Source organism: Streptomyces sp. AC512_CC834, assembly GCF_019049325.1.
Classification (GTDB): domain Bacteria; phylum Actinomycetota; class Actinomycetes; order Streptomycetales; family Streptomycetaceae; genus Streptomyces.
The window spans coordinates 1-112,064 of record NZ_JAGMUO010000007.1 but is presented as its reverse complement, the minus strand read 5'-3'; the positions used below and the strand labels follow the sequence as shown (position 1 = coordinate 112,064).

At 71.0% G+C, this 112,064-nt stretch carries 110 protein-coding genes and 1 pseudogene (1 of these 111 running past the window's edge); 54 read left to right on the top strand and 57 right to left on the bottom strand.

The window, feature by feature from the left end; all coding sequences use genetic code 11:
• The 4 genes from KUM40_RS01025 to afsQ1 form a co-directional block, all read right to left on the bottom strand.
• Positions 1-155, bottom strand: the 5' portion of a protein-coding gene (locus KUM40_RS01025) for a VanZ family protein (protein WP_217161774.1). It extends 397 nt beyond the left edge of the window; only the first 155 of its 552 coding nucleotides appear in the window; the start codon lies at positions 153-155; the stop codon falls past the left edge of the window.
• 158 nt (positions 156-313) lie between these two features.
• The gene (locus tag KUM40_RS01020) at positions 314-925 is read right to left on the bottom strand and encodes a hypothetical protein (protein ID WP_217161772.1); all 612 of its coding nucleotides are present in this window, start codon (positions 923-925) and stop codon (positions 314-316) included.
• A complete protein-coding gene (locus KUM40_RS01015) occupies positions 925-2,520 on the bottom strand; it encodes a HAMP domain-containing sensor histidine kinase (protein WP_217161770.1) in 1,596 nt (531 codons plus the stop codon). The genes KUM40_RS01020 and KUM40_RS01015 overlap by 1 nt, the downstream gene beginning before the upstream one ends.
• Complete coding sequence (afsQ1, locus tag KUM40_RS01010) at positions 2,517-3,194, bottom strand: two-component system response regulator AfsQ1 (protein WP_003974066.1); 678 nt, start codon at positions 3,192-3,194, stop codon at positions 2,517-2,519. Before afsQ1 ends, KUM40_RS01015 begins: the two co-directional genes overlap by 4 nt.
• A 270-nt stretch (positions 3,195-3,464) precedes the next feature.
• Here afsQ1 and KUM40_RS01005 point away from each other — a divergent pair, with 270 nt between their 5' ends.
• Positions 3,465-4,214, top strand: a complete 750-nt coding sequence (locus KUM40_RS01005; RefSeq protein ID WP_217161768.1) for a SigE family RNA polymerase sigma factor — start codon at positions 3,465-3,467, stop codon at positions 4,212-4,214.
• A 281-nt stretch (positions 4,215-4,495) separates the two neighbouring features.
• Here the strand turns inward: KUM40_RS01005 and KUM40_RS01000 are convergent, their stop codons facing one another.
• A complete protein-coding gene (locus KUM40_RS01000) occupies positions 4,496-4,876 on the bottom strand; it encodes a MerR family transcriptional regulator (protein WP_217161766.1) in 381 nt (126 codons plus the stop codon).
• A 116-nt stretch (positions 4,877-4,992) separates the two neighbouring features.
• Here KUM40_RS01000 and KUM40_RS00995 point away from each other — a divergent pair, with 116 nt between their 5' ends.
• Complete coding sequence (locus KUM40_RS00995; RefSeq protein WP_217161764.1) at positions 4,993-5,898, top strand: NADP-dependent oxidoreductase; 906 nt, start codon at positions 4,993-4,995, stop codon at positions 5,896-5,898.
• 111 nt (positions 5,899-6,009) lie between these two features.
• Here KUM40_RS00995 and KUM40_RS00990 read toward each other — a convergent pair whose 3' ends face one another.
• Positions 6,010-6,645 (bottom strand): uridine kinase, encoded by a 636-nt coding sequence (locus tag KUM40_RS00990; RefSeq protein ID WP_308401027.1) that lies wholly within the window; start codon positions 6,643-6,645, stop codon positions 6,010-6,012.
• A 159-nt stretch (positions 6,646-6,804) separates the two neighbouring features.
• Here KUM40_RS00990 and KUM40_RS00985 point away from each other — a divergent pair, with 159 nt between their 5' ends.
• Positions 6,805-7,218: a hypothetical protein gene (locus KUM40_RS00985; protein ID WP_217161762.1), complete on the top strand. Its 414-nt coding sequence runs from the start codon at positions 6,805-6,807 to the stop codon at positions 7,216-7,218.
• 69 nt (positions 7,219-7,287) lie between these two features.
• Here the strand turns inward: KUM40_RS00985 and KUM40_RS00980 are convergent, their stop codons facing one another.
• From KUM40_RS00980 to KUM40_RS00965, 4 genes are all read right to left on the bottom strand, one after another.
• Positions 7,288-7,539 (bottom strand): type II toxin-antitoxin system RelE/ParE family toxin, encoded by a 252-nt coding sequence (locus KUM40_RS00980; protein ID WP_217161761.1) that lies wholly within the window; start codon positions 7,537-7,539, stop codon positions 7,288-7,290.
• Positions 7,536-7,790, bottom strand: a complete 255-nt coding sequence (locus tag KUM40_RS00975) for a type II toxin-antitoxin system Phd/YefM family antitoxin (RefSeq protein ID WP_217161759.1) — start codon at positions 7,788-7,790, stop codon at positions 7,536-7,538. The genes KUM40_RS00980 and KUM40_RS00975 overlap by 4 nt, the downstream gene beginning before the upstream one ends.
• Before the next feature lie 165 nt (positions 7,791-7,955).
• Positions 7,956-8,165, bottom strand: a complete 210-nt coding sequence (locus KUM40_RS00970) for a DUF397 domain-containing protein (RefSeq protein ID WP_217161757.1) — start codon at positions 8,163-8,165, stop codon at positions 7,956-7,958.
• Positions 8,144-8,995 (bottom strand): helix-turn-helix transcriptional regulator, encoded by an 852-nt coding sequence (locus tag KUM40_RS00965; protein WP_217161755.1) that lies wholly within the window; start codon positions 8,993-8,995, stop codon positions 8,144-8,146. The genes KUM40_RS00970 and KUM40_RS00965 overlap by 22 nt, the downstream gene beginning before the upstream one ends.
• Before the next feature lie 204 nt (positions 8,996-9,199).
• Here KUM40_RS00965 and KUM40_RS00960 point away from each other — a divergent pair, with 204 nt between their 5' ends.
• Together KUM40_RS00960 and KUM40_RS40930 are read left to right on the top strand one after the other, a co-directional pair.
• Complete coding sequence (locus KUM40_RS00960; RefSeq protein ID WP_217161859.1) at positions 9,200-9,484, top strand: hypothetical protein; 285 nt, start codon at positions 9,200-9,202, stop codon at positions 9,482-9,484.
• A 371-nt stretch (positions 9,485-9,855) separates the two neighbouring features.
• Positions 9,856-10,260: a DUF6087 family protein gene (locus tag KUM40_RS40930; protein ID WP_308401025.1), complete on the top strand. Its 405-nt coding sequence runs from the start codon at positions 9,856-9,858 to the stop codon at positions 10,258-10,260.
• A gap of 84 nt (positions 10,261-10,344) precedes the next feature.
• Here the strand turns inward: KUM40_RS40930 and KUM40_RS00955 are convergent, their stop codons facing one another.
• Genes KUM40_RS00955 through deoC form a run of 3 tightly spaced genes read right to left on the bottom strand, consistent with a single transcriptional unit; the run spans position 10,345 to position 13,719 of the window.
• Positions 10,345-11,244 (bottom strand): aldehyde dehydrogenase family protein, encoded by a 900-nt coding sequence (locus tag KUM40_RS00955; protein WP_217161753.1) that lies wholly within the window; start codon positions 11,242-11,244, stop codon positions 10,345-10,347.
• Positions 11,237-12,703 (bottom strand): aldehyde dehydrogenase family protein, encoded by a 1,467-nt coding sequence (locus KUM40_RS00950; RefSeq protein ID WP_217161751.1) that lies wholly within the window; start codon positions 12,701-12,703, stop codon positions 11,237-11,239. Before KUM40_RS00950 ends, KUM40_RS00955 begins: the two co-directional genes overlap by 8 nt.
• Before the next feature lie 5 nt (positions 12,704-12,708).
• Positions 12,709-13,719 (bottom strand): deoxyribose-phosphate aldolase, encoded by a 1,011-nt coding sequence (gene deoC, locus KUM40_RS00945; RefSeq protein WP_217161853.1) that lies wholly within the window; start codon positions 13,717-13,719, stop codon positions 12,709-12,711.
• Between the two features lie 112 nt (positions 13,720-13,831).
• Here deoC and KUM40_RS00940 point away from each other — a divergent pair, with 112 nt between their 5' ends.
• Positions 13,832-14,500 (top strand): PH domain-containing protein, encoded by a 669-nt coding sequence (locus KUM40_RS00940; RefSeq protein ID WP_217161749.1) that lies wholly within the window; start codon positions 13,832-13,834, stop codon positions 14,498-14,500.
• Between the two features lie 127 nt (positions 14,501-14,627).
• Here the strand turns inward: KUM40_RS00940 and KUM40_RS00935 are convergent, their stop codons facing one another.
• The 3 genes from KUM40_RS00935 to KUM40_RS00925 all read right to left on the bottom strand — a co-directional run bounded on the left by KUM40_RS00935 (position 14,628) and on the right by KUM40_RS00925 (position 17,880).
• A complete protein-coding gene (locus KUM40_RS00935) occupies positions 14,628-16,292 on the bottom strand; it encodes a phospho-sugar mutase (RefSeq protein WP_217161748.1) in 1,665 nt (554 codons plus the stop codon).
• A gap of 210 nt (positions 16,293-16,502) precedes the next feature.
• Positions 16,503-17,339: a purine-nucleoside phosphorylase gene (locus tag KUM40_RS00930; protein WP_217161746.1), complete on the bottom strand. Its 837-nt coding sequence runs from the start codon at positions 17,337-17,339 to the stop codon at positions 16,503-16,505.
• A 103-nt stretch (positions 17,340-17,442) separates the two neighbouring features.
• Positions 17,443-17,880 carry a gamma-glutamylcyclotransferase gene (locus KUM40_RS00925; protein ID WP_217161743.1) on the bottom strand — a complete coding sequence of 146 codons (438 nt, stop codon included), beginning with the start codon at positions 17,878-17,880 and terminating at the stop codon, positions 17,443-17,445.
• Between the two features lie 85 nt (positions 17,881-17,965).
• On the opposite strand from KUM40_RS00925, the gene KUM40_RS00920 reads away from it, so the two are divergent.
• Positions 17,966-19,414 (top strand): NAD(P)H-quinone dehydrogenase, encoded by a 1,449-nt coding sequence (locus tag KUM40_RS00920; protein ID WP_217161741.1) that lies wholly within the window; start codon positions 17,966-17,968, stop codon positions 19,412-19,414.
• 177 nt (positions 19,415-19,591) lie between these two features.
• On the top strand, positions 19,592-20,641 hold the full coding sequence (locus KUM40_RS00915; RefSeq protein ID WP_217161739.1) for a DeoR/GlpR family DNA-binding transcription regulator: 1,050 nt from the start codon (positions 19,592-19,594) through the stop codon (positions 20,639-20,641).
• A 164-nt stretch (positions 20,642-20,805) separates the two neighbouring features.
• Here KUM40_RS00915 and KUM40_RS00910 read toward each other — a convergent pair whose 3' ends face one another.
• Positions 20,806-22,578 (bottom strand): biotin carboxylase N-terminal domain-containing protein, encoded by a 1,773-nt coding sequence (locus KUM40_RS00910; protein ID WP_217161737.1) that lies wholly within the window; start codon positions 22,576-22,578, stop codon positions 20,806-20,808.
• Between the two features lie 373 nt (positions 22,579-22,951).
• Here KUM40_RS00910 and KUM40_RS00905 point away from each other — a divergent pair, with 373 nt between their 5' ends.
• A complete protein-coding gene (locus KUM40_RS00905; RefSeq protein ID WP_217161735.1) occupies positions 22,952-23,452 on the top strand; it encodes a hypothetical protein in 501 nt (166 codons plus the stop codon).
• Here KUM40_RS00905 and KUM40_RS00900 read toward each other — a convergent pair.
• The 4 genes from KUM40_RS00900 to KUM40_RS00890 all read right to left on the bottom strand — a co-directional run bounded on the left by KUM40_RS00900 (position 23,421) and on the right by KUM40_RS00890 (position 26,153).
• Entirely contained in the window at positions 23,421-24,044 is a 624-nt protein-coding gene (locus tag KUM40_RS00900; RefSeq protein ID WP_217161733.1) for a nucleoside triphosphate pyrophosphatase, read from the bottom strand. The two genes, KUM40_RS00905 and KUM40_RS00900, sit on opposite strands and share 32 nt — an antisense overlap.
• 32 nt (positions 24,045-24,076) lie before the next feature.
• Complete coding sequence (mmpB, locus tag KUM40_RS42020) at positions 24,077-24,205, bottom strand: morphogenic membrane protein MmpB (protein ID WP_042825042.1); 129 nt, start codon at positions 24,203-24,205, stop codon at positions 24,077-24,079.
• A 135-nt stretch (positions 24,206-24,340) separates the two neighbouring features.
• A complete protein-coding gene (locus tag KUM40_RS00895) occupies positions 24,341-24,550 on the bottom strand; it encodes an acyl-CoA carboxylase subunit epsilon (protein ID WP_217161731.1) in 210 nt (69 codons plus the stop codon).
• A gap of 10 nt (positions 24,551-24,560) precedes the next feature.
• A complete protein-coding gene (locus KUM40_RS00890) occupies positions 24,561-26,153 on the bottom strand; it encodes an acyl-CoA carboxylase subunit beta (RefSeq protein WP_217161729.1) in 1,593 nt (530 codons plus the stop codon).
• 112 nt (positions 26,154-26,265) lie between these two features.
• Between KUM40_RS00890 and KUM40_RS00885 the strand changes: the two genes are divergently transcribed.
• Complete coding sequence (locus KUM40_RS00885) at positions 26,266-27,180, top strand: biotin--[acetyl-CoA-carboxylase] ligase (RefSeq protein WP_254394329.1); 915 nt, start codon at positions 26,266-26,268, stop codon at positions 27,178-27,180.
• A gap of 339 nt (positions 27,181-27,519) precedes the next feature.
• Positions 27,520-28,677, top strand: coding sequence for an adenylate/guanylate cyclase domain-containing protein (locus KUM40_RS00880; protein WP_217161727.1), 1,158 nt, complete (start codon positions 27,520-27,522; stop codon positions 28,675-28,677).
• A 70-nt stretch (positions 28,678-28,747) separates the two neighbouring features.
• Here the strand turns inward: KUM40_RS00880 and KUM40_RS00875 are convergent, their stop codons facing one another.
• A complete protein-coding gene (locus tag KUM40_RS00875) occupies positions 28,748-29,401 on the bottom strand; it encodes a hypothetical protein (protein WP_254394328.1) in 654 nt (217 codons plus the stop codon).
• Between the two features lie 230 nt (positions 29,402-29,631).
• Here KUM40_RS00875 and KUM40_RS00870 point away from each other — a divergent pair, with 230 nt between their 5' ends.
• From KUM40_RS00870 to hutH, 3 genes are all read left to right on the top strand, one after another.
• A complete protein-coding gene (locus KUM40_RS00870) occupies positions 29,632-30,432 on the top strand; it encodes an enoyl-CoA hydratase/isomerase family protein (protein ID WP_217161725.1) in 801 nt (266 codons plus the stop codon).
• A gap of 321 nt (positions 30,433-30,753) precedes the next feature.
• Positions 30,754-31,902: a diguanylate cyclase domain-containing protein gene (locus KUM40_RS00865; RefSeq protein WP_217161723.1), complete on the top strand. Its 1,149-nt coding sequence runs from the start codon at positions 30,754-30,756 to the stop codon at positions 31,900-31,902.
• Positions 31,903-32,004: 102 nt separating this feature from the next.
• Entirely contained in the window at positions 32,005-33,543 is a 1,539-nt protein-coding gene (hutH, locus tag KUM40_RS00860; protein WP_217161847.1) for a histidine ammonia-lyase, read from the top strand.
• Positions 33,544-33,651: 108 nt separating this feature from the next.
• Here the strand turns inward: hutH and KUM40_RS00855 are convergent, their stop codons facing one another.
• Positions 33,652-33,969, bottom strand: a complete 318-nt coding sequence (locus KUM40_RS00855) for a hypothetical protein (RefSeq protein WP_217161717.1) — start codon at positions 33,967-33,969, stop codon at positions 33,652-33,654.
• 109 nt (positions 33,970-34,078) lie between these two features.
• On the opposite strand from KUM40_RS00855, the gene KUM40_RS00850 reads away from it, so the two are divergent.
• Both KUM40_RS00850 and KUM40_RS00845 read left to right on the top strand, forming a co-directional pair.
• Positions 34,079-34,432, top strand: coding sequence for a hypothetical protein (locus KUM40_RS00850; protein WP_217161715.1), 354 nt, complete (start codon positions 34,079-34,081; stop codon positions 34,430-34,432).
• Positions 34,433-34,662: 230 nt separating this feature from the next.
• The gene (locus KUM40_RS00845; RefSeq protein ID WP_217161714.1) at positions 34,663-35,910 is read left to right on the top strand and encodes an Ig-like domain-containing protein; all 1,248 of its coding nucleotides are present in this window, start codon (positions 34,663-34,665) and stop codon (positions 35,908-35,910) included.
• A 179-nt stretch (positions 35,911-36,089) separates the two neighbouring features.
• Here KUM40_RS00845 and KUM40_RS00840 read toward each other — a convergent pair whose 3' ends face one another.
• Positions 36,090-36,902, bottom strand: coding sequence for an MBL fold metallo-hydrolase (locus KUM40_RS00840; protein ID WP_217161712.1), 813 nt, complete (start codon positions 36,900-36,902; stop codon positions 36,090-36,092).
• A gap of 91 nt (positions 36,903-36,993) precedes the next feature.
• Between KUM40_RS00840 and KUM40_RS00835 the strand changes: the two genes are divergently transcribed.
• Positions 36,994-37,596 (top strand): TetR/AcrR family transcriptional regulator, encoded by a 603-nt coding sequence (locus KUM40_RS00835; RefSeq protein ID WP_217161711.1) that lies wholly within the window; start codon positions 36,994-36,996, stop codon positions 37,594-37,596.
• 104 nt (positions 37,597-37,700) lie between these two features.
• Here KUM40_RS00835 and KUM40_RS00830 read toward each other — a convergent pair whose 3' ends face one another.
• Together KUM40_RS00830 and KUM40_RS00825 are read right to left on the bottom strand one after the other, a co-directional pair.
• A complete protein-coding gene (locus KUM40_RS00830) occupies positions 37,701-38,114 on the bottom strand; it encodes an ATP-binding protein (RefSeq protein ID WP_217161708.1) in 414 nt (137 codons plus the stop codon).
• Positions 38,111-38,329, bottom strand: a complete 219-nt coding sequence (locus KUM40_RS00825) for a hypothetical protein (protein ID WP_217161707.1) — start codon at positions 38,327-38,329, stop codon at positions 38,111-38,113. Before KUM40_RS00825 ends, KUM40_RS00830 begins: the two co-directional genes overlap by 4 nt.
• A gap of 115 nt (positions 38,330-38,444) precedes the next feature.
• Here KUM40_RS00825 and KUM40_RS00820 point away from each other — a divergent pair, with 115 nt between their 5' ends.
• Together KUM40_RS00820 and KUM40_RS42320 are read left to right on the top strand one after the other, a co-directional pair.
• Positions 38,445-39,305 carry a helix-turn-helix transcriptional regulator gene (locus KUM40_RS00820; RefSeq protein ID WP_217161705.1) on the top strand — a complete coding sequence of 287 codons (861 nt, stop codon included), beginning with the start codon at positions 38,445-38,447 and terminating at the stop codon, positions 39,303-39,305.
• The gene (locus KUM40_RS42320) at positions 39,197-39,472 is read left to right on the top strand and encodes a DUF397 domain-containing protein (protein ID WP_217161845.1); all 276 of its coding nucleotides are present in this window, start codon (positions 39,197-39,199) and stop codon (positions 39,470-39,472) included. The genes KUM40_RS00820 and KUM40_RS42320 overlap by 109 nt, the downstream gene beginning before the upstream one ends.
• Here the strand turns inward: KUM40_RS42320 and KUM40_RS00810 are convergent.
• Positions 39,462-39,896, bottom strand: a complete 435-nt coding sequence (locus KUM40_RS00810; RefSeq protein WP_217161704.1) for a hypothetical protein — start codon at positions 39,894-39,896, stop codon at positions 39,462-39,464. The genes KUM40_RS42320 and KUM40_RS00810 overlap by 11 nt on opposite strands.
• A gap of 357 nt (positions 39,897-40,253) precedes the next feature.
• On the opposite strand from KUM40_RS00810, the gene KUM40_RS00805 reads away from it, so the two are divergent.
• A complete protein-coding gene (locus tag KUM40_RS00805; RefSeq protein ID WP_217161702.1) occupies positions 40,254-42,212 on the top strand; it encodes a multicopper oxidase domain-containing protein in 1,959 nt (652 codons plus the stop codon).
• 19 nt (positions 42,213-42,231) lie between these two features.
• Here the strand turns inward: KUM40_RS00805 and KUM40_RS00800 are convergent, their stop codons facing one another.
• Positions 42,232-43,107 (bottom strand): helix-turn-helix domain-containing protein, encoded by an 876-nt coding sequence (locus KUM40_RS00800; RefSeq protein ID WP_217161700.1) that lies wholly within the window; start codon positions 43,105-43,107, stop codon positions 42,232-42,234.
• 167 nt (positions 43,108-43,274) lie between these two features.
• On the opposite strand from KUM40_RS00800, the gene KUM40_RS00795 reads away from it, so the two are divergent.
• The 6 genes from KUM40_RS00795 to narI all read left to right on the top strand — a co-directional run bounded on the left by KUM40_RS00795 (position 43,275) and on the right by narI (position 52,262).
• The gene (locus KUM40_RS00795; protein ID WP_217161699.1) at positions 43,275-44,315 is read left to right on the top strand and encodes an NAD(P)-dependent alcohol dehydrogenase; all 1,041 of its coding nucleotides are present in this window, start codon (positions 43,275-43,277) and stop codon (positions 44,313-44,315) included.
• Between the two features lie 174 nt (positions 44,316-44,489).
• Positions 44,490-45,281 (top strand): SDR family oxidoreductase, encoded by a 792-nt coding sequence (locus tag KUM40_RS00790; protein ID WP_217161697.1) that lies wholly within the window; start codon positions 44,490-44,492, stop codon positions 45,279-45,281.
• A gap of 216 nt (positions 45,282-45,497) precedes the next feature.
• Positions 45,498-49,208 carry a nitrate reductase subunit alpha gene (locus KUM40_RS00785; RefSeq protein WP_217161695.1) on the top strand — a complete coding sequence of 1,237 codons (3,711 nt, stop codon included), beginning with the start codon at positions 45,498-45,500 and terminating at the stop codon, positions 49,206-49,208.
• Entirely contained in the window at positions 49,208-50,875 is a 1,668-nt protein-coding gene (gene narH / locus KUM40_RS00780; protein WP_217161693.1) for a nitrate reductase subunit beta, read from the top strand. Before KUM40_RS00785 ends, narH begins: the two co-directional genes overlap by 1 nt.
• Positions 50,872-51,546, top strand: a complete 675-nt coding sequence (gene narJ, locus KUM40_RS00775) for a nitrate reductase molybdenum cofactor assembly chaperone (RefSeq protein ID WP_217161691.1) — start codon at positions 50,872-50,874, stop codon at positions 51,544-51,546. Before narH ends, narJ begins: the two co-directional genes overlap by 4 nt.
• Positions 51,543-52,262 carry a respiratory nitrate reductase subunit gamma gene (gene narI, locus KUM40_RS00770; RefSeq protein ID WP_217161689.1) on the top strand — a complete coding sequence of 240 codons (720 nt, stop codon included), beginning with the start codon at positions 51,543-51,545 and terminating at the stop codon, positions 52,260-52,262. The genes narJ and narI overlap by 4 nt, the downstream gene beginning before the upstream one ends.
• A 4-nt stretch (positions 52,263-52,266) precedes the next feature.
• Here the strand turns inward: narI and KUM40_RS00765 are convergent, their stop codons facing one another.
• Positions 52,267-53,286 carry an aldo/keto reductase gene (locus KUM40_RS00765; protein WP_217161688.1) on the bottom strand — a complete coding sequence of 340 codons (1,020 nt, stop codon included), beginning with the start codon at positions 53,284-53,286 and terminating at the stop codon, positions 52,267-52,269.
• A 180-nt stretch (positions 53,287-53,466) separates the two neighbouring features.
• Between KUM40_RS00765 and KUM40_RS00760 the strand changes: the two genes are divergently transcribed.
• Positions 53,467-54,111 carry a TetR/AcrR family transcriptional regulator gene (locus tag KUM40_RS00760; protein WP_254394327.1) on the top strand — a complete coding sequence of 215 codons (645 nt, stop codon included), beginning with the start codon at positions 53,467-53,469 and terminating at the stop codon, positions 54,109-54,111.
• Positions 54,112-54,162: 51 nt separating this feature from the next.
• On the opposite strand, the gene KUM40_RS00755 is transcribed toward KUM40_RS00760, so the two are convergent.
• On the bottom strand, positions 54,163-54,552 hold the full coding sequence (locus tag KUM40_RS00755; RefSeq protein WP_217161686.1) for a helix-turn-helix domain-containing protein: 390 nt from the start codon (positions 54,550-54,552) through the stop codon (positions 54,163-54,165).
• Positions 54,553-54,657: 105 nt separating this feature from the next.
• On the opposite strand from KUM40_RS00755, the gene KUM40_RS00750 reads away from it, so the two are divergent.
• Positions 54,658-55,311, top strand: a complete 654-nt coding sequence (locus tag KUM40_RS00750) for an NADPH-dependent F420 reductase (RefSeq protein ID WP_217161684.1) — start codon at positions 54,658-54,660, stop codon at positions 55,309-55,311.
• A 28-nt stretch (positions 55,312-55,339) separates the two neighbouring features.
• Here the strand turns inward: KUM40_RS00750 and KUM40_RS00745 are convergent, their stop codons facing one another.
• The 4 genes from KUM40_RS00745 to KUM40_RS00730 form a co-directional block, all read right to left on the bottom strand.
• Positions 55,340-55,921 carry a hypothetical protein gene (locus tag KUM40_RS00745; RefSeq protein WP_374227329.1) on the bottom strand — a complete coding sequence of 194 codons (582 nt, stop codon included), beginning with the start codon at positions 55,919-55,921 and terminating at the stop codon, positions 55,340-55,342.
• Positions 55,922-55,991: 70 nt separating this feature from the next.
• Positions 55,992-56,588 (bottom strand): hypothetical protein, encoded by a 597-nt coding sequence (locus KUM40_RS00740; protein WP_254394345.1) that lies wholly within the window; start codon positions 56,586-56,588, stop codon positions 55,992-55,994.
• Entirely contained in the window at positions 56,588-57,190 is a 603-nt protein-coding gene (locus KUM40_RS00735; protein ID WP_217161680.1) for a DUF4291 domain-containing protein, read from the bottom strand. Before KUM40_RS00735 ends, KUM40_RS00740 begins: the two co-directional genes overlap by 1 nt.
• A gap of 191 nt (positions 57,191-57,381) precedes the next feature.
• Positions 57,382-57,735: a DUF6247 family protein gene (locus KUM40_RS00730; RefSeq protein ID WP_217161679.1), complete on the bottom strand. Its 354-nt coding sequence runs from the start codon at positions 57,733-57,735 to the stop codon at positions 57,382-57,384.
• Between the two features lie 171 nt (positions 57,736-57,906).
• Between KUM40_RS00730 and msrA the strand changes: the two genes are divergently transcribed.
• On the top strand, positions 57,907-58,419 hold the full coding sequence (gene msrA, locus KUM40_RS00725) for a peptide-methionine (S)-S-oxide reductase MsrA (protein ID WP_217161677.1): 513 nt from the start codon (positions 57,907-57,909) through the stop codon (positions 58,417-58,419).
• Between the two features lie 103 nt (positions 58,420-58,522).
• Here the strand turns inward: msrA and KUM40_RS00720 are convergent, their stop codons facing one another.
• Positions 58,523-59,641: a hypothetical protein gene (locus KUM40_RS00720; RefSeq protein ID WP_217161675.1), complete on the bottom strand. Its 1,119-nt coding sequence runs from the start codon at positions 59,639-59,641 to the stop codon at positions 58,523-58,525.
• 96 nt (positions 59,642-59,737) lie between these two features.
• Here KUM40_RS00720 and KUM40_RS00715 point away from each other — a divergent pair, with 96 nt between their 5' ends.
• Entirely contained in the window at positions 59,738-60,907 is a 1,170-nt protein-coding gene (locus tag KUM40_RS00715; RefSeq protein ID WP_217161673.1) for a cystathionine gamma-synthase, read from the top strand.
• Positions 60,908-60,949: 42 nt separating this feature from the next.
• On the opposite strand, the gene KUM40_RS00710 is transcribed toward KUM40_RS00715, so the two are convergent.
• From KUM40_RS00710 to KUM40_RS00700, 3 genes are all read right to left on the bottom strand, one after another.
• The gene (locus tag KUM40_RS00710) at positions 60,950-61,207 is read right to left on the bottom strand and encodes a hypothetical protein (RefSeq protein WP_217161671.1); all 258 of its coding nucleotides are present in this window, start codon (positions 61,205-61,207) and stop codon (positions 60,950-60,952) included.
• 202 nt (positions 61,208-61,409) lie between these two features.
• Positions 61,410-61,940 carry a sigma factor-like helix-turn-helix DNA-binding protein gene (locus KUM40_RS00705; protein ID WP_217161669.1) on the bottom strand — a complete coding sequence of 177 codons (531 nt, stop codon included), beginning with the start codon at positions 61,938-61,940 and terminating at the stop codon, positions 61,410-61,412.
• A 112-nt stretch (positions 61,941-62,052) separates the two neighbouring features.
• Complete coding sequence (locus KUM40_RS00700; protein WP_217161668.1) at positions 62,053-62,559, bottom strand: MarR family winged helix-turn-helix transcriptional regulator; 507 nt, start codon at positions 62,557-62,559, stop codon at positions 62,053-62,055.
• 162 nt (positions 62,560-62,721) lie between these two features.
• On the opposite strand from KUM40_RS00700, the gene ilvA reads away from it, so the two are divergent.
• The 3 genes from ilvA (at position 62,722) to KUM40_RS00685 (ending at position 66,025) form a co-directional block, all read left to right on the top strand.
• The gene (gene ilvA, locus KUM40_RS00695) at positions 62,722-63,951 is read left to right on the top strand and encodes a threonine ammonia-lyase (protein WP_217161666.1); all 1,230 of its coding nucleotides are present in this window, start codon (positions 62,722-62,724) and stop codon (positions 63,949-63,951) included.
• Between the two features lie 212 nt (positions 63,952-64,163).
• The gene (locus tag KUM40_RS00690; protein WP_217161664.1) at positions 64,164-65,171 is read left to right on the top strand and encodes an ATP-binding cassette domain-containing protein; all 1,008 of its coding nucleotides are present in this window, start codon (positions 64,164-64,166) and stop codon (positions 65,169-65,171) included.
• The gene (locus tag KUM40_RS00685; protein ID WP_217161662.1) at positions 65,168-66,025 is read left to right on the top strand and encodes an ABC transporter permease; all 858 of its coding nucleotides are present in this window, start codon (positions 65,168-65,170) and stop codon (positions 66,023-66,025) included. The genes KUM40_RS00690 and KUM40_RS00685 overlap by 4 nt, the downstream gene beginning before the upstream one ends.
• Positions 66,026-66,152: 127 nt before the next feature.
• Here KUM40_RS00685 and greA read toward each other — a convergent pair whose 3' ends face one another.
• The gene (greA, locus tag KUM40_RS00680) at positions 66,153-66,650 is read right to left on the bottom strand and encodes a transcription elongation factor GreA (protein ID WP_217161660.1); all 498 of its coding nucleotides are present in this window, start codon (positions 66,648-66,650) and stop codon (positions 66,153-66,155) included.
• 180 nt (positions 66,651-66,830) lie between these two features.
• The gene (locus KUM40_RS00675) at positions 66,831-67,229 is read right to left on the bottom strand and encodes a DUF4307 domain-containing protein (protein ID WP_217161658.1); all 399 of its coding nucleotides are present in this window, start codon (positions 67,227-67,229) and stop codon (positions 66,831-66,833) included.
• 124 nt (positions 67,230-67,353) lie between these two features.
• Here KUM40_RS00675 and mca point away from each other — a divergent pair, with 124 nt between their 5' ends.
• Both mca and KUM40_RS00665 read left to right on the top strand, forming a co-directional pair.
• Positions 67,354-68,235, top strand: a complete 882-nt coding sequence (gene mca, locus KUM40_RS00670) for a mycothiol conjugate amidase Mca (protein WP_217161656.1) — start codon at positions 67,354-67,356, stop codon at positions 68,233-68,235.
• Positions 68,228-68,500 carry a hypothetical protein gene (locus tag KUM40_RS00665; protein WP_217161654.1) on the top strand — a complete coding sequence of 91 codons (273 nt, stop codon included), beginning with the start codon at positions 68,228-68,230 and terminating at the stop codon, positions 68,498-68,500. Before mca ends, KUM40_RS00665 begins: the two co-directional genes overlap by 8 nt.
• A 17-nt stretch (positions 68,501-68,517) precedes the next feature.
• Here the strand turns inward: KUM40_RS00665 and KUM40_RS00660 are convergent, their stop codons facing one another.
• Positions 68,518-71,811 (bottom strand): tetratricopeptide repeat protein, encoded by a 3,294-nt coding sequence (locus KUM40_RS00660; RefSeq protein ID WP_217161652.1) that lies wholly within the window; start codon positions 71,809-71,811, stop codon positions 68,518-68,520.
• Between the two features lie 391 nt (positions 71,812-72,202).
• Between KUM40_RS00660 and KUM40_RS00655 the strand changes: the two genes are divergently transcribed.
• The 4 genes from KUM40_RS00655 (at position 72,203) to KUM40_RS42015 (ending at position 76,726) form a co-directional block, all read left to right on the top strand.
• Entirely contained in the window at positions 72,203-73,231 is a 1,029-nt protein-coding gene (locus KUM40_RS00655) for a serine/threonine-protein kinase (protein WP_308401023.1), read from the top strand.
• A 73-nt stretch (positions 73,232-73,304) separates the two neighbouring features.
• On the top strand, positions 73,305-75,122 hold the full coding sequence (locus tag KUM40_RS00650) for a protein kinase (RefSeq protein WP_308401022.1): 1,818 nt from the start codon (positions 73,305-73,307) through the stop codon (positions 75,120-75,122).
• Positions 75,119-76,294 carry an FHA domain-containing protein gene (locus KUM40_RS00645; protein WP_217161648.1) on the top strand — a complete coding sequence of 392 codons (1,176 nt, stop codon included), beginning with the start codon at positions 75,119-75,121 and terminating at the stop codon, positions 76,292-76,294. Before KUM40_RS00650 ends, KUM40_RS00645 begins: the two co-directional genes overlap by 4 nt.
• A 309-nt stretch (positions 76,295-76,603) precedes the next feature.
• Entirely contained in the window at positions 76,604-76,726 is a 123-nt protein-coding gene (locus KUM40_RS42015; RefSeq protein WP_302180773.1) for a hypothetical protein, read from the top strand.
• A gap of 104 nt (positions 76,727-76,830) precedes the next feature.
• Here the strand turns inward: KUM40_RS42015 and KUM40_RS00640 are convergent, their stop codons facing one another.
• The gene (locus KUM40_RS00640) at positions 76,831-77,397 is read right to left on the bottom strand and encodes a Uma2 family endonuclease (protein WP_217161646.1); all 567 of its coding nucleotides are present in this window, start codon (positions 77,395-77,397) and stop codon (positions 76,831-76,833) included.
• Positions 77,398-77,514: 117 nt separating this feature from the next.
• Here KUM40_RS00640 and KUM40_RS00635 point away from each other — a divergent pair, with 117 nt between their 5' ends.
• Positions 77,515-79,605 carry a thioredoxin domain-containing protein gene (locus KUM40_RS00635; RefSeq protein ID WP_217161644.1) on the top strand — a complete coding sequence of 697 codons (2,091 nt, stop codon included), beginning with the start codon at positions 77,515-77,517 and terminating at the stop codon, positions 79,603-79,605.
• 42 nt (positions 79,606-79,647) lie between these two features.
• On the opposite strand, the gene KUM40_RS00630 is transcribed toward KUM40_RS00635, so the two are convergent.
• Genes KUM40_RS00630 through KUM40_RS00620 form a run of 3 tightly spaced genes read right to left on the bottom strand, consistent with a single transcriptional unit; the run spans position 79,648 to position 81,551 of the window.
• Positions 79,648-80,013, bottom strand: a complete 366-nt coding sequence (locus KUM40_RS00630) for a hypothetical protein (RefSeq protein WP_217161643.1) — start codon at positions 80,011-80,013, stop codon at positions 79,648-79,650.
• 49 nt (positions 80,014-80,062) lie between these two features.
• Positions 80,063-80,794 (bottom strand): Mut7-C ubiquitin/RNAse domain-containing protein, encoded by a 732-nt coding sequence (locus KUM40_RS00625; RefSeq protein ID WP_217161642.1) that lies wholly within the window; start codon positions 80,792-80,794, stop codon positions 80,063-80,065.
• 49 nt (positions 80,795-80,843) lie between these two features.
• The gene (locus tag KUM40_RS00620) at positions 80,844-81,551 is read right to left on the bottom strand and encodes a hemolysin III family protein (RefSeq protein ID WP_217161641.1); all 708 of its coding nucleotides are present in this window, start codon (positions 81,549-81,551) and stop codon (positions 80,844-80,846) included.
• Between the two features lie 341 nt (positions 81,552-81,892).
• On the opposite strand from KUM40_RS00620, the gene KUM40_RS00615 reads away from it, so the two are divergent.
• Positions 81,893-83,734 (top strand): phosphoenolpyruvate carboxykinase (GTP), encoded by a 1,842-nt coding sequence (locus tag KUM40_RS00615; RefSeq protein ID WP_217161640.1) that lies wholly within the window; start codon positions 81,893-81,895, stop codon positions 83,732-83,734.
• A gap of 414 nt (positions 83,735-84,148) precedes the next feature.
• Here KUM40_RS00615 and KUM40_RS00610 read toward each other — a convergent pair whose 3' ends face one another.
• The 4 genes from KUM40_RS00610 to KUM40_RS00595 all read right to left on the bottom strand — a co-directional run bounded on the left by KUM40_RS00610 (position 84,149) and on the right by KUM40_RS00595 (position 88,909).
• A complete protein-coding gene (locus KUM40_RS00610; protein WP_217161639.1) occupies positions 84,149-84,583 on the bottom strand; it encodes a hypothetical protein in 435 nt (144 codons plus the stop codon).
• A gap of 87 nt (positions 84,584-84,670) precedes the next feature.
• Positions 84,671-85,882, bottom strand: a complete 1,212-nt coding sequence (locus KUM40_RS00605) for a pyridoxal phosphate-dependent aminotransferase (protein ID WP_217161638.1) — start codon at positions 85,880-85,882, stop codon at positions 84,671-84,673.
• A gap of 86 nt (positions 85,883-85,968) precedes the next feature.
• Positions 85,969-87,579 (bottom strand): amidohydrolase family protein, encoded by a 1,611-nt coding sequence (locus tag KUM40_RS00600; RefSeq protein ID WP_217161636.1) that lies wholly within the window; start codon positions 87,577-87,579, stop codon positions 85,969-85,971.
• Positions 87,580-87,589: 10 nt separating this feature from the next.
• The gene (locus KUM40_RS00595; protein ID WP_217161634.1) at positions 87,590-88,909 is read right to left on the bottom strand and encodes an amino acid deaminase; all 1,320 of its coding nucleotides are present in this window, start codon (positions 88,907-88,909) and stop codon (positions 87,590-87,592) included.
• A 131-nt stretch (positions 88,910-89,040) separates the two neighbouring features.
• Between KUM40_RS00595 and KUM40_RS00590 the strand changes: the two genes are divergently transcribed.
• The 6 genes from KUM40_RS00590 (at position 89,041) to KUM40_RS00565 (ending at position 94,943) form a co-directional block, all read left to right on the top strand.
• Entirely contained in the window at positions 89,041-90,129 is a 1,089-nt protein-coding gene (locus tag KUM40_RS00590; RefSeq protein ID WP_217161632.1) for a sugar kinase, read from the top strand.
• Complete coding sequence (locus tag KUM40_RS00585; RefSeq protein ID WP_217161630.1) at positions 90,126-90,890, top strand: IclR family transcriptional regulator; 765 nt, start codon at positions 90,126-90,128, stop codon at positions 90,888-90,890. The genes KUM40_RS00590 and KUM40_RS00585 overlap by 4 nt, the downstream gene beginning before the upstream one ends.
• On the top strand, positions 90,887-91,297 hold the full coding sequence (locus KUM40_RS00580) for a RidA family protein (protein WP_217161628.1): 411 nt from the start codon (positions 90,887-90,889) through the stop codon (positions 91,295-91,297). Before KUM40_RS00585 ends, KUM40_RS00580 begins: the two co-directional genes overlap by 4 nt.
• 111 nt (positions 91,298-91,408) lie before the next feature.
• Positions 91,409-92,890: a GntP family permease gene (locus tag KUM40_RS00575; protein WP_217161626.1), complete on the top strand. Its 1,482-nt coding sequence runs from the start codon at positions 91,409-91,411 to the stop codon at positions 92,888-92,890.
• Between the two features lie 90 nt (positions 92,891-92,980).
• Positions 92,981-93,553 carry a hypothetical protein gene (locus KUM40_RS00570; protein ID WP_217161624.1) on the top strand — a complete coding sequence of 191 codons (573 nt, stop codon included), beginning with the start codon at positions 92,981-92,983 and terminating at the stop codon, positions 93,551-93,553.
• Positions 93,554-93,620: 67 nt separating this feature from the next.
• Positions 93,621-94,943 (top strand): Nramp family divalent metal transporter, encoded by a 1,323-nt coding sequence (locus KUM40_RS00565; RefSeq protein WP_217161622.1) that lies wholly within the window; start codon positions 93,621-93,623, stop codon positions 94,941-94,943.
• Between the two features lie 9 nt (positions 94,944-94,952).
• On the opposite strand, the gene KUM40_RS00560 is transcribed toward KUM40_RS00565, so the two are convergent.
• From KUM40_RS00560 to KUM40_RS00545, 4 genes are all read right to left on the bottom strand, one after another.
• On the bottom strand, positions 94,953-96,221 hold the full coding sequence (locus KUM40_RS00560) for a hypothetical protein (RefSeq protein ID WP_217161620.1): 1,269 nt from the start codon (positions 96,219-96,221) through the stop codon (positions 94,953-94,955).
• A 68-nt stretch (positions 96,222-96,289) separates the two neighbouring features.
• Positions 96,290-96,799, bottom strand: coding sequence for a SigE family RNA polymerase sigma factor (locus KUM40_RS00555; RefSeq protein WP_217161618.1), 510 nt, complete (start codon positions 96,797-96,799; stop codon positions 96,290-96,292).
• A gap of 86 nt (positions 96,800-96,885) precedes the next feature.
• On the bottom strand, positions 96,886-97,077 hold the full coding sequence (locus KUM40_RS00550) for a hypothetical protein (protein WP_217161616.1): 192 nt from the start codon (positions 97,075-97,077) through the stop codon (positions 96,886-96,888).
• Positions 97,078-97,088: 11 nt separating this feature from the next.
• On the bottom strand, positions 97,089-97,940 hold the full coding sequence (locus KUM40_RS00545; RefSeq protein ID WP_217161614.1) for a helix-turn-helix transcriptional regulator: 852 nt from the start codon (positions 97,938-97,940) through the stop codon (positions 97,089-97,091).
• A gap of 232 nt (positions 97,941-98,172) precedes the next feature.
• On the opposite strand from KUM40_RS00545, the gene KUM40_RS00540 reads away from it, so the two are divergent.
• Both KUM40_RS00540 and KUM40_RS00535 read left to right on the top strand, forming a co-directional pair.
• The gene (locus KUM40_RS00540; RefSeq protein ID WP_217161612.1) at positions 98,173-98,661 is read left to right on the top strand and encodes an ATP-binding protein; all 489 of its coding nucleotides are present in this window, start codon (positions 98,173-98,175) and stop codon (positions 98,659-98,661) included.
• A 412-nt stretch (positions 98,662-99,073) separates the two neighbouring features.
• The gene (locus KUM40_RS00535; RefSeq protein WP_308401021.1) at positions 99,074-99,865 is read left to right on the top strand and encodes a hypothetical protein; all 792 of its coding nucleotides are present in this window, start codon (positions 99,074-99,076) and stop codon (positions 99,863-99,865) included.
• Positions 99,866-99,985: 120 nt separating this feature from the next.
• Here KUM40_RS00535 and KUM40_RS00530 read toward each other — a convergent pair whose 3' ends face one another.
• The 3 genes and pseudogenes from KUM40_RS00530 to KUM40_RS00520 all read right to left on the bottom strand — a co-directional run.
• Positions 99,986-102,241, bottom strand: coding sequence for a serine/threonine-protein kinase (locus tag KUM40_RS00530; protein ID WP_217161608.1), 2,256 nt, complete (start codon positions 102,239-102,241; stop codon positions 99,986-99,988).
• A gap of 119 nt (positions 102,242-102,360) precedes the next feature.
• Positions 102,361-102,552 carry a hypothetical protein gene (locus tag KUM40_RS00525; protein ID WP_217161603.1) on the bottom strand — a complete coding sequence of 64 codons (192 nt, stop codon included), beginning with the start codon at positions 102,550-102,552 and terminating at the stop codon, positions 102,361-102,363.
• 11 nt (positions 102,553-102,563) lie between these two features.
• Positions 102,564-102,779 (bottom strand): annotated as a pseudogene (locus KUM40_RS00520) (Scr1 family TA system antitoxin-like transcriptional regulator); the annotation flags it as partial.
• Between the two features lie 232 nt (positions 102,780-103,011).
• Here KUM40_RS00520 and KUM40_RS00515 point away from each other — a divergent pair.
• From KUM40_RS00515 to KUM40_RS00505, 3 genes are read left to right on the top strand one after another with little or no spacing between them, the layout of a single operon-like run.
• Positions 103,012-103,323 carry a hypothetical protein gene (locus KUM40_RS00515; RefSeq protein WP_254394324.1) on the top strand — a complete coding sequence of 104 codons (312 nt, stop codon included), beginning with the start codon at positions 103,012-103,014 and terminating at the stop codon, positions 103,321-103,323.
• A gap of 7 nt (positions 103,324-103,330) precedes the next feature.
• Complete coding sequence (locus tag KUM40_RS00510; RefSeq protein ID WP_217161601.1) at positions 103,331-107,719, top strand: DUF6531 domain-containing protein; 4,389 nt, start codon at positions 103,331-103,333, stop codon at positions 107,717-107,719.
• 5 nt (positions 107,720-107,724) lie between these two features.
• Entirely contained in the window at positions 107,725-108,087 is a 363-nt protein-coding gene (locus KUM40_RS00505; protein WP_217161599.1) for a hypothetical protein, read from the top strand.
• 66 nt (positions 108,088-108,153) lie between these two features.
• Here the strand turns inward: KUM40_RS00505 and KUM40_RS00500 are convergent, their stop codons facing one another.
• Positions 108,154-109,863 (bottom strand): chitinase, encoded by a 1,710-nt coding sequence (locus tag KUM40_RS00500; protein WP_217161597.1) that lies wholly within the window; start codon positions 109,861-109,863, stop codon positions 108,154-108,156.
• A 237-nt stretch (positions 109,864-110,100) separates the two neighbouring features.
• On the opposite strand from KUM40_RS00500, the gene KUM40_RS00495 reads away from it, so the two are divergent.
• Positions 110,101-111,174 (top strand): hypothetical protein, encoded by a 1,074-nt coding sequence (locus tag KUM40_RS00495; protein WP_217161595.1) that lies wholly within the window; start codon positions 110,101-110,103, stop codon positions 111,172-111,174.
• Between the two features lie 189 nt (positions 111,175-111,363).
• Positions 111,364-112,064, top strand: a 701-nt coding sequence (locus KUM40_RS00490) for a hypothetical protein (RefSeq protein ID WP_217161593.1), incomplete at its 3' end; no start/stop codon positions are given.

The following is a 112,064-nucleotide window of genomic DNA, read 5'->3' as shown; positions in this document are numbered from 1 at the left end:
GCGAACGGCTGCAGGTTGGGAGGCAGCACCCAGGGAACGTCCAGTGGCCGCAGCGTGTACCAGGCGACGAACGCGAGATGTGCGACCAGGAGAACACTTCCTGTCACACGGATGCGGAGCGCGGCGCTGCCGCCGAGGAACCCATGACGCTGCACGTCCCCCTAGACGCGCCCTTCGCCGCGCGCGGTTCCGGCCTCTCACACGCAAGGGTGAGGCTTGCGCCACATGGCCCCCACGTGGCCGCCACACGACCCCCGCGCCGCACCCGGGACACGCCTGCGAACCCTGCCGCCGGCCGTCGGGTCAGCCTCCTTCAGTCGCCGCCGACCTCGGAGGCCGGCGGTTCGTTGCTGCCGGGCCGGGCCCGGACCTCGTCCGTACAGGCGTAACGGCGGGCGGACCGGTCGGTGGGACCGGCCAGGACGACGGACCCGTCGCCCTCGGCCGCGGCCGAGTCGGAGAAGGTGCACACGACCTGGGCGAGGGCGTACGACGTGAGGTCGTCGGGATCGGTACTCAGCCGCAGCGTGTCCTCGGGGTCGCCGGAGCGCGGGCCGGTCACGGTGATCCCGCGGCGCACGTCCGACGTGTACCCGGCCTCCTTCTCCGCGGCCGACGGCTGCTCGGCCAGCTCGTTCAGCAGCCCCTGGGCCACCTGGACCCGCCGCCCGGAGTCCGACGCGCCGTCCGGCACCCGCACCGTGCGGTCCACGGCCACCAGCGACGAGCCGCACAGCAGGAACACCTGCGCCGGCAGACCGGGCGTGGCCCGCGTCGACACGTCCGGCTCGGCGAGCGAGCAGCGCACCCGCGAGGGCGCGGGACCGTAGTCCGTGGGCACCTCCGTGGCGCGGATGCCGCACCCGGCCAGCAGTGCGGCCAGTGCCACGAGCCCGGAGAGGGCCGGCAGCCGGCGTACGGTCATCAGACCTGTCCCTTCGCGTCCTTGCCCTGGTGCTCGGTGTCTTCGGTGTCCTCGCCGTCCTCGTCGGCGGCCGGGGACGGGTCCTGCGGCAGCCGCAGCGTGAACACCGCACCACCCTCCGGGGAGTTCGCGGCGGTGATCCCACCGCCGTGGATGTGCGCGTTCTCCAGGGCGATGGACAGGCCGAGCCCGCTGCCCTCGGAGCGCGGCCGGGAGGCGCTCGCCTTGTAGAAACGGTCGAAGACGTGCGGCAGGACGTCCTCGGGGATGCCGGGCCCGTTGTCCCGCACCTGGATGACGACCTCGTCGTCGGCCCGCGACACCGACACCCTGACCGGCGACCCGCCGTGCTTGAGCGCGTTGCCGATCAGGTTGGCGAGGATCACGTCCAGGCGCCGCGGGTCAAGCCGGGCGTGGATGCCCCGCTCGGCGTCCAGGTCGACGGCGTCCAGCCAGGCGCGGGCGTCGATGCAGGCGGTGATCTGGTCGGCGACGTCGACGTCGTCCAGGACCAGCCGGGCGGTGCCCGCGTCGAAGCGGGTGACCTCCATCAGGTTCTCCACGAGGTCGTTCAGCCGCCGCGTCTCGCTGACCACCAGCCGTACGGCGGGCTCGACCATCGGGTCGAAACTCCCGCCCTCGCCCTCGAACTGCAGCTCGTCCTCCAGCACCTCCGTCACGGCGGTGATCGCCGTCAGCGGTGTCCGCAGCTCATGGCTCATGTCCGCGACGAAGCGCCGGGACGCCTGCTCCCGTCCCGCCATGTCAGCGACCCGCTTCTCCAGCGCCTCGGCGGCGCTGTTGAACGTCCGGGACAGATCGGCCAGTTCGTCGGTGCCGGACACCCGCAGCCGGGTGTCCAGTTTCCCCTCGCCCAGGCGCCGTGCCGCGACCCCGAGCCGGTGCACGGGCTTCAGCACGGTCGTCGCCAGGGCCTGTGCGAGCAGTGCGGAACCGAGCAGGGCGAGTGCGGTGGCGATCCCCAGCGACCAGGCGAGCGAGTTCAGGTCCTTGGCCTCCGGTTCCAGTGACTTGAGCATGTAGCCCGTCGGCCCGCCGCCGATCACCTTCGTGCCGGCCACCAGGTACGGGGTGTCGTCGTCGGTGATCCGCTGCCAGTACAGGTGGTACGGGTGCTTGTTGGCCGAGGTGGCCTTCTGCTCCTTGTTCACCGCCGTGCGCAGCGACTCGGGCACGTCGGACAGCGCGAAGCCGCCCAGGCCGCCGGAGCTGCCGTACACGGAGCCGCCGTCGGCGTCCTCGGCGACCAGCAGCACGCTGAACCGCTGGCTGCTGTTGGCCATCTGCCCCGCCGTGTGCTGCAACTCGTCCTGCGTGGGGTGCTCGGGCAGCGCGCCCGCCCGGTTCTGCATCTCCTGCTCGAAGTCGCGCAGCACCGCGTCCTGGGTGCGGGTGAGCACCGCCTCCCGGTTCAGCCAGTACGCGATGCCGGACGCGGACACGGCGGCGGTGAGCGCGACCAGACCGAAGACGAGGACCAGCCTGAGGCGCAGGCTGGTGAAGCGCAGCCAGGACCAGACTCCCTTGCGAGCCGCGGCCCAGCCGCGGGTACTCCCCTGGTGTTCCTTCGTCACTGAGGCGGATCCAGCCGGTAGCCGACACCCCGCACGGTACGGATCAGGGTCGGGGACGACGGCACGTCCTCGACCTTGGCGCGCAGCCGCTGCACGCAGGCGTCCACCAGCCGGGAGTCACCGAGGTAGTCGTGCTCCCACACCAGCCGCAGCAACTGCTGCCGGGACAGCGCCTGCCCCGGCCGCCGGCTCAGCTCCAGCAGCAGCCGCAGCTCGGTCGGCGTGAGCTGGAGGTCCTCGCCGTTCTTCGTCACGGTCATCGCCGAACGGTCGATGACCAGGCTGCCGAAGCTCGCCGAGTCGGTGGACTCCCGTTCCCCGCGCCGCAGCACGGCCCGGATCCGGGCGTCAAGCACCCGGCCCTGGACGGGTTTGACGACGTAGTCGTCGGCGCCCGACTCGAGACCGACGACCACGTCGATGTCGTCGTTGCGCGCGGTCAGCAGGATGATCGGCAACTGGTCGGTGCGCCGGATACGACGGCACACCTCGAAACCGTCGATGCCGGGCAGCATCACGTCCAGCACGATCAGGTCCGGCCGCTGCTCGCGCAGAAGCTTCAGACCGTCCTCACCACTGGCAGCGGTGGCCACCCGGTGGCCCTGGCGGGTCAGAGAGAGCTCCAGGGCCGTACGGATGGCGTCGTCGTCCTCGATCAGCAACAGGGAAGGCACGCGCTCATTCTGGCCCATGGAGGGGGTGGTGTTCGACCTGTGGGTGCGGATGGGGCCGGACGATGCCGCCGGACCCTGTGAAGGAACGGTGGTCCAGCGGTGACGGGACCCCTGTGACAGCCCTGTGACAGTCGGCGGACACGGCCATGAAGTCGCCGGGGCAAGCTTTTCGTCACAAGCAACACAGCAAGTCGCACCACAGCAGGTCGCACCACGGCAAGTCGCAGTACGGCAGACCGAACACCGGAAGTCCACGACGGGAGGCGCGAGATGAACACGCTGCAGGGCATCAACACCAGCGCAGTGGTCACGCGTCTGCACGACGTGCACGCACACCGGGGTTCCGAGAAGTCCGGTGCCGTGAGCGGGCGGGGGTGCGCTCGCGGCACCGGGCGTCAGCACACCGCGTACATGACGGTGGTTGACGCGCAGACGGGGGAAACGGGGAACACGGGGGTCACGGGGGACACGGAGGTTCAGGGGGAGCGCCCTTCCCTGTCGGAGGCGGAGTTCACCGCCTACGTCCAGGAGCGGCGCTCCTCCCTGTACGCCACCGCCTACCACCTCACCGGCGACCGCTTCGAGGCCGAGGACCTGCTGCAGAGCGCGCTGTTCTCGACCTACCGGGCGTGGGACCGGATCAGTGACAAGGCGGCGGTCGGCGGCTACCTCCGCCGCACCATGACCAACCTGCACATCAGCGCCTGGCGGCGCCGCAAGCTCAACGAGTACCCGACCGAGGAACTGCCGGAGACGCCCGGCAACATGGACGCGATGCGCGGCACCGAACTGCGTACGGTCCTGTGGCAGGCGCTGGCCCGGCTGCCCGAGCTCCAGCGCACCATGCTGGTCCTGCGCTACTACGAGGGCCGCACGGACCCGGAGATCGCGGACATCCTCGACATCAGTGTCGGCACGGTGAAGTCCAGCATCTGGCGGTCGCTCCGCCGGCTGCGCGAGGACGAGGTCCTCAGCTTCGGCCGTGACCGGGAGGACGCCTTCGGCGAACTGGTCGCCTGAAGGTACGGGCCGAGAAGGCGGGCCCGAGGGGTGGGGGCCCCGCGAAAAAAGTTCGAGCCCGGGTGTATCACGGGGGCCGGGCCGGACTCTTACTCACGGGGAAGCACCACGGGGGAAACACGGGGGACACGGGGATCACGGGGGATCCACGGGGGAGTGGAAAGGGAGCGGGACTGGAGGGCCGGGGGGTCCATCCAGTCCCGCTCTTTCGTGTCGACCGCCGAAGGCGATGCCCATGGGGCACGGAAGGCGGGATCGCGGGCAGAGTGCACGAGCGGCTCTCATCCATCCGTCGCTCTGAGTGCGTGGGCGCACTCGGGTGGAGGATTGCGGGTGGTGGTGATCACGCCGTCGAGCCGGTCACGCGCGGCGAGGAGTTCGGTGATCCGTCCGCTGATCCGCGCGCGCTCGCCCTCCAACTGATCGAGCAGGCCCGGCGCCACCGTGCCGGAGTACACGCTTCGCAGCACCTCCCGCACAGACCTGCTCGGCAGCCCGGCGGCGAACAACTGCTGGATCAGCCGCACCCGGTCGACAGCAGAGCCCGGATACTGACGCTGCCCGCCGGAGCTTCGCTCGGCCTGCAACAGGTCCCGCTCCTCGTAGTAGCGCAGAGCCCTCACGCTCACCCCGGCCTGGTGGGCCACCTCACCGATCCGCACGCGTCCTCCTCCCTCTCCCGGCTGACGCCTCGACTTGCACCTCACGTCAACGTCAGGTTTTAGCGTAGTCGACGTCAAGGCATACCAAGCCGTCCAGACGAACAAGGCAGGTCATCATGCGCGCAGCCCGCTACCACGAGTACGGCGGCACGGACACCCTCGTCGTCGAGCAGGCCCCGGACCCGCTGCCCGGCCCCGGAGAGATCCGCGTCCGTGTCGCGGCGGCGAGCGTCAACCCCGTCGACTGGAAGGTGCGCAACGGATCGGTGCGCGACTTCCTCACCGTCGATCTGCCGGCGATCCCGGGACGCGACGTCGTGGGTCTGGTGGACCGGATCGGCGATGGGGTCAGCTCGGCCGCCATCGGGGACCGCGTCTTCGGCCTGGGCGGAGTGACGGGCGCGACGGCCGAGCTGGCGGTCCTCTCGGCCTGGGCTCCCGCCCCCGCCAACTGGAGCGACGAGGAGGCTGCCGCGGCCGGCCTGGCGTCCGTGACGGCGCTGGGCGGACTCAAGGCGCTCGGCCGGCTGGAGGGCCGCACCCTGCTGATCGAGGGGGCTGCCGGAGGAGTCGGCGGCGCGGCGGTCGAGATCGCCCGCGCTCTGGGGGCCACCGTGATCGGGACGGCCAGTGAGCGCAACCACGCGTATCTCACCTCCCTGGGCGCCCTTCCCGTCACCTACGGTGCGGGCCTCGCGGAACGTCTCGCCGGCCTGGCCCCGAACGGGGTCGACCTCGTCCTCGATGCCGCCGCTTCCGGCTCCCTGGCCGATCTCGTCGAGATCGCCGGCGACCCGGACCGCGTGGTGACGGTCGCCGACTTTGTGAACGCGCAGGGTCTGGGCGTCCGGTTGGCCAACGCGGTCAACGACTCCACGCTCCTGGCCGAAGCGGGCGCCCTCGGCGAGCAGGGCCGCTACGTGCCCCGCATCGAACAGACCTACCCCCTGGAGGAGATCGCGCAGGCCCACGCGCACTCCGAGCGCGGACACGTCCGGGGAAAGATCGTGGTCACCATCTGATCCCAACTGCTGCCGTACACCGCGGCGGCGGAGTCAGCCCCGGCCGGGCGGCGAGTGGTGGCGCCTCGCACAGAGGGCTCCGGAACGCCGCAAGGTCGCCGGCATGCGCCTCTAGGCCGCTGTACGGGCCGTGGCGCACCGGCCCGCCGCCGCGGCGGCCAGGCGGCCCATGGCCTCGTCCCGGTCGCAGGCGTGCGCGCCCAGGGCCGTCTGCCGGGCGATGAGTGACCGCTCCTGCCGCATCAGCCGCCAGCCCCTGCGCAGCAGGAACGGCACCGACTTGCGGCTCTCGCGCACATCCCGCAGGAACCGGCGGCGGAAGGTCGTCAGCGGGCCCCGGCTCAGGCACAGCGCGTCGGCCAGTACGCCCAGTTCCCGGCAGCGGTCCACCAGTTCGGCGGCGAAGATCCCCTCCGCGAGGAACAGCGGCGTCCGCCCGATGTCGACGGTCTCCTCGCCGGTGCGGGCACTCAGCGAGATGTCGTAGACGGGCACGTCGGTACGCCCCGTGCGGCACAGCTCCTGGATGGCGGCGACCGCCGCGTCCGCGTCCCACGACGCCGGGTGGTCCCAGTCGATGTCGGAACTCGCGGGCACCGTCGGCAGCGTCGGGTCGGTGCCCTCCTTGTAGAAGTCGTCGAGGCGCAGCACCGGGAGGCCGGAGCGCGCGGCGAGGAGGGACTTGCCGGAGCCGGAGGGGCCGCAGAGCAGCACGACTCGCGTCGGTATGGGCGGATGGGAGCTCACGGGACACCAGTCTGCGGCATCGAACGGCCGCTGCGACCCCCCCAGGGTCGACTTTGCAGTGTGCGTCTCATCTGGATCGCGCTGCGCGGTGACCTGATCACGGTGCGCACTGTTATCAGGGCAGTCCGTAGCAATCCACACCAAGAGGTGGCAGTAGCGATGGCCCGACACGCGTCCCCCCGCACACCGCACGCACAGCGCGCCCAGCGAGCCCTGGTCGTCCTCGCGACCGCCGGTGCCGCCCTGGCCGCAGGAGCGGCGACGGCTTCGGCGGACAGCGGCGAAACGATCGCCGGCCTGGCCCACACCCGTCCCACCTCGCTGGGCAACATCGACCCGCAGGCCGGCCTGGCGGCCCTGACCGGCACCGTCGGCTACGTCACCGGCCCGGTCGCCGACCTCAAGCCCAACCCGCTGGCCGGCACCGGCGTCGACCCGCTGGACAACGGCGTCGGCACCAAGGTCGCCGACTTCCAGCCGCTGACCTCGACGGCCCTGACGGGGCCGGTCGCGCAGGCGCAGTCGCTGGGCGCGGTGCCGGTGGTGGGGCAGGTTACGGAACTACTGCGCTGACGCACTCGGCGCACCTCGGGCCGCGATCTCCGAGCGGGAGGTCGCGGCCCTTTGGTCGGTGCGCGTGGTTCAGGCTGTCCGGCCGAGGTGGGTCACCAGGATGCGAATGACGTCATGGTCGATGGCGTACAGAACCCGGTATTCACCGATGTGCAGTCGACGGAGGTCGGCTGATCCGTACGGAACCGAACCCGCGGGGCGGGGGTCGTCCGCCAGCTTGTCGACGGTGTCCAGCACCAGGGCAAGGCCGTTTGCGTCGTCCTTCAGAAACCGGGCAGCGGCGTTCAGGGCCTGCGGTTCGAAGATGATCTCGTAGGTCACTTCTGCTCAAGCCCCAGCCGCCTCCGCACCTCGGCCATGGGGATGCCTTCTCCGAGGGTCCCCTCCGCCTTGCGCCGCTGGTAGTCGGCCACTGCCAGTGCGTCCTCCAGATCCTCTATCACCTGAGGCGACACAAGAAGGGCGGCGACGTGCCCGTGGTCGGTGAGGGCGATGGTCTCGCGGCCGTGAGCGGCGCGGCGCACGAGGTCGCCGAGCTGGGAGCGGGCGGCACTGATGGCGATCTCGGTCATGCCCACATGGTTACTCAAGAGCAATCTTGTGGTCAATTCCGGGGCGGTGTCGAGATGTGATGCAGTCATGTCTGGTGAACGAGTGACGGCTGCGCCGGGAATACGGGGCGCTCGTTCCGTATGAGCGTCCGGAACACTTCCACGGCCCGTATCCGTGGATCGGAGTTACAGCGAGTCGTCCTTGAGGCCGTTGGTGAACGGGACCCAGGCCTGGGCGGTGAGCGTCACGACGGGGCCGTCGGTGTTCTTGCTGTCGCGGACGGGGATGATGCCGGGGAAGTCGTCGCAGACCTCGACGCAAGCGCCGCCCTGCTGGCCGTCGCTGTACGAGGACTTGCGCCAGCGGGCGGTGCTCAGGTCCCGGGTGACTCGCATGGCTCGCACTTCTCCAACATTGTCTCGATCAGCGCTGCGGACTCCCGTGGTGAGAGGGCGCAGGCTTTCTTCAGATCGTACTCTCGCACGTGCCGCGTGACGGCTTCCCGGTCGTCGATGACTTCCCCGTAGTACCCGGCGCCTTCCTGGTACATGGTGGTCGAGTTGTCCGGGAGGGTCAGCAGGATGAGGGTGCCGCTCATCAAGGCGCACGCATCCGCCTCGAACGGGCTTACCTGGATGGTCGAGTGGCGTGTGGTGACCAGTGGCAGCAGCGCCGCGAGTTGCCCGCGCATTACCGCTGGACTGCCTACGACCTGTCGTAGCGCCGCTTCGCCGAGGATCCACCAGAAGTCCGGTGGGCAGTCCCGTCGCAGGATCTCCTGGCGGCCCAGGCGGTCCGCCACGAGGCCGTCGATCTCCCTTGGGCTCATCCCCGCTTCCCCCGCGGTGAACAGCGCGCGCATGTACGCCTCTGTCTGAAGCAGGCCAGGGACGAGGCTCGCACCGAATTCCTGAATCCGCGCCGCCCGAGCCTCCAGCTCCAGGCAGTGATCGAACCGCCTCGGCGTGTGCTCCCGCTTCACCGCCCCCCACAACCCCTGGAACAACGCTCCCGTCCCGAAGGCCACGTCCAGCTTCTCCGAGATCGGCGGCAGTGGAAGCCGTTCCCCCGTCTCCACGCCGTGCAGGTGCGTCTTGCTGTAGTTGACGATGTCCGACAGCCGCTCCAACGACAGTTCGGCGAGCTGGCGTTGGCGGCGCAGCTCGACGCCGTACAGGTCGCGGGCGGAGCGGGCGGGTTCGAGGTCCCGGGCGGGCTGGGTCATGGTGGTGGGTGCTCCCTTGCCGTGTGCCGTGCCGACGGACCGTTCCGTGTCCCTGAAGGGAACGGGACATCTGCCAACGGTAGTCGCGGTAGGTGACAGTGTGGATGCGAATGGTGAGAACGTGCAGGTGGCGGCCGTTCCGCAACCCGGTTCGGAACGCCGTCACCCTGGTGGACCGCCGACGTCCACCGTGACGCTGGGGGCGTGAACAGTGAGAAGCAGTGGGAAGCGCCCCGCCCGGGCCGCCCCGAACTGGAGGCGACCCGGCTTCCGATCGGCCGGCTCGCCCACGACGTACGGCGGGAGAAGCGCGGGATCGTCATGGACCACCAGGACGGGGCCGTGTGGCTGCGTCCCGAGGGCGGCGGCACCGAATGGACGGCACGGCCCCGTGACGTGCGCCCGCTGAACGTCCGGGAGCAGGCGGAGGCCCTGATGTGGGCGCGGGTGGCGAGCGCGAACGCCCGTAGCAGAGGGGAGGTTCTCTGACGCTTTACGTCCTCGTGGGCGGCCCGGTACGGGCGGACGCAGGCATGGCGACGACAGGCAGGAGACGGACGGTCATGGACAAGGTGGGAGACGCCGAACGGGCGTGTGAGGACCTGCGTGACGCGCTCAGGGCGGCGGGGGTGACCTTGCCGTCTCTCGGGCTCGACGCCGTCTCGTGCGCGGGGTCCGCTCCGCTCGCGTTGGTCGACCTGGGGCGCTGCAACGTGGCCACGGCCCGTGCGCTCGCCCGAGCACTCCGGCCCGATCAGAGGGCGTCGCTTACGACCGCATCATCTTCTGCGCTGAGGGGATTGGTCGGAAAAGCGTGAACACTTGGGAGCGTTTTGTCATGGAGGCGCTCACGTGAGCGGGTGGAGGACAGTTGGGAGCCAAGTGTTCACGTTTTTGGGGGAGGGGGTTGTCTCGACGGTCGTGATGAAGGAGACCCGGACGGCCGTCGAGAACACCAACGCGGGGGCGTCGGTACCCGCCGCGACGCGAAGATCGGACGCCTCCGGGCTGTACTGCTGTTGGTCGGCGACGGCCCGCAGGGCTCACACCTCAACCCCGAAGCGCCCCGCGTGATCCAGCGGTGGAACGGGTACGCCTGGGAGCCGCACGGATACGCGGCGAATCTCGCTGAGGCTCGGCGCCTCCTGTACCCGAACGGCGACGAGCCGCCGACCGCTGCGGTGCCCCGGCCGCAGCCGCTCCAGGCCGGGCGGGGTCGGCACCGCAAGCCGGGCCGTCCGGGTCCGGGTGAAGGCGCCTGGTGAAGTCTGAGAAGGCCGCGGCTCCCCCGGACGGAGGGGAGCCGCGGCCCGATTGGTGGGGTTGGCGTTGAGTGACGGTGGGGTTGGTCAGTAGGACGAGCCGGACGCGCCCAGCGCGCCCGTCGGGTGCCAGACCGTCTTGGTCTCCAGGAACGCCGTCATGCGGTCGGTGCCCGGGGTCGCGGACCAGTCCGCGTTCGCGTTGTCCACAGGCTGTGGACGCAGGACGCGCTTGAGGTTGTCGGCCGCCGCGATCTCCAGCTCCTTGGCCAGGGTCTCGTCGGCACCCGCGAGGTCGATCGCGTTGACGTCCTGGTGGGAGGCCAGCGGGGTGGCGATCTCCGCCGTGCGGCCGGAGAGGATGTTGACCACGCCGCCGGGGAGGTCGGAGGTGGCCAGGACCTCGCCGAGGGAGAGGGCGGGCAGGGGGGACCGCTCCGATGCGATCACGACCGCCGTGTTGCCCGTCGCGATCACCGGGGCGATCACCGAGACCAGGCCCAGGAAGGACGACTCCTGCGGGGCGAGGACCGTGACGACGCCCGTCGGCTCCGGGGAGGAGAGGTTGAAGAACGGGCCCGCGACCGGGTTGCCGCCGCCGACCACCTGGGCGATCTTGTCGGTCCAGCCCGCGTACCAGACCCAGCGGTCGATCGCGGCGTCCACCTGCGCCGCCGCCTTCGACTTCGACAGGCCCTCCGCGTCGGCGACCTCCGCGACGTACTGGTCGCGGCGGCCCTCCAGCATCTCGGCGACGCGGTAGAGGATCTGGCCGCGGTTGTACGCCGTCGCGCCGGACCAGCCGCCGAACGCCTTGCGCGCGGCGACCACCGCGTCACGGGCGTCCTTGCGGGAGGAGAGGGGGGCGTTCGCCAGCCACTTGCCCTTTGCGTCGGTCACCTCGTACACCCGGCCGCTCTCGGAACGCGGGAACTTCCCGCCGACGTACAGCTTGTAGGTCTTCAGGACACTGAGTCGCTCAGACATCGAGGTACGCCTCCAGGCCGTGGCGGCCGCCCTCGCGGCCGAAGCCCGACTCCTTGTAGCCGCCGAACGGCGACGTCGGGTCGAACTTGTTGAACGTGTTGGACCAGATCACGCCCGCGCGGAGCTTGTTCGCGACCGCCAGGATGCGCGAGCCCTTCTCCGTCCAGATGCCCGCCGACAGGCCGTACGGAGTGTTGTTGGCCTTGGCGACCGCCTCGTCCGGCGTACGGAAGGTGAGGACGGACAGGACCGGGCCGAAGATCTCGTCGCGGGCGACCGTGTGCGCCTGGGTGACGTTCGTGAAGAGCGTCGGGGCGAACCAGTAGCCGGAGGAGGGGAGTTCGCAGGCCGGGGACCAGCGTTCGGCGCCCTCCGCCTCGCCCTGGTCGGCGAGGGCCGTGATGCGTGCCAGTTGCTCGGCGGAGTTGATCGCGCCGATGTCGGTGTTCTTGTCCATGGGGTCGCCCAGGCGCAGGGTGGACAGGCGGCGCTTGAGGGAGTCGAGCAGCTCGTCGTGGATCGACTCCTGGACCAGGAGGCGCGAGCCCGCGCAGCAGACCTGGCCCTGGTTGAAGAAGATGCCGCTGACGATGCCCTCTACGGCCTGGTCGATCGGGGCGTCGTCGAAGACGATGTTGGCCCCCTTGCCGCCCAGTTCGAGGGTCAGCTTCTTGCGGGTGCCCGCGACCGTGCGCGCGATCTGCTTGCCGACGGCCGTGGAGCCGGTGAAGGCGACCTTGTTCACGTCCGGGTGGGCGGTCAGCGCGGCGCCGGTGCGGCCGTCGCCGGTGATGATGTTGACGACGCCCTTGGGGAGCCCGGCCTGGCGGCAGATGTCCGCGAAGAACAGGGCGGAGAGAGGGGTCGTCTCGGCGGGCTTCAGGACCACCGTGTTGCCGGTGGCGAGGGCTGGGGCGATCTTCCACGCCAGCATCAGGAGGGGGAAGTTCCAGGGGATGACCTGGCCCGCTACGCCGAGGGGGCGCGGGTTCGCTCCGAAGCCGGCGTGGTCGAGCTTGTCGGCCCAGCCCGCGTAGTAGAAGAAGTGCGCGGCGACCAGGGGGAGGTCCGCGTCTCGGGTCTCCCTGATCGGCTTGCCGTTGTCGAGGGTTTCGAGGACGGCCAGCTCGCGGCTGCGTTCCTGGATGATGCGGGCGATGCGGAAGAGGTACTTCGCGCGCTCCGGGCCGGGGAGCGCCGACCACTTTTCGAACGCCTTGCGGGCGGCCTTCACCGCGCGGTCGACGTCCGCCTCACCGGCCTCGGCGACCTCGGAGAGGACCTCCTCGGTGGACGGGGAGACCGTCTTGAAGACCTTGCCGTCGGCCGCCTCGGTGAACTCGCCGTCGATGAACAGGCCGTAGGACGCGGCGATGTCGACGACGGCGCGGGACTCGGGCGCCGGGGCGTACTCGAACGCGGATGCGGATGGGGATGCGGGTGCGGATGCGGGTGCCATGGTGATCAGTCCACCGTCACGTAGTCGGGGCCGCTGTAACGGCCGGTGGCCAGCTTCTGGCGCTGCATCAGCAGATCGTTCAGCAGCGAGGAGGCGCCGAAGCGGAACCAGTGGTTGTCCAGCCAGTCCTCGCCCGCGGTCTCGTTGACCAGGACCAGGAACTTGATCGCGTCCTTGGCGGTGCGGATGCCGCCAGCGGGCTTCACGCCGACCTGGACGCCGGTCTGCGCGCGGAAGTCGCGGACCGCCTCCAGCATCAGGAGGGTGTTGGACGGGGTCGCGTTCACCGCGACCTTGCCGGTGGACGTCTTGATGAAGTCGGCGCCCGCCAGCATGCCGAGCCAGCTCGCGCGGCGGATGTTGTCGTACGTCGACAGCTCGCCCGTCTCGAAGATGACCTTCAGGCGGGCGGACGTGCCGCAGGCCTCTCGTACGGCGGTGATCTCGTCGTACACCTTCATATAGTGCCCCGCGAGGAACGCACCGCGGTCGATGACCATGTCGACCTCGTCCGCGCCCGCCGTCACGGCCTCGCGCACGTCGGCCAGCTTGACGGCAAGCGAGGCGCGGCCCGCCGGGAAGGCCGTGGCCACCGAGGCGACCTGCACGCCGGAGCCTGCCACCGCCTCCTTCGCGGTGGGCACCATGTCGGGGTAGACGCAGACGGCCGCCGCGGCAGGGGCCGTGCGGTCGGTCGGGTCGGGGCGGACCGCCTTCGCGCCGAGCGCCCGGACCTTGCCCGGGGTGTCCGCGCCTTCCAGCGTCGTCAGGTCGACCATCGAGATGGCGAGGTCGAGGGCGTACGCCTTCGCGGTGGTCTTGATGGAACGGGTGCCGAGCGAGGCGGCGCGCGCCTCCAGGCCGACCGTGTCGACGCCGGGCAGCCCGTGGAGGAAGCGGCGCAGCGTGCTGTCGGACGCGGTGACGTCCGTGAGCCCGTGGGCGGACGCGGCGGACGCAGTGGTCGCGGCGGCTGCGACGGTTTCAGCGGGTGCGGCGGATGCAGAGGTGGGCATGGTCACCAGGCGAGCATATCTACGCGCGTAGCGGCTGTACAGCCCCCGCGCTTGTTCCGCGGACCGGCACCGCCTGTGAGCATCCCCGGTGCGGTCGGGCACAATCGGCAGCATGACGACCCCGGAGCCCCAGTCACCATCGCCGCAGCCGTCGGCACCCGTGTCCAAGGACCGGGTCTACCGCTCGCCCGCGGGCATCGTCGGGGGCGCTCTGCTGCTTGCCCTCGGCCTCTGGCTCGGCATCGACGCCGTCGTCGCGGGCGAGGGGAGCACGCCCTGGAAGGCGCTCGCGGCGCTGGTGTTCCTCGTGCCGCTCGTCGCCGCCTACACCGTGCGGCCCGCCGTCTTCGCGGGGGACGACCGGCTGCGCGTGCGCAATCCCTTCCGCGTGATCGTGCTGCCCTGGGGGCAGGTCGACTCGTTCCGGTCCGCGTACTCCAACGAGGTCTTCGCCGAGTCCGGCGACAAGTACCAACTGTGGTCCATCCCCGTCTCGCTGCGCGGCCGCAAGAGGGCCGCGCGACGGGAGGACCGGCGGGCCGCAGGCGGTGGCCGCGGGCGCGGGGGCGTGCTCGGCGGCGCCGGGTCCGCCTCCGTCGAGGCGGACGGGCCCGTGCGGGCCGAGGGCGACAAGATCATGGACGAGTTGCGCGAGCTGCTGGAGACGCGGAAGGCCGCCGAGACCTCGCAGGGCGAGGTGACGGTGCGGTGGGCGTACGAGATCGTCGTGCCGACGGCGATCGGGGCGGTCGCGCTGGCGGTGCTGCTCGGGATCGGGTGAGCGTGGGCCGGAGGCGCGTGCCCGTTGGGCGTGCCCCCGGGGCTCATGATTGGACAGTGTGTCCCGGCGACACGCCGTCGAAGTGGCGCTTCTGCCGGGACAGACTGTCCAAACACGGCCGGTGTGGTCAGATGCCGGCTGCCGTCGAGAGGTCGCGCTTGAGGGCCGTCAGGAGGTCCGTCGCCGTCGCTCGGGCCGCCGGGAGGTCGGCGTGCGCCGCGACCGGGACGACCACCTCCAGGTAGCACTTCAGCTTGGGCTCCGTGCCGCTCGGGCGGACGACGACCCGGGCGCCGTCGAGCGTGTAGCGCAGGCCGTCCGTGGGCGGCAGCGTGTCCGTGCCCCGGGTGAGGTCCTCCGCGTTCGTGACGGGCAGACCCGCGAGGCGGGTGGGCGGCTGTTCGCGCAGGCGACGCATCGCGGCGGCGATGAGGGACAGGTCCTCGACGCGGACCGAGAGCTGGTCGGTGGCGTGCAGGCCGTGCTCCACGGCGATGTCGTCGAGGAGGTCGAGGAGGGTGCGGTCGTCTTCTTTGAGGGTGGACGCCAGTTCTGTGATCAGGAGGGCGGCGGTGATGCCGTCCTTGTCGCGGACGCCCTCCGGGTCGACGCAGTAGCCGAGCGCTTCCTCGTAGCCGTAGCGGATGTTCTCCACGCGGGCGATCCACTTGAACCCGGTGAGGGTTTCGACGTGGGGGAGGTTGGCCTTCGCCGCGATGCGGCCGAGGAGGGACGACGAGACGATCGACTCCGCGAACGTGCCGTCAGCTCCGCGGGTGACCAGGTGGGCGGCGAGGAGGGCGCCGACCTCGTCGCCGCGGAGCATGCGATAGGTGGTGCCTGTGGTGCCTGTGGTGCCGTCCCGTACGGCGACGGCGAGGCGGTCCGCGTCCGGGTCGTTGGCGATGATCAGGTCGGGGTTCGTCTCGCGGGCCTTCGCGAAGGCGAGGTCCATCGCGCCGGGCTCTTCCGGGTTGGGGAAGGCGACGGTGGGGAAGTCCGGGTCGGGGTCGGCCTGCTCGGTGACGAGGACGGGCTCGGGGAAACCGGCTCGGGCGAAGGCGGCGAGGAGGGTGTCCTTGCCGACGCCGTGCATCGCGGTGTAGACGGTGCGGGCGGTGCGGGGGGAGTTTTCGGCGAGGACCGCGTCCGTACGGGTGAGGTAGGCGTCGAGGACGGAGTCGTCCAGGGTCTGCGAGCCGGTCTCGGGGCGGGGGACGTCGTGCAGTGAGCGTACGGCGTCGATCTCCGCGGCGATCTCGGCGTCGGCGGGGGGCACGATCTGGGAGCCGTCCCCGAGGTACACCTTGTAGCCGTTGTCGCGGGGCGGGTTGTGGCTGGCGGTGACCTCCACGCCGGCGACCGCGCCGAGGTGCCGGATGGCGAAGGCGAGGACGGGGGTGGGGAGGGGGCGGGGGAGTACGGCCGCCCTGAGGCCGGCGCCCGTCATGACCGCGGCGGTGTCGCGGGCGAAGTCCTCGGACTTGTGGCGGGCGTCGTAGCCGATGACGACGAGGCCGGCCGTGTCGTCCCCGTGGGGCGTCCCCTGCTTCTTCAGGTACGCGGCGAGGCCGGCGGCGGCGCGGATGACGACTGCGCGGTTCATGCGCATCGGGCCGGCGCCGAGTTCACCGCGCAGGCCCGCGGTGCCGAACTGGAGGGTGCCGGAGAAGCGTGCGGTGAGCTCTGCGTGGTCCTCGGCGTCGATGAGGCGGGCGAGTTCCGTGCGGGTGTCCGCGTCGGGGTCCTCGGCCAGCCATGCCTTGGCTCGTGCGAGGAGGTCGTCTTGCACGTCGGTCAGCCTCTCATGTGCGGGTTGTGTGGGGTGCGGGTTGCCTGTGGCGCCTGTGGCGCCTGTGCGGGTGCCTCCGGCGGTGCACCAGGCCAGCGCCGGCCCGCGTCACCGGTCACCGCGCCCGCACCCCGCCGGGTGAGCCGGCGACGCCGGGCCAGTGGCCGTACGTCTGCCGTACGTCTGCCGTACGTCTGCCCGTACGTCGCTCTACAGCCGCCCCAGGACCTGCGTCAGCAGCGACCCCATGCGCGCGGCGGAGTCGCGGCCTGCCTGGAGGACCTCCTCGTGGTTGAGGGGCTCGCCCGTCATGCCCGCGGCGAGGTTGGTGACCAGGGAGATGCCCAGGACCTCCGCGCCGGCCTCGCGGGCGGCGATGGCCTCCAGGACCGTCGACATGCCCACCAGGTCGGCCCCGATGACGCGGGCCATGCGGATCTCGGCCGGGGTCTCGTAGTGCGGGCCGGGGAACTGGGCGTAGACGCCCTCCTCCAGCGTGGGGTCGACCTCCTTGCACAGGGCGCGCAGGCGCGGCGAGTACAGGTCGGTGAGGTCGACGAAATTGGCGCCGATGACGGGGGAGGTGGCGGTGAGGTTGATGTGGTCGCTGATCAGGACCGGCTGGCCGGGGCGCATGCCCTCGCGCAGGCCGCCGCAGCCGTTGGTGAGGATGATCGTCTTGGCGCCCGCGGCGACCGCGGTGCGGACACCGTGGGACACCGCGGCGACGCCGTGACCCTCGTAGTAGTGGGTGCGGCCCAGGAAGACCAGCGCGCGCTTGTCGCCGATGGAGTACGAGCGGATCCTGCCGCCGTGGCCCTCCACTGCGGGCTTGGGGAAGCCCGGCAGGTCGGTGACCTGGAGATCGGCCTCGGGGGCGCCCAGGGCGTCCACGGCCGGTGCCCAGCCGGAGCCCATCACGAGGGCGACGTCGTGGGTCTCGGCGCCCGTGAGTTCGCGCAGGCGGGCCGCGGCGGCGTCGGCGGCGGCCCCCGGGTCAACTGGGGTGGCGCCCTGGATGTCGTCCGGAAGAAGAGATGCGTTCACGCCGATGAGGGTATCCGGTTTACGCCTACGCGCGTAGATGACAGAGGTCACGGGATGGTGATTGTTGGTTTGGTGCTTCTGACGAGACCAACGAGAGCGCGGCTCAACATGGACGCTTGCGGAGTTCCATCACGTAGTCGTGGGGTGCGCCGGCCGACTCGGCGGCGTCCGCGACCTCGCCCAGGTAGCGGGCGGAGGGCAGGCCGCCCTCGTAGGCGTTCAGGACGTAGGTCCAGGCACCCTCCTCGCCCTCCAGGGTGTGGATCCGTACCCGCGTGCGGCGGTATATGTCCATGCCCACGCCCTCCCAGCGGTCGAGGGAGTCCTCGTCCATCGGGGCGACGTCGTACAGCGCCACGAAGACCTGGGAGATCGGGTCCTCCACCAGAGTGGCCAGTGCGCCCTCCCAGCCCATGTGCTCGCCCCCGAAGGTCAGCCGCCACCCGTTCAGCCAGCCGGTGGCGCGCAGCGGCGAGTGCGGGGCGCGACGGGTCATCAACCGCGCGTCGAGGTTGCCGGCATAAGCGGCGTAGAGCGACATGGGGGGAAGGGTACGGCAGGGGCCCCGGCGTCACTCCGGTAACAGACGTGCCCCCGGGCGGCTCCACGTCGGAGGGTGCGGGACAATGGAGTACGTGACTCGGATCGTGATCATTGGTGGCGGACCCGGCGGATACGAAGCGGCGCTGGTGGCCGCTCAACTCGGCGCGGAGGTGACCGTCGTCGACTGCGACGGTCTGGGCGGGGCGTCGGTGCTGACCGACTGCGTGCCGTCCAAGACTCTGATCGCGACGGCCGAGGTGATGACCACCTTCGATTCGTCCTACGAAGAGCTGGGGATCATCGTCGCCGACGACACCCCGCCCATGGAGCAGGCCGCCCGGGTGGTCGGCGTGGATTTGGGGAAGGTCAACCGCCGGGTCAAGCGGCTCGCGCTCGCGCAGTCGCACGACATCACAGCCTCCGTGACGCGCGCCGGTGCGCGGGTCATGCGCGGGCGCGGGCGGCTGGAGGGGATGCAGGGGCTCGACGGGTCCCGGAAGGTGGTCGTGCGCGCCGCCGACGGGAGCGAGGAGACGCTCACCGCGGACGCCGTGCTGATCGCCACCGGTGGGCATCCGCGGGAGCTGCCGGACGCCCGCCCCGACGGCGAGCGCATCCTGAACTGGACGCAGGTGTACGACCTCGACGAGTTGCCCGAGGAGCTCATCGTGGTGGGGTCGGGTGTCACCGGCGCCGAGTTCGCCGGCGCCTATCAGGCCCTGGGGTCGCGCGTGACGCTCGTGTCGTCGCGGGACCGGGTGCTGCCCGGCGAGGACCCCGACGCCGCCGCCGTGCTGGAGGACGTGTTCCGGCGGCGCGGTATGAACGTCATGTCGCGGTCCCGCGCCCAGTCCGCCAAACGGGTGGGCGACCGGGTCGAGGTGACGCTGTCGGACGGGCGGGTCATCACCGGGTCGCACTGCCTGGTGGCCGTCGGCGCCATTCCCAACACCGACGGGATGGGGCTCGAAGAGGCCGGGGTCAGGCTCAAGGACTCCGGGCACATCCGGACCGACCGGGTCTCCCGGACCTCGGCCCCCGGTGTGTACGCCGCCGGTGACGTCACGGGCGTGTTCGCCCTCGCCTCGGTGGCGGCCATGCAGGGGCGGATCGCCATGTACCACTTCCTGGGCGATGCCGTCACCCCGCTGAACCTGAAGACCGTCTCGTCCAACGTCTTCACCGACCCCGAGATCGCCACCGTCGGCTACTCGCAGGCCGACGTCGACGGCGGCAAGATCGACGCCCGCGTGGTGAAGCTGCCGCTGCTGCGCAACCCGCGCGCCAAGATGCAGGGCATCCGGGACGGCTTCGTCAAGATCCTCTGCCGGCCCGGCACCGAGATCGTCGTCGGCGGCGTCGTGGTGGCGCCGCGTGCCTCCGAGCTGATCCACCCCATCTCGATCGCCGTCGACAACAACCTGACGGTCGAGCAGATCGCCAACACCTTCACCGTGTATCCCTCCCTCTCCGGGTCGATCGCGGAGGTGGCACGGCAGTTGCACACCCGGAAGGCCGGCGGCGAGGGATAGCGCCCGCGGGCGGCTTGAATTGACTCCCCGCTGGTCACGGGGAGTTGCGGAGCTTGCGAGTGGCATAGGTGGCCGGACTGGGTGCGTATACCACTTCCGGTGCTGGCCTGCGAACAACTTCTGTTATTCGGCGCATACTGCTGAAAGCAGACGGTCGTTGGGGTTACTGTCAGTTTCGTGTTCGCTGCAGAACGTCGCCAATTGATCCTCGAAATGGTGCGAGCGAACGGGGCCGTGTCGCTCCGTGAGCTCGCCCGCGTCGTCCAGACCTCCGAAGTGACCGTACGGCGGGACGTGCGCGCACTGGAGGCAGAAGGACTCCTCGACCGCCGGCACGGCGGTGCGGTACTGCCGGGCGGGTTCACGCGAGAGTCCGGCTTTCCGCAGAAGTCCCATCTCGCGACCGCCGAGAAGACGGCCATCGCCGATCTCGCCGCGGGCTTCGTCGAAGAGGGCGAGGCCATCGTGGTGGGTGCCGGGACGACCACCCAGGAGCTGGCCCGCCGGCTCGCGCGGGTGCCCGGGCTGACCGTCGTCACCAACTCGCTGCTGGTGGCCCAGGCCCTCGCCCACGCCAACCGGGTCGAGGTCGTCATGACCGGTGGCACGCTCAGAGGGTCCAACTACGCCCTGGTCGGGTCGGGAGCCGAGCAGTCCCTGCAGGGGCTGCGGGTCTCCAAGGCCTTCCTGTCCGGGAGCGGGTTGACCGCCGAGCGAGGGCTGTCCACCTCCAACATGCTCTCGGCGTCCGTCGACCGGGCGCTGGTGCAGGCCGCCGCCGAGGTCGTCGTCCTCGCCGACCACTCCAAGCTGGGCACGGACACCATGTTCCAGACCGTGCCCACCGATGTCATCACCCGTCTGGTCACCGACGAGTCGCCGGGCCACGACGACCGCGCCGCCACCGAACTCCAGGCGCTGGCCGACCAGGGCGTGCAGATCTCCGTGGCCGGGGCGTCAGGGGGCGCGGGCAACGGCACCGGGGCCTCCGGGGTCTCCGGGACCTCCGGGGTCTCCGGGGCATCCCGGAGCTCAGGCACCTCGGGTGCCTCCGGTGCCTCGGGGGGTGATGCCGGACCGGCGCGTCAGCAGCGCCGGGACGTGCCGCTTCCGGGGCCGCGCCGTCAGGTTCCGGGCGCGGCGGCGGGGCTGCGGTCGGCCACCGCCCTCGGTGAGCAGAACGGCGGGGCGGAACGGGCGCGCGTCGCCGACATGCGTCGCCGCTAGCCGTCGTACGGTCCCGTCGCGCTCCCCCCGTACAACCGCGGGGGCGCCCGGCGGATCGGTCACTGCCGTCCGCCGGGCGCCCCTAAAAGTGTGTCCTCTAAAAGTGTGTCCTCACATGTCCGGACGTCTCCTGGCGTGTCCTGACGCGTGTCGGGCGGGTGCTCTCAGTCCTTGATCTCGCAGATCGCCGCGCCGGACGTGACGGACGCGCCGACCTCGGCTCCCAGGCCCTTGATGGTGCCGGACTTGTGGGCGTTGAGGGGCTGTTCCATCTTCATGGCCTCCAGGACGACGATCAGGTCGCCCTCCTGGACTTCCTGGCCCTCCTCGACAGCGATCTTGACGATCGTGCCCTGCATCGGGGACGCGAGGGTGTCGCCGGAGGCCGCGGAGCCGGACTTCTTCGCCGCCCGGCGCTTGGGGCGGGCGCCGGCCGCCAGCCCGGTGCGGGCCAGGGACATGCCGAGGGAGGAGGGGAGGGAGACCTCCAGGCGTTTGCCGCCGACCTCCACGACGACCGTCTCCCGGCCGCTCTCCTCGTCCGCCTCGGTGTCGGCGGGCGCGGTGAAGGGCTTGATCTCGTTGACGAACTCCGTCTCGATCCAGCGGGTGTGGACCGTGAACGGATCGGTGGAACCGGTCAGTTCCGGGGCGAAGGCGGGGTCGCGGACGACCGCGCGGTGGAAGGGGATGGCGGTCGCCATGCCCTCCACGGTGAACTCGTCCAGGGCGCGGGCGGCGCGCTGGAGGGCCTCGGCGCGGGTGCGGCCGGTGACGATCAGCTTGGCCAGCAGGGAGTCCCAGGCCGGGCCGATCACCGACCCGGACTCGACGCCGGCGTCCAGGCGCACACCGGGTCCGGCGGGCGCCTCGAAGAGGGTGACGGTGCCGGGGGCGGGCAGGAAGCCGCGTCCGGGGTCCTCGCCGTTGATGCGGAACTCGAAGGAGTGGCCGCGCAGGACGGGGTCGCCGTAGCCGAGTTCCTCGCCGTCGGCGATGCGGAACATCTCGCGGACCAGGTCGATGCCGGCGACTTCCTCGGTCACCGGGTGCTCGACCTGGAGGCGGGTGTTGACCTCCAGGAAGGAGATCGTGCCGTCCGTGCCGACGAGGAACTCCACGGTGCCGGCGCCGACGTAGCCGGCCTCCTTCAGGATGGCCTTGGAGGCCGCGTACAGCTCCTCCATCTGCGCGTCGGAGAGGAAGGGGGCCGGGGCCTCCTCGACCAGCTTCTGGTGGCGGCGCTGCAGCGAGCAGTCACGGGTGGAGACGACGACCACGTTGCCGTGCTGGTCGGCCAGGCACTGGGTCTCCACGTGCCGGGGCTTGTCGAGGTAGCGCTCCACGAAGCACTCCCCGCGGCCGAAGGCGGCCACCGCCTCGCGGACCGCGGAGTCGTACAGCTCCGGGACCTCCTCGAGGTTGCGGGCGACCTTGAGGCCGCGGCCGCCGCCGCCGAACGCCGCCTTGATCGCGATCGGCAGACCGTGCTCCTCGGCGAAGGCCACGACCTCGTCCGCGCCGGAGACCGGGTCGGGGGTGCCCGCGACCAGCGGAGCGCCGGCGCGCTGGGCGATGTGCCGGGCGGCGACCTTGTCGCCCAGGTCGCGGATGGCCTGCGGCGGCGGGCCGATCCAGATCAGGTCCGCGTCCAGGACCGCCTGGGCGAACTCCGCGTTCTCGGACAGGAATCCGTAGCCCGGATGGATGGCGTCCGCGCCCGACTCCCGCGCGGCCTTCAAGACCTTCTCGATGTCCAGATAGCTGGTGCCGGGGGTGTCACCACCCAGGGCGAACGCCTCATCAGCGGCGCGGACATGCAATGCGTCCCGGTCCGGGTCCGCGTAGACGGCCACGCTCGCGATCCCGGCGTCCCGGCAGGCCCGGGCCACGCGGACAGCGATTTCGCCACGATTGGCGATGAGCACCTTGCGCACGATTGAGGCTCCCTCCTTGAAACAAGCCGAGTTTAGGGACTGCCGACACGGCACTTCGACCCGTCCCCAATGGTGAGCTTGCCCACACGGAGCGTGATTCGAGGCTCGCTCGACCCCCGAAAGCCCTTGTAGTACCGCGGTACGCAGGACTCCTGGGGCAAACCCTAGCTCTCCTGTGTGGTCAAGGTCTCTGTAAGGGCGTGCTGCGGGCCACTCGGTTTCTTTGTCGAGTCCCTACTAATGGCCCAATGATTCTTTGCTCGTGCCGGAACCCTTGTGGCGAGGTTTACCCGTTAGTAGCGTTCTGGTCGTCTCGAACGTACTTGGGGTAACGGCTGCCGTGTGCGGCAGGGTCGAAAGTGGGTGGGGGCCGGTGTCAGTGCGCAGGCCGGTGGCGTGGATCGTGGCGGTCGTGCTCTTCCTGGAGGCGGTCGGCGTCGCGGCGCTGAACTGGTTCCTGGGGATCGTCGTCGACCGGCAGGACATGTCCCTGGCCGGTCTCGACCCGGACATGATGTCCGTGTCCTCGAAGATCGGCGGGCTCGTCTTCGGGCTCTACTTCGCGCTGTGCGCCCTGGTCGCGCTGCTCGTGGCGCTGCGCGACCGCGCGCCCGCCGGGCTCGGCCGGGTCCTGCTGATCAGCGCGGCCGTGGTGCACGGGCTGCTCGGCGCCTTCACCTGGGGGCTGGTGGGTCCCGGCGCCTTCGCCTTCATGATCGTCGTACTGGGTCTCATCGTGCTGCTGCTGATGACGTACGACGCCCACGAGGAGCCCGCCGCCGGGCAGTCCGCCCCCGGACGGCCCGAGGACGGCAGGAGCGGCGACGGCACCCCGGCCCCGGTCAGCTCTCCGCCGGCGCCCACAACTCCGTGATACCGACCCCGAGTTCGGCGAGGAGACGCCGCAGCAGGGGCAGGCTGAGGCCGATCACGTTGCCGTGGTCGCCCTCGATGCCGTCGATGAACGGGGCCGAGCGGCCGTCCAGGGTGAACGCCCCCGCGACGTGCAGCGGCTCGCCTGAGGCCACGTAGGCCGCGACCTCCTCGTCGGTCGGCTCGCCGAAGCGGACGACGGTGGAGGCGGTCGCCGAGACGTGGCGGCCGGAGGCGGTGTCCCAGACGCAGTGGCCGGTCTGCAGCGTGCCCGCCCGGCCGCGCATCGCCTTCCAGCGGGCGGTGGCCTCCTCGGCGTCCGCCGGCTTGCCCAGCGCCCGGCCGTCCAGGTCGAGCACCGAGTCGCAGCCGATCACCAGGGCGCCGTGCACCTCGGGCTTCGCGGCCACGACGGAGGCCTTGGCCTCGGCCAGGGCGAGGGCCAGCTCGGCGGGGGTGGGCGCGGTGACGGCGTCCTCGTCGACGCCGCTCACGAGTACCTCGGGGGCGAGCCCGGCCTGGCGGAGCAGGCCCAGCCGGGCCGGGGACCGGGAGGCGAGGACGAGTCGGCGGCGGGGCTGAGCAGCAGTCATGGGGTCACATTAGCCACCCGGGCGGGGCCCGCTCATCCCAGACCGAGGACGATCATCGCGAGGACCATGGCCAGCGCCAGGAAGACGCTCAGCCGCCGCAGCATGTCCTGCATGTCGCGCAGTTCCTTGGGCGGCTCGTTCTCGGGGTCGGACCACAGCATGCCACCAGCGTGGGGCCTGGCCGGGGGCGGCGACTTGAGTACGGGTACTCAAATCGGGGCGCGGGGTTCCTCTTCCGTGCGCTCACGCGGCGGAGCCGCACATCGACACAGCCCCGCGCCCCTGGGTGGCTGTTCTCAGCTCGGCCAGTACGTGCGGCCCCATGCCGTTGGGCCCGGGTGGGGCATGCGGTGGGCTGCGATGCGGGATGGGTCCGACCAGGCGTCGCGCGGCGGCCGGGGGCCGGACGGTTCCGATTCCGTCGCTGCCGCGCGGGCCCTGACCACCGTCAGGGCGGCGGCCAGTTCCTCCGGGGTGGGGTTGCCCCGTACGACCTTGATGGTCACAGCGGTCTCCTTACAGGGGGATGTTGCCGTGCTTCTTCGGGGGCAGGGACTCTCGCTTGGTGCGTAGCTGGCGCAGGCCGCGGACGATGTGGCGGCGGGTGTCGGACGGCATGATCACCGCGTCGACGTAGCCGCGTTCGGCGGCGGTGTAGGGGTTGAGGAGGGCGTCCTCGTACTCCTGGATGAGGCGGGCGCGGGTGGCCTCGGCGTCGTCACCGGCCTCGGTGATGGTGCGGCGGTGCAGGATGTTGACCGCGCCCTGGGCGCCCATGACGGCGATCTGGGCGGTGGGCCAGGCCAGGTTGAGGTCGGCGCCCAGGTGCTTGGAGCCCATGACGTCGTAGGCGCCGCCGAAGGCCTTGCGGGTGATGACCGTGATGAGTGGGACCGTGGCCTCGGCATAGGCGAAGATCAGCTTGGCGCCGCGGCGGATGATGCCGTCGTGCTCCTGGTCGACGCCGGGCAGGAAGCCGGGGACGTCCACGAAGGTGATCACGGGGACGTTGAAGGCGTCGCAGGTGCGCACGAAGCGGGCCGCCTTCTCGGACGCGGTGATGTCCAGGCACCCGGCGAACTGCATCGGCTGGTTGGCGACGATGCCCACGGGGCGGCCCTCGACGCGGCCGAAGCCGGTGAGGATGTTCGGCGCGAACAGCGGCTGGGTCTCGAAGAACTCGGCGTCGTCCAGGACGTGCTCGATGACGGTGTGCATGTCGTACGGCTGGTTCGCCGAGTCCGGGACGATCACGTCCAGCTCGGCGTCCTCGTCCGTGACGGCGAGGTCCGCCTCCTCCGGGAACGCGGGGGCCTCGGAGAGGTTGTTGGACGGCAGGTACGACAGCAGTTGCTTGACGTACTCGACGGCGTCCTTCTCGTCGCCCGCCATGTGGTGGGCCACGCCCGAGGCGGAGTTGTGGGTGCGGGCGCCGCCCAGCTCCTCGAAGCCGACGTCCTCGCCGGTGACCGTCTTGATGACGTCGGGTCCGGTGATGAACATGTGGCTGGTCTGGTCGACCATCACCGTGAAGTCGGTGATCGCGGGGGAGTAGACCGCGCCGCCCGCGCACGGGCCGACGACCAGGCTGATCTGCGGGATCACGCCGGAGGCGTGGGTGTTGCGGCGGAAGATCTCGCCGTACGCCCCCAGTGAGGCCACGCCCTCCTGGATGCGGGCGCCGCCGGAGTCGTTGATGCCGATGACCGGGCAGCCGGTCTTCAGCGCGAAGTCCATGACCTTGACGATCTTCTGGCCGTAGACCTCGCCCAGCGCGCCGCCGAAGACGGTGAAGTCCTGGGAGAAGACGGCGACGGGGCGGCCGTCGACGGTGCCGTAGCCGGTGACGACGCCGTCGCCGTACGGGCGGTTGCTGTCCAGGCCGAAGTTGGTGGAGCGGTGCCGGGCGAACTCGTCCAGCTCGACGAAGGACCCCTCGTCGAGCAGGAGGTCGATGCGCTCACGGGCCGTCAGCTTGCCCTTGGCGTGCTGTTTCTCCACGGCGCGTGCGGAACCGGCGTGCGTCGCTTCCTCGATACGGCGCCTCAGATCCGCGAGCTTGCCCGCGGTCGTGTGGATGTCGGGCTGCTGCTCTTCCGGCTCGGACATCGGGATGCGGCTCCCTGCCTGCTCAAAAGGGTGGGGACGGTTACTCATCCGTAGAGTAGTAGGGGCCCTTCCGTTCGGCAGTGCGGTGTTTCCCACACCTACTGTGGGTTGCATGACGCCCCGAGATTCCTCCGACTCCTCGAATGACTCCTCGAATGACTCCGCGAAGGACTCCGCGAAGGACTCCGCGAACAGCCGGTGGTCCGACCTGGACCGGCCGCCCCTGAACGGCACGGCACTGCGCCGGGGACTGGTACGGGAGAAAGGGCTGTGGAACCAGGTGGACGTGGTCCAGCGCACCGGTTCCACCAACTCCGACCTCGTGGCCCGGGCCGCCGACCGGAAGCTGGCCGAGGGGGCCGTCCTCGTCGCCGAGGAGCAGACCGCCGCGCGGGGCCGCCTGGACCGGCAGTGGACGGCGCCGGCCCGGTCCGGGCTCTTCTTCTCCGTACTGCTGCGGCCCGCCGAGGTGCCCGTGACCCGCTGGGGCTGGCTGCCGCTGCTCACCGGCGTGGCCGTGGCGACCGGGCTGTCCCGGACGGCGGGCGTCGACACCTCCCTGAAGTGGCCCAACGACCTGCTGGTGACCGTCGGCGACGAGGAGCGCAAGGCCGGCGGCATCCTGGCCGAGCGGGCCGGGGACGACGGGGTCGTCATCGGCGTCGGCATCAACGTCAGCCTCAGGGCGGACGAGCTGCCGGTCCCGCGGGCCGGGTCGCTGGCGCTGGCCGGGGCCGTGAACACCGACCGGGATCCGCTGCTGCGCGGGGTGCTGCGCTCGCTGGAGGACTGGTACGGGCGGTGGCGGGAGGCCGGAGGCGACCCGGCGGCCAGCGGGCTCCAGGAGACGTACGCGGCGGGCTGCGCGACGCTCGGGCGGATAGTGCGGGCGGAACTGCCGGGGGAGCGGTCGCTCGTGGGCGAGGCGGTGGCCGTGGACGGGGACGGGCGGCTGGTCCTGGCGACGGAGGCGGGGGTGCAGGAGCCGGTGGGAGCGGGGGACATCGTGCACCTGCGGTTGGCGTGAACGTTGATCGTGAACGTTGAGTGTGAGCGTGACCGACAGGCGGGCTCGGGGTGAGCTTGGTCTCCGGCGGCTCGGGGCGATGGCCGTGCGGGGCGGCGGCTGCTTCGGGCGGGCTCGGGACGCGGGCCGGGAGGGCTGAGGCCAGGAGGGGTGGGGCCGGGAGGGCTGGGCCGGGAGGGGTGAGGGTGGTCTCCAGTGGTTCGGGGTGGCGGCCGTGCGGGGCGGCGGTGGTCCCGGAGCGGCTCGGGAGCCGGGCCGCACGGGAGTGAGCTGGGGCACACCTGACGTAAAGTTGTGGCCGGTCGAACCTGACCGCGGCAGATCGGAAGGGCAGCAGGCGTGACCGTCGACGACACGGGCTCCGGCGCGAACGGAGACGCGGACGGGGACGGCCGGGTGGACCCCGAGCCCGCCCCGGTCTCCGCCGACCCCGGCGAGGACCCGCTCGCACTGCGCCTCGAGGGGCTCATCCTGGGCGCCGAGCGCCGCTACACCCCCTTCCAGGCCGCCCGCAGCGCGGGCGTCTCCATGGAACTGGCCTCCCGTTTCTGGCGGGCCATGGGCTTCGCCGACATCGGGCAGGCCAGGGCCCTCACCGAGGCGGACGTGCTCGCCCTGCGGCGGCTGGCCGGTCTGGTGGAGGCGGGGCTGCTCAGCGAGGCCATGGCCATTCAGGTGGCCCGGTCCACCGGGCAGACCACCGCCCGGTTGGCGGAGTGGCAGATCGACTCCTTCCTGGAGGGGCTGACCGAGCCCCCGGAGCCCGGGATGACGCGCACCGAGGTGACGTATCCCATCGTCGAGCTGCTCCTTCCCGAGCTGCAGGAGTTCCTCGTCTACGTCTGGCGGCGCCAGCTCGCCGCCTCGGCCGGCCGGGTCGTGCAGGCCGGTGACGACGAGGAGATGGTGGACCGGCGGCTCGCGGTCGGCTTCGCGGACCTGGTCGGCTTCACGCGGCTGACCCGCCGGATGGAGGAGGAGGAGCTCGGCGAGCTGGTCGAGGCCTTCGAGACCACCTGCGCCGACCTGGTGGCCGCACGCGGCGGACGGCTCATCAAGACCCTCGGCGACGAGGTGCTCTACGCCGCCGACGACGCCGGTACGGCGGCCGAGATCGCGCTGCGTCTCGTCGAGACGATGGCGAACGACGAGACCATGCCGGAACTGCGCGTCGGCATCGCCTTCGGCACGGTCACCACCCGGATGGGCGACGTCTTCGGCACGACCGTCAACCTGGCCTCCCGGCTCACCTCGATAGCCCCCAGGGACGCCGTCCTCGTCGACACCGCCTTCGCGGAGGAGCTGATGCGCACGCGGGACGCCCCCGCCTCGGAGACGGCCGCGGCGGAGGAGGCCGCCGCCGCGGAGAAGGAGGGCGAGGAACCACCGGCGTACCGCTTCGCGCTCCAGCCGATGTGGCAGCGCCCGGTGCGCGGTCTCGGCGTGGTCGAGCCGTGGCTGCTCACGGGCCGCGGTGACGGCGGCGGAGAGTCGTAGGAGCCGTAGGAGTCAGCCGTAGCCCCTGGCCCTGGCCCTCGCGCGCCGACAGTCACCCCCGGGTACGTCGTCAGTCGTCGCCGTCGAGCAGGCCCACGCACAGGCCGATCACCGGCACGCACAGGCCCGGATCGTCGGGCTCCGCGGTCGGGGCGGACGTCGGTGGCGTGTCGCGGCCCGGTGACGAGGTCGGCCCGGGGCGCTGCCCGGCGTGGTCGGACCGCGAGGGCTGCGGGGAGCGCGGGGCCGGGGCCCGGTCCGCCTCCTCCCGCTCGTCCCCCCGGCCGCGGGTGTTCGGGGTCGGGGCGTCCGGCCCGCTCGTCGCCGTGGAGAGCGGGCCCGCCGGGCCGCTCGCGGACGTGCCCGGTACGAGACCCGGTCCGGGGGAACCGCTGAGCCCGCCCATGGCCGACGTCGCCGAGGGACTCGCGCCGGGCGTCCCGGCGGTGCCCGCGGCGGCGGCCGGTGCCGTCGCCGGGTCCGTGGCGGCGCCCCGGCCTCCCGCGTCCGGGCGCGGCCCGGCCTCCGCGCCGAAGCCGCCCCCGTCGCCGCCGGGCTCGGGCAGCAGGCGTACGAGGCTCAGGGCGCCGGCCGCCAGGGCGAGGCCGCCGGCGGCCAGCAGCACCTTGCGCGGGCGCGGCCTGCGGTGCCGGCCACGGCGACCCCACGGGTGCTGTTGCGGTGGCTGTGGCTGTGGCTTAGCCGGTGTGCCGGTCGTAGTCATGATCCCTCCCCGGTGCGCACGCGCCCCCGCTGCGCCGTGGCGGAGCGAGGCTACGGGCTGCCGTCGACCGGGGTACGGCGGTCAGCGCGATGTCACTCGAACGGGTAAGCGGGGAGGTGCGGGAGATGCCGGAGGTGCGGAGAGGCGAGCACGTCCGGCCTTCCCCCGCGCAGGGCCGCCTGCGATGATCGGGCGGTCGAGTTGTTAACACGCGTTAACCGGAGGGTGTCATGAGCGAGGAGCGGTTCGGAGAGTTCGTGCTGGTGCGGCGGCACGGCGACGGGCATGTCGCGGAGCTCGCGCTCGACCGGCCGAAGGCCATGAACGCCGTCTCGACCGCGATGGCCCGGTCCGTGAGCGCGGCGTGCGCGGCGCTGGGCGAGGACCGCGGTGTGCGGGTGGTGGTGCTGACCTCGACCCACGAGCGGGCGTTCTGCGTCGGGGCCGACCTGAAGGAGCGCAACTCCTTCTCCGACGCCGATCTGCTGCGCCAGCGGCCCGTGACGCGCGGCGCGTACACCGCGGTGCTGGAGCTGCCGGTGCCGACGGTCGCGGCCGTGCACGGGTTCGCGCTGGGCGGCGGGTTCGAGCTGGCCCTGTCGTGCGACGTGATCGTGGCCGACCGTACGGCCGTGGTGGGGCTGCCGGAGGTGTCGGTGGGGGTGATTCCGGGCGGCGGCGGTACGCAGTTGCTGCCGCGCCGGGTGGGCGCCGCACGCGCCGCCGAGCTGGTGTTCACGGCCCGGCGGGTGGCGGCCGGGGAGGCGCGTGAGATCGGGCTCGTGGACGAGCTGGTGGACGAGGGCCGGGACCGGGAGGAGGCGCTGGACCTCGCCTCCCGGATGGCCGCGAACTCGCCCGTGGGGCTACGGGCGGCCAAGCGGGCGCTGCGCCTCGGACACGGTCTTGACCTGCGGGCGGGGCTCGAGGTGGAGGACGCGGCGTGGCGGTCGGTGGCGTTCTCCGGGGACCGGGCGGAAGGGGTGGCGGCGTTCAACGAGAAGCGGGCGCCACGGTGGCCGGGCGAGTGAGGCGGCCGGGCGAGCGGGGCGGCGTGGGCGAGCGGGGCGGCCGGGCGAGCGCGATCCCCGTCCGGCGCCGATCGCCCCGCGCCGGCCACCCCGCGCCCCGTGCCGGTCGCCCTGCGCCGGTCGCCCCGAGCCCCAACCGGTCGCCCTTGCCGATCACCCCGCGCCCGTAGCCGACCGCTTCACGCCCGTAGCTCCACGCCCGCCGTTCACGCAGGCCCCGTGTCGGTCGCCCTCACGCCGGGAGTTCTCGCGCCGTCCGACACTCGCCCGGTTCGCCCCGTTTGAGTAACGTTTCTTCATGAATTTCCCTAGCCTGGAGTGATGGGTGACGACAGGCGGCTCGCGGCCGTGGTGGCGCTGGCGCAGGGCATGGCCGCCGCGCACAGTGCGCGTGAGGCGTGGCGGGCGGCGGCCGTCGGTGGGTGCCTGGCGCTGGGCGGCAGCTTCGCCGCGCTGTCGGTGTGGGAGCGGGAGCTGGGCCGGCTCCGGGTGCTCGTGAACGTCGGGCGGCGGGCCGAGGGCGAGGAGGAGTTCCCGGAGGACGAGTCCTACCCGGTGCACCAGTTCGCGGAGATCACCGAGTTCCTGCACGAGCGCTGGGCCGGCGGCGGCGAGCCCGACGCCTGGGTCGAGACGGCCGAGGGACCCGCCGCCGGGCGCCCCGGATACGTCCATCAGCGCGTCGCCGCCCTGCGCCGCCGAGGGCGCGGCTGCTGCGTGGTCGCGCCGATCGTGCTGCACGGCCGCGCCTGGGGCGAGCTGTACGTGGCGCGCCCGGTGGGGGAGCGCGTCTTCGTGCGGGCCGACGCCGACTTCGCCACCGTACTGGCCTCGGTCGTCGCCGCCGGGATCGCGCAGACCGAGCGCCTCGAGGAGGTCCGGCGCCTCGCGTACACCGACGCGCTCACGGGGCTGGCGAATCGCCGCGCCGTCGACTCCGCGCTGGACGAGGCCGTCGAGCGGCACCGCGAGGAGGGCGTCGTCGTCAGCCTCGTCGTCTGCGACCTGAACGGCCTCAAGCGGGTCAACGACACGCACGGCCACGCCGTCGGCGACCGGCTCCTGGAGCGGTTCGGGTCGGTGCTGTCGCTGTGCGGGGCGATGTTGCCGGGGGCGCTCGCGGCGCGGCTCGGCGGGGACGAGTTCTGCCTGCTCGCGGTGGGGCCGCCCGCCGACGCGGTGGTCAAGGCGGCCGAGGAGCTGTGCCGCCGGGCGGCCGAGCTGGAGCTGGGGGACGGCGTGGCCTGCGGGGTGGCGTCCACGGAGGACCCGGTCGGGCCCGTCCGTTCCGCCCGCCGGCTGTTCCGGCTCGCCGACGCCGCCCAGTACCGCGCCAAGGCCGAGCGGTCGGCCGGGCCGGTCGTCGCGGGGCGCGAGGGGCCCGACGACCCCGTCGTACGGCTCGCGGACGAACCCTCCCGGGAGGAGGGCGGCGAGCGCAGGCGATTCCGCGGCCGGCACTCCCCGTAGCCGCCGGGGCGGGGCGGCGGTAAGGGGCGCCACGGGCACCCGGCCGTGACGTATCCCCTCGTGACATCATCGAATTCACTGCGTACGCTCCTGAATATGGATATGCACACTGTGGTGGTGGGGACCTCCGGGGTCACGGCGTCCGACGTCCTCGCCGTGGCGCGGGCCGGCGCCCGGATCGAACTCTCCGACGACGCGGTCGCCGCCCTGGCCGCCGCCCGCTCCGTCGTGGACGCGCTGGCCGCCAAGCCGGACCCCGTGTACGGCGTGAGCACCGGCTTCGGCGCCCTGGCGACCCGGCACATCAGCCCGGAACTGCGGGCCCAGCTCCAGCGCAACATCGTCCGCTCGCACGCCGCCGGCATGGGTCCGCGCGTCGAGCGCGAGGTGGTCCGCGCGCTGATGTTCCTGCGGCTGAAGACCGTCTGCTCCGGGCACACCGGCGTACGCCCCGAGGTCGCGCAGAGCATGGCCGACGTGCTCAACGCCGGCATCACCCCGGTCGTGCACGAGTACGGCTCGCTGGGCTGCTCCGGCGACCTCGCCCCGCTGTCGCACTGCGCGCTCACCCTCATGGGCGAGGGCGACGCCGAGGGCCCCGACGGGACCGTACGCCCCGCCGGTGAGCTGCTCGCCGAGCACGGGATCGCGCCGGTCGAGCTGCGCGAGAAGGAGGGCCTCGCCCTCCTCAACGGCACCGACGGCATGCTCGGCATGCTGGTTATGGCCCTCGCCGACCTCGACACCCTCTACAAGTCCGCCGACATCACCGCCGCGCTGACCATGGAGGCCCTGCTCGGCACCGACAAGGTGCTCGCCCCCGAGCTGCACGCCATCCGCCCGCACCCCGGGCAGGCCGCCAGCGCCGCCAACATGGCCGCCGTACTCAAGGGCTCCGGCCTGACCGGGCACCACCAGGACGACGCCCCCCGCGTCCAGGACGCCTACTCGGTGCGCTGCGCGCCGCAGGTCGCCGGCGCCGGACGCGACACCATGGCCCACGCCGGCCTGGTCGCCGAGCGCGAGCTGGCTGCGGCCGTGGACAACCCGGTCGTCCTTCCCGACGGCCGGGTGGAGTCCAACGGCAACTTCCACGGCGCCCCGGTCGCCTACGTGCTCGACTTCCTCGCCGTCGCCGTCGCCGACCTCGGCTCCATCGCCGAGCGGCGCACCGACCGGCTCCTCGACAAGAACCGCAGCCACGGCCTGCCGCCGTTCCTCGCCGACGACGCGGGCGTCGACTCCGGCCTGATGATCGCCCAGTACACGCAGGCCGCCCTGGTCGGCGAGTTGAAGCGGCTCGCCGTACCGGCGTCGGCGGACTCGATCCCGTCCTCCGCGATGCAGGAGGACCACGTGTCGATGGGCTGGTCGGCGGCGCGCAAGCTGCGTACGGCCGTCGACAACCTCACCCGCGTGATCGCCGTCGAGCTGTACGCCGCCGCGCGCGCGGTCCAGCTCCGCGAGGGCCTCACCCCGGCCCCGGCCTCGCGCGCCGTCATCGACGCCGTACGGGCGGCCGGTGTCCAGGGTCCGGGACCCGACCGCCACCTGGCGCCCGACCTCGCCGCGGCGGACGCGTTCGTGCGCGCCGGGCACCTGGTCACGGCGGCGGAGACGGTCACGGGACCGCTGCGCTAGCCGGCGACGAGAAAGCCTGGCCGGCGATGAGAAGCCGATGAGAGGCCGACGAGAGGGCCCTGCCGTGGCGGCGGGGCCCTCTCCAGGTCAATAGAACGTCAAGTTCTCTCAGAGGCCGAGGCGTTCCCGGCGTACCGAGTAGCCCACGAAGCCGGCGCCGAGGCCCAGGCACAGGGCGCCGCCGACGACGTACGGCTTGCTGTCGAAGCTGCCGGTGTCGGCCAGGCGGGTGGTGCCCCCGTCGGTCACCGTCGTGTCCGTGGAGGCGGCTCTTGCCTGTGCCGTGACCTGCGGAGACGGGGTCGCGGCGGCGGACTCGAGCACCGGTGTCCGCGGTGTCGCGTTCGCCGACGGGATGAACCACAGGGCACACAGCAGGCCGCCCGCGGAGGCGGCGGTCAGCAAGGAACGGCGAGCGGATGACACGGAATATCGATCCCCTTGTGGCGCTGGCGAATTGGCCGTGTGGGCAGATGTTAGTGAAAGACGCGGGTCACAGGAAAGTCACGGGAGGGGTCGGCCTTACGCTCCGGGCATGAGCACTCCAGAGACATCACGGTTTGTACGTATTCGCGTCGAGCTCGTTCTCGAGATCGACGACGAGGAGGCCGTCACCGGGGCCGCGCTGCAGACCCTCGCCGACGACGCCGACCTGTCCGACACGGAACGCACCGACTCCGAGCGCGCTGTGACGGAGGACACCGCCGAGGCCCTGGCCCACCTCGTGGACCCGTTCGACCTGGTCAGCGAGGTACCCGGGGTGGAACTCCAGCAGGCCTCCTGGAGCAGCGAGCGAATCGACTACGACCCCGACTCGCCCGAGTGGGACCTGGACGGGGATGATGGCGGCGAGAACGACCCGGAAGACGAAGAAATGACGGTCGGCTGACGCAGTGTGGGGAAAAAACTGACCCCGGGCGGCAACCGCCGTCCGGGGTTTCGTCGTCTCAAGGTGCGCACTGACCGACCTCCGCACCGCCTGCCGCCGCCTTCGCGGCCGAACGTGGTGTGCCCCACACGTGCGAGCGATGTGGAACGGGACGAACCGGTCGTAGCGTTGAAAGTTATTGACGGGGTATCTCGGGGTTTCGGGAATCGGCAACGATGGAGAAGCGTGTGATGACGGACGGTAAGCGGCGCAAGAGTCTGGCGGCCGCGTCCGCACTGCTCGGCGGCGTACTGGTGCTCTCGGCATGTTCCAGTAGCGACGCCGACTCCTCCGGGGGTGGGGACGGGAAGACCTCGCAGGCGGAGGTCGACGAGGCGGCGGCGAAGAAGTCGTCCGAGGCGCAGATCAAGATCACTCCCAAGGGCGGCTCGGACAACGCCTCGATCAACAACTCCGCCGGCGTCACCGTGAGCAAGGGCACGCTCACCGAGGTGAAGATGACCGCCACCGACGGCACTGTGGTCGAGGGCGAGATATCCGCCGACAAGACGAGCTGGAAGCCCGGCGGCCAGCTTGAGCGCGCCACCAAGTACCGGATCACCGCGACCGCGAAGGACTCCGAGGGCCGCGCCGCCCACGAGAACGCGTCGTTCACCACGGTCTCCCCGGAGAACAGCTTCATCGGCACCTTCACCCCGGACGACGGCAAGACCGTCGGCGTCGGCATGCCCGTGTCGATCAACTTCGACAAGGAGATCACCGACAAGGCCGCCGTCCAGAAGGGCATCACGGTCAACAGCAGCAGCGGCCAGGAGGTCGCCTGCCACTGGTTCAGCACCCAGCGCATGGACTGCCGCCCCGAGGACTACTGGACGGAGAACTCGACCGTCACCCTGAAGCTGGCGCTCGACGGGGTCGAGGGCGCCGACGGCGTCTACGGCGTCCAGCAGAAGTCGGTCACCTTCAAGATCGGCCGCAACCAGGTCTCCTACGTCGACGCGAAGACCAAGCAGATGAAGGTCACGCAGGACGGCAAGACGGTCAAGACCATCCCGATCTCCGCAGGTTCCCCCGAGAACAAGACCTACGAAGGCCAGATGGTGATCTCCGAGAAGTTCGAGGAGACCCGGATGGACGGCTCGACGGTCGGCTTCACCGACGACGACGGCAAGGGCGAGTACGACATCAAGGACGTGCCGCACGCCATGCGTCTGAGCACCTCCGGCACCTTCATCCACGGCAACTACTGGGGCAAGGGCATCTTCGGCAAGGCCAACACCAGCCACGGCTGCGTGGGCCTGGAGGACGCCAAGGGCGCCGACGACCCGAACACGCCGGGCGCCTGGTTCTACAACAACTCGATCGTCGGTGACTTGGTCGTCGTCCAGAACACCGGCGACGAGACCATCGCCCCGGACAACGGCCTCAACGGCTGGAACATGGACTGGGCCCAGTGGAAGGCGGGTTCGGCGGTCTGACGACCCCGTCCCCCGCACGTTTCACGCGCCGCGCGTACAGCGCCTGTCGCCCCCTCACCGGGGCGGCAGGCGCTGTCTCGTCTCCGGCGCACACGGACACTGACGGGGCGTCGGCCAGTCCGGTCAGTCGGTGTAGTTCGTCCTCGGGGCCCGGCCGGGCGCACGGTCTCCGTCTCCGTTCATCTGGCCGGGTCCAGGTCCAGGTCCAGGTCCGGGTCCAGGTCCAGCCATTCCCCGACGGTCATTACGTGGGCGCGCCGTCCGGCGTGCGTGCGGAACTCGGCCTCCGGGTCGGCGATCTCGACGTAGCCCGCGATCTTGTCCGGCTGCTCCGGCTCGTAGTGGATCGGCACGGCGTACCGGGCGTCGAGGATCTCCGCGGCCGCGGCGGCCTGCCGCGGGTCCAGCGCGGCGGGCAGCGGGCTCGGCGGCCGCAGGTGCGGCGCGTCGACCACGGCGCCGTTGGCGGGCAGGAACACCGCGTCGAACGGGCTGAACCGGCGCGCGACGAGCCACCAGTAGCCGTGGAACATCGTGTCGCCGCCGTGGAAGATCCGCTGCCCGTCGGCCTGCACCACCCAGTTCACCTGCGGGTCGCCCAGCCCGTCGACGGAGGGGACCGCCGTGACGCGGAACGGCCCGACGTCGCGAGTGGACCAGACGTCCACGACCTCGACGGCCAGCCGGTGCTGCACCAACTCGCGCTCGGCCAGCAGTGTCGTCACGTTGTCCACGTCGTCGCCGTGACCGGGCGCCGGTCGCAGCACCGGCGCCCCCGGCGTCAGCGCGGACGCGAGCGCGGACGCGTCGGTGTGGTCCCGGTGCAGGTGGGTGACGAGCGCGGCGCAGGCCTTCCCGCCCGGCACCGCCAGCCCTTCGCCGGGCTTCCACCCCGTGAACAGCGGTGAGAGGTCCCGCACGTAGTCGATCACCATGCGCTCGCCGCCCGCCTCGATCTCCAGTCCGGCCCAGCCCAGCCGTCGCACCCGCATCTCGTACTCCTTCGTCCCGGTGGAGCCCCGAACGTTAGCGTACGTGCGTTCGCTAAATCAATAGCGAACGCACGTACGCTATCCTTGCCGCATGTCACCACGACGCTCAGCGGCCGAAGCACAGGCCACCAGGGGCCGGATCCTCGGCCGTGCCGCCGAGATCGCCTCGGAGGAAGGGCTGGACGGCATCACCATCGGCCGGCTCGCCGAAGAGCTGGAGATGAGCAAGTCCGGGGTGCACAAGCACTTCGGCACCAAGGAGACGCTGCAGATCTCCACGCTGGACAAGGCGTTCGTGGACTTCTGGCACCGGGTGGTCGAGCCGGTGCTGACCGAGCCGACGGGGCTGCGGCGGCTGCGCGCGGTGTGCGCCAACTCCGTGGACTACCTGGAGGAACCCCTGCTGCCCGGCGGCTGCCTGATGACCGCGGCACTCACCGAGTACGACGGCCGCCCCGGCCGGGTCCGCGACGCAGTGGCCGAGGTGTGGTCGCGTTGGCGGGGACAGTTGCGGGCGGACCTGACCGCGGCGGTGGACAACGGCGAGCTGCCCGCCGGATTCGACGTCGACCAGGCGCTGTTCGAGATCGTCGCAGCCGGACTGGCACTGAACGCGGCCATGCAGCTCCACCACGACCGGGCAGCCGCGCCCCGCGCCCGCCGCGCGATCGACCGGACCCTGACCCAGCCCTGACCGCACACCGCCCCTCGCGGCCCATGGTCCGGAGTCAAGGATTGGACAGTCTGTCCCGGCGACACGCCGCCCAAGTGGCGATTTCGCCGGGACAAACTGTCCAATCACCGAACGCTCTCGACTGCCGGGGCGGCGGGTTGCCGGACGTCGCGGGGTGGCGGCTCCCCTGCGAGTTCGCACCAGATTGTTTTGTGGTCCGGGCAAGGCTCCACGCCCCAGCGCAGTGTCAGTGCGTCGAGGAGGGTGAGGCCACGCCCGGACTCGTCGGTGCCGCAGACCGGGCGGGCGAGGAGGGGCAGGGCGCGTGGGTCGGGGTCGGTGACCTCGATGCGGGTGTGTCCGGTGGGCAGTCCGACGACCCGTACGGTCACGGGGGTGCCCTCGCCGACGTGGTCGACGACGTTCGTCAGCATCTCGCTCACGCAGAGGCGGACGTCGTAGTCGTACCCGCTCAGCAGGCGGCGCACCTCCGGCACGGCTTTCGGCGTGGCGAGCAGGCTCAGTTCCCAGGTCGTCACGGCGCCGCCGCACGCAGGACCGCCGTGAGCGCACGCGCGGTGGTGGCGTTGCAGTTCCCGAGCGAGACGAGACCGGCGGGCGGGGTGTACGTCCCGGCGAACGTCGCCAGGTCCAGGCGGAGGGAGGGGAGGGTGATGCCGTGCAGGGCGAGGGCGGCGCGGAGCTCCTCCACGCAGCGGGGCATGTCGCCCTCCGGGTGAGGGGGGTGGGGCATGAACGGGCACCTTTCCGTGTGCGCTCTGTGACGAACAGCTCACACAGTGACGTGCGGCGCCCTACCGTGAAAGGGATCTCGCGTCGGCAGCCCGGAGTGCGGAAGAGGCAACGCCATGGCACAGCGCAAGGACATCGACGGCTCGACGAGCGTCCCGACCTTCTACGGCAAGGAGTTGAGGTGGCAGCGCGAGCGGGCGGGGCTGTCGCTGGAGGCGCTGGTCGAGGGCAGCTTCTACGGCAAGTCGCTCCTCAGTGACATCGAACGCGGGAAGCGCCGCATGCCGTTGGACCTAGCCCGGCATGTGGATCGGAGGCTCGAGACGGATGGGTTCTTCGAGCGGCGCTGCGAGGACGTGAAGAAGGCGAGGCTCGTTGGTTGCGCTGATTACGCCTTCAACGTCTTTGAGTTGGAGGGGCGAGCCCAGGAAATCGAGGAGTGGGATCCGGCCCTGATCCCGGGGCCGTTGCAGTTGTCTCCCTACATCAGGTCTGTTGTTCTGGCAGCTCATCCCTCCGCCTCGGAGGAGACGGTGGCCGCCAGGATTGAGGCCCGGCGGGCGCGAGCGTGGCTGTTCGAGGACCGACATGCGCCGGAGAGCTGGATCGTGCTGCACGAGTCGATCTTGCGGAAACCGATCACTCCGCCCGACGCCATGGCTGACCAGCTCGCCCATATCGTCGAGGTGGCGAGCAAGCGCCGGGCCGTCACACAGATCCTTCCGATGGCCTCGGAGGCCCAGCCCTTCCTGATGGGCACAACAAGGCTCATGACCTTTGTCGATTCCCCGCCGGTCATGTACACGGAGGGAATGTACAGCGGGCAGTTGGTTGATGATCCACGCCTGGTCAAGCAGTACGCGAAGGCATACGGTCGACTCAGAGCCGCTGCGCTTCCTCCCGAGCCGTCGTTGAGGCTCATTCAGCAAGCGGCGGAGGACTACCGAAACGGCAAGTACCCGAAGCGGGCTGTGTAAATGACGGCAACGGCGACGGCGGCCACTGCGTCGACGTCGCCGACGGCATCCCCGGCCTCGTCCCCGTCCGTGACTCCAAGGCCCCCGACCGCCCCGCGCTCCTCCTCACCGCCCGCGCCTGGGCGCCCTTCGTCACGGCACTGAACGGGGGCACGCTCACGGCGTGACCGGCAGCTCTGCCTCGCGTTTGAATGTGTTGAGCTCGCAGACGTCAGGGTCGGTCAGATAGCCGTAGAGCCGCAGGTCGTTCGCTGATCCCTCGACATACAGCGTCAATCCGTAGCTACCGCCGCCGTTGACATTCTGTGGATAGTCCAAGGTCAGACCAACCGAGTCGAGCTCCTTCCCACGCCCGAAGGACCATTCGCCCTCTCCTGAGGCTCCTTGGTGCTCGCCTCCGGAGAATTCCCAGTCGCGATAGACGAGCTTGCCGTTGGGCTTGAAAGTCAATCCTCCGTACTCACTTCCCGTATATGTGCCCAACAGATCTTCGCTCACCACGTCGTCGTCGACTCTGCCGATCCCGCATCCGACGTAATTCGCGCACGACGTCAGAGAACTGGTGAGCAGCAAGGACCCGATCGCGAGCACGGATCCAAGTGCGGTGCGGTTAGACCGTATACCGGACACTCCAAGATCCTCACGTCTGCGTATCGGCCGCATCCCGGCACGGACCGAGATACACCTCTGGGGCCCCAAAGCTGTACGAAGCCGGTGAATCATGTAGTGCGGCTTGACGGGTTGTCAAGGAATAAGCAGGGGCGCGCAGAGTGCCGTACGTGCGGGGAGCGCCACATCGTCGCGGGCCGGTCAGCGATGGAGCGTAAGTCAACGAGCCGCCGACCGTCTGAGTGGCTTTGCCGGGGCGGAACGGCGCGCCGCTGCCACCCGCCCCGCCGACCCTGCCATCCCTGGGAGGTCATTCAAGGCGTGGGAAGGCTGGAGACGATGGTTGGGCGAAGGGATTTCCTCAAGGCCGGTGCCGTGGGGGGCGCGGCGCTGCTGCCGGGCGGAGCCGTGGGAGCGCGGGCGTACGCCGCGACGGCGCACGGGTCGGAGGGAACGGACGCGTCGGTGCCGCAGACGCCTCCGTTGGAGAAGTACGTCGATCCGCTGCCCAGGCCGGAGACCGCCGTCCCGGACTCCTCCGCCTACCCGGGCGCCGACTACTACGACATCACGATGCGGCAGGGATCGTGGCGCTTCCACCGCGACCTCGGGAAGGCTCCCGTGTGGGGGTACTGGGCCGCGGACCCGCAACACTCCCGCAAGCCGATCGGCATGGGCTACCTCGGGCCGACCATCGACGTGACCAAGGACCGCCCGACGGTCGTCAGGTGGCGCAACGAGCTGCCGACCACCCACATGTTCCAGTCCATCATCGACCGCATCCGCAACGGCGACCCGCAACTCACCCCGATCGCCCCACCGCCCTACGAGGCGAAGCTGCCGTTCCCCGACAACGTCAACGTGTGGAACGTCGTCCACCAGCACGGCGGTTTCACCGCACCGCAGTCCGACGGCATGCCCATGGCGTCGTACACCTCGGACGGCATCCACGCCGAGCACTACACCACCCTGGACCCGAAGCGGGCCGCGCCCAACGAGGCCATCTACGCCTACACGAACCACGAGCGTTCGTGCATGCTCTGGTACCACGACCACGGCATGGGGATGACCAGCCTCAACGTCTACGCGGGCCTGGCTGGCCTGTACCGCGTCGGCGACCCCGCCGACGACCGCCTGGGCCTGCCCGGCGACGCGTACGAGGTGCCCCTGATCCTGCAGGACCGCACCTTCAACAAGGACGGCTCCCTCGCCTACACGATGACCGAGCGGGAGGGCGAGGACACCCCGGTCGTCAACGGGAAGGCGTACCCCTTCCTGGCGGTCGAGCCGCGACGGTACCGGCTGCGCGTACTCAACGCCTCCAACGAGCGGTTCTTCCGGCTGCGGTTCGTCACTCCCCGGGACGTACTGCCGCAGCCCTACCTGCCGTTCTGGCTGATCGGCACCGACGGCGGCCTCCGCGCGCCGCTGCGCATGCTGGACTTCCTGATCTCGCCGGCCGAACGGTACGACCTGATCGTCGACTTCAGCGGCATGCCCGAGGGCACGAACGTGACGTTGACGAACTACAACGCGCCGGTCCACTTCCCCGGCGGTGCCGGGCCGGACATCACGGAGATGATGCAGTTCCAGGTCACCAAGCGGCTGTCCGGAGGCAAGGACGAGTCGACGCCGCCCGAAAGCCTCCACCTGCCCGAGGCCACCCCCGTCAAGGTCACGTCACACACCCGGCGACGCGAGTTCGTCCTGTACCAGCAGAAGCTCTTCAGCACCATGACGATCAACGCGGTGCCGTTCATGGAGCCGTCCCAGGACTTCGTCAAGCGGGGCTCGACCGAGATCTGGGAGTACATCAACCCCAACCACGACGCCCACCCGATGCACGTCCACCTCGTCAACTTCCAGGTCCTGAACAGGCAGCCCATCGACGCGGCCGGCTACCAGGCGCAGTACCAGAAGTGGATCGACGGGGGCCGCAAGGACGAGGACATGCCGGTCCTGGAGAAGTACATCACCGGCCCCCCGATCCCGCCGGACCCGGACGAGGCGGACTCCAGCAAGGACACGGTCAAGTCCTACCCGGAGACGGTGACCAGGATCGCCATCGCCGAGTTCACCCCGCCGACGGACACGATCGCGTCGATCCCGGGCAGCGGAGCCGAACTCCCGGCGACGTACATCCACCACTGCCACATCCTCGAGCACGAGGACGACGACCTGATGCGCCCGTGGACGATCGTCGGTGACGACGACCACGACGGCCAAGACGGTGACGACGACCACGACGGCCAAGACGGTGACGACCACCACGACGGCGGCGACGGTCACGGCCGCTGACGGGAGCGGCGGCGGCCCGTCACGCCGGAAGTGACGCCGCCGCGTCCGTCCCCCAGCTCGCCAGCAGCCGCAGCGCGTCCGCCGACGGTGAGCCCGGCTCCGCGTGGTACGTCACGAAGGCCTGCTCGTCGTCGTCGACCAGGCGGAACGTCTCGAAGGACAGCGTCAGGTCGCCGACCAGCGGGTGCCGCATCCGCTTGACGCCGTAGCTCTTCTCCTTGACGTCGTGCGTGGCCCACAGGCGGCGGAACTCCTCGCTCTTCACCGACAGCTCGCCCACCAGCGCGGACAGGCGCGGGTCGTCCGGATGACGGCCCGCGTCCATGCGCAGGAAGCTGACCATGTCGTACGCCTTCTGGTCCCAGTCGACGAACAGCTCGCGGTAGTCCGGGTTCAGGAAGACCAGCCGCGCCCAGTTGCGCTCGGCGGTCGGCAGCTTGCCCCAGTCGCCGAAGAGGGCCGCGGCCATCCGGTTCCAGGCGAGGATCTCCGAGCGGCGGCCCGTCACGTACGCGGGCACCGTGTCGATCGACTCCAGGAGCTGGAGCAGCGCCACCCGCACCGGCTGCTTGCCGCGCGGGGCACCGGCCCGCCTGCGCTGCTGCTTCGGCTTCGCCAGGTGCGTCAGGTGTTCCTGCTCCGCGTCGGTCAGCCGCAGCGCCCGCGCGATGGCGTCCAGGACCTCCGCCGAAACGTTCTGCCCGTTGCCCTGCTCAAGACGTGTGTAGTACGCCACCGACACCCCGGCCAGTTGTGCCAGCTCCTCGCGCCGCAGCCCGGGCACCCTGCGCTGCCGCCCGAACGACTCGAGACCCACGTCCTGTGGCTTCAGCCGCGCCCGCCGGGTGCGCAGGAACTCGCTCAGTTCGGCTCGCCGGTCAAGCTGTCCATCCATGCTTCCAGTATTGCCGGACGTATTCCCGGTCGTACGCACACGAGCCTGTCCCCGTCAGTGGTACGCACGCTGAACGTACGCAAACCCGTGGTCTGGGTGGAACCGCAGGTCGCAGGCAGGGTGGAAGCATCACCCAGTCACGCCAAGAGAAACCCGGAGAACCCGGCATGACCACTGTCGCCGCGTACGCAGCACCCGCCGCCAAGGCTCCGCTGGAGCGCACCACCATCGAGCGGCGCGAGGTGCGGGAACACGACGTCCTGATCGACATCAAGTTCGCCGGCATCTGCCACTCCGACATCCACCAGGTCCAGGAGGGCTGGGGCGAGGCCATCTTCCCGATGGTCCCAGGCCACGAGATCGCGGGCACCGTCTCCGAGGTCGGCCCCGGCGTCACCAAGTACGCCGTCGGCGACCGCGTGGGCGTCGGCTGCATGGTCGACTCCTGCCGCGAGTGCGACAACTGCAAGGCCGGCCTGGAGCAGTACTGCACCAACGGCAACGTGATGACCTACAACGCCGTCGGCAAGGACGGCGAGGTCACCTACGGCGGCTACGCGGAGAAGGTCGTCGTCGACGAGAACTTCGTCCTCGGCATCCCCGAGGGCATCTCCCTGGACGAGGCCGCGCCCCTGCTGTGCGCCGGCATCACCACGTACTCCCCGCTCAAGCGCTGGAACGCGGGCCCCGGCAAGAAGATCGCCGTCGTCGGCATGGGCGGGCTCGGTCACATGGCCGTCAAGATCGCGCACGCCCTGGGCGCCGAGGTGACCGTGCTGTCGCAGTCCCTGCGCAAGAAGGACGACGGCCTGAAGCTGGGCGCCGACCACTACTACGCCACCAGCGACCCGGCCACCTTCGAGGAGCTGGCCGGCAGCTTCGACCTGATCGTCTCGACGGTCTCGGCGCCGCTCGACCTCGGCTCCTACCTGGGGCTGCTGAAGACGGAGGGCGCGCTCGCCAACGTCGGTGCCCCCGAGGAGCCCGTCTCCCTCAACCTGTTCGCGCTGCTCGGCGGCGGCAAGACCCTCGCCGGGTCGATGATCGGCGGCATCGCCGAGACCCAGGAGATGCTGGACTTCTGCGCCGAGCACGGCATCGGCGCCGAGATCGAGCTGATCGCCGCGTCCGAGGTCAACGAGGCGTACGCGCGGGTCCTGGCCAGCGACGTGCGGTACCGCTTCGTGATCGACGCCGCGACGATCTGATCCCCGGGGGGAGATTCTTCCGGATTCTTTCCTCCCTCCTGTCACACAGCCGCCCCGCCCCGGGTCATACCGCCACCACATACGGCGGACGTCCGGGCGGGGCGGTCCCACACCGGCCCCCACACCGGCCCCCACCCCGACTCCCGGACGCCACGGACACCGGGAGCAGCAGCCATGACCCACCCTTCGACCTCCACGACGCCTCTCCTGATAACCGGCGGCACAGGAACCCTCGGCGGCCACGTCGTCCCGCTGCTGCGGGCGGCCGGTCAGGACATACGCGTCCTCACCCGGCGGGCCCGCCCCGACACCGAGGGCGACGGCATCACGTACGTCACCGGCGACCTGCGCACCGGCGAGGGCGTCGAGGCCGCCGTCGACGGCGTGCACACCGTGCTGCACCTGGCGGGCGGCCCCAAGGGCGACGACGAGGCGACCCGCACCCTGGTGCGCGCCGCAGCCGGTGCGGACGTACGGCACCTCGTGTACATCTCGGTCGTGGGCGCCGACCGCGTCCCGCTCGCCTGGCTGCGCACCAAGCTGGAGTCGGAGCGGGCGATCGCCGAGTCGGGCATCGGCTGGACGGTGCTGCGGGCGGCCCAGTTCCACGAGCTGACCCTGACGATGATCGAGAAGATGACCAGGCTGCCGGTCCTCCCGGCCCCGGGCGGCCTGCGTCTGCAACCGGTCGCCGCCCGCGAAGTCGCCGCGCGTCTGGCGGAACTGACCCTCGCCGAGCCGTCCGGCCGGGTGCTCGACATGACCGGCCCCGAGGTCCACGATCTGGCCACGCTGGCCCGTTCCTACCTCGACCTGCGCGGTGGGCGCCGACGCCCGAAGCTGCCGGTGCGCATTCCCGGGAAAGCGGGGCGCGCGTACCGTTCTGGCGCGAACCTCACGCTGGAAGACGCGCTGGTCGGCAAGGTGACGTGGGCAGAATTCCTGACCGAGAGGATCGCCGGATGAGTTCTCCCGGCCTTTCTGGCTGAAAGTCGGCGCAGCTCAGGAATATGCGCATGTCAACTATTGCAAAGCGCATGAAAACCTTCGCCCCCGCCTCCGCAAAGGGCGCTGAAATACCGTTTCTGCAGCGAATTTCGGCGAGATGCTGAACGCGGCACACAGCATGCCCGCCGAGACCCGGCGGGCATTGCTCCGTCGCGTTCGCAAGGAGATGGCAACGTGGTGCGAAGCAGGGCGAAGGCCGTGGCCGACGCCGCAGACCGGCTGCTGAAGGCCGGTCAGCTACTGCGGAAGTCCCCGACCACCCTCGATCTGAGGGCCGTGTACCGCACGGACCAGAAAGTCAATGACAGTCCATATCGGGAACGCTGGGCGCATGACAAAGTCGTCCGCTCCACTCATGGCGTCAACTGCACGGGATCGTGCTCGTGGAAGGTGTATGTAAAGGACGGCCTGATCACCTGGGAGACCCAGCAGACGGATTATCCGAGTGTCGGCCCCGACCGGCCCGAGTACGAACCGCGCGGCTGCCCCCGCGGTGCCTCCTTTTCCTGGTACACCTACTCGCCGACCCGCCTGCGCCATCCCATGGCGCGCGGCGTCCTCGTCGAGATGTACCGGGACGCCAAACGCCGGCACGGCGGCGACCCCGTGGCCGCCTGGGCCGAGCTGACCTCCGACCCCGACAAGCGGCGCCGCTACCAGTCCGCCCGCGGTCACGGCGGCTTCGTCCGCGTCGACTGGGACGAGGCGCTGGAGATCGCCGCCGCCGCGCAGGTGCACACCATCGCCGAGTACGGGCCCGACCGGGTCGCCGGGTTCTCCCCGATCCCCGCCATGTCCATGGCCTCGCACGCGGTCGGCGCCCGCTACCACTCCCTCATCGGCGCTCCGATGATCTCCTTCTACGACTGGTACGCCGACCTGCCGATCGCCTCCCCGCAGGTCTTCGGCGACCAGACCGACGTGCCGGAGTCGGGCGACTGGTGGGACGCGGCGTATCTGATGCTGTGGGGCTCGAACGTCCCCGTCACCCGCACCCCCGACGCCCACTGGATGGCGGAGGCCCGCTACCGCGGCCAGAAGGTCGTCGTCGTCTCGCCCGACTACGCGGACGCCACCAAGTTCGCCGACGAGTGGCTGCACCCGCACCCCGGCACCGACGGGGCGCTCGCCATGGCGATCGGGCACGTGCTGCTCACCGAGTTCTTCGTGCGCCGGCAGGTGCCGTACTTCACCGACTACGTGAAGCGTTTCACCGACCTGCCCTTCCTGGTCGCCCTCGACGAGCACAGTCGCGGGGGTTACACGCCCGGCAAGTTCGTCACCGCCGCCGACCTCGGGCTCGGGCGGCACGCGGACGCCGAGGCGCGGGCCTGGATGCCGGTGCTGATCGACGCCGACACCGACGACGTCGTCGTCCCCAACGGCACCCTCGGCGACCGGTGGGGCAAGGGCGGCGGGGGACGCTGGAACCTCGACCTCGGCGGGGTCGACCCGCTGCTCACCCTGCACGGGCACACGGAGGGCCGCCGCGACAACGGTGTCGAGGTGCTGCTGCCCCGCTTCGACGAACCCGGCGCCACCGTCGTACGCGGCGTCCCGGCCCGGGAGGTCGGCGGCCGACTCGTCACCACCGTCTACGACCTCCTCCTCGCCCAGTACGCCGTCGCCCGCCCCGCGCTCGTCGGCCACTGGCCCACCGGCTACGACGACGCCGACGAACCCTGCACCCCTGCCTGGCAGGAGCGCATCACCTCCGTCCCGGCGGACGCGGCGATCCGTGCGGCCCGCGAGTTCGCGCGCACCGCCGAGCAGACCCGGGGCCGCTGCATGATCGTCATGGGGGCGGGCACCAACCACTGGTTCCACTCCGACACCATCTACCGCTCCTTCCTCTCCCTGCTCATCCTCACCGGCTGCCAGGGCGTCAACGGCGGCGGCTGGGCGCACTACGTCGGCCAGGAGAAGGTCCGCCCGTACACCGGCTGGCAGCAACTGTCCACGGCCGCCGACTGGGTACGGCCCTCGCGGCAGATGGCGGGCACCCCGTACTGGTACCTGCACACCGGCCAGTGGCGGTACGAGTCCCACCCCGCCGACGCCCTCGCCTCACCCACCGCGCCCGGCACCCTCGCCGGCCGGCACACCGCCGACCTGGTCGCCCAGTCGGCGCGGCTCGGCTGGATGCCGTCGTACCCGACCTTCGACGCCAACCCGCTCGACCTGGGCCGCCGCGCCCGCGAGAGCGGTCAGGAGCCCGGCGACTGGATCGCCGACCAACTCGGCTCCGGCAGCCTGGACTTCGCCTGCGAGGACCCCGACGCGCCCCGCAACTGGCCCCGCGTCCTGACCGTGTGGCGGGCCAACCTCATCGGCTCCTCCGCCAAGGGCAACGAGTACTTCCTGCGCCACCTGCTCGGCGCCCGCGACGGCGCCACCGCCGACGAGGCACCGCCCGAACACCGGCCGCGCTCCGTGGCCTGGCGGGACGACGCCCCGCAGGGCAAGCTCGACCTGCTGCTGAGCCTCGACTTCCGGATGACCTCCACGACGCTCTTCTCCGACCTGGTGCTGCCCGCCGCCACCTGGTACGAGAAGCACGACCTGTCCTCCACGGACATGCACCCCTTCGTGCACGCCTTCAGCCCCGCGATCAACCCGCCGTGGCAGGCCCGTACCGACTTCGAGATCTTCCAGGGACTGGCCCGCCGCCTGAGCGAACTCGCCGCCGGGCGCCTCGACACGGCGTACGACCTTCTCGCCACCGCCCTCCAGCACGACACCCCCGGCGAGATGGCGCAGCCCGGCGGCCGGGTCACCGACTGGCGCGACGGCCGCACCCCCGTCGAGCCGGGCCGCAACGCCCCGCCGGTGACCCTCGTCGAACGGGACTACACGGCCGTCGCCGACCGGCTCGCCGCCTTCGGGCCGCTGGCCGAGGAGCACGGCATGACCGTCAAGGGCATCACCGTCAACCCGGGGCAGGAGGCCCACTGGCTGGCCGCCCGCTGCGGCACCGCCCCCGCCGGACCGGCCCGCGGGCGCCCCCTGCTCGACACCGACGTCAAGTTCTGCGAGGCGATCCTCGCCCTGTCCGGCACCACCAACGGCCGCCTCGCCGCCGAGGGCTTCGACCGCCTCGCCGACCGCGTGGGCGCCGGCGCCGGACTCGCGGAGCTGGCCGCGTCGGTGGGGGAGCGGCGCGTGGTCTTCTCCGACACCCAGGAGCGGCCCGTGCAGGTCGGGGCGAGCTTCGAGTGGTCCGGCAAGGAGGCACCCGACCGCCGCTACTCGCCGTTCACCGTCAACACCGAGCACAAGAAGCCCTGGCACACCCTCACCGGCCGCCAGCACTTCTACGTCGACCACGACTGGATGGCGGAACTGGGCGAGCAACTCCCCGTCTACCGGCCCCCGCTGAACCTGGCCGAGCTGGGCGACGCGCCCACGGCTGCGGGCGACGCCGGCCGCGCGGTCACCGTCCGCTACCTCACCCCGCACTCCAAGTGGTCCATCCACTCCGAGTACCAGGAGAACCTGCTGATGCAGACCCTGGCCCGCGGCGGCCCCGTCATCTGGATGAGCCCCGCCGACGCCGACGCGATCGGCGCCGCCGACAACGACTGGGTGGAGGCCGTCAACGCGCACGGCGTCGTCGTCGCCCGCGCGATCGTCTCGCACCGCGTCCCGGACGGCACGGTGCTGATGTACCACGTCCAGGAACGCCTGGTGAACGTACCCAAGTCGGAGACGAACGGCCGCCGCGGCGGCGTCCACAACTCCCTCACCAAGCTGCTCGTCAAGCCCACCCACCTCATCGGCGGCTACGGCCAGCTCTCCTTCGCCCCCAACTACTACGGCCCGACCGGCAACCAGCGCGACGCGGTCACCACGATCCGGCGCCGCTCCCAGGAGGTCACGTACTGATGCGCGTCATGGCACAGGTGGCGATGGTCATGAACCTCGACAAGTGCATCGGCTGCCACACCTGCTCGGTCACCTGCAAACAGACCTGGACCAACCGCACCGGCACCGAGTACGTCTGGTTCAACAACGTCGAGACCCGCCCCGGCCAGGGCTACCCCCGCGGCCACGAGGACCAGGAGAAGTGGAAGGGCGGCTGGCGGCTCAAGGGCGGGCGCCTCGTCCCGCGCAGCGGCGGCCGCGCCCGCCGCCTGGCCCGCATCTTCGCCAACCCCGAACTCCCCACCCTCGACGACTACTACCAGCCCTGGACGTACGACTACGAGAACCTCACCACCGCCCCCCTCGGCGACGACATCCCCACCGCCCCGCCCCGCTCGCAGATCGACGGCCGCCCGGCCGAGATCACCTGGGGCCCCAACTGGGACGACGACCTCGGCGGCGGCCCCGACCAGCTCGCCGCCGACCCGCTCCTGGCCCGGATGAGCGAGCAGGTCCGCCTCGACTACGAGCGGGCGTTCATGTTCTACCTGCCGCGCATCTGCGAGCACTGCCTCAACCCGTCCTGCGTCGCCGTCTGCCCCTCCGGCGCCATGTACAAGCGGGTCGAGGACGGCATCGTCCTGGTCGACCAGGACCGCTGCCGCGGCTGGCGCATGTGCGTCAGCGGCTGCCCGTACAAGAAGGTCTACTTCAACCACGCCACCGGCAAGGCCGAGAAGTGCACCTTCTGCTACCCGCGCATCGAGGCCGGCGACCCGACCGTCTGCTCCGAGACCTGCGTCGGCCGGCTCCGCTACCTCGGCGTGATGCTCTACGACCCCGACAAGGTCGGCGCCGCCGCCTCCGTCACCGACGAACAGGACCTGTACGAGGCCCAGCTCGGCTGCTTCCTCGACCCCGACGACCCGGAGGTGGCCCGCGCGGCGGAGGCCTCGGGCATCCCGCACGACTGGATCGAGGCCGCGCGCCGCTCCCCGGTCCGCGCCCTCATCACCCGCTACCGCGTCGCGCTCCCGCTCCACCCGGAGTACCGCACCATGCCGATGGTCTGGTACGTCCCGCCGCTCTCCCCGGTCGTCGACGCCCTCACCGGCACAGGACACGACGGGGAGGACCCGGCCGCGCTGTTCGGCGCGATCGACACGCTGCGCATCCCCCTCGGCTACCTCGCCGAACTCTTCACCGCGGGCGATCCGGGGCCCGTCGAGGCCGCGCTGTGCCGACTGGCCGCGATGCGTTCCCACATGCGGCGCGTCAACCTCGGCGAGGAACAGGACCCGCAGATCGCGCGCGCGGTCGGCCTGGACGAGCCGGGCATCCTGGAGCTGTACCGGCTGCTCGCCCTCGCCAAGTACGACGAGCGGTACGTCATCCCGACCACCTACACCGGCTCCGTCCCCGACCCCGACGCGACGGGAGGGGCGGGAGCGGGCTGCAGCCTGGACGGCGAGGGCGGCCCCGGCATGATGCCGGACGGTGCGGACGGTGCGGACGGTGGCGGTTCCGGGTTCGACCCCGACGCCTTCCACGCGCCGCCGACCGCCGGGTCCGACACGTCGTCGGCGCTGCGCGGCCGGGTCAACCTCCTGAACTGGAACGGGAAGGGACGCCCGAACGGCCTCTTCCCGCGCGCACGCCGCACCGCGCGGACGGAGCCCGAGCTGTGAGCCGTAGCCGTAGCCGTAGCCTCAGCCGTGCCGCAACGACCACCACCGCACCGGTCGTCTTCCAGGCCGCCGCCCTGCTGCTGGCCTACCCGGACCGGGACTGGCCCCGCCGCCCGCACACCGTCCGCGAGACGGTCGCCGAACTCCCCGGCCCCGAGATCCAACTCCTCCTCTCCTTCTGCGACCGGGCGGAGCGCGAGGACCCCCTCGCCGTGGCCGCCCGCTATGTCGCCACCTTCGACCGCAGCCGCCGCCGCTGCCTCTACCTCACCTACTACACCGACGGCGACACCCGCCGCAGGGGCGCCGCACTGGCCCGCATCAAGTCCGTGTACCGCACCCACGGCTGGCTGCCCCCGGACGACGAACTGCCCGACTTCCTGCCGCTGATGCTGGAGTTCGCCGCCCGCGCCCCGGAGGCGGGCACCGCCCTGCTGACGGACTACCGCGCGGCGATCGAAGTCCTGCGCTACGCCCTCGAAGCGCACCGCAGCCCCTACGCCGCCCTCCTCCAGGCCGTCTGCCGGTGCCTGCCGGGCCAGGCACCGGCCAGCCGCGAGGAGGCCCTGCGCATGACCCGTACAGGACCGCCGACCGAGGCGGTGGGCCTGGACCTCCTGGGCCCCTTCCCTGCCCAGCCCCGGCCGAACGACGAGGGAGCCCGCCGATGAAGCACCTGCACACCACCCTGTGGGGCGTTCTGCCCTACCTGACCCTGGTGGTGCTGGTGGCGGGCACGGCCTGGCGCTACCACTACGACCGCTTCGGCTTCACCACCCGCTCCAGCCAGCTCCACGAGAGCCGGCTGCTGCGCGTCGCGGGCCCGCTCTTCCACTACGGCCTGCTGTTCGTGATCGCCGGCCACGTGGCCGGACTCCTGGTCCCCGAGTCCCTGACCGACCGCCTCCACATCAGCGAGGAGCTCTACCACACCAACGCGCTCCTCGCGGGCGGCACGGCGGGCCTGGCCACCCTGGCAGGCCTCGCCCTCCTCCTGTACCGCCGCCTGCGCACCCCCGCGATCAGGGCCGCGACCAGCCGCAGCGACCGCGTGGTCTACCCCCTGCTGGTCACGGTCGTCCTCGCCGGGCTGACGGCCACCGCGTCCGGCGCGACCGCCGCGTCCACGTACGACTACCGGCTCGGCGTCTCCGTCTGGTTCCGCAGCCTGTTCGCCCTGGACCCGGACGTGACCGCCATGGCGCAGGCCCCGCTGGTCTACCGCCTGCACGCCCTGTTCGCCATGGCCCTCTTCGCCCTGTGGCCCTTCACCCGCCTGATCCACGCCTTCACGGCACCGCTGGGCTACCTGGTACGGCCGTACGTCGTGTACCGCTACCGAGGGCGCGGCGAGGCGGGGGCGGGGGCGGGCCGGCCGGTGCGCTGACCGCTCAGCGGCGCCGCAGTGACGCGTCCAGCAGCGCGGGGGTGGCGTCGAACTTCTCGTGCGCGGCCAGGTCCGTACCCGGCGCGACGATGGCGTCGATCGCGTCGAGGACGTCGTCGGAGAGCACGGTGTCGGCGGCGGCGAGCTGCGAGTGCAGGTGGTCCAGGGTGCGGGGCCCGACGAGCGCGGCGGTCACGGCGGGGTGGGCGGTGACGAAGCCGAGCGCGAGCTGGATCAGGGTCAGCCCGGCCTCGTCGGCGACGGCGGCCAGCTTCTCGACGGCGTCCATCCGGGCCCGGTTGGCGGGCAGAGCGGTGTCGAAGCGTTCGGGCAGGACCGCCGACCGGTGCGTGGCGACCTCCTGCCCCGCCCGCACCGCCCCCGACAGCCACCCCGAGGCGAGCGGGCTCCACACCAGCACGCCGAGCCCGTACTGCTCGGTCACGGGCAGCACGTGGCTCTCGATCCCGCGCTGGAGGACGGAGTAGCTGGGCTGCTCGGTGACGTAGCGGCTCAGGCGGTGCTCGCGGGCCGCCCACTGGGCCTCGACGATGCGGTAGGCGGGGAAGGTCGAGGAGCCGAAGTAGCGGATCTTCCCCGCGCGCTGCAGATCGGTCAGCGCGGACAGCGTCTCCTCGTCACTCGTGTTCGGGTCCCAGCGGTGGACCTGATACAGGTCGACGTGGTCGACCCCGAGGCGGTGCAGGCTGTTGTCCAGCTCGGTGACCAGCCAGCGACGCGAGGCGCCCTGGTGGTTGGGCTCGTCACTCATCGGCATGTACGCCTTCGTGGCCAGCACGATGTCGTCGCGGCGCCCGGCGATGGCCTTGCCGACCATCTCCTCCGACTCGCCGCCGCTGTACATGTCGGCGGTGTCGATGAGGTTGATCCCGCCCTCCAGGGCGGCGTCGACGATGGCGGTGGCCTCGTCCTGGGTGGTGCGCCCGATGCTGCCGAAGTTCATGGCGCCGAGCGCCAGCGAGCTGACCTGCACACCGGTGCGGCCCAAGGTGCGGTACTGCATGACGTTTCCTCCACGGGGAGTGGCTTGCTTACGGGTCGGTGCATGACGTGGTGGCGGACGGGCTCGACGCTCTGGCATCATGGAGACGCCAAGCGGAACCTTGTCCCGTTTACTCGTCCGACGATACGGGACGCTGTCCCGTTTATCAATGGCGGTCGGTGACGCGAAGGGAACGGCACGATGCGCGACGGCGAGGAGGCGACGGTGCGGGAAGAGGCGGCAGCGCGGGAAGAGGCCGGGGTCCGGGAAGAGGCGGGGGCGCGGGGGCGGCCCAAGCGGGCGGACGCCCGGCGCAACGAGAAGAACCTGCTCGACGCGGCCGCCGCGGTCTTCGTCAGGTCGGGCGTGGAGGCACCCGTACGCGACATCGCGGCCGAGGCCGGCGTCGGAACGGCCACGATCTACCGCCACTTCCCGACCCGGGCGGACCTCATCATCGGCGTCTACCGGCACCAGGTGGAGGCCTGCGCCGAGGCCGGCCCCGCCCTCCTGGCGAGCAGCGAGACCCCGTACGCCGCACTCGCGAGCTGGATCGACCGGTTCGTCGACTTCCTGGTCACCAAGCACGGCCTCGCCGCGGTCCTCCAGTCCGACAACACCGGCTTCGAGACCCTCCACGCCTACTTCCTCGACCGCCTCGTCCCCGTGTGCACCGACCTCCTGGCCGCCGCGAGAGCCTCCGGCGAGATCCGCACCGACGTACAGGCCATCGCTCTCATGCGCGGCGCCGGCAACCTCTGCATCGGCGCGGAAACCCCCGACCCGCGCTACGACGCGCGGCAGTTGGTGGGGGTGCTGATCGCGGGGTTGCGCCGACGGGACTGACCGGATGGTCGGCCCGGATGGTCGGCGGGGGACGGCGGAGGACGGCGGGGGTCAGCCCGCGTGCCGCTCCTGAGCCTCCAGAAGTGCGTCCCCATGCTCCTCGATCCACTGCCCAAGCGCGGCCATCGGCCCCTCGACCAGGCTCCGCCCCAGGTCGGACAGTGCGTACTCGACGCGAGGTGGTGCCTCCGCGTGTGCCCGGCGGCGCACCAGACCGTTCGCCAGCAGGCGCCGCAAGGCGTCCGTCAGCGCTTTGTCGCTGATGCCGCCGATCGCGGCCCGCAGCGCACGGCGCCGTTGCGGTCCCGCGCGCAGGGCGGCCAGGATCACGGGATCCCAGGTGTGCGCGAAGAGGTCGGTCGCCGCACGCAGCGGGCAGTCGGCGACCCATTCGTAGCAGTGCTGTTCTCGAAGCTCTTCTCGAACGCCCTGATCAGTCATCTCCACCTCACCGCACATCCTGCCGGGCGCGTTACACACCGAGCGGTGCGTAACGCCCGCCCTACCGTCACTTCCCACCTGACCGGCGAACGAAAGGCGGAAGCGATGCGGATCGGCATCCTCGGAACGGGAACCCTGGCGGCGGCCCTCGGCGAGGCATGGGCACACGCCGGGCACGACCTGGTGATCGGCGGCCGTTCCCGCGACCGGGCGGAGCGGCTGGCACGGCGCCTGGGCGACGGAGCGCTCGCGGCCCCGCCCCGCGAGGCGGCAACCGAACGCGACGCGGTGCTGCTCGCCGTCTCCTGGGATGGTGCCGACGAGATGCTCGCGCTGGCCGGCGCGTCCGACGGCGTGCTGGAGGGCACGCCCCTGATCGACCCCACCAACGCCGTCAGCCACGGCGAGGGCGTACTGCTCACCGACCCCGGCGAATCAATGGCACGACGCATCGCCCGGTCGGCCCCCGGGGCGCACGTCGTCAAGGCGTTCCACCTCTTCCCGGCCGACCAGTGGACCAGCCGCCCCACCGACGGCCGGCCCACCGACGTCAGGCCCCCCGTGACGGTCGCGATGTGCGGCGACCACCCGGCGGCCCTGCACGTCACCGGCGACCTGGTCCGCGCCGCCGGCGCCGAACCGGCCGTCCTCGGCGGCCTCGACCGCGTCCACCAACTGGAACAAGTAGCCGGCTTCGTCATCGGGCTGGCCTTCACTGGGGCCGACCCGAACTCGGCGATCCCGCGGGTGGCTTCGTGAGCCGACGCCCGTCGGGAGTCCGGTGCGGTCAACGCGTGGCGTCGCGGGAGTCGTCGCCGTCCTGCGCGCGTGCCCACAGTGACAGGTCGCTGCTCGTCGCCACGGCGATGGTGTCTCCGGAGGGCGAGAAACCGGCTGCCCGGAGTTCGGAGTAGTCCGAGTGGAAGATGTGCCACCACCGCTCTCCGTGCGGACCGGCGTGGGGGAGTCCGCCGTCGCGGGACAGGAGGACACGATCGTTGGGCCACGCCGGGGTGACGACCTCCAGGGCCCAGCCGTCCGCGGTGGTGGTGTGCAGCCCACCGCCGAAGAGCCCCGCGATGTGCACCCGGCTCCCTGCGATCGGCCCGAGCCCGGGGCAGGACAGGTCCGCGGCGTCGTCGGGTGTGCTGCCCTCGGGATCGGGGTCGCGGTCCCTCGCGACCTTCTCCCCGGTGACGGCGTCGAAGAGACCGTGCCCGTCGTGCGAGACGACCATCACCAGGTCATGGCCGCTGTCGGGATGAGAGGCGAAGCCGATGCCGAGCAGTCCACCCACGGGGGCGAAGCCAACGGACTGCCAAGGCTCGGGGGGAGGAACCACGGGGGCCGCGAGGAGCCGGTTCCGCATCGCTCGTTGATACGCCGAGAGCTCCGGCTCGTCGGAAGCCGATTTCCTGGCCCGGGACATCATGACTCCTTCACAGCCCGGCAGGATGGCTGGACAGCCAGTCGAAGTGACGGCCGCGCAGCCGGTCGCGCTCGCCGGGCGTGGAGAGGACGACGTCCGCGCCGCCGTCGTACGGGTGGTGGATGCGCCGGAGATCCGTATCGGTGACGAAGACCTCGACGAGCGCTTCGTCGGCAACGGCGAGCAGGAGATCGTCGACGCAACCGCGCCGCCACGGACGCCGGTCGGCGTAGAGGCGTGTGTGGGTGTGGAACTCGGGGTCGGGGTCGTCCTCGACCGATTCCGTCCACCAGAGCATGCCTTCCGGGTGGAGTTGCCGCCGTGGGGTGACAAAACCCTCGTGCCCGTTGGGCGTACTGGACCAGTCCATGGTCACGACGAACACGTCGAGCGCCGTGAACAACTCGTCCAGAACCGTGTTGTACCGCTCGATCACCATCGCGTACTCCTCCTGGGACTCCGGACAGCGCTTCGAGCCGGGAAGACTGTGGAACCGCACCCAACGGTCCGCGTACGCGCTGCGGAAGGTGTGGGCCAAGGGCGGCACCGAGGGGCGCCGGGCCCGCCACAGAGCCGCGAGCCCGTCCTCGCCGGGGTGTCGGTCCATCACGGTCGGCACGGTCGCAGGTGGCTCAGTAGTCCGTCGTCGGCGGGATAGGGCCGTTCCTGGGGCAGCAGGCGCTGCGCCGAGTCGAGGTCGCTGTCGCCCACGAGAGCGTGGACCTCGTGGGCGAGTGGCGTCACGTTCCGAATGCCGACCGTCCACTCGTCGGCGTAACGGCGTGCCGCCTCGCCGGAGAGGCCGAGTTGCAGCGAGCGGTACGGCAGCGGTTGCAGACGCAGGTCGCGCTCGGGGTCCCACTGGATGCGGGTGGGCGAGCGTTTCAGCCGGCGCTGCCAGGTGGCGCGGTCGGGGTGTACTCCGGGGACGTAACTGGAAAGACACGCGTTGCGCAGCGCCCACTCGAAGCCGTCCCGGCTGATCTCGACGGCCAGGACGGTCTCCTGACCCGGCTTGGTGGCCCAGCCGCAGCGGTACATCATCCACAGGAACGACGGCTTGATCCACGTCATCCTGCCCCGCTTCCACGCGGCCGGAAAACGTCCCTCGCGGACAGCGGGGAGGCCGATCTCCGGGGCGTACGCCTGGTAGACGGTGACGGTGGACGCCGCGTAGGCCGCCCGTATCTCACGGTGTGCTTCCTGCATGACGTACAGCGTGGTGCTGGACGCTTCGGCCCGGCCACCGGTTTTTGGCGAGGACGGTCACAGCGCGTCGAACGGCGGGACGATACGGACGACGATGACCAGCGGATCCCGTGGCGCGACCAGGAAGTAGAACCATCCACCGGCTGCGTCCATCCGTCGTAGTGGGTCGTACTCCCACCGCCACTCCCTGCTCACCGGGAGTGAAGGCCGACGGCGGCGTGGGCCTGGTCGAGGATGCGCCCGATCTCGGAGGCGGCCCGTCGTGCCTGGGTGGCGTTGCCCGACTCGGCGTGCGCCTCCCAGCGGCGCAGGTCTGCTGCCAGGCCTGGCCGGCGTTGGATGTGGACATAGGCGGCCCACTGGGCGATGAAGCGTTGCAGGGGCGCCAGATCCGAGCCCTGCCGGGACTGGTCCGCCGCCTGGTCCAGCTCTCGTGTGAACGCCGGTAGCGCCGCCGGCGCGATCTGCCTGATGGCCTGACGCAGTGCGGCGACCGTAGCCGGAGGCTGGGGGATGAGCGGTTGCCCGGCGGCGGAGGTGGTCATTGCTACTCCATGGGGGTGGTCAGCAGCCACCCACCGGGCCGGTCGGGTGGTCGGGCGTGGAATCGTTGGGGGGCCTCGCGTGTTGCAGAGGGCGGGTGCGGAGGCCGGTCGTGTGCGGGCGGCCTGGTGGCCGGCCCGAGTGAACGAGCTGAGAGACATTGGAGGGCCGCAATGGCTGCGCAGACGCAGAGGGCCGTGCTGGCGGGCGGATGCTTCTGGGGGATGGAGGAGCTGATCCGTCGGCTCCCGGGCGTGACCGCGACCCGGGTCGGGTACACCGGGGGCGACGTGCCGAACGCGACGTACCGCAACCACGGCACGCACGCGGAGGCCATCGAGATCCTCTTCGACCCCGAGGCGACCGACTACCGCGCGATCCTGGAGTTCTTCTTCCAGATCCACGACCCGAGCACCAAGAACCGCCAGGGCAACGACATCGGAGTCAGCTACCGCTCGGCGATCTACTACGTGGACGACGAGCAGAAGCGGATCGCCGAGGACACGATCGCCGACGTGGACGCGTCCGGACTGTGGCCCGGCAAGGTCGTCACCGAGCTGGAGCCGGTCGGCCCCTTCTGGGAGGCCGAGCCCGAGCACCAGGACTACCTGCAGCGTTACCCCGACGGCTACACCTGCCACTTCCCGCGCCCGGGATGGCGGCTGCCCGTCCGTACCGAGGGCTGAGGCCACGGCCTGAGGCCACGGGCCGAGGATGCGGGGTTCCGTGGCGAGACGGACGGTCCGGCCGGTGTTACGGCCGGGCCGTCCGTGTGAGAGCGCCCGGCGCTCAGTGCGGCAGCGTCGCCGGGCTGCCGCCGTTCGCCTCGTAGCCCGCCACCGCCAGCGCGCGGTAGACCGCGAACTCCGCCGCCGGGTCCGCGGACAGGGTCCAGGGCAGGGCGCCGACGTGGCCGTCTATGACCATGAGCTGGTTCATCGCCTCGGCCCAGCGCTCGCCGCGGACCAGGAAGAAGACCAGAAGGTGGCGGACGTGCGCCTGCATCGGGTCGTCCGGGCGGGCCGAGTGGACCGCGTGCAGGGCGCCGTGGACGGCCTTGGTGACGACCTCGCTCTGGTAGAAACCGCTGACCAGATTGACCTCGGGCAGGTGCTCGAAGACCGCGAAGAGGGGCATCGCCGCGAGGAGGGAGCCCCGCGGGGCGCGGGCCGCCGCCGCCTCCGCGAAGGAGTAGGCCAGGGCGCGGGAGCCGTGCCACTTCTCGCACCAGTACTGCAGGGCGGCCAGGTGCGCGCCCATGTGGTCGGGGGCCCGGTCCAGGATCTTCAGCCAGAGCTGTTCGAAGTCCTCGCGCGGATAACCGAGGCCGCGGGCCACCGACAGCTCGACGATGTACGGGATCGGGTCACCGGGGGCGAGCAGCGCCGCGTCCGAGCAGGCCGCCTTCGCCTCCTCCATGATGATCCGGAAGTCGTCCGTGCCCGGCGTCGCCGTCCGCCACGCCTGCTGCACCAGGAACTCGGCGTGCACCGCCGCGCCGCCCGCGTCCTTGGGGGCCTCGGCCCGCCACACCCGCAGCCACTGCCCACCCGGCGTCTCGTCGACGCCGCCGGGCCGCTGCCGCAGCTCCAGCGACGCGGCGCCCGCGAAGGCCTGCACGCGCTGCCAGCGCCGCTCGCCCTCCGTCTCCGTGCCGGCGAGGAGCTGCTGCGCCCCCCGGTAGTCCTGCGTGCGCTGCACCAGGTCCAGGACGTCCAGCAGGTCGTGGTCCGGGCCCGGCATGCGGATGTCCAGCTCCTCCTCGCGGGCGAAGCCGTAGTTCGCCGGGTCGGCGGCGTCCGGGTGGCCGGGCGGGACCAGGCCGACCGCGCCGCGCCGGCGCCGCGAGATTTGGAGCAGCACGAAGCCGAGCATGACCAGCGCCATCAGGACCCAGAGAATCTCCATGACTCAAGCGAACCAGACGCCGCCGACAATTGGCCAACCTGTCCCCCGCCCTGTGGAAAACGCGCGAAGCCTCCCGCGCGGCTACCCTCGGTGCCCATGAGCGACAGGCACATCAGTCAGCACTTCGAGACGCTCGCGATTCACGCGGGCAACACCGCCGATCCCCTGACGGGCGCGGTCGTACCGCCGATCTATCAGGTGTCGACCTACAAGCAGGACGGCGTCGGAGGATTGCGCGGCGGCTACGAGTACAGCCGCAGCGCCAACCCGACCCGTACGGCGCTGGAGGAGAACCTCGCCGCCCTGGAGGGCGGCCGCCGCGGTCTCGCGTTCGCGTCCGGACTGGCGGCCGAGGACTGCCTGTTGCGTACGCTGCTGCGTCCCGGTGATCACGTGGTGATCCCGAACGACGCGTACGGCGGCACCTTCCGACTCTTCGCCAAGGTCGCCACCCGGTGGGGCGTGGAGTGGTCCGTGGCGGACACGAGCGACTCCGCCACCGTGCGGGCCGCGCTCACCCCGAAGACCAAGGCGGTGTGGGTGGAGACGCCCTCCAACCCGCTGCTCGGGATCACCGACATCGCCGCAGTCGCCCAGGTCGCCCGTGACGCCGGCGCCCGGCTCGTCGTCGACAACACCTTCGCCACGCCGTATCTCCAGCAGCCGCTGGCACTGGGCGCGGACGTCGTCGTGCACTCGCTGACCAAGTACATGGGCGGCCACTCCGACGTCGTCGGCGGCGCGCTGATCGTCGACGACCAGGAGCTGGGCGAGGAACTGGCCTTCCATCAGAACGCGATGGGCGCGGTCGCCGGGCCCTTCGACTCCTGGCTGGTGCTGCGCGGCACCAAGACCCTCGCGGTGCGCATGGACCGGCACAGCGAGAACGCGACCAAGGTCGCCGACATGCTCTCCCGGCACGCGCGCGTGACGAGCGTGCTGTACCCGGGGCTGCCGGAGCACCCGGGGCACGAGGTCGCCGCCAAGCAGATGAAGGCGTTCGGCGGCATGGTGTCGTTCCGTGTCGAGGGCGGCGAGCAGGCCGCCGTCGAGGTGTGCGACCGCGCGAAGGTGTTCACGCTCGGCGAGTCCCTGGGCGGCGTCGAGTCGCTGATCGAGCACCCGGGCCGGATGACCCACGCCTCCGCGGCGGGCTCGGCCCTGGAGGTGCCGGCGGACCTGGTGCGTCTGTCGGTCGGCATCGAGAACGCCGACGACCTCCTGGCGGACCTCCAGCAGGCGCTCGGCCAGGACGGGCCCTCCTAGCTGGTGCCGCGCCGGCCGGGAGGTCTCACCGGCCGGGAGGTCTCACCAGCCGTCCCAGCCGGTCACGGGTGGGGTCGTCTCCGAGGGCGGCTCCACCCACGGCTGCACGGTCAGCGCCCACACCGTGAACGCCACGGCCGCGGCGCCCAGCAGCAGCCACATCAGGCGGCGGGCCGCGGTCCTGCGCCGCAGCATGCGGCCGCCGCGGCGCACGGCCTCCGCGTACAGCTCGGGCGGCACCCGTGGCGGCGACTGCTCCATGATCCGCCGCGCGGCGGCCTCGCGCATCGGGCGGTTCACCCTCGCCTCCCGGTGCTCCACGCGCGCGTGCCGGTCGTCGTACCGCTCGCCGCGACGGTGGGCGCATCGCCCGCCGTGCCGCTCGCGGTGCCGGTCGCCGGGCCGCCCGCCGGGCCGGTCGTCGCAGCGGCGGGTGCATCAGTGGTCGCATCAGTGGCCGCAAGGGTGGTCGTGCGCGTACTCGGGTCGCCCGCCGTGCCCGTCACGGCGTCGCCGCCTTCGCCTTCGTCTTGGCCTTCGCCGTCGCCTCCGCCGGCACCCGGCGGGCCGGTGCTGCGGGCGGGTGCAGCAGGGTGGCCGTCGCCCGGTCGCAGATCGTCCGCACCCGCTCCACGGGCAGCCCGAGCAGCGCGGCCGCCTGTTCCTCGGCGACCCCCTCGTACAGCCTGAGCACGAGGATGAGGCGTTCCTGCGGGGCGAGCCCGCCCAAGGGTCCTGCGGGGGGCCGGCGGGCCCGGCCGAGGGCGCCGTAACGGTGCCAGGCCGCACGGGCGAAGCGGGTCGCCAGGTACTGGCGGGCCCGGTCGTACGGGTCCTCTCCGTGCAGCCGGTCCCAGTACGCGTAGGTGTGGGCGAGGCTCAGGGCCAGCAGGCGCCGCGCGCGCGGGTTGGCGTCCGGGGGCTCGGCGGTGAGCAGGGTGGCGGCATGCAGCAGCCGCCCTGCCGCGCCCGCGACGAACGCCTCGAACTCGCGGGCCCGGCGGGCACCGTGGGACGCATGCCGTTCTCGCACCGTGCCTCCCGCCCGGACGGCGACCGACCCCTGAGGTCTCATATCAGGCCAGGGGTGCCCCGCCGGTCAAGAGTTCGGTGCGAACCGCTCCGGAAAGCCCGTGAACGGTCGCTCAGGAGTCCGACGGCGATTCGGTGGGCGCCACGCCGGAGGGGGCCATACGGGCGGACAGGGCGCCGTTGAAGCGCGCGAGGAGCGCGCAGAACTCCTCGCGCTCCTCCGGCGCCCAGTCGTGGGTCAGCTCGGCCATGAGCTGACGCCGGGAGGAACGGACCTCCTCCAGCCGCGACACGCCGCGCGGGGACAGTTGGAGGACCACCGCGCGTCCGTCCTCGGGGTGCGAGGTCCGCTTGACGAGCCCGGTGTCGACGAGCGGGGCCACCTGCCGGGTGACCGTCGAGGAGTCGATTCCCATGCTCGCGGCGAGCGCCTTCACGCCCATCGGGCCCTCTTTGTCGAGGCGGTTGAGCAACAGATAGGCGGCGCGGTCCATGGAGTTGCGCACCTGCCCGACGCCGCCGAGCCGGGTCTGTTCGGCACGCCGTGCGAAGAGCGCGACCTCGTGCTGGAGCGTCTCGAGAAGACCGGTGTCACCGGCGGTCGTCATGTCCATCGACATTTCAGGCGTTGTGGGCATGGCCGGGGGCTCACTTCGTGGAGGGCTGCTAATTGGGGGACAGGGTACGCGGCCGGGCGGCAAGGCGTACCGGCGCTGGGCAAAGCGGGTCTCGGAGGTTGGTCACAACAGCCCCCCACGCCTGTGAACTGCGATGCTGGAGGTATGAGCTACAGCGCGGCTGCCCTGGTCGGACCCGTCACCCTCGACGACGTGCGCGGAGCCCAGAAGATGCTCTCGGGCGTGGCACGGGTGACGGCGATGGAGGGCAGCAGGCACCTTTCCCAGTTGGTCGGCTCGCCCGTGCACCTCAAGTGCGAGAACCTCCAGCGGACGGGCTCGTTCAAGCTGCGCGGCGCCTACGTCCGGATCGCCGGGCTGCTGCCCGAGCAGCGGGCCGCCGGTGTGGTCGCGGCGAGCGCGGGCAACCACGCGCAGGGCGTGGCGCTGGCGTCGTCGCTGCTGGGCGTGCGGTCGACGGTGTTCATGCCGAAGGGCGCCCCGCTGCCGAAGATCAGCGCGACCCGGGACTACGGCGCGGAGGTGCGGCTGCACGGCCAGGTGGTCGACGAGACGCTGGCCGCCGCGCAGGAGTACGCGGAGCGGACCGGCGCGGTGTTCATCCACCCCTTCGACCACCCGGACGTCATCGCGGGCCAGGGCACGGTCGGGCTGGAGATCCTCGAGCAGTGCCCGGAGGTACGGACCGTCGTGGTCGGTATCGGCGGGGGAGGGCTGGTGGCGGGGATCGCGGTGGCCGTGAAGGCGCTGCGGCCGGACGTGCGGATCGTGGGCGTGCAGGCGGAGGGTGCGGCGGCCTACCCGCCCTCGCTGGCCGCGGGGCGTCCGGTGGCCGTCGAGAACCCGGCGACGATGGCCGACGGCATCAAGGTGGGGCGGCCCGGGGACGTGCCGTTCGGCATCGTCGGCGAGCTGGTGGACGAGGTCCGTACGGTCTCCGAGGACGAGTTGTCCACCGCTCTGCTGCTGTGCCTGGAGCGGGCCAAGCTGGTCGTGGAGCCGGCCGGGGCGAGCCCGGTGGCGGCGCTGCTGAGCGAGCCGGGCGCCTTCGAGGGACCGGTGGTCGCGGTCCTGTCCGGCGGCAACGTGGACCCCGTGCTGATGCAGGGTGTGCTGCGGCACGGCATGGCCGCGCAGGGCCGCTACCTGGCGGTCCGGCTGCGGCTGACGGACCGGCCCGGCGCCCTGGCCACGCTTCTCGGGGTGTTGTCAGTGGTCGACGCTAACGTCCTCGATGTGAGCCACGTCCGAACCCATCCGCGGCTCGGGCTCACGGAGGCGGAGGTCGAGCTGCACCTGGAGACGAAGGGCCCGGAGCACTGTGCCGAGGTCGGCCGGGCGCTGCGGGAGGCGGGCTACACCGTCAGCGCCTGAGCCCGGCAAGCGCCTCGACGGGGGCCGGTAAGCCCCTCAACAGGGGCCGGGAGCCCTGAACAGGGGCTGGGAGCCGCTTCGTCACTCGTTCGAGAAAGTGCATTGTGAGACGCGATACATCGCGTTATGGTGTGTCGTAATTCGCTCGCTGAGTGCGGCGAATCGTACAAACCTAGGCTTTCCAAAGAATCCCCGACGACGTGGAGACTCACATGCCAGGCGCCATCTATGCCGAAGGTCTGGTGAAGACCTTCGGCGACGTAAGGGCTCTGGACGGCGTCGACCTCGACGTTCCCGAGGGCACGGTCCTGGGCCTGCTCGGACCGAACGGCGCGGGCAAGACCACCGCCGTCCGCTGCCTCACGACCCTGCTGCGCCCCGACAGCGGCAAAGCGGTCGTCGCGGGCATCGACGTCCTCAGGCACCCCAACGAGGTGCGGCGTTCCATCGGCCTCTCCGGCCAGTTCGCCGCGGTCGACGAATACCTGACCGGCCGGGAGAACCTGCAAATGGTCGGCCAGCTCTACCAGATGAAGTCCAAGGCCGCCAAGGCCCGGGCCGGTGAGCTGCTCGAACAGTTCCACCTCTCGGACGCCGCCGACCGGCCCACGAAGACCTACTCGGGAGGCATGCGCCGCCGGCTCGACCTGGCGGCAGCGCTGGTCGTCTCCCCGCCCGTCATGTTCATGGACGAACCGACGACGGGCCTCGACCCCCGCAACCGGCAGGAGCTGTGGGAGGTCATCAAGCAACTGGTCGCCGGCGGCACCACCCTGCTGCTGACCACGCAGTACCTGGAGGAGGCCGACCACCTCGCGCACGACATCGCGGTCGTCGACCACGGCCGCGTCATCGCCCGCGGCACCTCCGACCAGCTCAAGGCCCGCACCGGAGGAGAGCGCGTCGAGGTCGTGGTCCACGAACGCGACCACATGGAGACGGCCGCCGAGGTGCTCGCCGGATTCGGCAAGGGCGCGACCAGCGTCGAGCAGCACACCCGCAAGCTGACCGTCCCCGTCACCGGCGGCGCGAAGCTGCTCGCCGAGGTCATCCGCGAACTCGACGCCCGCGGCATCGAGATCGACGACATCGGCCTGCGCCGCCCCACCCTCGACGACGTCTTCCTCTCCCTCACCGGCCACGTGGCCGAGGTCGAGGAAGAGACGAACGGCCTGGCGGACGACGCCGACCACGATCAGGAGAAGGAGGCCGCCAAGTGAGCGCCGCCACCGACGCGGCGCCGGTCAAGGCGCCCATCAACCCCCTCGGCCAGTCCGTCCGGGACTCGCTCGTCATCGCCCGCAGAAACCTGATCCGGATGACCAGGATTCCGGAGATGGTCCTGTTCGGGGTCATCCAGCCGGTGATGTTCGTCGTCCTCTTCACCTACGTCTTCGGCGGCTCGATGAAGATCGGGAACACCACCGACCCGGGTGTCTACAAGGACTTCCTGATGGCCGGCATCTTCGCGCAGACCGTCACGTTCGCCACCGCGGGATCGGCGGCCGGTATCGCCGACGACATGCAGAAGGGGCTCGTCGACCGCTTCCGCTCCCTGCCGATGGCGCGTGGCGCGGTGCTGACCGGCCGCACCGTCGCCGATCTCGTGCAGACGGCCATCACACTGCTCGTCCTCGCGATCGTCGCGCTGATCGTGGGCTGGCGCACCGGCTCGGCCGACCCGACCAACGCCGGCCGGATCCTGGCCGGCTTCGGGCTGCTGCTGCTCCTGGGATACGCCTTCACCTGGATCGGGGCGCTGATCGGCCTCTCCGTGCGCACGCCGGAGGCGGCGACCTCGGGAGGGATCATCTGGCTGTTCCCGGTGACGTTCGTCTCGAACGCCTTCGTGGACTCCAGCCAGATGACGCCCTGGCTCCGGCACATCGCCGAGTGGAACCCGTTCAGCGCCACGGTGCAGGCCTGCCGCGAGCTGTTCGGCAACCCGGGAGTCGTGCAGTCCGACGCCTGGCCCATGCAGCATCCCGTCTGGGCCTCGGTGATCTGGTCCGTCCTGATCATCGCGGTCTTCCGGACGCTGGCGGTGCGCAAGTACCGCTCGGCCGCCACCTGACGACGACGCGACGGCGCGGCGGTCCGACAACGCGACGACGCGACAACGACGAGCCCCCGGCGTCACGGGGACACCGGGGGCTCGACTGCGACAGCTCGACTGCGACAGGAGTGGCAGGCAGGCCGGGTCAGCCGTTGTACGGCTCGGCCTTGAGGATCTTCACCGAAGCCGGCTTGCCGTTGGGCAGCTCGTACTGCGCGTCCTCGCCGACCTTGTGGCCGAGGACGCCGGAGCCCAGCGGGGACTGCGGAGAGTAGGTCTCGATGTCCGAGCTCGCGTACTCGCGGGAGGCGAGCAGGAAGGTCAGCGTGTCGTCCTCGTCGCCGTCGAAGGCGATCGTGACGACCATGCCGGGGGCCACCGCGCCGTTCGCGGCCGGGGCCTCACCCACCTTGGCGTTCTCGAGCAACTGGGTTAGCTGGCGCACGCGGAGCTCCTGCTTGCCCTGTTCCTCCTTCGCCGCGTGGTACCCGCCGTTCTCACGCAGGTCCCCCTCCTCGCGAGCCGCGGCGATCTTGGCAGAGATCTCGGTGCGCGCAGGACCAGTAAGGTATTCAAGCTCCTCCTTGAGCTTGTTGTACGCCTCCTGGGTCAGCCAGGTGACGTTCTCGCTGGTCTGGGTCACGGGTGCTCCTCGTTGGTACTGGGAATACAAATCAACGCCCTACCCAGAAGGATGTTCCTTCACGGAAGGGCGAAACCACGAGCCTAACAATTCAGTGGCCAAAGGGGGAGGACATAAGCCACCAGATTCATGTCACCGCAGGTCAGGAGCCTCGGATTCCCGCCGGCAGGCCCCGCTGGGTCACTCCGGATGGCAGCCGAGCAGCTCGGCCGTCGTGCCGGCGGCCTTGGTCCGCAGGGTGACGACCTTGTCGATGCGGGTGTCGTCCCCGTCGAAGCGGAAGTCGGCCCGGCCCACCTCGTCGCCGCTCTCCGCCTGGGAGCGCACCGTGCAGTAGCCGGTGACACCGGCGTCCTTGCGGACCTCCAGGTGCACCTGCACCGAGTTCTCGGCGAGCTCGAACCCGATCAGCTCGCCGCTGATCTTGTTCTGGCCGACGTAGTGGTAGCCGAACCAGCCGATCAGCGCGAGCAGGAGGGCGCCGAGCACGGCGCCGACGACCTTGAGCGTGCGGTCGGCCCGTTCGTCCGAGGAGCGGCCGTACCGGCTCTCGGGCGTCCGCGTGCTCGCCGTACTCATGATCGTCCTCTCGGCAGGAGCCGGTCCTCCCGGGCCCCGGAATTATTCCGTGCCCGATTCGGTCACTATAGAAGCCGCCGATTGCGCCGATACACACGGGCGCCTACTGACCGAGGATTGAGTCTTGACTGACCAGCTACGACTGATGGCCGTCCACGCCCACCCCGACGACGAGTCGAGCAAGGGCGCGGCCACCATGGCGAAGTACGTGTCCGAGGGGGTGGACGTGCTGGTGGTGACCTGCACGGGCGGGGAACGCGGCTCCATCCTCAACCCGAAGCTCCAGGGCGACGCCTACATCGAGGAGAACATCCACGACGTACGCAAGAAGGAGATGGACGAGGCCCGGGAGATCCTGGGTGTCAAGCAGGAGTGGCTCGGCTTCGTCGACTCCGGGCTGCCCGAGGGCGACCCGCTGCCGCCGCTGCCGGAGGGCTGCTTCGCCCTGGAGGACGTCGACAAGGCGGCCGGTGAGCTGGTGCGGAAGATCCGCTCCTTCCAGCCCCAGGTGGTCACCACCTACGACGAGAACGGCGGCTACCCGCACCCCGACCACATCATGACCCACAAGATCACGATGGTGGCCTTCGAGGGCGCGGCCGACACCGAGAAGTACCCGGAGAGCGAGTACGGACCGGCGTACCAGCCGATGAAGGTGTACTACAACCAGGGCTTCAACCGCCCCCGCACCGAGGCGCTGCACCACGCGCTGCTGGACCGCGGCCTGGAGTCGCCCTACGGGGACTGGCTCAAGCGCTGGGCGGAGTTCGAGCGCAAGGAGCGCACCCTCACCACGCACGTGCCCTGCGCGGACTTCTTCGGGATCCGCGACAAGGCGTTGATCGCGCACGCCACGCAGATCGACCCCGAGGGCGGTTGGTTCCGGGTGCCGATGGAGATCCAGAAGGAGGTCTGGCCCACCGAGGAGTACGAGCTCGCGAAGTCCCTCGTGGAAACCTCCCTCCCCGAGGACGACCTCTTCGCGGGCATCCGGGACAATGCCTGACATGAGTGCAAGCGCAAGCCTGGCAATGACGCACCTCGTCACCCTCGCCGAACTCGACGAGGACAAGGTCACCCCCGGCGTCCTCGGGTTCATCGTCTTCGCGGTGATGGCCCTGGCGGTGTGGGGCCTGATGAAGTCCATGAGCCGGCAGATGGGCAAGGTCGACTTCAAGGAGGCGGCGGACCCGGAGGCGGCGGACGTGAAGGGGGAGGACGCCAAGGCGGCGGCCTCCGGCAGTGACCCGGTGAAGCCGCAGCGGCGTTAGCCGCGAGCCGGCCGCCACTACGCCGTCACCGCCACCCCCATGACCTCCCGGGCCTGACGGTTCGGGACCATGCCCAGGCGCCAGGCCTGCCAGCCGGACTCGAGCTGGACGCCGCGCTCCAGGAGCAACTGGAAGGCGTCCACGTAGTCGTCCAGCTTGGTGTCGCGCGCGGGGTGGCGGGCCCGGGACAACTGGGCCAGCTCCTCCTGCGCCACCGCCGTGCCGACCTCCACGCCGCCCGGAGCCGCGTACGGCAGCAGGGTGCAGCGCAGGAAGCGGGCCCAGTCCTCGCCCCGCCGGTCGCCGTACCCCGCGAACAGGGCCGTCGCCTCGTCGCACAGGGCCAGCGCCTGCGGCGTACGGGCGTTGCCCGCGTCCACCACCGCCAGCTCCAGACAGGTCCACGCCTCCCCGTGGCTGACGCCGATGCGCTGGAAGTCGGCGCGGGCGTCCACCAGGAGCTGCCGGGCGAAGCCGGAGTTGCGCAGCGAGCCCGTCTGCGTGGCGCGCTGGTCGCGGGTCACCCGCGCCGAGTGGTGCCGGGCGCAGGCCAGGCCGTACACGTCCCGCATCCGGGAGAACATCGTGCGGGAGCGTTCCAGCTCGCGGACCGACTGGTCCAGGTCGCCGGTCTCCTCAAGGGCCTGGCCCAGGTAGTAGACCGTCCAGGCCTCGCCGCGCGCGTCCTCGTTCTCCCGGTGCCGGGCGGCCGCCCGCCGCAGTTCCGCCACCGCCTCGGAGGCGTCGCCGCTCACCAGGCGGGCCCGGGCGAACTGGGTCAGCGCCCAGGCCTCGCCGCGGGCGTCCTGGGTGCGGCCGTACAGCTCCAGGGCCGCCCGCAGATCCGCCTCGGCCTGCGGTACGTCGCCCATCCGCAGGTGCAGTTGCCCGAGCTGGAAGTGGGCCCAGGCCTGGCCGTGCACCGACTCGCCCGCGCGGTGCAGCACCAGTGACTCGGTGAGCAGGTCCAGGGCCTCCGCGGGCCGGGCCCGGTCGCGCTGCACCGCCGCCAGCGCGTGCAGCGTCCACGCCCGGTCGGTGTCCAGCTCGGGCGAGGCCTGGAGGTCCAGCGCCTCCCGGAGCTTCGCCGCCGCCTCGGTGAGGTTGCCCTGGTGGTGCAGCGTGATGCCCAGCGAGCACAGGGCACGGGCCGCGCCGGCGTCGTGGTGGGCCTCCCGGTACAGGTCGACCACGGAGGTGAGCGTCGAGCGCGCCTTGTCCAGCTCGCCGAGCTGCCGGGCCGCGATACCGGTGCGCCACTGCACCGAGCGCACCAGCAGCCCCTGGTCCACGGACTGCGCCAGCTCGCTGATCTCACCCAGCCGGTACAGGTCGCCGCGCAGCAGGCAGTAGTCGCACAGCGCGCCCAGCAGGTTCAGCACCGCACCCTGGTCGACGCCCTCCGCGTGTCTGAGCGCGGCCGTGATGAAACTCGACTCGTCGTCCAGCCAGCGCAGCGCCTCGTCCAGGGACGTGAAGCCGTACTGCCCGAACTGGTTCGAGCGGGTCGACATGTTGCCGTCGACCAGGCGCAGCACGGAGTCGGCCAGCTCGGCGTAGTTCGCGATGAGCCGCTCCTGCGCTGCCGTGCGCTCGCCGGGCTCCTCCTCGTCGGCGAGCCGGGCGCGGGCGAAGGCGCGCACCACGTCGTGCAGGCGGTAACGGCTGCCCCGGACGTGGTCGATCAGCCCCGCCCGCGACAGGGCCGCCAGTTGCCGGGTCGCCTCCGTCTCGTCCGTGGCCAGCAGCGCGGCGGCGGCAGCGGCACCCAGCGAGGTGCGGCCCGCCAGCGCGAGCCGGCGCAGCAGCCGCCGGGCCGGCTCCGGCTGGTCGGTGTAGCGCAGCCACAGCGCCCGCTCGACCGGCTCCACCGGCCCGTAGACGCCCAGATCGGTCGCCAGCGCACGCGGCGAGCGCGCGCCCAGCGACGATCCGGCGACCCGCAGCGCCAGCGGCAGCCCGCCGCACAACTGCCGGATCAGGTCGCTGGACTCGGCGTCGTACGGCCCCGACGCGTCCTCGGCGGCGGCGCCCAGCAACTCCTCCGCGCCCGCCGCGTCCAGCGCCTCGACGGGCAGCTCGTACACCCGCGCCGGCAGGTCGGCCGGCAGCTCCAGACCCCGGCGCGCGGTGACCAGCACCAGGCTGTCCGACCGCTCCGGGATCAGCGTGCGCACCTGCTCGGGGTCGAAGGCGTCGTCGAGGACGACGGTGACCGGTACGCCCGTCAGATGCTGGTGGTACAGCTCGCTGAGCCGCTTGACCTGCTGGTCCGCGGAGGACCGCTCCCGGAACAGCAGTTGCTCGCGCGGCGCCCCGAGCCGGTTCAGCAGATGCAGCAGCGCGTCCCGGGTACTCAGCGGCGCCTCCCCACCCGCCCCGGCGCCACCTGCCCCCGCGCCGCCCGCCCCAGAACCGCCCGCCCCAGAACCGTCGACCCCAGAACCGTCGACCCCAGAACCGTCGACCCCCGAATCGTCCCCGCGCAGATCGACCAGGCACGCCCCGCGGAAGTAGTCCCGCAGCTCGTGGACGGCCCGCACCGCCAGCGTCGTACGGCCGCTGCCGGGCGCCCCGTGCAGCACCACCACCGTCGGCTTCGTCTCCGTGCTCGCGCGGGCCGCCTGCACCCACTGCCGCAGCCGCGCCATCTCCTGCCGCCGGCCCGCGAACGCGCCCTCCGGCTCGGGCAGTTGCCCGAACGACTGCTCCAGCGCGCTGCGTCCCCAGGCGGCCGCGCTCTTGTCGACGCCCCGCAGCTTCGGCCCGGTCTTGGCGGGTCCCGTGGACGCGGCGAGCATCCGCTGCTGGTCCAGGAAGGGCCGGATGCCGCGCACCTCCAGCGCCGTCAGCCACTGCAACCGCAACTGCTCGGGCCCGCCGGGCTGGCTGACGGCACCGGCCCGGTGATGGGCGGCCGGCACATGGGACCCGACCACCTTCACCACGGTCGCCGCGGCCCCGACGACCCCTACCGTCACACCCGCGCCCACCGCCGTGCCCGTGCCGGTGCCGAGCGCCACGTCGGCCACCACCGCGGCGACCGCCGCCACGGCGGCCACCAGCAGGGGAGTCCCGGCGCCCTCGCGGGCGTAGCGCTGCCGGAAGGTGAGCTGTCCGGCGGCGGCCTCGTCGAGGGCGTGGGTGTAGGCCTCGTACTCCTCGTCCGCCGTCCCCGCCATGGCGTCCAGGGCGGTGCGGGCCCTGGAGAGCAGTACGTTCCCGTCCGTGCGTCCGCCCGTGCGCCGTACCTCCTCCTCCACGGCCCGCCTCAGCAGACCCTCGGCCTCCGCCCGATGACTGTCCCGCATGTCGCGCCCCCTCCGGCGGCATCGGTGTCTCCCGGGTGCCCCGGGCATCCCGGTGACCCCAGGCGCCCCAGAGCCCTCCCGGCTCGTCCCCGGGTCCTTCCCCGGTTGTGCGTGGGTCAAGTGTCCTGCGACGAGGAGACCCTGGGGAGGGGTCGGTCCTCGGACGGCCGCCCTCGTCCGTATGCCGCCGCCCCGTCCGTCTGTCCGCTCCGCCGAGAACGCATGTCGGCGAGCGTGGCGTCCGGGCCTCGTGTCGTCCGGCTTCGGGAGCCGCTCTCTGCGCTCCAGCGCAGAAGAGATGCAGTTGAGATGTTGAGCGACAGCAACTCCCTATACGCTGAAACTGGTTCAGGCCCAGATGCGGGCACCGGGGGAGGGGGAGGAGCGACAGGTGGCGGTTGTGGCCGCGTGCGCCGGACTCCTGGCCGAACCGGAGCGGGGCGACCCGAGTGACATCGCCGGCCACCCCGTACTCGCACGCCTCGGCACAGGTGGCATGGGGACCGTCTACCTCTCCCGTACTCCGGGGCGACAGCCCGCAGCCCTCAAGGTCATCCGGCGCGAGTACGCGAAGGACAGCGCGTTCCTGGCCCGCTTCGCCCGGGAGGCGGAGGCGTCGGGACGGGTAGCGGGTCGGCATGTCGTGCCGTTGCTCGACCACGACGTGTCCGGGCGTTCGAGCCCTCCCTGGCTGCTGCACCGTTACGTTCCCGGCGTGCCACTGGCGACGGCCCTGCGCAGGCACGGTCCGCTGCCGACGGCGACTGTGCGCCGACTGCTGCACGGCACCGCCCGCGCGCTCGCCGCGGTGCACGAGGCCGGGACGGTGCACCGGGACGTCAAACCGGGAAATGTGCTGCTGGCCACCGACGGGCCCTGGCTGCTGGACTTCGGCATCGCGCGCGCGGCAGCCGACGTGACCATCACGACCGCCGGCCGGCTGGTGGGCACTCCGCAGTACATGTCGCCCGAACACGCGTTGGGTGGCCGGCCCGGTCCGGCGAGCGACGTGTTCGCGCTCGGGCTGCTGGCCGCCGAGGCCGCGTCCGGTCGGCACCCCTTCGGTACGGGACCGGCGTTCGCCGTGGCCGCCAGGATCGCGGCGAGTGACACCGAACCACCCGACCTCATGTCGCTGCCCGAGGAGCTGCGGGACGACGTGGCCGCCTGCCTCGCCCCCGAGCCCGCCGACCGGCCCACCGCGGTGGAGCTCGCCGGCCGTACCGCGCCCCGGTCGGTCGTGGGAGCGCGGGACACCGGACGGCTGCCGCCGGCGCTGGCCGCCACGGCGGCGGCACTGGAGCGGGAGTGCCGCCGTCGCGTCGAAGGCCCCGAGGCTCCGACGGTGCGCGCGACGAGGCGGGCCACCGTTCCCCTGACGCTGCCGGACGGGCCACGGCCCCGCGCTCCGTACACCTGAGTCAAAGGAGGCTGTCATCAGTAAGGAGACCGAAACCGTTCTCGGCGCGCTGCGTGGCGACGACCCGCAGGAGGTGGCGGGTTACCGGCTGGTGGCCCGGCTCGGCGAGGGCGGCATGGGCACGGTCTACCTCTCCCACACGCGTGGCGGTCAGCCGGTCGCACTCAAGCTGATCCGACGTGAGCTCGGTCAGGACGAGGAGTTCCGGCGCCGCTTCGAGCAGGAGGTGCGGGCCGCTCGCCAGGTGCAGGGCTATCACCTGGTGCCGGTCGTCGACCACGACACCAACGGCGACCTGCCCTGGGTGGCCACCGAGTTCGTCTCGGGCGTCCCGCTGGAGACGGCTCTCGACAGCATCGGTCCGCTGCCGCTGCCCGCCGTCTTCCAACTGGTGGGCTGCACCGCGCACGCGCTCACCGCCATCCACGCCGCCGGCGTCGTGCACCGGGATCTCAAGCCGAGCAACCTCATGCTCTCGGAGTCGGGCCCCTACGTCATCGACTTCGGCATCGCCCGTGCCGCCGACGCCACCAAGATCACCACCAGCGGGAAGTTCATCGGCACTCCGCAGTACATGTCACCGGAGCACGCCCTCGGCGACCCGGTCGGACCGGCGAGCGACCTGTTCTCGCTCGGCCTGATCGCGGCGGTTGCCGCCACCGGCCGGCACCCCTACGGCGAGGGCGGCGGACTGACCGTCGCCACCCAGATAGCCAACACGTCCGCCCGCCCGCCGGACCTGTCGCAGTACCCCGGCATCCTGCGGCCGCTGCTGGAGCGCTGCCTCGCCGCAGCGCCCGAGGCACGCGTCACGACCGCCGAACTGGCCGCGCTGTGCGAGGAGTACGGACAGCGGCCACTGCGGGACTTCGACGGCTGGCTGCCGGGGCCGCTCAGCACACTGATCGGCGCCCGGGCGGCCGCGGCGCGCACCGCCTGGCAGCAACCGCCCCGGCCGGGCGGCGGCACCGCGGGCACGCCGCCGGAACAAGGCGGACGCACCGGCGGGGGCGGCCGGGACAACACCGTGCACACCATCACGTCGGCCGGCACGCCGTACGGCTCCGCCGGCGACCGGTTCGCGAGCACCGGCGGCACCCACACGGCCACTTCCCCGCAGGCAGGCTCCGGGCCGCACAACGGACCGTACGGACCGCACGGACAGTACGCGCAGGTCCACCCGCCCACGGAGCCACCCCGCCCCTGGCAGCGCCCCACCGGCGCGCCGGCGGGGCAGCGGCCCACCGGCGGCGGGAAGAAGCGTCCGGTGCTGATCACCTGCCTGTCCCTCGTCGGCGCCCTCGTCCTGCTGCCCGTCCTGATCTCCTTCATCGTCTTCGTCTGGCCGGACGACGACTACGGCGGCGGCAAGGACGACCCCGGCGGCGGCAAGGACAACTCCGCGCGGGCGTCCTCGTCGCCGCAGCAACCTGCCGACGGCGACGAGGACGCGAACCCCACGCAGCGGGAACCGGGGCCGGAGAAGCTCATCGACGACCAGCCCTTCGCACTCCGCGCACCCGCCGACCCCTCGGTGGTGGACGTCGATTTCGACGAACCGAAGATCTACGGCGCCGGCGACATCGTGAGCGGCCAGGAGCTGGTGATGAACGAGGTGAGCGGCGGGCGCTGGGAGTTCGAGACGCCCATGGGCATCAGCTCCGGTACGAAGCCGGAGCAGTGCCGGCAGGCCACGGGCAGCAACGTCCTCGCCGGAGAGATCGAGAGCACCGAACTCACGCGCAAGCGGACGATCAAGGTCGGCACCGTGCTGTGCACGGAGACCAGCGAGGGAAACCTCGCGATGCTCGTCGTCGAGCGGATCACCCCGTCCAGCGATTCGGACCTTCCGGACGTGTACACACGACTGACGCTCTGGCGGGGCGTGTGACGGACCTCCACGCGATCGAACCGCACCTGGCGAGCGACCCCGAGCAGGCCGACGCCCTGATCGACCTGTCCAACGTCGTGCGGGACACGGGCATCGGCGGCTCGCACGCCCGCTCACTCGACCGGCTGGGCCTGGTCGTCGACGCGCTGGCCCGGCGGACCGGCGACCGCAACGTCATGGTGTACGCCCTGGCCGACCGCAGTCTGCGCCACAGCGTCCACGAGTACCCCGGCCGTCTGGAGCCCGCCCTGCTCACCGGCTGGGTGCGGGCCGGGCTGGTCGAGGAGCTGAGCGACGCCGACGAAAGGCTCCTGGATCTCGCCGAGATGCTGGGGCTGCCGGTGGTCAGCAGGGACGGCTTCGCCGACTTCCGGCTCACACACCCCTGGATCCAGGGCAACACCACCCAGTTCCTGGCTCCGGCGCCCACCCGGGTGCGGGCCGTCAAGCTCGTCGAACGGGACATGGGCACACGCAGCCCCGCACAGATATCCCGGAAGCTGGAGGAGTCCGACCTCAAGGCTCACGGCTTGCTGGCAGGCCGGAACCGTAAGCCGATGACCGAGGTGGTACGCCGCTACTGGCGTTGCCCAGAACGTGGCTGCACGCTGTACGACAGCCGCAAGGGCAGTGCCGTGCTGTTGCCGCGGATGAGGCGCGGCGTGCCGGTCTGTGAGCTGCACCGCACCCCGCTGACCGACGACGGCCCCCGCACCGGCATCACCCAGCTGAAGCTTCTGGTGGACGGCGTCTGCGTCCAGCGCTTCACCCTGGACGCCGACTCCACCGTGCTCCTCGGCCGCGAACCGGGCCCCGGCGGCATCTCTTTGTACGGACACGTCCCGCCCGACCGCCTACGCCCGATCAGCCGCGCGCACCTGTCGATCCGCGTCTCCGCACACGCCGTCGACCTGCGAAACCTCGGCGGGAACGGCACGCTGCTGTTGAGCAACGGTGCCGGACGGCCGACGCCGCTCGCAGACCAGGACTACGTCCGGCTGCATGTCGGAGACACCGCTGAACTGACCGACGGCGTCCACCTCACCCGCAGCGGCCGACGCTTCCCGGCGGAGATCGCAGCCGCCTGGCGCGGACGACACAAGCACCAGTCACCACCGAAGTCGGCGAGCGCGCGGACGGTCTTGGGCCCCAATCCCGCGGACAACCAGTAGCGGTCCGGCCCACCGGACGCCGAGCCCTTCCGCTGTGGCACCCGCTACCCACCCGCCCGGCCACCGACGATCAATGACTCGCCGTCAAGCAGTACATTCAGCATCAGGCAGCACTTTGAGCGTGTCCGCCTTGAGGAAGCACGCTGAACGCGCCGGGCCGCTTGAGCGGACGCTCGAACTATGGCGGCCGATCATGTGCTGGCGCGCGTTTCACGCTGTCGGCGTCGGACGAGGACCACCGAGCGGGTCTGCGTTCTGCCGTCGGCGAGGGCCCACCGAAGATGCCGACTGGGCCGAAGAACCGGTGCCATGGTGATCGAGTTCCTGCTGCGCCACCACGTCCGGCTTGACGGGCCCGTCAAGGCCCGCCCACCCGCTCTGCATCTGGAGAAACGCGATGCTTACCAGCCCGGCGCCCCCGAATTCATCTGATCCCTTTCGTGGATACCCCCGCTCGTGGATACCCCCGCCTGAAGTTCACGAGGGGGAGGAAGCCAACCGGCCCGCGTGCCAGGTGGCGCGCGTTACTTCGGCCCTCACATGGTCCCGAGATCAACTGTGACGGTGAAAGGGGCGGTGGCCTTCACCACGCCGGTGAACGTGTCGCCGTCCCTGTACGCCTGTGTGGCGGGGTCGAGGACGTAGGTGTAGGTGATGGGGACGCCGGTGGCGGCCTGCTCGATGCGCCAGTAGAAGGGGATCCCGGCTTTCGCGTACTGGTCCACCTTCACGATCCGGTCAGTGGTCTCTGAACCCGGCGACACGACCTCGACCACGAGGAGCACATGCTCCGGACGAGTGGGCGTGAGGTCGATGGTTTCCGCCCGGTACACGATGACGTCCGGGCGCCGGTTGGTGAGAGGCACGTCCTGGAGTCGGACGTCGAAGTCGGTGTCAGCGTTCCAATCCGGACCCGCGGCGGCGTCCAGGGCGTTGGCCAGGATCCGGGCCAGCCGGTTGTGCCGCTTGGACGCGCTCGGGCTCACGACGACCATCCCGTCCACGATCTCGATGCCGGCGCACTGTTCCTTGGACCAGGAGTCGTACTGCTCCGCGCTGATCTGCGTGTGCATCCATGCGGGGGCGACCATCTCCGCGGTCATGGCGTACCTCCCTCGGGTGTTCGTCAGGTCCGGTGCTGCTCGGTTCCAGCGTACTGTCCCTCCCTGCCAGGATTCTGGGACCGAACTGGGCCGTGGCGGCGTGAGAGGCTGGATCGTATGAACCGGTTGGCTGGTGTGACCTCGCCGTATCTGCTTCAGCATGCTGACAATCCGGTCGACTGGTGGCCTTGGACACCGGGGGCGTTCGAGGAAGCGCGACGGCGCGACGTGCCCGTGCTGCTGTCGGTCGGCTACTCTGCGTGCCACTGGTGTCACGTCATGGCGCACGAGTCCTTCGAGGACGACGACACTGCCGCGTACATGAACGAGCACTTCGTGTCCGTCAAGGTCGACCGCGAGGAGCGCCCCGACGTCGACGCCGTCTACATGGAGGCCGTGCAGGCGGCGACCGGGCAGGGCGGCTGGCCCATGACCGTGTTCCTCACGCCGGACGCGGAGCCCTTCTACTTCGGCACGTACTTCCCGCCGGAGCCCCGGCACGGCATGCCGTCCTTCCGTCAGGTGCTCCAGGGCGTCCAGCAGGCCTGGGGGGAGCGGCGCGACGAGGTCACCGAGGTCGCCGGGAAGATCGTCCGGGACCTCGCGGGGCGGGAGATCTCCTACGGCGACGCGCAGCCGCCCGGCGAGGAGCAGCTCGGGCAGGCGCTGCTCGGGCTCACCCGGGAGTACGACGAGCAGCGCGGCGGGTTCGGCGGGGCGCCGAAGTTCCCGCCGTCCATGGTCATCGAGTTCCTGCTGCGTCACCACGCCCGCACCGGCGCCGAGGGCGCCCTCCAGATGGCGCGCGACACCTGCGAGCGGATGGCCCGCGGCGGCATCTACGACCAGTTGGGCGGCGGTTTCGCGCGCTACTCCGTGGACCGCGAGTGGGTCGTGCCGCACTTCGAGAAGATGCTGTACGACAATGCGCTGCTCTGCCGGGTCTACGCCCACCTCTGGCGCGCCACCGGGTCGGATCTCGCCCGCCGGGTCGCGCTGGAGACCGCCGACTTCATGATGCGGGAACTGCGCACCGCGGAGGGCGGGTTCGCCTCCGCGCTGGACGCCGACAGCGAAGAGGAGGTGCCGCGCGAAGCGCGTCCGGACAAGGGCGGTGGCGGGCGACGGGAGGGCGGCGCGGGCCGGCACGTCGAGGGGGCGTACTACGTGTGGACGCCCGCTCAGCTCGCCGAGGTCCTCGGCGCCGACGACGCGGCCTTGGCCGCGCAGTACTTCGGTGTGACCGAGGAGGGCACCTTCGAGGAGGGTGCCTCCGTGCTGCAACTGCCGCAGCAGGAGGGCGTCTTCGACGCGGAGCGGATCGCCTCGATCAGGCGGCGGCTGCTGGCCGCGCGGGACGGACGCCCCGCCCCGGGCCGGGACGACAAGGTGGTCGCCGCCTGGAACGGGCTCGCGATCGCCGCGCTGGCCGAGACCGGCGCCTACTTCGAGCGCCCCGACCTGGTCGAGGCCGCCGTCGCGGCCGCCGACCTGCTGGTGCGGCTGCACCTGGACGAGCACGCCCGGCTCACCCGCACCAGCAAGGACGGCCGGGCCGGCGGCAACGCCGGGGTGCTGGAGGACTACGCCGACGTGGCGGAGGGCTTCCTCGCGCTGGCGTCGGTCACCGGGGAGGGCGTCTGGCTGGACTTCGCCGGCTTCCTGCTCGACCACGTCCTCATCCGCTTCACCGACGGCTCCGGCTCGCTCTACGACACCGCGGACGACGCCGAGCGGCTGATCCGCCGCCCGCAGGACCCCACCGACAACGCCACCCCGTCCGGCTGGAGCGCCGCCGCGGGTGCCCTGCTGTCCTACGCCGCCCACACCGGGTCCGAGGCGCACCGCACCGCCGCCGAGCACGCCCTCGGCGTGGTGAAGGCGCTCGGCCCGCGGGTCCCGCGCTTCGTCGGCTGGGGTCTTGCGGCCGCCGAGGCGCTGCTCGACGGCCCCCGCGAAGTCGCCGTCGTCGCGGCGGAGCGGGCTGAGGGTGCCGAGGGTGCCGCGCAGGGGCTGCACCGTACGGCGCTGCTGGGGACGGCGCCCGGGGCGGTCGTCGCCTTCGGGACCGAGGGGAGCGACGAGTTCCCGTTGCTCGCCGACCGGCCCCTGGTGGGCGGGGCGCCGGCCGCGTACGTCTGCCGGAACTTCACCTGTGACGCGCCGACGACCGACCCGGAGCGGCTGCGTGCCGCGATGGAGAGCTGAATCGGCCCGGCCATCGGAATCGGCCCGAATCCGAGTTGCCCGTCAGGCGCCGGCGAGGATCAGCGCGCCCAGGGTGAGCTGAGTGCACCACTGCAGGACGACGGCCGCGTACCTGGCGGACGCCCACCGGGTGCGGGGCCGGACCAGGGCGAGTACGCCCAGGGCGGCCGAGGCCCAGAAACAGGCCCACAGGGCGCCGCCGGGGATGCGCGAGCACTGCTCGCCGTACATCAGGCACCGGGTGCCGCGCTCGGTGGAGACCACGAGGACCCAGGCGACGACGACGGTCGGCAGGAGCAGGACGAGTCCGGCCACGGAGCTGACGGTCAGGGCATGGGCGGACAGCGGCGGGTGGGAAGGCCGCTGGTGGGAAAGGTGTGGCTCGGTGGGTCGGGACAGAGTGGTCATGCCGTCCATCACACCGCGCCGGCCGGCCGCTGGCGATCGGCCGGTCTACTCAACCGTCCTGAGTACCCCGGCTCATCGCGCGCTCCACGATCGCCTCCAGTTGCTCGTGGTGCGCGCCCCTCCAGTACGCGCGTCCGCACGAGGTGCACTGGGCGAAGACGTCGTACGACCGCTGCGTCCCGCCCTTGAGCCGGTCCGCCACCTGCTCCTTGGTGGCCTCCTCCAGCAGGCCGTTGCAGGCGGTGCACCGCGTCCACGGGCGTAGCGTGGGCCGGAACCGGTCCAGGACGTCGTGCAGTTGTTCGGTGGGGTCCGTGCTGTAGACGTACGCGCCGGCCCACAGCTCGCGCCGGCGCAGCAGCCCCCGGTCGCGGCTGAGCATGACCCGTCTGTCGGCCGCCGACAGCGCGGCGAGCGCCGGATCGCCGAGGTCCGTCGACTCGTAGGCGGTGTCCACACCGAGCAGTCGCAGCCGGCGGGCGAGGGTGCCCAGGTGCACGTCGAGCAGGAAGCGCAGCGGGGCTCCCGGGACCTCCTGGGGGTGCCGGACGGCCCGTACGCTCACCGTCTCGCCGCCGGTGGGGACGTATCCGGGCGCCACCTCGCGGCCGTCCACGAGGAGCGTGCCGGCCTCGGTCAGCGGCACACCGAGGGACTCCACGACGTGGCCGAGCGTGGAGACGCCGTCGGTGGTGGTGCGGGCCGTGCCGGTGGGCCGGGCCCGGGGGACGAACAGGACCAGTCCGGGGGCGAATTCGACGTGGATCTCGCGACCGTTCACCCGGTCAGGATGCCACGCGTGAGGCGTGCTGCCCCGGCCCGGCGGATCGCTAGTACGCGACCAGCGAGATCCCCACGTAGTGCGCGATGAAGGCGGCCAGCGTGAAGGAGTGGAAGACCTCGTGGAAGCCGAACCAGCGCGGTGAGGGGTTGGGGCGCTTGAGGCCGTAGATCACGCCGCCCGCGCTGTAGAGCAGCCCGCCGACGATCACCAGGACGAGGACGGCGATGCCGCCGGCCCGCATGAACTCGGGGAGGTAGAAGACGGCCGCCCAGCCCATGGCGAGGTAGCAGGGGGTGTAGAGCCAGCGTGGGGCGCCGACCCAGAAGACGCGGAAGAGTATGCCGGCCGCGGCGGCGGCCCAGATGCCCCACAGCAGCCACTCGCCCTTGGCGCCGGGCAGCAGCAGCATCGTGAGCGGGGTGTAGGTGCCCGCGATGATCAGGAAGATGTTGGCGTGATCGAGGCGGCGCAGTACGCCGTCCATGCGCGGGCTCCAGTTGCCCCGGTGGTAGAGCGCGCTGACGCCGAACAGCAGGCAGGCCGTCAGGACGAAGATCCCGCAGGCGACGCGGGCTTCGGGCGACTCGGCGAGGGCGGTGAGCACCAGGCCGGCGACGAGGACGGCCGGGAACATGCCGAGGTGCAGCCAGCCACGCAGCTTCGGCTTGGCCGGATACGGGAGCGAGAGCGCTTGAGGGCCGCCGCGGCCGGCGGCCGCCGAGTCCCTGGGCGCGTCGGGGACGGACGCAGTCATGGACGCATCGTACCTACGGTTCCGTAAGTTACGTATCAGTACGGACGTATGACGAACGGTGAGTGGCCATCCTCTCACGGGGTGCCCGGCGCCGCACCCCCTACCCGCCTCAGGCCACCCCGCCTCAGTCCACCCGCCTCGGTCCACCCGCCCCGGCGCGGGCACGTGGCGATCCTCACGCCGCTCAGGTGTGACGCCCTCTGGACAGATGGGCGCTCGCGTCAGAGGATCAAATGAGTGCGGTCGACACCGGATGAGCGCCCACGAGGTCATCGTCACGCATCCGGGTCGCAGCCCCCAAGGGGCCTTCCAAACAAAAAACCCCTCATTTAGGAGCAATCGTGGCGCGCGACATCGCTGCTCCCCCCGTCCCCACCAACCATCAGGAACTGGTCTCGTGGGTGAACGGGATCGCCGAACTGACCCAGCCGGACGCAGTGGTCTGGTGTGACGGATCCGAGGCCGAGTACGAGCGCCTGTGCGGGGAGCTCGTGGCGAAGGGCACCTTCAGGAAGCTCGACCCGATCAAGCGCCCCAACTCCTACTACGCGGCCTCCGACCCCTCCGACGTCGCCCGCGTCGAGGACCGGACCTTCATCTGCTCCGCCGAGGAGAAGGACGCGGGCCCGACCAACCACTGGAAGGACCCCGCCGAGATGCGGGAGATTTTCACGGGCACGGGCACCGGCACGGGTGGCGAGGGCGGCCTCTTCCGCGGCTCCATGCGCGGGCGGACCATGTACGTCGTGCCGTTCTGCATGGGCCCCCTCGGCTCCCCGCTCTCCGCGCTCGGCGTCGAGATCACCGACTCCGCCTACGTCGCCGCCTCCATGCGCACCATGACCCGCATGGGGCAGCCGGTCCTGGACGAACTGGGCGACGACGGCTTCTTCGTCAAGGCCGTGCACTCCGTCGGTGCCCCGCTGGCCGAGGGCGAGGCGGACGTCCCCTGGCCCTGCAACAGCACCAAGTACATCTCGCACTTCCCCGAGGACCGCGAGATCTGGTCCTACGGCTCCGGCTACGGCGGCAACGCCCTGCTCGGCAAGAAGTGCTACGCCCTGCGCATCGCCTCCGTCATGGCCCGCGACGAGGGCTGGCTCGCCGAGCACATGCTGGTCCTGAAGCTGACCCCGCCGCGGGGAGAGGCCAAGTACGTGGCCGCCGCCTTCCCGTCGGCCTGCGGCAAGACCAACCTCGCCATGCTGGAGCCCACGATCTCCGGCTGGACCGTCGAGACGATCGGCGACGACATCGCCTGGATGCGCTTCGGCGAGGACGGCCGCCTGTACGCCATCAACCCCGAGGCCGGCTTCTTCGGTGTCGCGCCCGGCACCGGTGAGCACACCAACGCCAACGCGATGAAGACCCTGTGGGGCAACTCCGTCTTCACCAACGTCGCCCTCACCGACGACGGCGACGTGTGGTGGGAGGGCATGACCGAGGAGACCCCGGCCCACCTCACGGACTGGAAGGGCAACGACTGGACGCCCGAGTCCTCTGCGCCCGCCGCGCACCCCAACGCCCGTTTCACCACGCCCGCCGCGCAGTGCCCGATCATCGCGCCGGAGTGGGAGGACCCCCGGGGTGTGCCGATCTCGGCGATCCTCTTCGGCGGGCGCCGCGCCACCGCCGTACCGCTGGTCACCGAGTCCTTCGACTGGAACCACGGCGTCTTCCTCGGCGCCAACGTGGCCTCCGAGAAGACCGCCGCCGCCGAGGGCAAGGTCGGCGAGCTGCGCCGCGACCCGTTCGCCATGCTGCCGTTCTGCGGCTACAACATGGGCGACTACATGGGTCACTGGATCGACGTGGCCAAGGACAAGGACCAGTCCAAGCTGCCCAAGATCTACTACGTCAACTGGTTCCGCAAGGACAACGAGGGCCGGTTCGTCTGGCCCGGCTTCGGTGAGAACGGCCGCGTCCTGAAGTGGATCGTGGAGCGCCTGGAGGGCCGCGCGGAGGGCGTCGAGACGCCGATCGGCGTGCTGCCGGCCAAGGGCTCCCTCGACACCGACGGCCTCGACCTCGCCGACGCCGACCTGGAGTTCCTGCTCAGCGTCGACAAGGAGGTGTGGCGCGAGGAGGCGGCGCTCGTCCCCGAGCACCTGAACACCTTCGGCGACCACACGCCCGCCGAGCTGTGGGACCAGTACCGGGCCCTGGTGCGGCGCCTGGGCTGAGCACCGCGGCCACCCGTCTCCCGCCCACCCCTCATCTCCGCGGCCGGTCCGGCTAGCCCTGACCTGCGAAGTCGTCACGAAGGCCGGTCGCGAGGGGGTCTCCCCGCGCTCCAGTAGCTCAGCAGTACCCCGGAGCACGTGAAGACCCCGCCCGGGCCGGGCCCCCCGCACAACGGCGTGCGGAGGACCCGGCCCTTCAGCATTTGCAACGCCGGTGCGGTATGCGCCCTGGAGGGGCGCGGGGCTGTGTCGATGTGCGGCTCCGCCGCGTGGGCGCGACCAGCCCAGGACTACGGGAAGCCGCCGACCGGCGAACAGTCCCACGGCGCCGTAGCGATCCGCCAAAGCCAACGCAGTGCATGCGCGTCGCTGCGGGTGCGCGCGGGCCGGGGCCGTCCGAGGAGCCCGGAGGGCTCAGCGCGACGCGAGTTCGCGCGGCTCCAGGGCCGCGGAGTGCGCGTCCATGCGCTCGGCGGTCAGGATCGCGACCGCCGTGTCGGCGCGGGAGGCGGCCACCACCAGGGCGCGCGCCGCCAGGGTGTGCGCCCGCCGGTGCAGGGCCGCCGGACGCGGCGCGGGACGGGCGGCGAGACGGGTGGCGGTCACCGGCACGCGGACCGGCACCGCCCCACCCCGCAGCCGGGCCACCTGTCCGGCGAGCCGGTCGGCCGCGGTGTCCAGGTCGGTGGCGGGGGCCAGCGCGCGCAGCTCGTCCGTGACGGCGAGCAGGGCCGCGAGATGGCTCGCGAGCTGGATGTCCAGCTCTTCCTCCCGGGACCGGTGGGGGAAGTCCGAAGGGGTGCCGGCCGTCGTGCTGTGTACCGACTTGGCGCGGATCGGTTCGTACATGGGACGGCCTCCTGAGGGTTTCAGGAAACCATCCTACATTAGATCGAATCTAAAGTTGAGAGAGTTCGCGCGAACCTGGTAGCGGGCTCAAGGCTGGCTGTAGCCGTCCAGGAAGTTTCCGATCCGGCCCACCGCCTCGCGCAGATCCACGGCCGTGGGCAGGGTCACCACCCGGAAGTGATCGGGCTCGGGCCAGTTGAAGCCGGTGCCCTGGACGACCATGATCTTCTCCTGGCGCAGCAGGTCCAGGACCATGCGACGGTCGTCCTTGATCTTGAAGACCTTGGGGTCGAGCCGCGGGAAGAGATACAGCGCGCCCTTCGGCTTCACACAGGTCACGCCCGGAATGCTGGTCAGCGCCTCGTGGGCGGCGTCCCGCTGCTCGCGCAGCCGGCCGCCCGGCAGCACCAGCTCGTTGATGGTCTGCCGCCCGCTGAGCGCCGCGACCACGCCGTGCTGGCCCGGCATGTTGGCGCACAGCCGCATGTTCGCCAGGATCGTCAGGCCCTCGATGTAGGACTCGGCGTGCGCGCGGGGCCCGGAGATCGACATCCAGCCGACCCGGTAGCCGGCCACCCGGTACGCCTTCGACATGCCGTTGAAGGTGAGGGTGAGCAGGTCGGGGGCGATCGCGGCGGTCGGGGTGTGCGTGGCCTCGTCGTAGAGGATCTTGTCGTAGATCTCGTCGGAGCAGACCAGCAGGTTGTGCCGGCGGGCGATGTCCGTCAGCCCGCGCAGCATCGCGTCGTCGTACACCGCGCCCGTCGGGTTGTTCGGGTTGATGATGACGAGCGCCTTGGTGCGGTCGGTGATCTTCCGCTCCACGTCCGCGAGATCCGGCATCCAGTCGGACTGCTCGTCGCAGCGGTAGTGCACCGCCGTGCCGCCGGAGAGCGAGACTGCGGCCGTCCACAGCGGGTAGTCCGGCGCCGGGACGAGCACCTCGTCGCCGTCGTCCAACAGCCCCTGCATCGCCATCACGATCAGCTCGGAGACGCCGTTGCCGATGAAGACGTGCTCGACGTCCGTCTCTATGCCGAGGGTCTGGTTGTGCATGACGACCGCCCGGCGGGCCGCCAGCAGGCCCTTCGCGTCGCCGTAGCCGTGCGCCGTGGAGACGTTGCGGAGGATGTCCTCCAGGATCTCCGGCGGGCACTCGAAGCCGAAGGCTGCAGGGTTGCCGGTGTTCAGCTTCAGGATGCGGTGACCGGCCGCTTCCAGCCGCATCGCCTCCTCGAGCACCGGACCCCGGATCTCGTAACAGACGTTGGCGAGCTTGGTCGACTGGATCACCTGCATGTCCGTGAGCTTACGACCCGGTTACGTTCCATGGGTCGTGTTATCCGCCACTTGAGACGTGCGACGGTTCGGGCGGGTCTCGCCGTTCACCGGGAGCTCCGCCGCACCGACCGCCCCGCCAGTACGTCCGTGCGCCGCCCGTCCGCCATCACGAACCGCCCGTCGACCAGCACGTACGGGACGCCCGTCGGCAGCACCCGCGGGTTCTCGTACGTGCTGCCCGCCGCGACCGTCGCCGGGTCGAAGAGCACCAGGTCGGCCCGGTACCCCTCCCGGACCAGACCCCGGTCCGGCAGCCGCAGCCGAGCCGCCGGGCGCGAGGTGAGGTGGGCGACGCACTCCTCCAGCGAGAGCACGCCCAGCTCGCGCACGTAGTGACCGAGGTAGTGCGGGAAGGTGCCGTAGGCGCGCGGGTGCGGCTTTGCGCCCTGGAGGATGCCGTCCGAGCCGCCGGTGTGGACGCGGTGCCGCATGATCGCGCGCACGTTCTCCTCGTGGCCCACGTGCTGGAGGACGGTCGGCGCCAGCCGGTCGGTCAGCAGGAGGCGGCGGGTGACCGTCCACGGGGTCTCGCCGCGCAGCCGGGCCGACTCCAGGACCGTACGGCCGACGTACTCGGCGAGCGCCGGGTCGCCCGTGCCGGAGATCTCGATCGTGTCCCACTCCATGGGCACGCCGTGGGACCCGTCGGAGCCGATCTCCTCCATGTGGTGCCGGATGCGTTCGGCGGTGTCGTCGTCCGCCAGCCGCTTCATGATCTGCTCCGGGCCGCCCTCGCTCGCCCAGCTCGGCAGCAGCGCCACGAGGGTGGTGCAGCCGGGGGTGTACGGGTAGGTGTCGAGGGTGATGTCGGCGCCGGTGGCCAGCGCCTCGTCGAGCAGCGTCAGCAGTTCCGGTGCCCTGCCCTCGTTCACGCCGAAGTTCATGGTGGCGTGCGCCAGGTGCAGCGGGCAGCCCGCCTCCCGGCTCAGCTCCACCATCTCCTGGTACGCCTCGAGGGCCCCCGCCCCGTACGAGCGGTGGTGCGGGCAGTAGTAGCCGCCGTACGACGCCACCACCCGGCACAGCTCGGTCAGCTCGGCGTCCTTGGCGTACATGCCCGGCGTGTACGTCAGCCCCGACGACATGCCGACCGCGCCCTGCTCCATGCCCTCGGCGACCAGCCGCCGCATGTGCTGAAGCTCGGCGTCGGTCGCGTCCCGGTCGTCCCAGCCGACCGCGAGGGCACGCACCGTGCCCTGCGGGATGAGATAGGCGGCGTTGACGGCGATGCCCGCGTCGAGCCGGTCCAGGTACGCGCCGACCGACCGCCAGTCGAAGTCGACGTCGTCGCCCGGGCCGTTCCACCCGGCGATCGCGCGGCGCACCTCGCCGAGGGTGCGGTCGTCGACCGGCGCGTACGACAGCCCGTCCTGGCCGATGACCTCCAGGGTGACGCCCTGGGCGGCCTTGGCGCTGTGGTCCGGGTCCCGCAGCAGCGCCAGGTCGCTGTGGGCGTGCATGTCGATGAAGCCGGGGCTCAGGACCAGGCCCTCGGCGTCCAGTTCCCGGCGCGCCTCGGGACGCTGGCAGCCGGCGGCCGCCGCCTCCTTGACGATCGAGACGATCCGGCCGCCGTCGACCACGACGTCGGCGCGGTAGGAATCGGCACCGGAGCCGTCCACGACGTCGGCGTCCCTGATGACCAGCTCTTCCATGTGCCCTCCTCTAGAAGAACGTGCGGATGTAGTCGACGACCGTCCCGTCCGCCTCCGCGACGGGGATGAGCTGCCACTTGTCGAAGGACGTGCACGGGTGGGACAGGCCCAGGCCCACCCAGTCGCCGACCTCCAGCTCCGCCTCCGGGGCGGTGCGCAGCCAGGCGTGCTGGTCGGACAGGCCGGTCACCGTGATGCCGGTCGCCGGACGCTCCCGGCGCTCGGGGCGCCCGGGGCCGCCGTCCGCGGAGCGGACCACCTGGGCGAAGGGCAGGTCGAGGTCGTAGGCCGCGTCGCGCTTGCCCGCGTTGGCGAAGGCCTGCTCGGGCGAGGGGCGGGAGACCACCTGCGTCCACAGCCGGAACGCGGGCTCCAGGGCGCCCTCGGCGGGGACGCGGTTGAAGGGGGTCACCTCCCGGTAGTGCCCGTCGTCGTGGGAGACGTAGGCACCCGAGCGCAGCAGCTTGAGGACGGGCAGGGACAGGTCCGGGACCTCGGCGAACACGTCGGCCACCGCGTCGAACCAGGCGCTGCCGCCCGCGCTCAGCACGATGTCCTCCAGACCGCTGAACCGCCCGGCCTTGTCGAAGTCGACGGCCAGCGCGACCAGCCGCCGCAGCCACGCGTGCACGCGCTCCGGGTCGGCGTCCGGCACCTCGCCCTCGTACCCGGCGACCCCCGCCAGCCGCAGCGTCCGCGTGCCGGCCACCGCGTCGGCGACCGCCGCGCACTCCGCCTCCGTGCGCGCCCCGGTCCTGGCCCCCTCACCGGCACCCAGCTCGACCACGACGTCGACCGGGCGGCCGGCCCCTGCCCCGGTCAGCGCCGCGTCCATCAGCTCGACGCCGCGCACGGAGTCGACGTAGCAGACGAAGCGGAAGTCCGGGTCCGCGTCCAGCTCGGCGGCGAGCCTGCGCAGGGCGGCGGCGTCGACCAGCTCGTTGGCGAGGAAGATCCGCCCGATGCCGAAGGCCCGCGCCACCCACACCTGGTGCGGCACCGCGAGGGTGATGCCCCAGGCGCCGTGTTCGAGCTGGCGGTGGAAGAGCTGCGGGGCCATGGAGGTCTTGCCGTGCGGCGCGAAGGCGAGGCCGTGCCGGGTCGCGTACGTCTCCATCAGCGCGAGGTTGTGCTCCAGGCGCTCGGCGGACAGGGCCAGCACGGGCGTGGCGAAACCGCCGGTGAAGAGGTTGCGGCGCTGACCGGCCAGTTCGGCGACGGTGAGTCCGGCGGCGTCCGGCGGGAGGCCCTTGAAACGGTGGTCGACGCGCTCCTCGGCCAGACGGGCGAGGGCTTCGCGGCCGTTGACGGGGCCGGAGTCGAGGGCCATGGAGCCTCCCTGGTCTGATGCGTTGCAAATCCTGCAACGATCGTTGCGTATATCGCTCACTGCTGTCTAACATCTCGGCGAACGCGGGGTCAACGGAGCCGCCGCAATGCCGCAAGGGAGCCCTCACCATCGTGACCGCCACCGGACGAACCAGCACCGCCCCCGACGTCGTGGACGTCGTCGCGCTCGGCGAGTCCATGGTCACCTTCCTCCCCTCGCGCCCCGGACGCCTCGCCGACGTGCCCTCCTTCGACCGTGCCATCGGCGGCGCCGAGTCCAACGTGGCCTGCGTGCTCGCCGCCGCCGGACACTCCGCGCGCTGGGTCGGCCGGGTCGGCGCCGACGGCTTCGGCGACCACCTCGTCGAGGCGATCGGCGCCTACGGCGTCGACGTCTCCGCCGTACGCCGGGACCCCGCCCGCCCGACCGGCATCTACTTCCGCACCGCCGGCGACCGGGCCACCGACGCGCACGAGGTGGCGTACTACCGGGCCGGCTCGGCCGCCTCCGCGATGTCGCCCGACACCATGGACCTCGACGCGATCCGCTCCGGACGCGTCCTCCACCTGTCCGGCATCACGCCCGCGCTCTCCGCCGACTGCCTCGCCCTGACGCGCGAGCTGACCGCCCGCAGCCCCCGCAGCCCCGGCGGCCCCCTCGTCTCCTTCGACGTCAACCACCGCCCCGGCCTGTGGCGCGACGCGGGTCACGGACACGGCCCCGAGGTGCTCCTCGACCTGGCCCGCGGCGCCGACCTGGTCTTCGTCGGCGACGACGAGGCACGGGACGCCTGGGGCCTCGGCGGCCCCGACGCCGTACGCGCCGCGCTGCCCGAGCCCGAGCTGCTCGTCGTCAAGCAGGGCGCGACCGGCGCCACCGCCTTCCACGGCGCCGACGTCACCACCGTGCCCGCCCTCACCGTCGACGTGGTCGCCGCCGTCGGCGCGGGCGACGCCTTCGCCGCCGGGTTCCTCTCCGCCACCCTGCGCGGGCTGCCGGTACGCGAGCGCCTGCGCCACGGCCACCTCATGGCCGCCGCCGCCCTCACCGTCCCCGGCGACCTCGCCACGCCCCCCGCCCGCGACCACGCCGACCGCCTGGCCGCCCTCGACGACACCGCGTGGGGGAGACTGCGACTCGGCCCCGGCTGGACCCAGGCCGGCGACCGGGCCGGCGGCGAGGCCGGCGAAAGGGCCGACGAGGAGGTACGTACGCCATGAGCCAGACCGTCGACCGCGCGCTCAGCATCCTGCCGCTGCTCGCCGAGGGCCCCGCCGACCTGGGCAGGGTCGCCGAGCGCCTGGGCGTGCACAAGTCCACGGCGCTGCGCCTGCTGCGCACGCTCCACGAGCACGGCTTCGTCTACCGCCAGTCCGACCAGCGCTACCGCCTCGGCGCCCGGCTCATCTCCCTCGCCCAGGAGGCGATGGAGAACCTCGACGTCCGCGAGATCGCCCACCCCCACCTCGTACGCCTCAACGAACAGGTGGGCCACACCGTCCACCTCGCCGTCCACGAGGAGGACGAGGTCCTCTACATTGACAAGGTCGAGAGCCGCTACCCGGTCCGCATGTACTCGCGCATCGGCAAGCCCGTCGCCATCACCGTCGCGGCCGTCGCCAAGCTGCTGCTGGCCGACCTCCCCGAAAACGAGCGCCGGACCGTGGCCGAGCAGCTCGACTACCCCATGTACACGGCCCGTTCGACACCGAACGCCGACGGGTTCCTCAAGGAACTCGCCAAGGTGCGCGAACAGGGCTGGGCCACCGACCTCGGTGGCCACGAGGAGTCCATCAACTGCGTCGCCGCGCCCATCCGGGGCGCCGACGGCCGGGTGGTCGCCGCCATGTCGGTCTCCGCGCCGAACGTCGTCGTCACCGCCGACGAACTCCTCACCCTGCTCCCGCTGGTGCGCCGTACGGCGGACGCCATCAGCGGCGAGTACTCCGGCAGGACCCCAGCCAAGGAAGTCACCGCATGACCGACAAGACCGCTCTCGTCCCCGCGACCCACACCGTTCCCCCCGCGAAGTTCTCCCACGGCGTGAAGAAGGGCAACATCCTCCAGGTCGCCGGCCAGGTCGGCTTCCTCCCCCACGAGGAGGGCAAGGCCCCCACCCCGGCCGGCCCGACCCTGCGCGAGCAGACCCTCCAGACCCTCGCCAACGTCAAGGCGATCCTGGAGGAGGGCGGCGCCTCCTGGGACGACGTGATGATGATCCGCGTCTACCTCACGGACGTGGACCACTTCGCCGAGATGAACGAGATCTACAACGCGTACTTCGAGGAGCAGGGCCTCACCCAGCCGCCCGCCGCGCGCACGACCGTCTACGTCGGACTGCCCGCGGGCCTCCTCATCGAGATCGACGCGCTGGCCGTACTGGGCTGACGCCCACCTCCCGCCTGTCTGTGCACGGCACGGCGCCTCCCGCTCCCGGGGGTGCCGTGCCGCGATCCTCCTTGCCCGAAAGCCGAGTGTGTTCACCCAGAGGACCCCCGAATGTCCCGTATATCCCTCCAGCTCGCCGCCGCCTCCGAGACCCCACCGCACACCGGCGGTCTGCTCACGCTGATCGACGGCACGGCGGGTCTGCTGACCGTCGCCGCGATCGGCATCGCGCTCCTGCTCTTCCTGATCATCAAGGTGCGGCTCCAGCCCTTCGTCGCGCTGCTCGCCGTCTCCATAGCCGTCGGCCTGCTCGCCGGCCTGTCGGTCACCGAACTCTTCGGCACCGTCCAGAAGTCCGACGCCGTCTCGACCATCGAGTCCGGCATGGGCGGCATCCTCGGCCACGTCGCCATCATCATCGGCCTGGGCACCATGCTCGGCGCGATCCTCGAAGTCAGCGGTGGGGCACAGGTGCTGGCCACCCGGCTCCTGGGCCTCTTCGGAGAGAAGCGCGCCCCCCTCGCCATGGGCCTCACCGGCCTGATCTTCGGCATCCCGGTCTTCTTCGACGTGGGCATCTTCGTCCTCGCGCCCATCGTCTACGCCGCCGCCAAGCGCTCCGGCAAGTCGATCCTGCTCTACTGCCTGCCGCTGCTGGCCGGCCTGTCGATGACCCACGCGTTCCTGCCGCCCCACCCCGGGCCGGTGGCCGCCGCCGGGCTGCTGCACGTCGAACTCGGCTGGGTCATCCTCATGGGCATCGTCTGCGGCATCCCCGCCGTGCTCGCCGCCTGGGTGTTCTCCGCCTGGATCGGCCGCCGCATCTTCGTGCCGGTACCGCAGGACATGGTCGAGGCCGCCGCGGAGGCCAAGCAGGCCGTCATCGACGAGCAGACCAAGGCCGGCGTCGCGCCGCACGAGAGCCCGGTCGCGCTCGGCACGGTCATCGGCATCATCGGCACCCCGCTGGTCCTGATCCTCGCCGCGACCTTCTCCTCCATCGCCCTGGACCCGTCCACCCTCCGCTCGGTGGTCGAGTTCTTCGGCAACCCGTTCGTGGCCCTGACCATCGCCCTGCTCCTCGCCTACTACCTGCTCGGCATCCGGCGCGGCTGGTCCCGCAAGTCCCTGGAGACCGTCTCGACGGCCTCGCTGAAGCCGGTCGGCAACATCCTGCTGGTGGTCGGCGCGGGCGGCGTCTTCGGGGCCGTCCTCAGCGCCAGCGGCGTCGCCCAGGCACTCTCCGACACCTTCAACGACGTCGGCCTGCCGGTGATCGTCCTCTCCTACCTGATCTCCCTGGTGCTGCGGGTCGCCCAGGGCTCGGCGACGGTGGCGATCGTGACGACGGCGGGCATCGTGGCGCCGCTGCTCGCCGAGGGCGACCACTCGCAGGCGTTCGTCGCCCTGGTCATCATGGCCATCTCGGCGGGCTCCATCTTCGCCTCGCACGTCAACGACGGCGGCTTCTGGATGGTCGCCAAGTACTTCGGCATCAGCGAGCGGGACACGCTCAAGACGTGGACCGTGCTGGAGAGCGTCCTGTCGGTCGCCGGCTTCGTGGTCGCCGCGCTGCTGAGCCTGTTCGTGTAGGCGTCTCGTGCAGTCGTCTCGTGTAGGCGTCTCATAACGAAGTTGGGGCTGGCTGTGCCCGACACAGGATCGTCGACCATACTGCCCGCTGTGGAGCAGCGCAGAGGATCGACCAGCCAGCCCCTGGAAGGCGCCGGATTCGACCCGGCATTCATCCCCGGGCTCACCGCACCCGTGTCCGGTGAGCCGGAGGACGTGAGACGCGACGAGGCGGAGAAGGACGCCGACGCGGAGACCGAGGAGACCTCGGAGCCCTCAGCCGTCGGCGAACCGTCCGCCGAGGACACCGCGGAACAGGACGACGAGGCTCCTGTGGACGGCCCCGTCTTCGAGGCCGCCGACCGTCGCGCCAAGATCGTCGCCGACCACAAGGGCGTACGTCTCTCCCTCGACGACCAGAGGTGCGAGTTCCGCTGGGAGGAGGTCGGGGCCGTCGAGACGGAGACCGGCCGCTTCGGCAAGCGGTTCACCGTCACGGTGCACACGCCGGACCGCCGCTGGTACCCGATCGAGATCGAGGCGACGTCCCGGAGCCGCTTCCAGGAGTGGGAATCCGCCCTGGACGAGGTCCTGGACGCGTACTTCGACGACGGCGAGGCGGATGCGGAGCCCGAGCCCGAGCCCGAACCCGAGACGGAGGAGTCCGCGGACGGGAAGGAGTAAGCGCATCGGGTGAAGATCCACGCACGCCCTCTTGTACGACCGGCGCTCATGGGCTTTGTTGACCCGCATGGCGGACACCACGGGCAACACGGCAGACGTAGGCGTATCGGGCGGGGCCGGATCGGCTCCTCGTAAGTCCAGTTGGCGCTACATCGGCCCCGGCATCGTCGTCGCGGCGACCGGCGTCGGCGCCGGCGACCTCGTCGCCACCCTCATCGCGGGCAGCAACTTCGGCTACACCCTGCTGTGGGCCGCGGTCATCGGCTGCCTGGTGAAGATCTCCCTCGCCGAGGCGTGCGGCCGATGGCACCTGGCCACCGGCCGCACACTCTTCGACGGCTGGGCGAGCATCGGCTCCTGGACCACGTGGTTCTTCGCGATCTACGCGGTGATCTGGGGCTTCGTCTACGGCGCCGCGGCGATGTCGTCCAGCGCCCTGCCGCTCCAGGCGCTCTTCCCGGACGTGATGGACCTCGAATGGTGGGGCATCGCCTGCGGTCTGGTGGGCCTGGTCTTCGTCTGGTTCAACAAGTACAACGTCTTCGAGAAGGTCATGACGGTCCTGGTGGGCGTCATGTTCGTGATCACGGTGTACCTGGCGATCAGGGTCACGCCCAACCTGGGCGACGCCTTCGCCGGACTCCTCCCGGTCCTCCCGGACGAGAAGGACTCGGTCCTCAACACCCTCGGTCTGATCGGCGGCGTGGGCGGCACCATCACGCTGGCCGCGTACGGCTACTGGGTCAACGCCAAGGGCTGGACCAACACCGGCTGGATGAAGGTCATGCGCCTGGACAACCGGGTCGCCTACGCCACGACCGGCATCTTCGTCGTCGCGATGCTCTTCGTCGGCGCCGAACTGCTGCACTCGGCGAACATCGCGATCGCCGACGGCAGCAAGGGCCTGATCCAGCTCGGCGACATCCTGGAGGACCAGTACGGTACGGCGACCGGGAAGCTCTTCCTGATCGGCTTCTTCGCCACGTCCTTCACGTCGCTGATCGGCGTCTGGCACGGCGTGAGCCTGATGTTCGCCGACTTCCTGGCCCGGCGGCGCGGTGAACGGGAGGCGCGGGGCGACGAACTGGCCTCCGGCCGCCGCGAACGCTCCTGGACCTTCCGCGCCTACCTGCTCTGGCTCACCTTCCCGCCCATGATCCTGCTCTTCCAGGACGAGCCCTTCCGCCTGATCATCATCTACGGCGTCCTGGGCGCCGCCTTCATGCCCTTCCTCGCCCTGACCCTGATCTGGCTCCTCAACTCCTCCCGCACACCCCGCGAGTGGCGCAACGGCAGCCTCAGCAACGGCATGCTCGCCATCGCCGGCCTGCTGTTCCTGGTGCTGTGCGTGAAGCAGGTCTGGGACCAGCCGTGGTCGGAGTTCTTCTAGACGGGCCGTCTACCGCAACTTGTCCCACTCCTTGCTGAGCGCGATCTCCCGCAGCTGATCCATGGTCAGTGCGGGGGTGTCGCGGGTGGGCTCGCCGTGCGCGGCAGCATTGTTGAACGCGCCGATCACCACGCGGAAGCCGTCGGAACCGGGCCGCATGGTGTCGACCGTCCACATCACGACCCCCGGGACACGGTCGTCTCCGATCCCCTGGTGCGTGGCGAGGCGGGTCCCGTCGGGAAGGGTCTCGCCGGACGCGTAGAGCCGGCCCGCGACGTCGTCCATACCGTGCTGCACGTTGATCTGGACGAGGCTCGCGCCGCGGCCGTCGTCGACGACGACATAGGAGTACTCGGACTCCTGGCCGCCCTTCTTGACCACGTCCAGCTTCCCGGGGAGCAGACCGACGAGCGTCTCGGTGATGTCCTTGCCCGGGACGGCAGGGGGCGGCCCGGCGCCCGGGGAGGCGGACTTGGAGGGTTGTGGGGCGGTGGGCACGGCGTCCACCACCGCACGCCACACGTCGGCCGTGACGAGCTCCTTCAACTCCTCCGTCGACAACGGCGGGTCCTCCCGTGTCGTTGGTGCGCCCTTCTGGGCAGGGGCGTTCCACTCGCTCACGGTGACGTGCTGCCCCTCGGCCGTGACGAGGTCGGCGGACCAGAGCTTGGTGTCGACGCGCCGGTCGGGATACTCGTAGCCCTGAAGCAGCCTGAGCAGCGAGCCGTCGGGCAGCCTGCTGGATTCGCAGTCGTCGTACGGGGTGAAGGTCTCGTCCGGGCACTGTGTCAGCTCACGGGCCTGCGGGCTGCCGGGCTCGACCCGGTCGAAGCCCATGCCGATCGCGGCGGCACCGTCCCCGTCGTCGTGGACGAGATGCACGTACGGGCCCAGCCTGTGGTCCGATCCCCGGGCGTCCTCCTCACTGAACTCGCCCTTGGGAAGCAGTTCCTCAAGGCTCTTCAGGAGGGTGTCGCCGGAGACGGGCGCCGGGGCGGCCGAGGCGGACGGGCGCGCGGTGGCACCGGAGGCCGCGGTGGAACGCTCGGTGCGGGAGGGGTCCCCCGACGGCATGAGCAGCGCTCCGCCCACCCCGACCAGGGCGACCCCGGCCACCCCGCCGAGCACACCGGCCCGGCGTCGCGTCCGCGTCCGGCGCCCGCGTGACTTCCCACCGGCGACGAGGGCCGCCGGGTCGGCCCGGAACACCCCGCCGGTGTCGCGCAGGGCGGCGGCGAGCCGCTCCTCGAACGGGTTGCGATCCTGGCTTTCGGACATGGCGAACCACCCTTTCCGCATGGTGAGCGTTGCGAGAGCCGAAGCGTGTGGACGACGTGCGAGGGGCGTCAGGGTCTGGCGTACTCCGGTAGGTCCTCGCCCAGCAGTTCCCGCAGCCGGCCGAGTGCCCGCGAGCATCGCGTCCGCACCGCCGCCGAACTGACGCCGAGCACGTCGGCCGTCTGCTCGACCGAGCGGTCGTCCCAGTACCGCAGGACGATGACGGCCCGGTCCTTGGCGGGCAACCGCGCGAGCGCGTCCAGCAGCGTCAGCCGCAGGGACGCGTCCCCGTCACCGGCGCCGGGCAGGTCGGGGAACACGTCCGTCGCCCGCTCCCCGCTGCTGCGGCGCCGCCGGTGGGCGAGGAAGGTCCGGGTGAGCACGGTCTGCGCGTACGCGGCCGGGTTCTCCACCCGCGACACCCGCCCCCATCGCACGTAGAGCCGCCCGAAGGTCTCCTGCACGAGGTCCTCGGCCAGATGCGTGTCCCCGGCGGTGAGCAGACACGCGGACCGGTACAGATGCCCGGCCCGCGCCGCCGCGAACTCGGCGTACTCGTCCGCCCGCCCCTGCCTCATGTACGCGTTCCCCCGTTGTCACCGCTGTCGTGTACCGCCTTCACTTCATCGATGCGGTGGGCCCCGGGAAATGTTTCATACGAGATTCACAGCAGGTGGTCGGCCTTGCCCGCCTTGATGTCGAGGATCATGCTGCGCAAGGCGCCCCGGCTGTCGGTGAGCGGGGCGTCCTCCTCACCGGCTATGGCGATGTAGGCGTTGCCGGTGGCGTCGGTACCGAGGCGGAAGCAGGAGTTTCCCTCGCCGCAGAAGGGCGCTTCCCAGGTGATGTCGCTCATCTGGCGTCTCCTCAAAGGTCGTTGGAGATATCGCGGATGAAGTCACGGGACGCCGCTGACGACAGGGCGATGCGCTCCATCCAGTCCAAGTGGGCACGGTACTTCGCCAACTGAGCCTCGGCATGCAGGAAATCCGGCCCGTGCGAGCTGTCGACCTGCACCGTGTCCAGCTGGGCCACCGGCCCTTCCGCGTACAGCACGGTCTGTCCGGCTCCGGGGAAGGCGCCGGCGGCGAAGGGGATGACCAGCACGGACACGTTGCCCTGCTCCGACCTCTCCAGCACGTGACGCAGTTGTGCCTTGGCCACCTCGCGCCCACCGAACTGCATGCGGAGTGCCGCCTCGTGCACGATGGCGACGAACGGCGTCGCGTCGGCACCCTCCAGTACGTTCTGACGCTCCACTCGGTGGGCCAGGCGCAGGGCGACCTCGTGCTCGGGCAACTGCGGGATGACGACACGGAAGACGGCCATCGCGTGGTCCGAGGTTTGCAGCAGTCCCGGGATGTGCATGGAGTAGGCGGCCCGCATGTGCACGGCGTGTTCCTCCAACTCCGCGATGTCCAGCATGCCCTGGGGGAGGGACCCGCGGTACCTCTCCCACCAACCCCGCCGACCCACTGTGGCCATCTTCACCAGGGCCTCGACATACCCCGCGTCCTGGCAATCGCAGTTGCAGGCGAGGGTGCGGACCCTCGCCGGGCTGATGGCGCGCACTCCTGACTCGATGTGCGAGATGGCGCCTCGGTCCACCCCCAGCAGCCCTGCGGCGAACTCCGCGGACATACCCGCCGATGTGCGCATGCGTCGGACCTCGACCCCCAGCCGCTGCTGACGTGTTGTGGCTGACGCCCTCGCTCCCATGCCGTTCCCCTCCGCCTGCCGTGGTGAGCAGTCTGCCGTGCGCACATACCGATACCCACGATCGAGCGCATTTTTCACTGACAGGTGCCAAATTAGGCCCACGTGTCGATACATTCGGTGACGCACACGCTACACAGGGCGGTCGGCAGTGCATCGCGCAAGCCTGCTCGCGCGACGGAGCCACCGACCGCCGACGGATTGCGCACTCACGCACGCCGACGAAGGAGTCGCCATGCCCCCGTCCCGTTGCCCCATCGCCCCGACCTTCCCGGCGGACCCCACGCCGCCCATCCCCGAAACCCTGGCCTACAGCTTCACGTTGCCCGCCGCGCTGTCCAGCTCCGCGCTGGCGAGGGCGGCGACGCGGGAGGTGCTGAGGGCGCACGACCTGGCGGACGTGATGGACCCGGCGTTGCAGGCGGTCGCCGAACTCACGGCCGTGGCCTGCCAGTTCGCGGAGTCGGAGAACTACTACCTCACCCTGCGCTACCGGTTCTCATCCCTCCGGGTGATCGCGTATGACAGTCACCCGCGCCACACCAGCCCCCACCTGGCCACGGCCTGCGACACGCGCCGCCGCGCGGCCCTCCGTCTCCTGGCCTGCGTCTGCCGCGCCTGCGACGGCACATGGGGCTTCGGCGAGGCACGGGAGCCGGGCGGCGGCACGCGTATGTGGGTGACCCTGCCGAGGGCGGGCGCGGCGGCGTACGGGGCGCCTTGACTGCGTACGAAGCGACGGCGCCGCCGGTGATCTCTCTCGCGTACGCAGTACGGGTGAATGAGCCGCTGTTCGGTTCGGGGCGAGTGGCGAGTCTTTTACGGTCGGCGAATGGATCACAGCGCTGCGGGAGAGACCCTGCGGCGGGGGGACCGGTGGGAAGGCACACCTGATGTCGGGGTTGGGGAAGTCGCCGGACGCGCTCGGGGACCGACCGGGCCGCTGTCGCACGACCGGGGCGTGGGCCTGGGGCGTGGTGGGTGCTGCCTGCTGTCTTGTGGGAACGGCGCTGAATCTCAGCGGGCCGTGGGCGGCCGGGAGCGCGGTGGCGCGGATGGTGGCCTTGGGGCCCTCCCTCGGTTGCTGCGGGTTGGCGGCCTCATTGGTGCTCCGGGCGCGGAGTACGGGCGGACGGGTGCGGACGCGTCTGCTGTTGCTGGGGGGTTCGGCGGTGGCCGGGGGCGTGTACCGGTGGACGGCCGGCGTGTTGTCGGCCCAGCCTCCGGATCGGGCAGGCGACGAGGGATCGCTGCTCGTCTCCGTGGTGGTCACCGGAGTGACGCTGACGGTGGGTCTGGGGACGGCAGGTCTGGTCGTCGCGGCCGACACCGGCACGGGCAGGCATGTGTTGCTGCGGCGCGTGTGCGACGGACTCGTCACGGCCGGGGCCGTGTTCATGACGGGATGGGTGCTGCTGCGATGGGCCGGCGACGGCTGGCGGCTCGGGGCGGGGATGATCGGAGTCCTGTGGACCGCGGAGGTCGTGTTTCTCAGCTTCCTGTTCACCCTGCGCCGTCTGGTACGCGGCGATCTGAGAGCCCACTTGTGGGTGGGGATCGCCGGGCTGTCCCTCATGCTGGTCGGCGACACCCTGCGACTGTGGACGGCCGGCCCGCCCGGCCCGGGAGCGATGTCCTGGCCGCTGATCGACACCTGCGGCGCCGTGGGCCTGCTGGTGATCGCGGTCGGCCCGTGGCTGCCCGGCGGCGCGAGCGTCCTGGGCGCCGCTCGGTCGACGTCGCGATGGGGGATGGAGGGTGCGGCGGCCTTCGTCCCGCTGACGGTCTGCACGGTCACGGCGCTGGGACAAGTGCTGGATCCCGCTGCCAGTGACCCGGTGCCGCTGCTGGTCGGCGGGGCGGTGCTGCTGAGCCTCTGGGCACGCCAGAGCCTCCTGCCGAGCGAGGCCATCGGAAACGCCGGCTGAGCCCCGCGAACGACACCGTTCCGGGGGTGATTGGACAGTTTGTGCCGGGCGACACGCCGCGCAGACGGCGTGTCGCCCGGGACAGACTGTCCAATCGTTGGGGGAACAGGCGGAGTTCCTCTAGTCGGCGCGGCGGTAGGACAACGGGGTCTGGTCGTCGCCGACCACGTTCACGGTCAGCCGGTCGGTGCTCTTGAGCCGCAACGTCCTTGTGTTGCCGCCCTCGCACTGGTCCTCCGGTTCCGCGGCCGTGACGGCCATCGGGCCGAGCCGCACTCCGGTGTTGGTGGCGTTCACCAGTACGCTCTCCCACTCGCAGTGGTAGGCCGGTCCGTCAGCGGTCCACGTGGCCGCCACCTCGCCGTACGCTCCTTGCTCCAGGACGAGGGACGTGCTCTCCCCGGGATCGGCGGCCTCGTACTGCCAGGTGCCGAGGAACTCGGTCGGGACGGGCGTGTCGGACGGTTCGGTCTTCTTGAGGGTCGCGGTCTCGCTCCCGTCGCCGCTGGTCCAGGTGATCGAGCCGTCGTCGCGCAGGCGCAGGGTCTGCTCGCCGCCGTCGCCGCAGCCGTCCTTGGGGATGCTGGTGACCGCGCGGGACTCCAGCACCATCAGGTTGTCGAACGAGACGAGCTTGGCGGCGCCGAAGCACAGCAGGTCGTCGAAGGAGTTGAACGTCGTCGCGACGTCCTCGCCCTCGATGCCCTGGGTGATCGTGATGCGCCGGAGCGAGCGGGTGTCCCCCTCGGAGTCCTTGCCCTCGCCCTGCCAGGTGCCCAGGTACGAGTCGGCGATCGAGCCCTCGATGGAGGCCGAGGGCGCCGGGCTCGAGGCGGAGGTGTCCTCCTCGTTCCGCGAGGGGTCGGCCGTGGGCTCTTCGGCGCTGTCGTCGGCGGACTGCTCGGAGCCGCCCGTCGCCGTGGCGCCGGCGTTCTTCCCGGCGCTGGTGTTCTTGCCGTCGTCCTTGTCACCGCCCAGGCTCATGGCGGCGTACGCGATGCCGCCGGCGAGCAGGACGACGGCCAGGGCAACGGAGCCGACGACCAGCCTGGTCCGCCTGCGGGCCGCCCGGTTGGGCGCGGGGGCCGGGGACGGCATCGGCACGGCGTCCCCGAACACACCGAGCGGCGGCGCCACTGGCGTAGGCGCGGGCGACTGGGCAGGGGTGGGACCCGGCGTCGGTTCCACGGCAGGCGGTGCCGGGCTCACGGCGGCCGGGCTCGGGTCCGGCGTGGGCTGCGGGGTGGCCGGCGCGCTCGCCGGCGGCAGAGCGGCGGGCGGAGTGGAGGGCGGCGTCGAAGGCGGAGTGGAGGGCGGTGTCGAGGACGGAGTCGCTGATGGTGGAGCCGTCGCCGGGACCGGTGGCGCCACGGGCGGCGGCGGTCCGGCCGCGGGCGGCCCGGTGACGGGCATCGGCGGCACGGCCGGCGGTACGGCCGGCGGCGTGGGGACGGTCCGGGTGCCCGGCGCCTCCGAGTCCAGCAACTGGGCCGCCCTGCGCCCCAATTCCGCGATCAGACCGGCCGGCAGCCACGGCTCGGTGTCCGTGCTCGCCGCGTCGGTGTCCGTCCGCTCCACCAGCTCGGCGGGTGTCGGCCGGGCGGCGGGATCCTTGGCCAGGCAGTCGCGCACGAGTTCCGACAGGCCTTCGGGCAGGCCGGACAGGTCCGGCGGCTCCTGCGCGATCCGGTACATCACCGCGTGCATCCCGCTGTCCGACGAGCTGAACGGCTGGCGCCGGGTCGCCGCGAAGGCCAGCACCGAGCCGAGCGAGAAGACGTCGCTGGCCGCGGTGAGCGGCTCGCCGCGGACCTGCTCGGGAGACATGTAGCCGGGCGAACCGATCACCGCGCCGGTGCGGGTCAGCTTGCCGTCGGCGGTCACCGCGTCGAGCGCGCGGGCGATGCCGAAGTCGATGACGCGCGGCCCGTCGATCGTCACCAGGATGTTCGCCGGTTTGAGGTCGCGGTGGACGAGGCCCGCCCCGTGAACGGCCGTGAGCGCCTTGGCGAGCCGGTTGGCGAGGATCCGCACCGACCGCTCGGGCAGCGGCTCCGGCCGCTCGGCGATCACCGCGTGCAGCGACGGCCCGGGCACGTACCCGGTGGCGACCCACGGCGCGTCGGCGTCGGTGTCCGCGTCCAGCACGGGCGCGGTCCACTCGCCGCCCACGCGCCGCGCGGACGCGATCTCCTGCGCGAACCGCCTGCGAAACTCCGGTTCCGAGGCTAGTTCGGAACGGACCAGCTTCACGGCGACGGTGCGGCCACCGGCCGAGCGGGCCAGATAGACCTCGCCCATGCCGCCCGCGCCGAGACGGGCGAGAAGCCGGTAGGGGCCGATACGTGACGGGTCGTCGGGTCTCAGCTCATCCACGGCCCGATCCTCGCACAGCAGTCAGGCCAGGACAGGTCGGAAGATGTATCGGCCACTTCTGTATCCCGCTCGTGACCTGCGGTCTCCACCGAGGGACCGAGCCCGGATGCGGGTCGTCTTCACAGCAGGTGGTCGGCCTTCCCCGCCTTGATGCCGAGGATCATGCGGCGCAGTGCGTCCCGGCTGTCGGTGAGGGGCGCGTCCTCTTCACCGGCTATGGCGATGTAGGCGTTGCCGATGGTGTCGATACCGAGACGGAAGCAGCTCGCTCCCTCCCCGCAGAACGGCTCTTCCCACGTGATGTCGCCCATGGTGCGTCTCCTCACAGTCCGTTGACGACGTCCCGGATGAAGTCGCGGGATGCCTGCGGAGACAGGGCGATGCGCTCCATCCGGTCCAGGTGCGTACGGTACTTCGCGAGTTGAGCCTCTCCGCTGAGGAATTCCGGTCCGTGGGTGCTGTCGATCTGGACGGTGTCCAGTTGAGGGAGCCGCACGGCCGGCCGTGCGGAGAGCGCGATCAGGTGCTCCAACTGTGCCGCGCCTGCGACGGCACAGGGGGCTTCGGCGAGGCGAGGGAACCGGGCGGCGGTACCCGCATGTGGGCGACCTTGTCGAGGGCGAGCGCGGCGACGTACGGAAGGCCTTGACGACGTACGTCACAGTCGGTCTTTGCCGTTCCTTGACGCCGCCCATACCTCCCGCATAACCGCCCTTACTACCGTCGTCTGGTTGGCAAGTGCACAGAGCGAATCACGGGGGAGGGCCCGCATGGCGGACCTGGCAAAAGAGGCTGCGTCGATGCACAAGGCGGCGTCGGGGCTGCGTGGGGTGGGACACCACATGGCGAAACCGTTGCAGGAGTTCGAGTCCGCATCGCACGACCTGTCCGCCCTCGGGGCCCTGGGATCGCTCCTCGGTGCGAAGGACGACATCGAGGAGGGTATGACCACCCTCGCGAAGCTGACGAAGCACCTGGACGAGGAGTGGGAGACGGAGGCGAAATTCTTGGGTGACGTCTCCGACGCCTTCGACCTGCTCGACGTGCTGCTGACGGCCGCGGCCCGGGCGAAGAAGGGCTGAGCGGGGCGTGGTCGACCTCAACCCGCTGCACTACATCGACAAGTTCAACCACATGTTCGGCGACACGGTCGCCGACGGCTTGGAGTTCCTGGGCATCACGGACCCGGCCGTGGACCCGGACGGCGTCAGGGAGATCGCCAAGAAATGGCGCGCGCTGGCCAAGGGCCTGGACGACGCGGCCGAGGCGGCGCGCAAGTCACTGGCGGACGTCGAGTGGGAGGGCAAGGCGGCCAAGGCCCTCCACAAGCGGGCCAAGTCGGCTCGCAAGCAGGCCACGGAGATGGCCGACTCCCTCCGCGAGGGCGCGAAGGCGCTGGACGACTTCGCGGACAAGGCGCACGAACTGCTTTCGGAGATCGGCGTCATCCTGGTGGAGATCGCCGAGCTGGAACTGGCGGGGCTCGCTCTGTCCGTGCTGACCGGCGGCACGTCGGCGGTCGTCTCGACGCTGATGGCGGGTTCGCGCGCGGCGAAGGTGGTCGCGCTGGTCGCCCGGATCGAGCAGGAGGGCACCGTCCTGGCGTCCGCGATCCGCGGGGTGATGGAGGTCATCCGGGCGGTGGAGCGGGCGCTGAAGACGCTCAAGGAGATCCGCGGGGTCGCGGCGGCCGGGAAGATGGCGAAGGAGGGCATGAAGTTCTCCGCCTTCGACACGCTGCTGCGCGACCCGGAAGCCTTCAAGGACCCAGGAAAACTCGCCGGCATCCTCACCGAGGGCGCCCTGCTGGGCGTCGGCTTCGGCGCCCTGGGCAAGGCCCTCGGCAAGGGTCTCAAGGCCCTCAAACCCGCCGAACTGGCCAAGCTCAGCAAGGGCTTGAAGCTGAACTGCGCGACGTTCGAGCGGCTGAGGCTCAACCCGGGCTTCAACAAGCTGCCCGCCTCGATCCGCAACGAGATCAAGAAGTTCGTCCGAGACCCGATCGACGTCGCCACCGGCGACATGGTCCTGGCCCGCACCGACGTGTCACTGCCGGGCGTACTGCCCCTGATCCTGGAACGGACGCACCTCTCCTCCTACCGCTGGGGCGGCTGGTTCGGCCCGTCCTGGGCTTCCACGCTGGACCAGCGCGTGCAGGCCGACGACGAAGGCATCGTCTACGCAGCGCCGGACGGCGCCCGTATCTGCTTTCCGTTTCCCGATCCGGAGACGGGCAAGGCGGTACGCCCGGAAACCGGAGGTTCCCGCCTGACCCTCGCCTGGGACGACGATCTCGACGGCGCAGTCCGCATCATCGACCCCGACTCCAGACTCGCTTACGTCTTCCACAGCCCTGTGCCCGCTGCCGACGACACCACCGTCGATCTTCCCTTGCAGCACATTGAAGACCGCAACGGCAACCGCATAACCATTGCCTACGCCGCGGGCGGTGACATTCCCACCGCTGTCATCCACTCCGCCGGTTACCGCATCGCGATCGACCACCACCCGGCCCTGGCCCGCATCGTGGGCCTGCGTCTGCTCGATCCCATGCGCCCGGAGAGCCCAGGCACGCCCCTGCTCGCCTTCACCTACGACCGGCAGGAGCACCTGGTCTCGGAGGTCAACTCATCTGGTCTGCCGATGCGTTACACCTACGACGCAGTAGGGCGAATCACCTCCTGGGCCGACCGCAACAGCACCATGTACCGATACACCTACGATGACGCAGGCCGCGTCGTGGCTACCGACGGTACCGGTAACGCCCTGTCTTCCACTCTCACCTACGACGACGCGACCCGTTCCACCCGCGTCACCGACTCGGTCGGCTACACCCGCGTCTACGTACACGACGAGGCGCTACGCCTCACTCGCGAGACTGACCAACTCGGCCACGTCACCGAGCAGGAGTGGGACGAGGACCTGCAACTCGTCGCGGTGATCGACCCGCTTGGTCACACCACCCGGTACGGCTACGACGAGTTGGGCCGGACGGTGTCGGTCACCCGCCCGGACGGTAGAGCGGTCCGAGCCGTGTACAACGAGCTGGGCCTTCCGACGACTGTCACCCAGGTGGACGGGACAGAGTGGCAGAGGAAGTACGACGAGCGTGGCAATCTCATCAGCGTCACAGACCCGTCGGGAGCGGTGACCCGATCTCGCTACAACGAGAGCGGTCATCTCACGGCAGTTGTTGACGCGCTCGGGCACACCGTCCGCGTGCACTGCAACTCTGCCGGACTGCCCGAGTGCATCACCGACCCACTCGGCGCTACCACGCATTACGCACGGGATGCTTTTGGTCGGCCCGTCGTCTTCACCGACCCTCTCGGCAACGAGACGCACATGCTCTGGAATATCGAAGGCAAACCGACAAGGCGCTCCGGCCCGGACGGCAGCACCGAGTCCTGGACATACGACGGCGAGGGCAACTGCGTCAGCCACACCGATGCGATGGGTGGTGTTTCCCTCTTCGAGTACACGCACTTCGACCTGATGTCGGCCCGCACCGGTCCGGATGACGTCCAATACCAGTTCACGTACGACGCAGAGTTGCGTGTCACGACGGTCGCCAACCCGCAAGGCCTTACGTGGACGTACACCTATGACTCAGTCGGCAACCTGATCGCGGAGACCGACTTCGACGGTCGAACGCGCTCCTATACGTATGATGCGGTCGGCCACCTGTGCCGTCGCACTGATCCCCTCGGCTGCGTGGTGGAATTCCAGCGCAACGAGCTGGGCCAAGTCACGCAGAAGAACGCGGCGGGACAGGTCACGGCGTACGAGTACCACCCTACGGGTCCGCTGGCGCAAGCCAGCGGACCGGGGACGACCCTCTCCCGTGTCCTGGACAGCACGGGTCGCATCCTTTCGGAATCGGTCAACGACCGTACGGTGACGCACCTCTACGACAAGTTGGGTCGCCGCACCGGCCGCACCACACCTGTCGGTGCCATCACCAGTTGGACGTACGACGCGGCGGGCAACCGCATCCAGATGACGATCTCAGGCCGCAACCTGGGCTTTGTCCACGACCCGGCCGGCCGCGAGTTGACCTGCCAGATTGGCTCCACGCTCGGGCTGGCTCACACATACGACCGTCTTGGCCGCCTGTCAGCACAGTCGGTGACGGCCGGGAACGGTCACCAGGTTCAAGAACGGGCGTACACGTACCGTGCCGATGGCAGCCTGAGTGGGGTCGAGGATCAGCTCTCCGGGACGCGCCGCTTCGACTTGGACCCGGCAGGCCGGGTAACGGTGGTGCACGCTGCCGAGTGGACGGAGTCGTACGCGTACGACGCGGCGGGCAACCAGACCTCCGCGTCCTGGCCGTCAGCGCACCCGGGCCAGGATTCCGTTGGCGAGCGCAGGTACCAGGGAACCCGCGTCACGCGCGCGGGCAACGTGCGCTATGAACACGACGCGTTGGGGCGCATCGTCCTCCGCCAGAAGACCCGCCTCTCACGCAAACCCGACACCTGGCGCTACGAGTGGGACGCCGAAGACCGCCTTGTCCAGGTGACGACCCCCGACGGCACTCATTGGCGCTACACCTATGACCCGCTGGGCCGACGCACCGCCAAGTTCCGCCTGGCCCACGACGGCGAGACGGTCGTCGAGCGCGTCGACTTCACCTGGGACGACAGGTTCCCGTGCGAACAGACCACTGTGTCCCCTGCTCTGCCGAACCCGGTTACCCTCACGTGGGACCACCAGGGCCTGCGTCCCATCGCTCAAACGGAACGCGTCACGGTGGCGGACGCACCCCAAGAAGAAATCGACTCCCGCTTCTTCGCCATTGTCACCGACCTGGTCGGCACTCCCTGCGAACTCGTCGGAGAGCAGGGCGACATCGCATGGCGGGCCCGCAGCACCCTGTGGGGCGTCACGGCCTGGACCGCGAACAGTTTGACGTACACGCCACTGCGGTTTCCCGGTCAGTACTACGACCCCGAAACGGGACTTCACTACAACTACTTCCGCCACTACGACCCAGAAACGGCCCGCTACCTCACGTCGGACCCCCTTGGGCTTGAGCCGGCCCCGAACCCCCTCTCCTACGTTCACAACCCCCTCACATGGTCTGATCCGCTGGGCCTCGCGCCGAGATGTTTGAGCGTGACAGGCAAAGAGGGAAAGGATGTAACCGAGGACTTCATATCTGGTTCGGCCGACGGGAAAAATCTGGCCGATCAGTTGCGAAGAGAGTCGTCAGGTTCCATTTTCAATGCGGATGGATGGCTCACTCCTCAGGCACTCAAGGAGTCTCGGCGTGTGATTCCCGGTGACGAGTTGGGTAATCCTGGAGTGCGTGAACTCATGATTTCAGACGGGAGTAGACTCAGCGATTGGGGTAAATATACGACCAGGACGCATCAGTCGCCGTACGGAGATTATCAAGTTCATTACTATTATAATCCCGTTACAGGGAGAGTGCTGAAGTTTGACTACAAGGTCATCATGAACAGAAGGTGATGGAAGTGCGTGCTCGATTCAATCCTTCAGGTGTCGGTAATCCCGAGATTCTCCAGGGGGGTGACGCACTTAAAGTGGACCGAGAGTATGTGGTCCTCGAAGTGTTTGCTCCCATTGAACGGAGTCCAGAATTCCGGATCGAATTCATTGAGGGCGAGGGTTCGGCCTTGTTCGACAGCAGGGCGTTCACTGTGACGTCCTCTTTGCTTCCGCCGTCCTGGCGCTACGTCCAGTTCGCGACGGGGTCATTCTCCTTGCGTCCGGAGCCGTGGGGCCGGCCGGGCTTCTGGGACGCGTACTACGATGGCGATCCGCAGGCCCGCGAGATCTTCGAGGTGGAAAAGCGAAGAATTCTTTCTGATTCATAGGGGGCTTCGGCCCGGGCAGGCCCCCGGCGCACAGGACGCCAGAGGCCGGAGCCGGATCAGCCGAACCTACGGCAGCGCGTGCACATGCGCCCCCACCGCACTCGACCACCCGTTGCCCGCCGTCGCGTCCCAGTTGGTGGACCAGGTCATCGCGCCCCGCAGGTCGGGGTAGGTCTTCGACGGCTTGAAGGAGCCGCAGTTCGTCGCCTTGGTCAGGCAGTCCAGGGCGGCGTTGACCACCGACGGGGAGACGTAGCCGCCGCCCGCCGCGCGGGTGGAGGCCGGCACGCCCAGGCCGACCTGGGACGGGGCGAGGCCGTTCTCCAGTTGGATGCAGGCCAGGGCGGTGAGGAAGTCGACCGTGCCCTGGGCGTAGACCTTGCCGTCGCAGCCCAGCATCGTGCCGCTGTTGTAGTACTGCATGTTGACGACCGTGAGGATGTCCTTCACGTTCAGCGCCGTCTGGAAGTACGAACCGGACGCCGACTGCATGTCGATCGTCTGCGGAGCCATCGTGAGGATCATGTCCGGGCCCGCCTTCGCGGACAGGGCACGCAGGGCCTGCGACATGTACGTCGGGTTGAGACCGTTCTCCAGGTCGATGTCGACGCCGTCGAAGCCGTACTCCTGCATGACGGAGTACACGGAGTTCGCGAAGTTGGTCGCGGAGGCGGCGCTGTTCACCGAGACGGTGCCCTTCTCGCCGCCCACCGAGATGATGACCTTCTTCCCGGCGGCCTGCTTCGCGCGGACGTCCGCCTTGAACTGGTCGACCGTGTAGCCGCCGAGTCCGGCCGAGTCGAGGTTGAAGGTCACCGCGCCCGGCGTCGTCGTCGCGTCGGCGAAGGCCACCGCGATGATGTCGTACGCGGACGGCACGTCGGAGATCTTCTGGACCGTCGCCCCGTTGTTGAAGTTCTGCCAGTAGCCGGTCACCGCGTGCTTGGGCAGGTCGCCGCCGCCCCCGCCGTCGTCCTGCTCCTTCGTACGGGCCGTCACCGCCGCCGACTTCGCCGACTCACCGGCCGGGTTCGTCGCCGTGACCTGGAAGGCGTACGAGGTCGAGGCCGCGAGGCCGGTCACCGTCGCCGACGTGCCGGTCACCGCCGTCACCTTCGTACCGTCGCGGTAGATGTTGTACCCGGTGGCGCCCGACACCGCGTTCCAGGCGAGCGAGGCCGAGGTGGCCGTCGTACCGGAGACGCTCAGGCCGGCCGGGGCCGACGGCACCGTGGGGTCGGGGTCCCCGTCGCCGCCGCCTCCGTCGGGGCCGAAGACCGAGAGGTCGTCGGCGTAGTAGGCCGACTGTCCGTACCAGCCGTGCGTGTACACCGTCACGGAGGTCGTCGAGGAGCCGGTGGTGAAGCTGGTCGTCAGCTCCTTCCAGGAGGCCGAGTCCGGGGTCCAGGTCGACACGTCCGTCGTACCCGTGCCCGTGACGCCCAGGTAGGTGTACCCGCCCTGCACCCAGGCGCTCAGCGTGTACGTCGAGTTGGGCTTGACCGCGACGCTCTGCGAACAGCGCGCGTTGTCCTGCCCGGCCGGGGTGGCCTTCAGCGCGGCGGAACCCGCGTGCACGGGGGAGGCGACGGTCGTGCCGCTGTTCGCCGAGCAGGTCCAGTCGCTCATGCCGGACTCGAATCCGGCGTTCTTCGCGTTGTTGACGTCGGCGGCGGATGCCTGGCCGACGGCCGTGACCGAGAGCGCGAGCGCGGCGGTGACGGCTCCCGCCCAGAACCTAGTTCGTCTGCCGAGCCGTCTGCGTACGGGATCCACTGGGGCCTCCGGAAGGGGTGGGGAATGGGGAGAGGGAGTGGGGAGAGGGAGTGGTGGAGCGGGGGTGGGAACGGCGGCCGGCCACCGCTGAACGTCAAAGGTGGTCCAGACCAATTGCACTGTCAAGAGGTAGGTACGGACCAAGTACGGCCGAGGGGGCATTCGTTCGGCGCATACGATGTTCTCCGCGTAGTTCTCCGCGCAGAGAGTTCTACGAGGCGACGACGGGGGCGGGGCATGCGCAGGGGCTTGGGCGGGGGATTGACGAGAGGTGGCAGGGCGGTCGCCGTCGTGCTGGCGGCCCTGATGCTGACCGGCCTCGCCGCGGGCTGCTCGGACGACGCTCCGAGCGGGTCCGGGGAACCGTCCGCGAACGGCAAGGACCGCCCGGCGTACGCGAGTCCGCTGCTCGAAGAGCTGGCGCACGTCGAGACCTCGACGGATGTGCGCGGGGTCGAGTACGGCGATCTCGCTGCCCAGCGAGCCGCATCCGGTGGAGGGCGGCCCGGCGAAGCGCTGGAACGGCTGACGGGAATCGGCTGGTCGCAGATGGCGCGCTACGACCGTCAGTTGCGGGAGCAACTCGGCCTGGACTCCGCGACGGCGGACCGCGCGCTGCAGGTCGAGGGTGACGTACCCTCCTCCGGCCGCCTCGTCGGGGCGGACCTCGACACCGGCAAGGTGGCCGCGCGGGCCGAGAAGCTGGGCGCGCGCCGGGACGGCGAGATCGCGGGCCTGGACGCGTGGCGGCTCGCTCCGGACGGACGCGTCGATCCGGAGGGGCTGGCCACCGGACTGAGCCCGGCGTTCAACGTCCTGGCCCTCGGTGAGGGGACCTTGGTACGGGGCGCGGGCAGTGCCGCCGTACGTGCGCTCAGCGCCGACGGCGGCAAGGGAACCCTGGCCGCCGACCCGGCGTACGCGGGCGTCGCCACCTGCCTGGGCACTCCCCTCGCGGCGGTGATGACGGGAAGCCCCCGTGGGGCGGCGGACCGAAGCGGGACTCCCTTCGTCCTGGGAGCGGGGGTGACCGGTACCGACGCCGCACACCTCGGCCAGGTCGCCTGCCGGGACACCTCCTCCGCCCGGGCCGCAGACGCACTCGCCGCCGCGGTGCGCGACCGTCTCGCCGGCTCCGCTCCCAGTGGCGACTCGGCCCCGTGGCGCGAGCTTCTGCCGGGCGCGAAGGTCGAGGTCGTCGGCGGCGACGCCCACACGGTCCGGATCACCGGTACCTCGGCGGGCGGTCCGGTGCTGCTGATCGAGTCCGTGTCGCGCGGGGACCTCCAGGTGCTGTTCGCCAACCCGTGACCCCGGCGGGGTGACACATCCCGATTTGATGGTTCTTGTGCGGCCCGAGTTCTTCGTGGGGTACGCAAACGGTGTTCTCCGGTCACAGACGCGTGGATACAGTGCTCAGGTAGTCACGCAGTGAAGTCATCCGGGTGTGCCGGAGTAACGCCGGCGGACCGACGGGCATGGGGAGACGGGGAGCCGCGCGTGCCAACTGCCATTGCCGTGACCAGTGCCGACATGGCACTGCCGCCACAGGACGAACGGACGCTGCCCGCGGTCGTGCTCCAGGACCTCGACCAACGCCCCCTGGACCACGCGCTGGGCGAGCTGCAGTCCCTGATCGACCAGCACGGACACGTCATCGTGGTGTGCTCGCAGGCCGTCCCGGCGAGCGTGGAACGACGGCTGCACACCGTCCGCGCCCTCCTGGAGACCGACCGCATCGCCCTGTTCCGCCCGCCTCTCCCGCCGCTCGGAATCGCCGTACTGGCCCGCCAGTTGCGCCAGTTGGCCTCCTGCGACCTCAGCCCCGGCGTCCTCGCCTCCGCAGGCCGGCTGCTGACCCACTACATCCACGCCGGCGCCCTGCTCGGCTCCGTCGCCCGGCTCGACCGCGTTCCCGTCGACCTGAGGGCGCACGCCAGGTCCTGGGTGCCCGGCAGTCAGTTCGGCGTCGTCGCGCACCCCGCACCGCAGCTCGTGAAGATCGGTCCCGAAACCGGCCTGGACGGACCCGAGTTCGGGACCTGGCTGCTGGTCGCCAAGGGCCAGCTCCCGTCCGACTGGGTCACCGGCACCCTCGCCCCGTCCTGGCGCGTGCAGGGACTGCGCGAGATGGCCCTGCCCGCCGAGTCCGCCGACTGGTGGGGGACCGGACGGCTGACCGAGTTCTGCGCCTACCTCCC

Bases quoted from the DNA above. Each gene is read 5' to 3' on its own strand.
- KUM40_RS00885 (WP_254394329.1), top strand. From the start codon at position 26,266: ATGACGCCCCGAGATTCCTCCGACTCCTCGAATGACTCCTCGAATGAC.
- KUM40_RS00805 (WP_217161702.1), top strand. From the start codon at position 40,254: ATGGTTGGGCGAAGGGATTTCCTCAAGGCCGGTGCCGTGGGGGGCGCG.
- KUM40_RS00560 (WP_217161620.1), bottom strand. From the start codon at position 96,221: ATGTCCGAAAGCCAGGATCGCAACCCGTTCGAGGAGCGGCTCGCCGCC.
- KUM40_RS00545 (WP_217161614.1), bottom strand. From the start codon at position 97,940: ATGGGAGCGAGGGCGTCAGCCACAACACGTCAGCAGCGGCTGGGGGTC.
- KUM40_RS00820 (WP_217161705.1), top strand. From the start codon at position 38,445: ATGGCACAGCGCAAGGACATCGACGGCTCGACGAGCGTCCCGACCTTC.
- KUM40_RS00600 (WP_217161636.1), bottom strand. From the start codon at position 87,579: ATGGAAGAGCTGGTCATCAGGGACGCCGACGTCGTGGACGGCTCCGGT.
- KUM40_RS00900 (WP_217161733.1), bottom strand. From the start codon at position 24,044: ATGACTGCTGCTCAGCCCCGCCGCCGACTCGTCCTCGCCTCCCGGTCC.
- mmpB (WP_042825042.1), bottom strand. From the start codon at position 24,205: ATGCTGTGGTCCGACCCCGAGAACGAGCCGCCCAAGGAACTGCGCGAC.
- KUM40_RS00925 (WP_217161743.1), bottom strand. From the start codon at position 17,880: ATGTCGCTCTACGCCGCTTATGCCGGCAACCTCGACGCGCGGTTGATG.
- KUM40_RS00850 (WP_217161715.1), top strand. From the start codon at position 34,079: ATGAGCACTCCAGAGACATCACGGTTTGTACGTATTCGCGTCGAGCTC.
- KUM40_RS00515 (WP_254394324.1), top strand. From the start codon at position 103,012: ATGGCGGACCTGGCAAAAGAGGCTGCGTCGATGCACAAGGCGGCGTCG.
- KUM40_RS00675 (WP_217161658.1), bottom strand. From the start codon at position 67,229: ATGAGTACGGCGAGCACGCGGACGCCCGAGAGCCGGTACGGCCGCTCC.
- KUM40_RS00690 (WP_217161664.1), top strand. From the start codon at position 64,164: ATGCCAGGCGCCATCTATGCCGAAGGTCTGGTGAAGACCTTCGGCGAC.
- KUM40_RS00700 (WP_217161668.1), bottom strand. From the start codon at position 62,559: ATGTCGATGGACATGACGACCGCCGGTGACACCGGTCTTCTCGAGACG.
- KUM40_RS00730 (WP_217161679.1), bottom strand. From the start codon at position 57,735: ATGACCACCTCCGCCGCCGGGCAACCGCTCATCCCCCAGCCTCCGGCT.
- KUM40_RS00665 (WP_217161654.1), top strand. From the start codon at position 68,228: ATGCCTGACATGAGTGCAAGCGCAAGCCTGGCAATGACGCACCTCGTC.
- KUM40_RS00845 (WP_217161714.1), top strand. From the start codon at position 34,663: ATGACGGACGGTAAGCGGCGCAAGAGTCTGGCGGCCGCGTCCGCACTG.
- KUM40_RS00835 (WP_217161711.1), top strand. From the start codon at position 36,994: ATGTCACCACGACGCTCAGCGGCCGAAGCACAGGCCACCAGGGGCCGG.
- KUM40_RS00995 (WP_217161764.1), top strand. From the start codon at position 4,993: ATGCGCGCAGCCCGCTACCACGAGTACGGCGGCACGGACACCCTCGTC.
- KUM40_RS00495 (WP_217161595.1), top strand. From the start codon at position 110,101: ATGCGCAGGGGCTTGGGCGGGGGATTGACGAGAGGTGGCAGGGCGGTC.
- KUM40_RS00605 (WP_217161638.1), bottom strand. From the start codon at position 85,882: ATGCAGGTGATCCAGTCGACCAAGCTCGCCAACGTCTGTTACGAGATC.
- KUM40_RS00825 (WP_217161707.1), bottom strand. From the start codon at position 38,329: ATGCCCCACCCCCCTCACCCGGAGGGCGACATGCCCCGCTGCGTGGAG.
- KUM40_RS00640 (WP_217161646.1), bottom strand. From the start codon at position 77,397: ATGACCGCGGAGATGGTCGCCCCCGCATGGATGCACACGCAGATCAGC.
- KUM40_RS00575 (WP_217161626.1), top strand. From the start codon at position 91,409: ATGTCCCGTATATCCCTCCAGCTCGCCGCCGCCTCCGAGACCCCACCG.
- narI (WP_217161689.1), top strand. From the start codon at position 51,543: ATGAAGCACCTGCACACCACCCTGTGGGGCGTTCTGCCCTACCTGACC.
- KUM40_RS00920 (WP_217161741.1), top strand. From the start codon at position 17,966: ATGGAGTACGTGACTCGGATCGTGATCATTGGTGGCGGACCCGGCGGA.
- KUM40_RS00565 (WP_217161622.1), top strand. From the start codon at position 93,621: ATGGCGGACACCACGGGCAACACGGCAGACGTAGGCGTATCGGGCGGG.
- KUM40_RS00870 (WP_217161725.1), top strand. From the start codon at position 29,632: ATGAGCGAGGAGCGGTTCGGAGAGTTCGTGCTGGTGCGGCGGCACGGC.
- KUM40_RS00620 (WP_217161641.1), bottom strand. From the start codon at position 81,551: ATGACTGCGTCCGTCCCCGACGCGCCCAGGGACTCGGCGGCCGCCGGC.
- KUM40_RS00840 (WP_217161712.1), bottom strand. From the start codon at position 36,902: ATGCGGGTGCGACGGCTGGGCTGGGCCGGACTGGAGATCGAGGCGGGC.
- KUM40_RS00580 (WP_217161628.1), top strand. From the start codon at position 90,887: ATGACCGACAAGACCGCTCTCGTCCCCGCGACCCACACCGTTCCCCCC.
- KUM40_RS00940 (WP_217161749.1), top strand. From the start codon at position 13,832: ATGACGACCCCGGAGCCCCAGTCACCATCGCCGCAGCCGTCGGCACCC.
- KUM40_RS00555 (WP_217161618.1), bottom strand. From the start codon at position 96,799: ATGAGGCAGGGGCGGGCGGACGAGTACGCCGAGTTCGCGGCGGCGCGG.
- KUM40_RS00795 (WP_217161699.1), top strand. From the start codon at position 43,275: ATGACCACTGTCGCCGCGTACGCAGCACCCGCCGCCAAGGCTCCGCTG.
- msrA (WP_217161677.1), top strand. From the start codon at position 57,907: ATGGCTGCGCAGACGCAGAGGGCCGTGCTGGCGGGCGGATGCTTCTGG.
- KUM40_RS00865 (WP_217161723.1), top strand. From the start codon at position 30,754: ATGGGTGACGACAGGCGGCTCGCGGCCGTGGTGGCGCTGGCGCAGGGC.
- KUM40_RS00585 (WP_217161630.1), top strand. From the start codon at position 90,126: ATGAGCCAGACCGTCGACCGCGCGCTCAGCATCCTGCCGCTGCTCGCC.
- KUM40_RS00540 (WP_217161612.1), top strand. From the start codon at position 98,173: ATGCCCCCGTCCCGTTGCCCCATCGCCCCGACCTTCCCGGCGGACCCC.
- KUM40_RS42015 (WP_302180773.1), top strand. From the start codon at position 76,604: ATGGTGATCGAGTTCCTGCTGCGCCACCACGTCCGGCTTGACGGGCCC.
- KUM40_RS00790 (WP_217161697.1), top strand. From the start codon at position 44,490: ATGACCCACCCTTCGACCTCCACGACGCCTCTCCTGATAACCGGCGGC.
- KUM40_RS00745 (WP_374227329.1), bottom strand. From the start codon at position 55,921: ATGCGGAACCGGCTCCTCGCGGCCCCCGTGGTTCCTCCCCCCGAGCCT.
- KUM40_RS00965 (WP_217161755.1), bottom strand. From the start codon at position 8,995: ATGACCCAGCCCGCCCGGGACCTCGAACCCGCCCGCTCCGCCCGCGAC.
- KUM40_RS00635 (WP_217161644.1), top strand. From the start codon at position 77,515: ATGAACCGGTTGGCTGGTGTGACCTCGCCGTATCTGCTTCAGCATGCT.
- KUM40_RS00800 (WP_217161700.1), bottom strand. From the start codon at position 43,107: ATGGATGGACAGCTTGACCGGCGAGCCGAACTGAGCGAGTTCCTGCGC.
- KUM40_RS00750 (WP_217161684.1), top strand. From the start codon at position 54,658: ATGCGGATCGGCATCCTCGGAACGGGAACCCTGGCGGCGGCCCTCGGC.
- KUM40_RS00715 (WP_217161673.1), top strand. From the start codon at position 59,738: ATGAGCGACAGGCACATCAGTCAGCACTTCGAGACGCTCGCGATTCAC.
- KUM40_RS00765 (WP_217161688.1), bottom strand. From the start codon at position 53,286: ATGCAGTACCGCACCTTGGGCCGCACCGGTGTGCAGGTCAGCTCGCTG.
- KUM40_RS00595 (WP_217161634.1), bottom strand. From the start codon at position 88,909: ATGGCCCTCGACTCCGGCCCCGTCAACGGCCGCGAAGCCCTCGCCCGT.
- ilvA (WP_217161666.1), top strand. From the start codon at position 62,722: ATGAGCTACAGCGCGGCTGCCCTGGTCGGACCCGTCACCCTCGACGAC.
- KUM40_RS00550 (WP_217161616.1), bottom strand. From the start codon at position 97,077: ATGAGCGACATCACCTGGGAAGCGCCCTTCTGCGGCGAGGGAAACTCC.
- hutH (WP_217161847.1), top strand. From the start codon at position 32,005: ATGCACACTGTGGTGGTGGGGACCTCCGGGGTCACGGCGTCCGACGTC.
- deoC (WP_217161853.1), bottom strand. From the start codon at position 13,719: ATGCCCACCTCTGCATCCGCCGCACCCGCTGAAACCGTCGCAGCCGCC.
- KUM40_RS00525 (WP_217161603.1), bottom strand. From the start codon at position 102,552: ATGGGCGACATCACGTGGGAAGAGCCGTTCTGCGGGGAGGGAGCGAGC.
- KUM40_RS00975 (WP_217161759.1), bottom strand. From the start codon at position 7,790: ATGACCGAGATCGCCATCAGTGCCGCCCGCTCCCAGCTCGGCGACCTC.
- KUM40_RS00760 (WP_254394327.1), top strand. From the start codon at position 53,467: ATGCGCGACGGCGAGGAGGCGACGGTGCGGGAAGAGGCGGCAGCGCGG.
- KUM40_RS00630 (WP_217161643.1), bottom strand. From the start codon at position 80,013: ATGACCACTCTGTCCCGACCCACCGAGCCACACCTTTCCCACCAGCGG.
- narH (WP_217161693.1), top strand. From the start codon at position 49,208: ATGCGCGTCATGGCACAGGTGGCGATGGTCATGAACCTCGACAAGTGC.
- KUM40_RS00985 (WP_217161762.1), top strand. From the start codon at position 6,805: ATGGCCCGACACGCGTCCCCCCGCACACCGCACGCACAGCGCGCCCAG.
- KUM40_RS00955 (WP_217161753.1), bottom strand. From the start codon at position 11,244: ATGTCTGAGCGACTCAGTGTCCTGAAGACCTACAAGCTGTACGTCGGC.
- KUM40_RS00755 (WP_217161686.1), bottom strand. From the start codon at position 54,552: ATGACTGATCAGGGCGTTCGAGAAGAGCTTCGAGAACAGCACTGCTAC.
- KUM40_RS01005 (WP_217161768.1), top strand. From the start codon at position 3,465: ATGAACACGCTGCAGGGCATCAACACCAGCGCAGTGGTCACGCGTCTG.
- KUM40_RS00950 (WP_217161751.1), bottom strand. From the start codon at position 12,703: ATGGCACCCGCATCCGCACCCGCATCCCCATCCGCATCCGCGTTCGAG.
- KUM40_RS00735 (WP_217161680.1), bottom strand. From the start codon at position 57,190: ATGCAGGAAGCACACCGTGAGATACGGGCGGCCTACGCGGCGTCCACC.
- KUM40_RS00660 (WP_217161652.1), bottom strand. From the start codon at position 71,811: ATGCGGGACAGTCATCGGGCGGAGGCCGAGGGTCTGCTGAGGCGGGCC.
- KUM40_RS00610 (WP_217161639.1), bottom strand. From the start codon at position 84,583: ATGTACGAACCGATCCGCGCCAAGTCGGTACACAGCACGACGGCCGGC.
- KUM40_RS01020 (WP_217161772.1), bottom strand. From the start codon at position 925: ATGACCGTACGCCGGCTGCCGGCCCTCTCCGGGCTCGTGGCACTGGCC.
- KUM40_RS00970 (WP_217161757.1), bottom strand. From the start codon at position 8,165: ATGCGAGTCACCCGGGACCTGAGCACCGCCCGCTGGCGCAAGTCCTCG.
- KUM40_RS00720 (WP_217161675.1), bottom strand. From the start codon at position 59,641: ATGGAGATTCTCTGGGTCCTGATGGCGCTGGTCATGCTCGGCTTCGTG.
- KUM40_RS00890 (WP_217161729.1), bottom strand. From the start codon at position 26,153: ATGTCCGAGCCGGAAGAGCAGCAGCCCGACATCCACACGACCGCGGGC.
- KUM40_RS00875 (WP_254394328.1), bottom strand. From the start codon at position 29,401: ATGACTACGACCGGCACACCGGCTAAGCCACAGCCACAGCCACCGCAA.
- KUM40_RS00740 (WP_254394345.1), bottom strand. From the start codon at position 56,588: ATGGACCGACACCCCGGCGAGGACGGGCTCGCGGCTCTGTGGCGGGCC.